This is a genomic window from Arthrobacter sp. AB6, from assembly GCF_031844545.1.
GTDB lineage: Bacteria > Actinomycetota > Actinomycetes > Actinomycetales > Micrococcaceae > Arthrobacter.
In genome coordinates, this window is the sequence record NZ_JAUZVL010000007.1 from 1 (window position 1) to 112766 (window position 112766).

Consider the following 112766-nt stretch of genomic DNA (forward strand, 5'->3'; position numbering starts at 1 on the left):
CACGTGTTCTTTGAGATAGGCGGCGACGGCGAGCTCACGCCCGTTCAGCGTCGCATCACCAATACCGGTCACACCATCCTCCGTAGTAATCCGAAGCGTCACGAAATTACGGGAGGGACTGGTCACAAACACATCAGCAGCAATGATTTTCACAAAAGATCCAGGCTTTCTTAATCGATGGAGCGGTACTTGGTGGATTGGCAGTGCAATGGCTTAGTTGGTGGTGGCCGGCTGTTGGACGGCCACAGCTTCCGCGGCGCCAGGTTCCGCGGGGGCGGAGCTTACGGTGTTGCAGAGGCCTTCGATCAGGTCCACTGTGCCGCCGTCCCGGGCGAGGGCAGGGTCCACCAAGGACAGGAGGGCATGGATCCGCTCCCTGCCGCTGAGCGAGTTGGCTGCGGCAACCTCGCCGGCGAGCGGGTCCTGGACCGTGCCGCCAGCCGTGTAGTCCATCCATGCAGCGATCATCAGCGCCGCGGCTGAACCCGACCGCCCCGCGGCACGCTCCGCCTGCAGAACGGGGACGGCACGCATCCGGAGCTTGGTGCTTCCGTCCATTGCGATTTGCGCCAGGTGGTGGGCAATCCGGGCGTTGCGGAACCGCGCCAGCAGGGCCGCGCGGTAGGCCGGGATCTGCAGGTCTACGCCGTCACCCTCCTGTTCCGTGAGGCTGGTTTCCGCCTCGTCCCAAAAGCTCTCCACGGCCTGCAGGCAGCGCGGGTCCGCCAAGGCCTCCGCGACGGTGGTATGGCCGCGGAGTTGGCCGGCGTAGGCGAGCAGTGAGTGCGCACCGTTCAGGAGCCAGAGTTTACGGTTCTCATAGGGTTCGATGTGGTCCACGAACACCGCGCCGGCATCTTCCCAGTGCGGACGCCCGGCGGGAAAGTCCCCGCTGAGCACCCAGTTGGAGAAGGGCTCGGCCACCACCGGCGATGTGTCGCGATACCCGCAGGCGGCCTGGACGGCCGCAATGTCGGCGTCAGTGGTGCGCGGTGTTATCCGGTCCACCGAGGTGCTGACGAAGCTGACGTTGGCATCGATCCATCGGGCCAGGTCCGCATCCCAGGCCTCGGCCATGCCCGTTACGGCATGGTGCGCAATGCTGCCGTTATTGGCGAGGTTGTCGCAGCAGACCACAGCGAGCGGTTGCCCGGAAGCTGCCCGGCGGGCGGCGAGGGCGAACACGAGGCGGCCCAGCGGCGTCGTCGGTTGGCCTTTGCCGGACGAGAGCAAAACAAGGTCGGCGGCTACGTCGGGCGCGGTGCGGTCCAGCCGGCCGTCGGAACCGATGCCGTAGGCGGCTTCAGTGATCGTCAGGGTGATGACGGCGGTACCGGGGGCCGCCACCAGATCCGCCAGGCGCTGCACGTCAGCGCCGTCCACTGCATCCACAATGCTGCCGATGACGGTAAAGGAGTCGCCGTCGTCCGCACGTTCCACCAAGGTGAACAGACCGTCCTGTTCGGCGAGGGCCAGCGCGGCATCGGGGCGGCGGCCGGTGAAGGCCGCGATGCCCCAATCCTGGGCATCGGACGCCTGCTGGGTGTACCAGGCCTGATGGGAGCGGTGGAAGGCGCCCAGGCCCAGGTGAACGATCCGCACTGGAGCCTTGGCCAACTGGCGCAGGTGGCGGTTCAACTGCGGAAGGCCCCCGGCGGACCCTGGCTGTGGTGGCAGTTCAATAGTCACAGCTTGAAGACCCTCCTCGGCGAACCATCAACGATGTCCACGATCAGTTCGCGGGCGCGTTCTTCGCTGATGCGGTGCTCGGCTACCAGGCGTGCCAGGAAGGCCGACTCGATCCGGCGTGACGTGTCGTGCCGTGCCGGGATGGAGCAGAAAGCCCGTGTGTCGTCGATGAATCCCGAGGAGCGTGAGAAACCGGCGGTTTCCGTGACGGCGGCGCGGAACCGCAGCATCGCATCCGGCGCATCCAGGAACCACCACGGGGCACCGATGTAGACGGACGGGTAGAACCCCGCCAGCGGTGCCAGCTCCCGCGAGAACACGGTCTCGTCCAGGGTAAACAGCACCAGGTGGAAGTCCTTGGCCGTGCCGAAGTCCTGGAGCAGGGGCCGGATGGCCTCGGTGTAGTTGATCGCGAACGGGATATCGTGGCCGGTGTCCGCGCCAAATGATTCGAACGTCGGCCCGTGGTGGTTGCGGTACGAACCCGGGTGGATGGTCATGACCAGCCCGTCCTCCACGGACATCCGCGCCATCTCGTAAATCATGTGGGCTTCGAAAGCGTCGCGGTCCGTCGGACTCGCGTTCCCCGCACGCGCCGACTCGAACAGCCGTTCCGCGTCGGACCGGTCCAGCTTCAGGGTGGCCGGCGTTCGGACGCCGTGGTCGGCGGACACCGCCCCGTTCTCGACGAAGTGGCGCCGCCGTGCTTCCAGCGCGCTGATGTAGCCGGTGTATCCCGAACCGCCTCCGCCGGCAGCAATGAGACGCTCCACATTGTCCTGCCAGGCCGGATGGGCAATGTTGAGGTACTGGTCCGGCCTGAAAGTGGGCAGGACGCGGCTGGCGAAGGCCGGGTCCTTGGCAAGGGCTGCGTGGCTGTCGAGCGTGTCCAACGGATCGTCGGTGGTGGCCAGCACCTCGATGTTGAATTCCTTGAACAGCTGCCGGGGCCTGAAGCCTGGTTCGGCAAGCTTGGCCGAGATCGCGTCGTAGATCCTGTCGGCGTTTTCGGCCGTGGGCTCCTCATGCAAACCGAACACGTGCTCGAATTCCTGCCGGATCCAGTATCCCGAGGCCGTGCCTTCGAAGGCAGGCCACGCGGCACAGAAGTTCCGCCAGACCTGCCGGGAGCCTGCAGCGGAGTCCCCAAGGCCCAACTGGTCCATCGGGACGCCGCCGGCATGGATCAAGCGGGTCACATAGTGGTCCGGGGTGACCAGGAGCGCGGCGGGATCGGGAAAGGGCAGGTTATGTTCGATGACGGCGGCATCAACGTGTCCATGCGGTGAGATGATCGGGAGGCCGGCCACGAGGCTGTAGAGCGAACGGGCAATCTCCCGAACGCCGGGTTCTGCGGGCAGGAGCCGGTCGGGGTGGGCTGCTATTGAATGCACCATGGCGTCAACGCGCCCCGGCCCCTGCGGTGAGACCGGCAAGTGCCGCCGTACGCCGCAGGTAGTCAAGATTGCCGGCAGTACGTTCGGCAAGGGGCAACTCCGTGGAGAAGTCTTCCACCGTGACCCAACCGTCGTAGCCATGGGCAGCGAGCGCCCTGAAATATTCGAGGACACTTCCCTGTCCGGACTGCAGCGGTGCCCACTCGTTGCTGAACACCGCGGCACCAGATTCGTCCGTTGCGTCCTGCCGGACCCACACGGCGTTCTTGACATGGATGTGTGCCAGGTATTCCCCCAGCAGTTCGAAGGCGGGAAGGTAGTCTTCCTGGCCCTCGATCAGCAGGTTTCCGAGGTCGTGGATGACCCCCACGTGCGCGGGGTCGAGGCCTTCCAGCAGGCGCCGCGCCGAGGAAGCGGACGCGGTGATGGTGCGGTGGTGCAGTTCCACCAGCGCCTTGACGCCATGGTGGGCGGCTCTTTCAGCCACCCACTCGAAGTCACGGCGGGCTGCCTCAAACAGGGCAGGATAAGGAATCCCGCTGGGTCCTTCATTGCCCCACGCCGCCGTTCCCAGCGGAAGCGTGGTGACGCGGACCTGGCCCGCGCCCAAGGCGGCCGTGGCCGCCAGCATCCGCTCGACGTCGTCGTGGTTGTCACACCGCGCATAGCCGCCGATTCCGGAGAACTCCAGCCCGGCGTCGCGGGTGATTGTTGCCACCCGCCCAAGATTGTCTTCGAGGCCGGTCAGCGGGATCGTCGCTTTGTTGCCGGCCCAGAAACCTGGCTCGGGCGCCTCCGACTGGTCAGTGATCCGCCACTCGATGCCGTCCCAGCCCTGACCCGAAAGGTGGTTCACGGCTTCCTCCGGGGTCCAGTCCGGCGTGGAGGCTGTAAATACTGAAAATTTCATCGCTTCAGGCGCTTTCTGCCGCAGTGGAGCCCGTGCGGACCTCCAGGTCGTTGTACTTGCCGGCCAGGACGTCGTCGAAGAGGACTGCCTGGTTGAGCGTGGCGGAGACATAGACGGCACGCACGGTGGCCAGGGCATTGACGGCATCGCTCACCGTGACCCCGGGCTGGCGGCCTTCGGTGATGGCCCCGAGGATGTCGCGGTACTGGCGGATGTGTCCGGCCGGGTACACCGTGGGGTCCTTGGCCTCGTAATCCTCTGCCGGGTACTTGGCCAGTTCTTCCTGGGCCTGGTTGCCGCCGCCCTGAAGCCCCATGTCCGCGGAAGGGCCGCCGGCGTCCTTGGAGTGGAAGTAGTGCAGCCGGTCGTTGTCCACCACTGCGGAGCCTTCCGAGCCCATCAGCTGGACCCGCACGGTCAGGCCCGGGTATGCGGCGGTGGTGGCATGCAGTACTGCCAGGCCGCCGTTTTCGAACGTCACGGTTGCAACGGCGGTGTCCTCCACCTCGATGCGTTCGTGTGCCAGGCGGGCCGTGTGCGCGTGGATTTCCACGGGGCGGCCCATGAACCACAGCAGCAGGTCAACCGTGTGGACGCCCTGGTTCATCAGGGCGCCACCGCCGTCCATTGCCCAAGTGCCGCGCCAGTCACCGGAATCGTAATAGCCCTGCCCGCGCCACCAGGCGACAGAGGCGATGGCGGACGTCAGCCGGCCGAACCGGCCTTTTGCCACGGCATCCGCAACCGCAACGCTGGCCTGGTCAAAGCGGTGCTGGCTGATGACGGAAGCGACCACCCCGCGGCGTGCGGCTTCATTCGCTGCCGCCTCAATCTCCTGGGCGCGGCTCAGGTCCACGTCCAGGGGCTTTTCGATGACAACGTGCTTGCCGGCAGCCAGTACCTCGAGGCCCTGCTGGATGTGCAGTCCGCTGGGGGTGGCCAGCGCCACCAGGTCGATGTCCTCCGCGGCAAAAGCATCTGCGATGGACTCATGCACAGAGGGCCTGGGGCGTCCGCTCTTTTCGATGAAGTCCGCAAGGGCAACAGCGGCGTCCGGGATCGCGTCCACCAGCGCCACAATGCTGGCGCCGGGAAACTCCTGCAGGGCAACTGCATGGGTCCGGCCAATGACGCCGCAACCCGTGATGGCAACCTTCAACGTCTCACTCATACTGTCTGCACTCCTGCTTCCGCTGTGACTTTTGCAAAGGCCCGGGCAGCAATACCGAATGCTGTGGGGCCGGAGAATCCACCGAGGCCGTGGGCGCCGGCAAGATGCGGCTCCAGGGAGGCGAAGCCGGTGAAACCGTCAGCCTTGAGCGCTTCGACGGTGCGCAGGACGTCGCCGTCGCCCTCCCCCGCCGGGACCACATGTCCGTTGGAGAACAGGGCATCCTTGACCTGGAGGTACTCCAGGTGCGGGCGGAGCTTGGCGTAGCCCTCGTCAAAGGGCTTCACGCCCACCTGCACGAAGTTGGCCGCGTCCCAGGCCACTTTCAGTGCCGGTGAATCCACGCTTTCGATGATGTCCAGCACGCGGTCCGGAACGTCCCCGAAAATGTCCTTTTCGTTTTCGTGCAGCAGGACCACGCCTGCCTCCTCGGCGACGGCGGCGAGCGCCCTCATCCGTTCGATGACGGCATCACGGATGCTGTCCACCGGAACGGATTCGCCGTAGTAGAAGGAGAAGATCCGGATGTACTTTGCACCCAGGACTTTGGCCGCGTTGGCGGCCCTCCGCAGGCGCTCCACCTCGTGTTCCACGGGGAGGCTGACGTCCACCTTGCCGATCGGGGAGGCAATCGCGGAGACCTGCATGCCCTTGTCCTTGAGCAGCGCGGCAAGGTCAGCGAGCTGGTCATCGGACAGGTCCACGATGTTGGTGCCCCACGCGCTGCGCACCTCGATGTGGTTGGCGCCCAGTGCCTGCAGCACTGCGATCTGCACGACGGGGTCGTCGTCGATTTCGTCGCCGAATCCGGACAGGGCCCACGAGACCTGGGTGGATGAAACCATGGCTATTTAACTCCTCCGGCGGTAAGTCCGCCCACTAGATAACGCTGGAAAATCAGGTAAAGAATGACCACGGGAGCGGCACATACCAGCGCCGCAGCCATCATCTGGCCGTAGAACGGGATGGCGCCGCCTTCCTGGGAGGCACCGAAGACCTGCAGCGCCACCGCCGCCGTCTGGCTTTCCGGCCGGGTCATGACGGAGGCAAACAGGACGTCGTTCCAACCCAGCAGGAAGGCGAAGATGCCGGACACCACGATGCCCGGCCAGCTCAGCGGCAGGATGATCCTGAACAGGACACCCAGGTTGCTGGCGCCGTCAATCTTGGCCGCCTCCTCGAGTTCCCGGGGCAGCCCGCGCAGGTAGGTGACCATGACCCACGTGGAGAACGGCATGGCGAACGTCAGGTAGGTGACAAAGAGTCCCCACTGGGTCCCGATGACCTGGATGCCCAAGTAGGTGGCGGCTGACGAGAACAGTACGAACACCGGCAGCACCATCAGGGTTCCCGGCACTGACTGCAGTGCAAGGAGGCCGCGCAGGATGGTGAGGCGGCCCCGGAAGCTGTAGCGGACCAGGACGAACGCGGTTGAGACGGACAACGCTGCCGAAACAACAGCTGTTGCGCCTGCCACCAGGACGCTGTTGGCAAGCCCTGTGGCCAGTCCCACGCTGGTCCAGATCTTCGAGTAGTTCTCCAGGGTGAAGCTTGAGGGCCAGAACTCTCCGTTGGCCACTCCGATGTCCGAGTTCACGGACGCAAGGAAGATGTAGAACACGGGGATCAGCACGAGGGCACCGAGGAACACGAGGATGATCGTGAGCAAAGGCCCCGGAAGCAGCCGCAGGACTTCGTGTTGTTTCTTCGATCCCGGACGTGGAATGTCCGCGGTGGCCGGACTCCGCCTGGTGGCAGTGGAGGTGCTCATTTCTTGGCTCCAGGTGACTCGGCGTCGTCGAGCTTGACGGCGCGCAGGTAGACAAACAACGGAATGGCGATCAGGACCAGGGAAACGAAAGCCATGGCAGCGCTCAGCCCGAAACGGAAGCTTTGGAAGCTGGTGACATACGTAAGGATCGGCAGCACTTCCACGTCGGCCGGGGCCGGAACTCCGAAGAGGACGTAGGGAAGCGTGAAGTTGTTGATGTGGTGCAGCATGCCGATCAGGAAAGCGAGGGAGAGCGGCCCCTTGAGGTAGGGGAAAATGACGTAGCGCAGCTTGTTCCACCAAAGGGCGCCGTCCAGGGCTGAGGCCTCATGGACCTCATGGTCCACGGACTGCAGCCCGGAGAGTGCAAGCAGGTAGATGAAGGGCCAGGAAGCCCAGATCTGGACCAGGACCAGCGTCCAGAAGGTCTGCGGCCCGTTCAGCCACAGGCCGGCCTCGATGCCGACAGTCCCCAGGGCCTTGTCCACGATGCCGTCCGGCTGGAACATGGTGCGCCAGACGGTCGCCACCACGAACGACGGAAGCACGTAGGGGATCAGGAAGACGGACCGGATCACGGCCCGCCCCTTGAACGCGTTCTGCGTGGCGACGGCGGCGGCTATGCCCAGCGGAAGGGTCACAACCATTGCCAGCAGCGAGTAGCTGACGCTCAACCAGGTGGCGTGGAGGAGGGGTGAGGACGTCAGCGCTTCGACGAAGTTCTCGACGCCGATGAAGGGCGAGCTGATCCACTTGCGGAGGGTGTACTGATCAAGGTTGAGGGTGGACATGAAGATGCCCAGCAAAAGCGGTACAACGATGATGATGATCATCAGGACCCCGCCCGGGATCAGCATCCACAGCGGGCGGTTGCGTTCGCTGAGGCCCCTGCGGCGCGGGCTCTTCTTCTGCCCGGTTGGCTCGTGGCCGGCGGTGTCAGCGGCGGAGTGTGCCGCCCGGCTTGCGGCGGACTCCGCCGCAAGCCGGACTTCGTTGGAAGCGTCAGTTGACATCAGAACTTATCCTTTGGAGGCCCGGTCCAAGGAGGCCTGGCCCTTGCTCTGGGAATCCTTGATCCGTGCTTCAAGGGCAGCGCTGTCCACCTTGCCGGCAGCAAGGTCCGGGACGGACTGGACCGTGACGTTCAGCAGGCCGAGCTGGATGTCTCCCCAGGCGCCGGTGAACGGCGTCGCCTTGGACTTGGCGGCAGCGTCCGTGATGGCCTTGAGTTTGGGATCTCCGGCCAGTGCTTCCAGTGCTTCTGCGTTGGCCGGCAGGTCGCCGAAGATCTTCTGGTAGTTCAACTGCTCCTCTTTGGAGGTGACCAGTTTGATGTATGCGAACGCCAGGTCCTTTTGCTTCGAGTAGTCCGCTACCACCAGGTTGTCACCGGAGAGGATGCTCGCTGCGTCCTCGTTCTTCGAGCTCGACTCTCCCGGAGGCGTCGTAGGCATCAGGGCGTACTCGTACTTGCCCGCAACGGCCGACTTTTCAAGGGTCGGAATGGAGCTTGAGGTGGTCATCATCAGGTAACCGGCCTTGCCGCTGGCAAAGGCCGCGACGGCGTTGCTGTTGCTCCAGCCCACGGAGGCCGGGTCAACGATCTTGTCCTCGGTCAGCCAGCCGAAGTAGGTTTCGTAGGCCTTCTTGACGGCGGGGTCGTCGAGCTTGAGCTTGTTCCCGTCCACGATCGGGTTGCCTGCCTGGACGGACATCGCCCAGATGAACTTCCAGGGATCGAAGTTGTCCTTGTAGCCGGTGGCCAGGCCGTAGGTGCCGTCCTTGGTCATCTTCTTCGCCTGCTCCGCAAGCTCATCCCACGAAGTGGCCGGCTTCTCGATTCCGGCCGCGGCCAGCAGTTCTTTGTTGTATGCCATCACGAAGGGGCGGCTGACGAACGGAATGCCGGCCTGGTGCTCCTCGTCCGGCCCGGAGATCCCCAGGGCGGCCTTGTTGAACCGATCCTTGCCGCCCACCTTCTTCCAGTCGTCGTCGGACAAGGTCACAAATGCCTTGGTGGCATAGGCGGTCGGCGTGAAGGTGGTGCCCAGTCCGTAGATGTCCGGGCCCTGGCCCGAGACAACGGAGGTCTGGATGCGGGTCAGTTCGTCGTTGGCCGAGGCGAAGGTCTCGAACTTTACGTCGGCACCGGTTTCAGCCTTGAACTTTGCCGCGATGTCGCTCTGCCATTGCTTCTGCTGTTCCGGGTACTGGTTCAACACGCCGACGAGGACGTTGAGGGTCTTGCCCGTTCCGTCCACCTTTCCGTCCGAACTGGTGGATGAATCAGTAGTGCCGGAGCCGCCACCGCAGCCGGTCAATGCCAATGCCGCAGCCGTAACAATAGCCGCGAGCCCGGAAGACGATTTAAACCTCATTGTTTTCTCCTCTTGGACACCCACATGGCCACAACGTCTAGTGGCGCGCATCACTGCAGGCGATTCGAAACCCAGTCTAGGGAGCTGGCAACTCGTGCGGCAAGCGGTTGCCAAAAGTTGCCAAAAGATGTTTCCATTGAGGTACGGCCACTCCACCGCGGATGAAGGACCGGGCGCCTTCTCGGCACGAAAGGACAGGGCCAATGACTGCACCAACCCCGGGAGCACGCGCTGAGGGGACATCGGAGGGACGCGCGGGTGCGGAGAAACTTCCAACAATCCGGGACGTCGCCCAACTCGCCGGCGTGGCCACATCAACGGTTTCGCGGGCCCTCTCCAAACCCGACCGGGTTAATCGCCACACCAGGGAACGGATCCAAGCAGCGGCCGCACAGCTGAACTACGTGCCCAGCTCACAGGCACAGGGGCTCAGCTCAGGGCGCACGAACGCCGTCGCCGTCGTTGTGCCGGACATTACCAACCCGTTCTACTTCGACATCATCCGCGGCACCCAACACCAGCTCAAGGCTGCGGGGTACACGCAGCTGCTCGTGGATACCGAGGAGTCCAATGAAATGGAGCTTGAAGCGCTCCACAAGATGCGGCGGTCTGCTGACGGATTCATCCTTGCAGCCTCGCGTTTAACCGACGCGCAGCTGGCCGAGGTCTCCGAGACCCAGCCGCTGGTGACCATCAACCGGGCGTCCACGAGTGCTCCAACAGTGGTCATCGACACGCCCTCGGCGATCATCCAGGCCCTGGAGCACCTGGCGTCCCTGGGCCACCACCGCGTCTGCTACGTCAGCGGGCCGCCAACATCCTGGTCCAACCGGGCACGGTGGAAAGTCTTCGAGGAGGAATCATCCAAACGCGGAATGGAGACCCACCGGATTGGCCCCTACACGCCCAAAACCACGTCGGGCGCGGCCGCGGCGGACGCGGCAGTGCGCACCGGCGCCACGGCGTGCATCGTGTTCAATGACCTTCTTGCCATCGGAATGCTCCAACGGCTTCGTGAGCGCGGAATCCGCGTACCGGAGGACATCAGCATCGTCGGATCGGACGACATCTTCGGCGCGGATTTCTGCAACCCCCCGCTGACCACCATTGCCAGCCCCATCGAGCAGGCCGGCCGGGTGGCGGTGTCCATGCTGCTTTCCCAGCTGAATCCCGTTCCGGGCCGCTCCAGCCGTCAGCTTGCCGTGATGCCCACACACCTTACGGTGCGGGCATCCACGGGGCCCGCGCGGGATTGATCCGGACGGCCTGCTACAGCCGGTCCGTCCTGTCCTCGCCCTTGTGGCCTGCTCCGCGCAGGTTCTCCTGCACCTTGCCGAAAAGGTCCTTGATGGTGGACTCAGCGTTCGTGATGACGTCCACGGGCACATAAACGTCGTGGGTAAGCGGCAGGTCGTATTCATCCTTCAGGTGCGTGCCGTTCCCGACCCCCTTCAGGGAGAGGTAGACCATCGCTTCCGTGCGGGCGATTCCCGCGAGCTTTCCAAAGACGATGGTGAACTCGTTGGGCTGGAAGCTGATGGTCTGGCCGATGTGGCTGCGGCCAAGTTCAGCAGCGGGAACAACCTTTTCTGACTGGCTTCCGGTGTAGTCCATGAACTTCTCCTCAACATCGCCGACGGTTACCCAGGCAGTCTAACCCGGCCCTGAAGAGGGGGTACATGGCCGCCGCTCGGGCAGCGGGCCCTGCCCCGGCCCGCGGCGGATAGAATCTGAACGACTGACTTCAGGGCCGGAAGGGGACCAACCGTGGATGCACACCGTCCCCGCGTTCCCTTCCACTTCCTTCGCTCGTCAGCCATGGCCGCTGCCATCCTGACCCTTGCCGCCGGAGCACACCTGGCGGGCGGCGGCGCGCTGCCGGCGCCCATCGTCATGCTGGCAGTGCTGGCGTTGACTGCACTCGGCAGCACCACGGCCACCCGCCTGCGGCTGGGATTCCCCGCCGTTGTGGCGCTCCTGGGTGCCGGGCAGCTGGTACTGCATGAGGTCCTTGCTGCCTCCAGCATCCCCGCAGCCGCTGGCGAATCCGGCGCTACCGCAGCTCACGGCAGCCACCTGTCCGGAGCCGTTGCGCTGCCGCTGGACCACATTGGCGGGGCCGCGGCAACGTCCGGGCCCCTGATGCTGGCGGCCCACGCCCTGGCCACACTGGGGTCCGCCCTCCTTCTCGCCAAGGGCGAGGATGCACTGTGGGCGCTTGCTGCCTGGCTTCGGCCCCTGACGGCGCTCCCCCGGCCGGCCGCGTGCGACGACGGCGCCGCGCCTTTGGCTTCTTTCGCGCCTTTCGCCGTGCCGCTGCGTCCGTGGCGCAACCTCCGGCAGGACAGCCGCCGCGGCCCGCCTTCCGCCGTCGTGCTCTCCTCCTGACCCTGCCGGATCCTGCCGGCGCGGGCTCCAAAACTTACGCACCCCGGGCCGTTTCCGGTGTGCGCCGGAAAGGCAAACCCATGAACACCCCATTTCTTCGCCGTGCCCTGCAAACTTCCGCCGCAACCGGGGGCGCTGCCGTACTCCTGCTGGCGGCCGCGGGCGGTGCCGCGGCGCATGTCGGCGTAACGCCGGACAAAACCTCGGCCAATTCCTATGCCCTGCTCACCTTCGCGATCCCGCACGGCTGCGACGGATCGGGCACCACCAAGGTGGCCATCACGCTGCCTGCGGAGCTGAACGATGCCCAGCCGACGGTCAACCCCAACTGGACGGTGGAGAAAGTGACCGAGCAGCTCGCCGAGCCAAGGAAGCTCGCCGACGGCACCGCCATCACCAAGCGGACCAGCCAGATTGTCTACACAGCCAGGTCACCGTTGGAGCACCAGTTCCGGGACACCCTGGTCCTCTCCGTGAAACTCCCTGACGCGGCGGGAACAACGCTGTATTTTCCCACCCTCCAGACCTGTGAGGCAGGGCAGACCGACTGGTCCGACATCGCGAAGGAGGGCCAGGACGTGCACTCCCTGCAGGCTCCTGCGCCGTCGGTAACCGTCACCGAGGCAACCGGCGCCGCCGGCCACGGGACGGAACACGCCGCATCAGTCTCCGACGGCGGTGCCGTGGCAAGTGCAGATGATGGCGGTGCAGACGCGCGCAGCTGGGCGGGCCTGGCGGCCGGGGCCGGCGGGCTGGTGCTGGGCGGCACGGCGTTGGCCAGGAGCGCTGCACGAAGCAAATAGGGCGCTTTGATGCCCGGATCATCACGATCCGGGCATCAAAATGCCATACTGCCTCGTGGCGTCGTTGACGCGGACACCGGCTGCGGCGAAGGTGGTGCCATGAGGTCTCAGCGAATTTTCCAGGGGTTGGTCATTTCCACGGCTGCCATGGCGGCGGCATTGATGCTCAGTGCCTGCAGTCCGGGCCAGTCGCAGGCACAGACGCCTCCGCCGGCAGGCACCAGCTCAGCCAGCCCGGATGCAACGTCCGCTGCTCCCACGACGCCTGCCCCGCCGTCGTCCGCAGGCACGCCCAGCGGCTCAGAGACCCCGCCGCCGGGGGCACCTGCCCGCTGCAAGGCGGCCGGGCTTACGGCTGCCACCGATGCATCAGGGGGCGGCGCCGCCGGCAGCGTCTACATGAAGCTCAACCTCACCAACACCGGCGCAGAACCGTGCATCCTCCAGGGCTTTGCCGGCGTCTCCCTGGCAGCCGATGGCGCCGGCGCCCCCATCGGTGCGCCCGCCGTGCGCGATGAAACCACTGCTCCGGCCGACGTCCTCCTGGCCCCCGGCCAGACCGGCTCCGCCGTGCTGCGCTACACCCAGGCCGGAAACTACCCGGACTGCGCCATGGTGGACGCCGCTGGCTACCGGATCTACCCTCCCGAGGAAACCGAATCCCTGTTCCTGGCCCAGCCCACGCGCGCCTGCAGCAATGCCGAAATCACGCTGCTGACCATCGGGCCGTTCCAGCCGGCCTAACCTTCCCCCGGAAACGGTCCAAGAATGACCGCAGGCGGTCCGGCTGGTGCCGGGCCGCCTGCGGTTTTTTGTGCTGTGCTGCTGGCCTGCGGGTGCTTACCTGGTGGCTGTGGTGGGTCGTCCCGCGCGGGCGGTTCCCCGCGACAGGGCGAGGCCCAGGCCAACCATTGCCACGCCGAGGACGAAGTGCAGCCAGTCGTCCGCAATGTTCACCGGGACAAAGTTCGCTGCCGTGTCCTTGCCGATCAGCAGGCCGTAGATCCAGAGGACCAGGTAGATGGCACCGCCTCCCACCAGGTAGTTCCTGGACTGCGCGGCGCTGCGGGCCATCGCGATGCCAGCCGCGCCGAAGAGCAGGTGGACGATGTTGTGCAGCACCGACACCTGGAAAATGCCCAGCAGCAGCGCTTCCGAACCATGTCCGGCGAAACCCAGGGCCTGGTAATTGGTGGTGATGCCGGGAATGAATCCCAGGAGGCCCACCAAGAGGAAGACTGCACCCACTGCGAGGGTTACCTTTTGAATGTTGGTCCGGTCCACCGCGCGACCGTCGGAACTCATGCTTGTCATGATCTCTCCTGTTTGCCGTTATGTTCACACCGTGGCTGCCGGGCTGCCACCTGACCATAGACTTAAACCCCGACATCATAAGTATACTTAGTAAGTGCGTTGCGGATAGATGAGGATTCATAACAGACCCATCACAAATGGCCCACCGGGGCCTGGAGCAAAAGGCAGGATGAGCAGGCATGACGTCGATTTGGTTGGATCGGGCGGACACCTTCACAACAGACCCGTTCGAGCCCGGAAGCAGTTATGACACCGTGGTGGCAGGAGCCGGGCTCACCGGCCTCGTCACGGCACTCCTGCTGGCCCGCTCGGGGCAGAAAGTGCTTGTCCTGGAGGCCAGGTTCCCCGGTGCCGTCACCACAGGAAACACCACCGCCAAAGTGTCCCTCCTCCAGGGGACCTTCCTGTCGCAGCTCGCCCGCCAGTACTCGCAGAAGCAGGTGCAGGCATATGTGGACGGCAACCGCGAAGGCCAGGCCTGGCTCCTGCGCTACCTCGACGAGAACGGGGTGCCGTACCAGCGGAGGGACGCCTACACCTACGCTGCATCCCCCCAGGGCACGGAAAAGCTCCGCGAAGAGGTCAGTGCCGGCACCACCGCAGGGCTGGACATGGAATACGTGCGCGACGCCGGGCTGCCGTTTGCCGTTCACGGGGCCGTGCGCCTGGCGGACCAGGCACAGATCAACCCGGTAGAGGTGCTGGACGTCCTGGTCTCCGACATTCGCAGACGGGGAGGATCGATCGTGGGCGGCGTGCGGCTACAGGACGTCACGGGCTCCGGACCCGCCACCGTCCACACAGCCCGGGGCGACGTCACCGCCAACGAGGTGGTGCTGGCCACCGGCACCCCGGTGCTGGACCGCGGCCTGTACTTCGCCAAGCTCACACCCAGCCGCTCCTACGCGGCGGCACTGCAGCTGCAGGAGGACCAGGCGCCTCCCCCGGGAATGTACCTCTCGGTGGAACAACCCACCCATTCACTGCGGGACTATGAGGCGGACGGCCGGCGACTGCTGCTGGTGGGCGGGCACGGACACCACGTGGGGAGGGCCAGGTCCGAGAAACACCAACTGGGCAGCCTCCTCGACTGGGCCGTCCAGCACTACCCCGGCGCGGTTGCCACCCATACCTGGTCCGCGCAGGATTATCTGCCAACCAACCTCATGCCCTTCTTCGGCAAGTTCCCCCGCGGCAAAGGCCATATCTACTTCGGTACCGGCTACAACAAGTGGGGCATGACAAACGCGGTGGCCGCGGCCGTCGGAATTTCCGCTGACATCCTGGGCGGGAACGTGCCGTGGGCGGACACCATCCACCACCGCGTCACCGCTCCCTCCGGAGCCCTGTCCGCCGTCGCCCTTAACGCGGGAGTGGCAGCCAGGCTGGCCTCCGGCTGGGGACAGGTGGCTGCCCAGGGCCTGCGGAAGGACAGGGAGGACCAGGCTGCCGGGCCCGCGTCGGTGGTTCCGGCCGAAGGCGAAGGCAAGGTTTACCGTGAGGGACCCAAACCCGTGGCGGTATCCACCGTTGCCGGCACCACGTGCAAACTGTCCGCCGTATGCACCCACCTCGGCGGGATCCTGCACTGGAATGACAGCGAGCTGACGTGGGACTGCCCGCTGCACGGCTCCCGCTTCAGCAGCGACGGAAAGCTCCTGGAAGGGCCCGCCACCAGGGATCTTCCGGCCGCAGGAAAGGCTTGAGCCGGGCATCGGGGAGGCCGCCGGCATGGCCGGAGCATGGCCGGCATCAGCGTCGGTGGCTTGGGGCATGATGGAGGCATGATCCAGGAACAGGGCGGTGCTGCTCCCATGGCACAGTTCAGCCGGCCCACCAGGGACTGGTTCCTCGGTGCCTTTCCAGGGCCAACGCCCGCACAGGAGGGTGCCTGGCGCGCCATTTCCTCAGGTTCGCACGCCCTGGTGGTGGCTCCCACCGGCTCGGGCAAGACCCTTGCCGCTTTCCTTTGGGCGCTGGACCGGCTGCTCGCCGCCCCCACGGCAGAAACGGAGGCTGCGGAGCGCCATCCCGCCGGAGCCGGCGCTGCCGCTGCCACCGGGGAAAAAGGCCCGGCCAAAGGCAGGCGGACACGCGCCCCGAAGCGCAAGACCCGCGTCCTCTACATCTCGCCGCTGAAAGCCCTGGGCGTGGACGTCGAACGGAACCTCCGCTCGCCGCTGATCGGCATCACCCAGACCGCCAAGCGGCTGGGCCTGCCGGCACCGCTCACCACCGTGGGCGTGCGCTCGGGAGATACGACGGCCGCGGACCGCCGCACGCTGCTGGCCAGCCCGCCGGACATCCTCATCACCACCCCGGAATCGCTGTTCCTGATGCTGACCTCCAGGGCACGGGAAACGCTGACCGAAGTGGACACCATCATCATCGATGAGGTCCACGCCGTGGCCGGTACAAAACGCGGCGCCCACCTGGCCGTCTCACTGGAACGTCTGGATGCCCTGCTGCCCAAGCCGGCGCAGCGTATCGGCCTGTCCGCCACCGTGGAGCCCAAGGAGCTCGTGGCGCAGTTCCTGGCAGGTTCGGCACCGGTGGAGATAGTCGCCCCGCCCGCCAGGAAGAACTGGGACCTCACAGTCTCGGTCCCCGTGGAGGACATGTCCGATCTTCCCGGCGCTGCCGGCGCTTTTGACTCGGGCCCCGCCTCAGGACTGCAGCCGCAGGCATCCATCTGGCCGCATGTGGAAGAGAAAATCGTGGACCTGGTGCTCGCCAACCAGTCCACGATCGTCTTCGCCAATTCCCGCCGCCTGTCCGAGCGGCTCACGGCACGGCTCAACGAGATCTACGCTGAGCGGCAGCTGGCGGCGGTGGGCGGCGGCTGGGATGGTCCGGACGCCCAACCTGCGGCACCAGGGGTTCCCGCCTCCACGGCCACGCCGGCGCACATGATGGCGCAGGCGGGAAGCTCGGCGGGCGCGGATCCGGTGCTGGCCCGCGCGCACCACGGCTCGGTCTCCAAGGACCAGCGTGCACTCATTGAAGACGACCTGAAGTCCGGGCGGCTGCGGTGCGTGGTGGCCACCTCATCCCTGGAACTGGGCATCGACATGGGTGCCGTGGACCTGGTGGTGCAGGTGGAGTCGCCGCCGTCCGTGGCCAGCGGCCTGCAGCGGGTGGGCCGCGCCGGCCACCAGGTGGGCGAAGTCTCCCAGGGTGTCCTCTTTCCGAAGCACCGTGCCGACCTCGTCCACACAGCCATCACCGTGGAGCGGATGCTCGCCGGCAGGATTGAGCGCCTCAGCATCCCCGCCAACCCCCTGGACATCCTGGCCCAGCAGACCGTCGCCGCCACCGCCCTGGGCAGCATCGACGTCGAGGAATGGTTCGCCACCGTACGGCGCTCCGCACCTTTCGCCTCGCTCCCCCGCTCCGCCTTCGAAGCCACCCTTGACCTGCTGGCCGGCCGTTACCCGTCAGACGAATTCGCCGAGCTCCGTCCCAGGATCATCTGGGACCGCAACGCGGGCACCATCGAGGGCAGGCCGGGGGCTCAGCGCCTGGCCGTGACCTCCGGCGGCACCATCCCGGACCGTGGCCTCTTCGGCGTGTACATCATCGGCACCGAGGTGGAAGGTACCGCAGCCCCATCCGCTGAGGGCAAGCCGGCGCCTGCGCCAAAGGGAGGACGGCGGGTTGGCGAGCTGGACGAGGAAATGGTGTACGAGTCCCGGGTGGGGGACGTCTTTGCCCTGGGCGCGACGAGCTGGAAAATCGAAGACATCACGCACGACCGCGTGCTTGTCTCCCCTGCCTTCGGCCAGCCGGGCAAACTTCCCTTCTGGAAGGGCGATTCCCTGGGGCGGCCCGTGGACCTGGGGCGCGCCCTCGGCGCGTTCGTCCGCGAACTGTCAGCGTCCGACGTCGGCCCGGCCACCGAGCGCTGCGAGGCGAGCGGCCTGGATGCCTTCGCGGCAAACAACCTGATCCAGTACCTCAAAGAGCAGAAAATGGCCACCGAGGTTGTACCGAACGACACCACGCTGGTGGTGGAGCGGTTCCACGACGAGCTGGGCGACTGGCGGGTGATCCTGCACAGCCCTTTCGGCATGCCCGTACACGCGCCCTGGGCCCTCGCCGTCGGGCAGCGGCTCCACCAGCGCTACGGGATGGACGGCTCCGCCATGGCCGCCGACGACGGGATAGTGCTCCGCGTGCCCATGATGGAGGATGAGCCGCCGGGAGCGGAGCTGTTCCTGTTCGACCCCGAGGAACTGGAGCAGATCGTCACCGCCGAGGTGGGCGGCAGCGCGCTCTTCGCGTCGCGGTTCCGTGAGTGCGCCGCCCGTGCCCTGTTGCTGCCGCGGCAGACCCCCGGCAAGCGCCAGCCGCTGTGGCAGCAGCGGCAGCGCTCCGCGCAGCTGCTCGATGTTGCACGGAAGTACCCGACTTTCCCCATCGTGCTGGAAACCGTCCGTGAATGCCTGCAGGACGTTTACGACCTTCCCGCTTTGAAGGACATCGCGGCGTCGGTGGAGCGGCGCGAGCTGAGGATTGTCCAGACCACCACCTCCCAGCCGTCGCCGTTCGCCAAGTCCCTCCTGTTCGGGTACGTGGCACAGTTCCTCTACGAGGGCGACTCCCCGCTGGCTGAGCGCCGGGCTGCCGCACTCGCCCTCGACTCCACGCTCCTCAACGAGCTGCTGGGGCGGGTGGAACTGCGCGAGCTGCTGGATCCCAAGGTCATCGAGGCCACCGAGCGCGAGCTGCAGCGGCTGGCCCAGGACCGGCGGGTGCGGGGAATGGAGGGCGTCGCCGACCTGCTGCGGCTCCTTGGCCCCCTGGCACCGGAGGAAGTAGCCGCCCGGCTGGAACCTGCCCCGTCGGTTGAGCCTGCCCCGTCGGTTGAGCCGGCTCCGGTGGTTGAGCCTGCCGAAACCGGGCCCACCCACGCCGAGCCCACCAACACCGAGCCCACCAACACCGGGCCCACCAACACCGGGCACGCCCAACCCGCAGAAGCCGCCGCCCACCTCACCGCCCTGCAGCGGGCCAACCGCGCCATCAAGGTAAACATCGGCGGCGTGGAACGCTTTGCCGCCGTTGAAGACGCCGCGCGGCTCCGCGATGCCATTGGCGTTCCGCTGCCCATGGGCGTCCCGCTCGCCTTCATCGAGCCCGTGGCGGACCCCCTCGGCGACCTTGTTTCGCGCTACGCCCGCACGCATGGACCCTTCACCGCCGCCGAGGCCGCAGCGCGGCTGGGCCTGGGTGTGGCAGTCGTCAGCACGGCCCTGAAGCGCCTGGCCGCGGACGGGCGCGTGGTGGAGGGCGAGTTCCGGCCGCATGCCGCACAGCCGCAAGCCACCCGGGAGGGCAGGGTCGGCGGCGAAGCCGCTCCCGCCGATGGTGTGGAACCTGGTGTGGAACCTGGTGGTGTGGAACCTGGCCCCCAGCCGGCTGGTGACGCGCCCCCGACGCTCCTGCCCCCACATGCTGCCGTCAGCGAATGGTGCGACGCCGAGGTCCTCCGGAAGCTCCGCCGTCGATCGCTGGCGGCCCTCCGCGCGGAAGTGGAACCGGTGGACGCGGCAGCCTACGGGCGCTTCCTGCCCGCCTGGCAGCATGTCCGCACCCCGGGCGCCGGCCGCGGCCAGCCCTCGCTGCGGGGCCTTGACGGCATCATTACGGCCGTTGACCAGCTCTCCGGAATTCCTGTTCCGGCATCCGCCTGGGAGCCGCTTGTCCTCGCCAGCAGGGTGTCCAACTACCAGCCGGCCATGCTGGATGAGCTCATGGCCGCCGGGGAAATCCTCTGGTCCGGCGCAGGCGCCCTGCCCGGGAATGACGGCTGGATCAGCCTCCACCTTGCCGACTCCGCGGAACTGACCCTGAATCCTGCGGCCGAGTACGAACCCGGTGCTGCCCAGCAGCGGCTGCTGGACCACCTGCGGAACAACGGCGGCGGCTACTTCTTCCGGCAACTGACGGACGTCGCCGGCGGCATGGACTCCGTACTCAGCGACCAGGAAGTGGTCGCGGCGCTCTGGGACCTGGCATGGGCAGGCCGGATCACCGGGGACACCTTCGCCCCGGTCCGCGCCCTGATTGCCGGTGGGCATACAGCGCACCGGCAGGTGGCGAGGGCACCGCGGGCCAGGGCTCCGCGGCTCAGCAGGCTGGGCCGCTCGCACGGCAGCGGGCTCATGGGTTCGCCGGGGCTGGCGGGCGGGCGTTATGGCGGGTTGGCCGGGGCGGCAGCAACCCCTCCCATGGCTGCCGGCCGCTGGTCCGCCCTTCCGCAGCCGGAACTCGACGCCACCATCCACGCCCGCGCCACTGCCGAACTCCTGCTGGACCGCTACGGCGTGGTCACCAGGGGATCGGTGATGGCGGAACAGATCCTGGGCGGTTTCGGCCTGATGTACAAAGTCCTGGCCAGGCTGGAGGAGGCCGGACGTTGCCGCCGCGGCTACTTCATTGAGCACTTGGGCGCGGCCCAGTTCGCCGTTCCGGCAACTGTTGACCGGCTGCGCTCGTACTCGGAGGACAGCCAGCTGGCCAAGCCCGAGCCGGTTGCCCTGGCCCTGGCCGCCACGGACCCTGCCAACCCGTACGGTGCAGCCCTTCCCTGGCCCGCCCTCCAGGACGACGCCGGCACCGGGCACCGTCCCGGGCGGAAAGCCGGCGCCCTGGTGGTGCTGGTGGACGGGGCGCTGGTCCTGTACGTGGAGAGGGGCGGGAAGACACTGCTGGCCTTCAGCGACGATGATGCCGTCCTCGCGGCGGCAGGCACGGCCCTGGTGGGCGTGGTGACCCGCGGCGCGGTGGACAAACTGATCATGGAGAAGGTCAACGGCCACGGCATCCTTGACACCCCGGTGGCTGCAGCCCTCAGCTCCGCCGGCGCCTACTCCACCCCGAAGGGATTGAGGATCCGTGCCTGAGGGCGACTCCGTCTGGCGGGCAGCCAACCAGCTGCACCAGGCACTGGCAGGGCAGGCACTGCTTGCCTCCGATTTCCGCGTTCCGCGCTTCGCCACGCTGAACCTGGCCGGCTGGACCGTGGCCGAGGTGGTCCCGCGGGGCAAGCACCTGCTGATGCGCGTGGTGGGACCGGATGACAAGAGGCTCACCATCCATTCCCACCTGAAGATGGAGGGGACATGGCAGGTCTATCCGCCCGGGGGGAGGTGGCGGAAGCCCGGCTACACGGCCCGGTGCGTGCTGCGCACCGCGGCTGCGGACGCCGTCGGATTCTCGCTGGGCATCGTGGAAGTGGTGGCCACCGCAAGCGAGGATTCCATCGTGGGATTCCTGGGCCCGGACCTGCTGGGCCCGGACTGGGACGCGGACGAAGCCGAACGGCGGATCCGATCCGCCCCGGACGTTCCGGTGGGAGTGGCCCTCCTGGACCAGCGGAACCTTGCCGGGATAGGCAACATCTACCGGTGCGAGGCCTGCTTCCTCTCCGGGGTGCACCCAGCCTCCCCGGTGTCCTCCGTGGCTGACCTGCGGACCCTCATGACCGACGCGAAGCAGCTCCTGGAAGTCAACCTGGGCCCCGGCCGCCGGGTCACCATCCTCAACGCCAGGGGCATGCCGGTGGGCAGGATGGCGGGGCGGCCCGGCTACTGGGTGTACCGCAGGGACCACCAGGCCTGCCTCAAGTGCGGAACGCCCATCCGGCGCGGGGTGCTGGGCAAGCTGGACGGGGACGAGGAACGGGACATCTACTTCTGCCCCACATGCCAGCCATTGTTGGCCTAGGATTCCCGGCCTCCGCCTGCCGCCTCAGTTGGTGCTGGGAAGCGGCTCAGGGGCTGCGCTTCGGGAGTCGCCGCGGCTTCCGGCGTCGGCGTGTGCAGCGGGCACCATGAACGCCGGCAGCAGCAGCTGGACCAGGGGGCCGATGGCAAGGGCGTACACAACGGTTCCCACTCCCACGGAGCCACCAAGGAACCAGCCGGCGGCGAGGACCACAACCTCGATCAGCGTGCGGGACACCCTGACGGACCACCCGGTGCGCCTGGCCAGGCCGGTCATCAAGCCGTCGCGTGCGCCGGGACCGAACCGGGCACCGATGTAGCAGGCGGAAGCGACGCCGTTCAGCAGCACGGCGCCGGCAAGCAGGCCGATCTGTCCACCCAGGTGGGAGAACGCCGGGATCAGTACGAGACCGATGTCCGCGAAAACACCAACCAGGACGGCGTTGCAGAGGGTCCCGAACCCTGGCCACTGCCGCAGCGGAATCCATAGCAACAGCACCAGGAAACTGACGATGATGACCACCACGCCGATGCTGAGCCCGATCCTTCCGGCGACGCCCTGGTGGAAGACATCCCACGGGTCCAGGCCCAGTCCGGCGCGGATGAACATGGCGAGGGAGAGGCCGTACATGGCGAGGCCGGAGAAGAGCTGAAGGAGTCTGCGGGGCAACATACCCACGACTCTGGCAGAGAACTGGCCTTGATTTACATAGCCAGTCTGAAATACTGGCCTGATGCCATCCCTTACCGCCTCCGGCCTTTCCCGTCTTTTGGGCGGGTGGAACGTAGGTGCAGCAGCCGCTTACCGCGAACTGGCCGACGTCGTACGCCTGCTGGTGCTCGACGGACGCGTGGCCCTGGACACGGCCCTGCCCAGCGAGCGGGCGCTGTCCGAAGCCCTGGGCGTCAGCCGGACCACAGTGACTGCCGCCTACGCCCTGCTCCGCGACCAGGGTTTCCTTACCGGCGGCCAAGGCAGCAGGAGCCGGACACGGATCCCGCCGCTGACACCGGCAGGCACCACGGTGTTCACAGGCCCCGCACGCAAGGACCCGGCGCTCACCGCCCCCGGACTGGCTGCCCCGGAAGGACTGATCGACCTCGCCTATGCCTCGCTTCCCGCCAGCGGAGAGGTGGTGCACCGCGCGTTCGCGGCGGCCCTCACCGAGCTCCCGGCCCTGCTCCCCGGCTTCGGCTACGACGCCATCGGCCTGCTCCCCCTGCGTGAGGCAGTGGCGGCGCGCTACTCCGCGGCCGGAGCGCCCACCACCGCGGACCAGATCCTGGTGACGTCGGGCGCGCAGCATGCCCTCAACATCGTCCTTCGCGCGCTTGCCGGCCGGCAGGAACGGGTGCTGGTGGAGCACCCCAGCTACCCGAACGCCCTCGATGCCATCCGGGCGGCCGGGTGCCGGCCCGTTCCGGTGGCATTCTCGGGGGGCCGGCCGGGGTGGGACATGGACAGCATGCAGGCGGCACTGCAGCAACAGCGGCCCAAGCTGGCGTACGTGGTTCCGGACTTCCACAATCCAACGGGCCAACTGATGCCGGACTTCCAGCGCCGCCGGCTGGCCCGCGCGGCCGCGGCTGCCGGTACCGTCCTGGTGGTGGATGAGACCCTCCGGGAGCTGAACCTTGACGGCATCGGGACCACGCCCGTCGCGGCGTTCAGCCCGGCAGTGGTAACCATCGGCTCGCTCAGCAAGTCCCATTGGGGCGGCCTCCGCACAGGCTGGATCCGCGCTACTCCGGACCTGGTCCAACGGTTTGCAGCAGCCCGGACCTCGCTTGATCTCGGCGGACCCCTGATGGAGCAACTGGCCGCCGCCCACCTGGTCAGGGCCCTGGACGAGCCGCTGCCGGCCCGGATAGCCGCGCTCCGGGACAGCCGGGCGGCGCTCCTGGAACTCCTCGCCGGCCACCTGCCCGAGTGGGAGGCGGCGTACCCTGCCGGCGGCCTCTCGGCGTGGTGCAGGCTGCCGGCCCCCATCAGCACTGCGCTGACGGTCATTGCCCCCGACTTTGGGATCCGGCTGGCGGCAGGGCCGCGCTTCGGTGTTGGCGGTGCCTTCGAACGCTACCTCAGGGTGCCCTTTACCCTGCCGCCGGATACGCTGGAGGCCGCAGTACTGGCCCTGCGTTCAGCGCAGGACCGGCTGGATGCCGCCCCGCAGCTCCGGCGCACCCTCAGGAACGCCCCGGCCGTGGCCATTGCCTGACCCGGGGACGCCAGCCCTACGCGTACACCTTCGCCAGGAAGTCGCCCCATGCCTTGGCGGTGGCTTCGGAATCTCCTTGGCCGCTGAAATCATGGACTGTCATCCCTACGGGTGCGCCCCACGCGTTGCGGCCGAAGAAGCGGTACATGGCCTCGGACGTCCGAACGCCAAGGAAGTGGTCATTGGAGAAGTCCACTTCCCCTGAAAGCCTCCCCACGCCGTCGAGCTCCACATCCACGCGGGAACCGTCCTCCGCGGACGGTATGCCCAGTGCGCCGCGCAGGCGGGCAAAGCCGTCAGCGGCCTGGGACGCTGCCGGCGCCTGGATGTCCGTGAACACCACGGGCTTTCCGTCGAAGTACCGCAGGTACTGGCCCAGGGTATGGAGGTAGAACTCGGTGTGGCGGGAGGCGCCGTCGTACTGTTCGTCCCAGTTGTCCGCAAAGATCCCGCTGTGCACGTAGTGCAGGCGCGCGCGGCCGCCGTCGAGCGGTTCCAGGACGTGCTCCAGCTGGTTGAACCAGCCATCCGGCCCCTCAATCCTTGACACGAGGTGCGTCGGGTATTCCTTGACGGTCTTGACGTCGGGCCACTGGTCCGTGGGGAACATCCACGCAGGCGTTCCGGTGGTCACCGCCTCCCACACGCGCTCCGGCGTGCCCGGAAGCTCGGTGTCGCAGACGATTTCGAAGTTGCGGTTGTCAGTCATTGTCCTGCTCCTTGCCTGAGGGGGTTTCCATGGTTTCTTTGACCGGCTTGAGGACGGGATGAAGGGCCACCACCAGGCGGTGCCGCCGCCCGCGGGGCGCGTCGCCGTCATGGTATTTGTCCACCAGCCGGGTGACTGCCACGCCGAGCTCCTCGGCGAAGGCTGCGCGTTCGGCCGCGGTGCGGAAGGTGACTTCACCATCCACCGCGAAAGTGGCCAGCTTCTGGCGGGCTGCGGCCGCACCGGCAATCAGCTTGCCCAGCTCCTGCACCATCCGGCCTGCAAGCGCCAGCAGCCAGAATGCCGAGAAATGGCTCGAAAAGCGGCCCGGATCCGGAGAGATCGAAGCCAGCGCCTGGGGCGAGATCAGGTAGGACGAGGCCTTGGCCTGGAAGATGCGCTCGGTCACGTTGCCCTTGCGCCGCTCCTCCAGCAGCTCCACCAGGCCGTGCTTCTCCAGCGCCTTCAGGTGGTAGTTGACCTTCTGCCTCGGCAGCGCCAGCCTGACCGCGAGCTGGGTGGCCGATGCCGGCTGGACCAGCTCCCGAAGGACCCGGGTACGGATCGGATCCAGTGACACCTCGGCCGCCGCCGGGTCCTCAATGACCGCTATCTCCAACATGCTTCCAGTATGCTTACCGACAATTTTTATTGTCAAGAACTTTTATATCGTCGGACTCGGGTTCGCCACCGGAAGGGGCGGAAGGGCAGCAACGCGCGCCGGTAGAATGGACCGGTGATGCAATCCCCCCTTCCCGTGCGCGACGGCGTTAACGCCACCCGCCTGCGCCTGCCGGAGGAGGGCCCCTGGGACACGGCCATGGACTACATGATGCACCGCTGGGGGCACATCGATCCGCAGGGCATCGAGGACAGGTTCGACGCCGGCGAGATCGTTGGCGAGGGCGGGGTACCGCTGGACCGGGCTACTCCCCTCCAGGACCACACTTTCATCTGGTACTACCGCAGCCTGCCGCCGGAGACGCGGATCCCGGTGGACACCACCATCCTGCACCAGGACGAGCACCTGCTGGTGGTGGACAAGCCGCATTTCCTGCCCACCACCCCGGGCGGCACCTATATCCAGGAGTCGGCGCTGGTGCGTCTGCGCAACCAGCTGGAGCTGCCGGACCTGATCCCCATGCACCGGCTGGACCGCATGACCGCCGGCGTACTGCTGTTCTCCACCAATCCGCAGACCCGCGGCAAGTACCAGGTGCTCTTCGAGAAGCGCCAGGTGCAGAAGGAGTACGAGTGCGTGGCCGCCGCCGAACCTGCGCCGGGCCACGCCGCCGTCGAATTTCCCGTGGTGGTCCGCAACCGGATGACCAAGTCCCGCAGCTACCTGCTCGCCGAAGTCGTGGAGGGTGAGCCGAACGCCGAAACGCGGATCGAGCGGCTGGAAACCTTCGACGCCGGAGCTTCCCCGGGTGCCTCCGGCGCCACAGTCGCGGCATCAGGCAGTCCCCGGCGACTGGCGCGGTACCGGCTGGAACCGCACACCGGAAAGACCCATCAGCTGCGGGTGCACATGGCTTCCCTCGGCCTGGGCATCATCAACGACGCCTTCTATCCGGACCTGCTGGACAAGGCGCCGGACGACTACAGCCGGCCGCTCCAGCTCCTGGCCCGCGGCATCCGGTTCATTGACCCCATCACCGGGAAGCCGGTTGAGTACCGCAGCGGGCTTGAACTCAGCGCGGCCGGCCCGGCCCGCAGCTGACCGGCCGCTCCTGGCCGCTTTCGTCCTCTGGATGGCGGGTGCCGGCGGGACTATCCTGAGGGATACCTGGGCCAAGGCAAGGAAGCACAAATGGACGCGCTCATCGAAATACCCGGCGATCGGACAGCCGCCCGTTCTGCCTACGCGGCAGCCGGGCTGGGCGCGGTGGGAGTGGCCACCCTGGGCGCCATGTTTGCCGTGGAAGTGCCACGCAACGGGCCCTACGTCTTCGGCACAATCAACGACGCAACTGGCGCCTTGTTCAACCTGGCGGCCATCCCCGTGATCCTCCAGGTCCACCGCCGGCTGCCCCGGACGGGTGCGTCCGAAGCCGCAAAATGGGTTGTCACGGCCTCCTGCGCGGCCGGATCCGCAAGCTCGTTCCTGCTCGTTTCCAGGCAGCTCGACTTCAAGAGTTCCACCGCCATCTCCGTCGCGGCGATGACCGTCCAGGCCGGCTGGTTCCTGCTGGCACACCGGAAGCTCCTGGCGTCCGGCGGGTACCCGCGAAACCTCGCCCGCCTGGGACAGGCCATTGGAGGCACACTGCTGGTGGCGTTGCCGGTGGCTGGCCTGACCTGGGCGGAGCAGCTTCCACGCTGGATCCGCTACGGCATCGGCGGGACAGGAGTCGCGGCGGGAGCAGCCGCCTGGGTCGCCTGGCCGTACTGGTACTTCCTGGCCGGCCGGCAGTTGGGCCATGGACTTCGGCAGCGCTGAGAGCTGGGGGACGGCGATCTATTTTTGGATCATCCCCGTGGTTCTCGGTGATGCCATCTTCCCGCCCGTTCCCTCCGAAATGGTGGTGATCACCGCCGGCGCCCTGTCCGCGGACGGACGTGCCAACGTCTTCCTGGTGGGAACACTCTCGGCCGTGGCCTCCTGGATCGGCGACATGGTGGTTTTCCAGCTCTTCCGGCGGCGGCTGAGCCACGTGCTGGACCGGTGGAAGTGGGGCCGGCGGGTCCATCAGGGCATCCACGAGGCCATCGCCAAAGCCGGCCGTTCCTCCACCTACGGGACCATCATCGGTGCAAGGTTCATCCCGGGCGGCCGGCTGGCCACCTCCGCCGCGGCCGGCATAGCCAACGTCTCCGTGGGGGGATTCAGCCTGTGCGCAGGCATCGGGGCGGTGCTGTGGGCATGCTGGCTGGTGGGCCTGGGCTACTTCACGGGCTCGGCAACCAAGCTGCCGTTCTGGGCCAGTTCGCTCATCGGGGTGGCGCTCGGGCTGGTGGTGGGCGCCGCCGTCGGCATTATCGCCACCCGGCGCCGCGGCAGCCGGTCTCCGGTGGAGGAACCCGGGCCGCTGGGCTGACCGCCGCACGACCCGGGGCGCAGGATGCCAGAGTGGTCCTAGACAGGTGCCCAGCGGCCGCGGTTCCGGCGCAGCACAGTGAGCGAACCCGTGAGGGCAACGCGTTCGACGGCGTCCCGCATCATGGCTGCCGATTCCCGCGCCTGCTGGTTCTCGCCGCTGTATTCGGTTGCCTCCACAAGGAACCGCAGGTTCAGCTGCGGCACGCCGCCGGCGATCTGCAGCTGGTTCGACTCCACATGATGGCGCAACCCCAGCGCTTCCACCGCAGCGTCCATCACGGCTTCGGGCGGGTTGCCCGGCCGAAGGCCCGTGATCTTCAGGCGGGTCTGGAAGGAAGGCATGCCTTCAACCCTAATCAATAGCGCCGGTGAAAAGCCCGTCCGGCAGTGGAAGCACATCACCCATGGCGGTCTCCGGCACGGCGGGACTAAACTATTCCCGCGGTCTCATCGTCAGTATCAACAACGAGAAAAGAAGACGGAACATGAGACGGAATATCCTTCGCGCTTTTGCAACCACATTTGCAGTCCTCTTGGCCTCGATTTTGGGTATAAGTGCCGCTTCGGCAGGCTCGGAGAAGAACGCCCTGGCGGCTGTGCGCCAGGCCACCGTCCAGTATCATAACGTGGACGCAGCCATAGCGGCCGGCTACCAGGCAGTGGGTGAATGTGTTCCAGGCATGGGTTACCACTACGTCAAATTCAGCCAGTTCGGCCTGATGGACCCGATGGTCCCGGATGCACTGACGTACGCAGCCAACAGCGCCGGCCAACTCAGGCTGGTGGCAGCAGAATGGTTCGAGGTGGACGCGGACCAGAACCTGGGAACCGACAGCGACCGGCCCTCCATGTTCGGCAAGGCATTTGACGGCCCCATGCCAGGCCACGCCCCCGGCATGCCGATCCACTACGACCTCCATGCGTACCTCTGGCAGGGTAACCCGGACGGCGTGCTGGCAACCTACAACCCGAAGGTCCGCTGCCTGTAGCGGCAGCAGCGGCTACTTAGGATGCGCATCACTTTTGGTTGCTCCCGGCACCGGGAAGCAACCAAAAGTGGTGGCGCAACGCCAGAAGGGCCTAGCCCGTGTTCCGGAGCCCGGCTGCCACGCCGTTGACGGTGATCAGCATGGCGCGCTGGAGGCGTTCGTCAATTTCGGCTCCGCTGATGCCGTCAGCGGCGTCAGCCGCCTCAGCCCGGACGCGGCGCAGGAGCTCCACCTGCAGGTAGCTGATCGGATCCAGGTACTGGTCCCGGATCTCGAGTGAACGCTTGAGCGTGGGCTGGGCGTCCAGGAGCAAGCTTTCGCCGGTCAGGTTCTGGACCTCGGCAACGGTCAGCTCGTACTCCTCCCGGATGGACCGGAAGATGTGATGCAGTTCCTCGGGGACGAGGGTGGAGACGTAGTAGCCGGCGATGTCCAGGTCCGTCTTGGCGAGGGTCATCTCCACGTTGGAGAGCACCGACCGGAAGAAATGCCAGTTTTCCCACATTTCCACGAGCTGGGCCGCGTTCCCGGCCTCGCGGGCCGCCTTCAGGCCCGAGCCCACGCCGAACCAGCCGGGGACGATCTGGCGGGACTGGGTCCAGCCGAACACCCAAGGGATGGCACGCAGGCCGCCGAGCCCCGCACCGGAATCCGGTCGCTTGGACGGCCGTGAGCCGATGTTCAGCGAGCCCAGTTGCTCCACCGGGGTGGACGCCATGAAGTAGGCCGGAAGGTCGGGGTTGTCGATCAGGTTCCGGTAGCGGTCGAAAGCCGCGTCGGAAATGGTCTCCATGACGTGCCCGTAGCGTTCCCGCTGGTCGGCGGAGGTGCGCGGGTCCTTGTGCAGGGCCGAGCCCTGCAGCACTGCGGCCAGGGACAGCTCAAGGTTTTCGCGGGCGAGCTCGGGCAGGGAGTATTTGTCCGAGATGACCTCGCCCTGTTCCGTGAACTTGATCTCGCCTTCCAGCACGCCGTTGGGCTGCGCCAGGATGGCATCGTACGTGGGTCCGCCGCCGCGGCCCACGGACCCGCCGCGGCCATGGAACAGGCGCACGCGCACGCCGTGCTTGGCGGCGACATCCCGCAGCTTGCGCTGGGTCTTGTGGATCTCCCACTGGCTGGTCATCACGCCGGATTCCTTGTTGGAGTCCGAGTAGCCCAGCATGACTTCCTGGACGTCCCCGCGCAGCCGCACCAGTTCGCGGTAGGAGGGATCGGACAGCAGCTGGTCAACGATCTCGGCGGAGGCCCGCAGCTCCTCAACGGTCTCCAGCAGGGGCGCAAACCCGAGCTTGGCGTAGGGCTTCTCGCCAAACAGGTTCACCAGGCCGGCCTCACGGGCCAGGACGGCTGCGGCCAGGACGTCATCCGCGCCACGGGTCATGGAGATGATGTAGGTCTCGATGACATCCGGGCCGTACGTGCGCAGGGCGCGGCGGATCTCACGGAAGACGTCGTACGTGCCGTCAGCGGCGCCGTCGAGCTTGATCGGGTGCCCGGACAGCGGCCGGCGCGAGGCGAGCTCTGAACCCAGCACCTCAAAGCGCTCCTCGCGGCTGAGCTCCGCATACCGCAGGCCGGGGCCGCCCAGGCGGTCCATCAGCTGGCCGACGGCGTCATGGTGGTGGTCGGCGTGCTCGCGGATGTCCAGGGTGGCCAGGTGGAGCCCGAACGACGCGATGGCGCGGCGGACCCGGGCCAGTGCGCCGTCGGCAGCCAGTGACGCCGAGTGGTTGCGGAGCGAGCGCTCCAGCAGTTCAAGGTCCGCGAGGAGTTCATCGGTTCCGCTGTAGTCGCGGCCGTGCTCGTGGTTGGATCCGGCCGCCACCCTCTTGCCGGTGTTGATCAGCTTGGCCTTGATGCAGGTGAGCTTCAGCCGGTAGGGCTCCTGTGCGTTGAGCTCCAGGACGCGCTTGTCCAGGCCCGGCAGGTTCTTCAGGTCCGAGTCGATGGAGTCCAGCAGTTCCTGGTCCGCACCTGCGAGCGCAGTGGAGTTGGACAGGATGGAGATCAGTTCGTCGATCATGCCGATGCTGATGCGCACCGCATGCTGGTTCTGGATCTGGAGGATCTCGCGGGTGACCGCGGCGGTGACATTGGGGTTGCCGTCCCGGTCGCCGCCGATCCACGAGCCGAAGCGGATGGGGGCGTCCTGGGATGCGAGGGTCACGCCGTGTTCGCTGAGCAGGTCCGAGAATTCGGTGAGCATTTCCGGCATTGCGTCGGTGAGGATGCTGCCCAGGTAATAAATGGCGTTGCGGGCCTCGTCCACCGGCGTGGGCCGGACCTGGCGGAGCTCGTCAGTCTGCCACATCTGGTCGATGATTTCGGCCAGCTGGCGGTCCTGGCGCCGGCGTGCAGTGGTGCCCTCGGCGGTGGGCTGGGCCAGCACGTCGGAGAGCTTGCGGATCTTGTCCAGCACGGACCGGCGCGAGGCTTCGGTGGGGTGGGCGGTGAAGATGGGGCGGACGTCCAGTCCGTTGACCACTTCCTGCAGCACCCCGGGGCCGGCCTGGCTGGCGATGTCCGCAATCGTCTTGGCCAGCCAGCCGTCCTTTTCCGCGCGGGTCCGCAGGCCGCGCACCCGGTGCACCTGTTCGGCCGCGTTGGCCAGGTGGAAGTAGAAGGCGAAGGCACGGACCAGGTCGGTGGCCTGCCCGATGGGCAGGGAGCCCAAAAGCTCGCGGACCTGGGCCACGACGTCGTGGGCGCTCCACGGGCCGGTGGCGTCGGCACCGCCGCGGGCGGCTTCCTTGGATTCCTTGGTGAGGAGGCGCACCTGCTCAACCAGGTCAAGGAGCTCAGGTCCGTGCTGGCGGACCAGCGACTCTCCCAGCAGGGTGGAGACGCGGCGGACATCTGCCCGCAGTTCGGAGGCAAGATCGGTTTCGGGATTCATTGCAGTGTGAGCCATGGAAACTATCTTTCGAGGGTTCGGACTTGGCTCGTACACTGCGCTGGATACTGTGAGCCACGTAACTAGCTAAAGATGCTACCCGCAGTGTGGCTGCAGAGGGAATTCGTCTCAGATAATGTCACCGGCCGGGTAGCCGACGTGGCGCTTGACCTGGTTGAGTTCAGCGCGGAGTTGGTCAACTTCAGACTTATAGCCTGTGAATTCTGCCTTGAGCCGCTTGGCGGCCCTGGCGGTGACTACCATGGCCACCAGCGCCAGGGGCACCGAAAGCGCGAGCGCCCAGCCCGCGGCAACAAAGAAATCCAGCGCCACCGGCAACGCGGACCGGAAGTCCACGAACTCGTTGATGCCGTCGGTAACGCCGCCCAGCATCCCTTCCAGCGGTTCCAGGAACTGCCCCACCATCGGTGCGTCAGTGAGCGGAGGCGGGCTCAGTTTTGACTGCTGGTCACCGCCCCAGCGGCCGTCGCCCAGGTGGTTCAGGACGTAGATCCCCGCACCGGCACTGGCTGCCATGAACACCACCAGGGCTGCCAGACCCGCCAGGTCGGGCCGCCGCGGCCGCCACAGGAGGATTGCCACGCCGACTGTTACTGCCGTGATCCAGGTCAGGGCCTTGAGCCATTCGGTGCTTACTCCAGCAAGTATGTCCACGCCACCTATTCAACAGGGCGGACCGTACCAAAGTGGAATGAACGCCGGCACGGGACGGTTGTAGCGTGGGCAACCCGACCGTTTGAAAGGAACCATGGGCACCCACCCCGCAGCGAAGGTGGAGCGCTGGCAGCGCTTCCGCGACAACCGCAACAAGGCCCTCGCCGCCCGCCACGGCTGGCTGGCCCTCACCTCGTTCCAGTGGCTGGAGGGCTCCCCTGCCGCCGTCGAATTTGCCCCCGGGCTCTGGTCAACGGACGGCACGACGGCGGCGCTCACCGCGGTGCCCGCCGACGGCCTGTCGCTGGTGGAGTCAGGGGAACCAGTGTCCGGGACGATTTCCGCGGCCCTCGCCGATGAGGAGTCGCTGATGTGGGTGCAGTTCGGCGGACCTGGCGGGGACCAGGTGGTAGTGGAACTGGCCATGCGGGCCGGGCGCTATGCCATCCGGACCCGCGATTCCGCCTCCCCCGTGCTCACCGGATTCACCGGCGTGCCAACGTTCGACTACAACCCCGACTGGGACGTTCCCGGTCGGTTCGAACCCTATCCCGAACCCGTGGACGTGCCCATCGCCACGGCCAATCCCCTGGTGGATGGCATCCACCGCACCGTGGGCGAAGTCGTTTTCCGCGTTCCCGGGAGCGGCCACGAGTGCCGGCTGCAGGCGGAGGAGGAGAAGCTCGGGGCGCTGACCGTCACTTTCCATGACGAAACCAACGGCGCCGCCCCGCCGGGACAAACGGATGACTGGCGCAAGCTGTCCTTGCCGCGGCCACGAACGGATTCAACCGGAAATGCGACCGTGGTGCTGGATTTCAACCGGGCCATCAACTATCCCAGCGCCTTCACCCCGTACGGCACGTGCCCCATGCCGGTAAGGAACAATTCGCTGGACGTGCGCGTGGAGGCGGGCGAGAAGCCGTACCCCCGCGGGGGTTAGGTGATTGCCGAAACCCCCGTGATGGCGCGGCCCACAATCAGGGTGTTGACCTCGAAGGACCCTTCGTAGGTGTAGATGGCCTCGGCGTCGGAGAAAATCTTGGCCATCCGGTACTCGGTCAGAATCCCGTTCCCGCCCAGGATTGACCTGCCCAGCGCCACCGTTTCCCTCATCCGTGCGCTCAGGTATGACTTCGCGAGTGCTACCTGCGGCATGTCTGCGGCTCCGTCATCCTGCAGCCGCGCCAGCCCTGCCATCATGCCCATGCTCGCCACCGCGTTGCCGAGCATGGTCACGAGCTGCTGCTGGATCAGCTGGAACTGCGCCAGCGGGCGGCCGAACTGCCGGCGCTCCACGGCGTACTGCCGGGCGACGTCGAAGGCGGCCAACTGCTGGCCGACGGCCTGCCAGGCGACCATGATCCGTGAGCCCCGCAGCAGCTCCTTGGTGTCCTCGAAGCTGTTGACGGACGCGAACCGGTCGGCCTCGGCCACCCTGACGTCCGCCAGGAGGATGTCCGCGTTCTGCACCGTCCGCAGCGCAATCTTGTTCTCGATCCGGGTCCGCGTGACGCCTGGCAACGTGGCGTCCACGATGAACCCGCGGACCAGCCCGTCCGCCTCGTCCAGCGCCCACACCAGCATGTAGTCGCAGAACGTCCCGTTGCCGATCCACCGCTTGGCGCCGTTCAGAACCCAGGCGTCACCGTCGTCGTCCGCCTCGCCTGTCACGGAAGAGATGCGCCTGGCCCGCGTCTCCATGCCGCCCGCCACATCCGAACCATGATTGGGCTCGGTCAGGGCGAAGGCACCCGTGATGCGCAAATCCGAGGCGTCTGCCAGCAGCCGCCGCTTCTGGTCCGCGGACCCGAAGTCGTACAGGGCCTGGACAAACAGATCGTGGTGGACCAGGAAGAAGGTGGCAATGGAGGTGTCCACGCGCGTCATCTCTGCAATCACCAGGCCGGCGAACAGATTGCTGTAGCCGCGCTGGGCGGGCGTGCTGAGCTCAAGGGCAGCCAGTTTGGGCAGGATGTGCGCGGGGAACTCGGCCTTGTTCCACCAATCCCCTGCGTACGGAGCTACCTCAGCGGCCAGGAATTCCCGCAGTTCCGCGAGCTTGTCGCGTTCCTTTTGGCCCAGGAGGGATTCAAAGGCGAAGAAGTCCGCGGCGGGCAGCTCCGGCAGGGCCTCGTCCGTCATCTCCTGTGCAGTCACTTCGGGCCCATCCGGATGGCGCCGTCCAGGCGGATGGTTTCCCCGTTCAGCATGGCGTTGTCCACGATGTGCGCCACGAGGTTTGCGTACTCGTGGGGCCTGCCCAGCCGTGAGGGATGCGGCACCTGCGCCCCCAGGGAGTCCTGCGCCTCCTGCGGCAGGCCGGCCATCATGGGTGTCTCGAAGATGCCGGGCGCGATGGTGACCACCCGGACCAGCGAGCGGGCCAGTTCCCGGGCGATTGGCAGCGTCATGGCCGCCACCGCGCCTTTGGAGGCCGCATACGCCGGCTGGCCGATCTGTCCTTCGAAGGCCGCGACCGAGGCGGTATTGATGATCACGCCGCGCTCCGGGCCGCCCAGCACTGTGGTGGCCGGTTCGGTGGCTGCCATGGCTGCGGCTGCGAGGCGCACCACGTTGAAGGTGCCGATGAGGTTCACGTGGATGACCCGGTTGAAGGCCTCGAGAGGAAGCACGCCGTCCCGGCCCAGAACCTTTCCGGGGGTGGCGATCCCGGCGCAGTTCACCACGATCCGCAGCGGGCCAAGGCGGACCGCGGCGTCGACGGCGGCCTGGACCTCGGACTCGCTGGTCACGTCCGCGGGCGAAAAGACGGCGGACCTGCCCGGGCTGCCGGCCGCGTTCAGTTCTTCTGCGAGGGCAGCCCCTGCCGACGACGGGAGGTCAACCAGCAGCACCGAAGCGCCGTCGTCGAACAGGCGCCGGACTGTTGCCGCCCCCAGGCCCGAGGCTCCCCCGGTCACCAGCGCCACAGTGCCGTTGACGTCCATACATCCTCCTTGATGCGCGTCCCCCACGGCAGGCCGGCCACGGAGGTTAGTTAGTGAATGTTAACTGAAATACGGAAGCCCTGCATCCATGGGCGCTTCCCGGGGGCGGGAGGCAGCGGACTAGGGTGGGATCCATGACGCGTCCGGACCCCCCTGACCGCCAGGATCTTTCCCGCTGGCACGGCAGGGCAAATGAAGCTGCACGATCGGTGACCACGCTCTTCGGCAGGAGGCTGCTGTTCCTGCCGGGCACCCACCTCGGTGCCGTGAAGTGGACCCCACATTCCCGGCGCAGGGATCCGAAGGGCGCGCTCCTGGGGCCCTGGCACTACTGGTGGCAGGCCCATTACGTTGACTGCCTGGTTGATGCAGGGCTGCGGGAACTCGGCTGCGGCGCCACCCCCGCCGCGAGGTTCAACGGCCCGGAGCACCCCAGCGCCGGGCAGCTCGCCTCCCGCCTGGTCACCGGAATCCGGCTGCGGAACGCCTTCACGCTCGTCAACAACTATTACGACGACATGGCCTGGCTGGCGCTTGCCACCCACCGGCTCGACAAGCTGGCCGAAGAGGCCCGCAAGCCGGGGCGCGGGCGCAACGCGCGCGTCCGGAAGTCCCTCACCCTCCAGTTCGAGGCAGCATGCACGGCGGACCTGGGCGGCGGCGCTTTCTGGAGCAAAGCACGGGATTTCAAGAACACCCCGGCCACTGCGCCGGTCGCTCTCTACTTCGCCCGGACGGGCCGCCCCGAAAAGGCACAAGCGCTGCTGGACTGGCTGGACGCCACCCTCTTCGACCCGGACCAAGGCCTGTACCTCGACGGTGCGCGGCTGAACGCGGCCGGCGAAGTGATGGTGGAACGGACGGTCTACACCTACAACCAGGGCCCCGTCCTGGGCGCCCTCCTGGAACAGGGCGGGGAGGCGAACCTTGCCCGGGCAGCCGTCGTGGTGGAGGCGGCGGACCAGCATCTCACGGTTCCGCCCCTCGCCAGCGCACCATCCACCGGCACAGCATCCACCGGCGAGGCCCGCGTCCTGCGGTGCGAAGGGACGGGCGACGGCGGCCTGTTCACTGGAATCCTCTGCCGCTACTTGGCGCTCGCGGCCGCCGACGCCAGGCTGTCCCCCCGGACCCGAAGCGCCGCCGCCACGCTGGTGGCCAGTACGGCAGGCGCTTTTTGGGCCGGTCGGCGCCCCGTGGAAGCCGGCGAAGCCGACGGAAAGAACGGCGCAAGCATCTTCTCCCTGCACGCTGCCAACCCTGCACGGGAAACCTGCCCCGCGGGCACCGCCGTCGAGCTTTCCACCCAGCTGCAGGCATGGATGGCCCTGGAGGCCGCGGCAACCCTCCCGGATAGCCCCGGCAATTAGGGCACGCAACACTTCCGTAATTCTTGTGATCCTGCTCACATAACCCCGCTGCGGCTTGGTGGCTTAGGTATGGCTAACCTACGCTTTCCCCGTAGGCCTCCCGAATCCCGGCCCATGAGGACTCCGGTCCCGTTGACTTTTTTCCAGAAAGCAGCCCCCCCATGAAGATCCGCAACAGCGCCCTGGCCGGCATCGCACTCGCCGCCACCGCAGCCCTCGGACTGACCGCCTGCGGCGGCGGTTCCACTCCGGCAGCCACCGGCTCGTCTTCCGCCGCTGGCGGGGACTCGGGCGGAATCACCGTCTACAACGCGCAGCACGAGAGCCTGACCAAGGAATGGATCGACGCCTTCACGGCGGAGACCGGCATCAAGGTCACCATGCGCCAGGGGTCGGACACCGAGCTGTCCAACCAGATCATCCAGGAAGGCGACGCCTCCCCGGCCGACGTTTTCCTGACGGAGAACTCCCCCGCCATGACCCAGGTTGAGAACGCCGGCCTGTTCGCGGATGTGGACGCGGCAACCGCCGCGCAGGTGCCGGCAGAGTTCCGTCCTTCCACCGGCAAGTGGACAGGCATCGCTGCCCGCTCCACGGTCCTGGTGTACGACAAGAACAAGCTGACGGAAGACAAGCTGCCCAAGTCCATGCTGGACCTGGCCAACCCGGAGTGGAAGGGCAAGTGGGCCGCCTCGCCGTCCGGCGCCGACTTCCAGGCCATTGTCTCGGCACTGCTCGAGCTCAAGGGCGAGGCCGCAACCGAGGAGTGGCTCAAGGGCATGAAGGAAAACTTCAAGGCCTACAAGGGCAACAGCACCGCCATGAAGGCCGTCAACGCCGGTGAAGTGGATGCGGCCCTGATCTACCACTACTACTACTACGGCGACCAGGCGAAGACGGGCGAGAACTCCAAGAACGTCAGCCCGTACTACTTCAAGAACCAGGATCCGGGCGCCTTCCTCTCCGTATCCGGCGGCGGTGTCCTGAAGAGCTCCAAGAAGGCTGCTGATGCCCAGGCGTTCCTGAAGTTCATCACCGGCAAGAAGGGCCAGGAAATCCTAAAGGACGGCACCTCGTTCGAGTACGCCATCGCCTCGGATGTTCCGGCCAACGAGAAGCTGGTTCCGATCGCGGAGCTCCAGGCCCCCACTGTCGATCCCGCCAAGCTCAACTCGAAGAAGGTCACCGACCTGATGACAGCGGCAGGACTCCTCTAAATCCGTGACTCCTGATCTCTCGGCTCCCCCTCGGGGGAGCTCGACGACGGCGGGCCGGGGCAGCAGCCCCCGCCCGCCTTTCGGCGTTTCTGCGGTGTCCGCGCTGGCGGTGCTGATTGCCCTGTTTTCGCTCGTTCCGCTGGCCTACGTGGTGTACATGACCGCGGCAACCGGCTGGGACACCGCCGTCGAACTCATCTTCCGTCCGCGCGTGGCCGAACTGCTGCTCAACACCCTCCTGCTGACGGCGATCACCGTCCCGCTGTGCCTGGTCCTCGGTGTCGCCGGGGCATGGCTCGTGGAACGCACAACGCTGCGCGGCGCGCGGATCTGGGCTGTGCTCCTGGCCGCGCCGCTGGCCATCCCTGCGTTCGTCAACAGCTACGCCTGGGTCTCGGCAATCCCGTCGCTCGGCGGCCTGGGCTCGGGGGTCCTGATCGCAACACTGTCCTACTTCCCGCTGGTCTACATCCCCGCCGCTGCCGCGCTCAGCCGGCTGGACCCTGCCATCGAGCAGTCGGCGGCCGCGCTGGGCCTCGGCGCCTGGCGGTCCTTCTTCCGGGTAGTCCTCCCGCAGCTGCGCATTGCCATGACCGGCGGTGCGCTCCTGGTGGCCCTGCACCTGCTCGCCGAGTACGGGGCGTTCGCCATGATCCGCTTCGACACCTTCACCACGGCCATCATGGTGCAGTACCAGTCAACGTTCAACGGTGCTGCCGGAAACATGCTGGCCAGCGTGCTGGTGTTCTTCTGCCTCCTCCTGCTGCTGGCCGAAGTCAGGAGCCGCGGCACCGCCCGCTACGCCCGCATCGGCCCCGGCGCGCAGGCGAAGGCTCTGCGCCTGCCGCTGCACGCGTACCAGCTTCCCGCCCAGCTGTTCCTCGTCGGACTGACCGTACTGGCCTTCGGCCTCCCCCTGTTCTTTGTGCTGCGCTGGGTGGCCTCCGGCGGAACCGCCGCCTGGGCCGCGGACGAGTTCCTGCCGGCCCTCCTCACCACGCTCGGCTATGGCCTGACCGGCGCCGCGGCCACCATCGTGGTGGCATTTCCGATGGCATACCTCGCTGTCCGCCACCCCGGCTGGTTCAGCAAGTCCCTGGAGCTCTCCAACTACATCACCAGCTCCCTGCCCGGCATCGTGGTGGGCCTGGCCTTCGTGACGGTGAGCATCCGGATTGTGCCGGGGATCTACCAGACCGCAGGGGTGCTGGTGGCGGCCTACGTCCTCCTGTTCCTGCCGCGCGCCCTGGTCAACCTCCGGGCTGGACTGGCGCAGGCTCCGAAGGAACTGGACGAGGCCGCCCTGGCCTTGGGCAAGCGTCCGCTCGTGGCCTTCGTCCGGGTCACCCTGCGGCTCACGGCACCAGCCGCCGCGGGCGGCGCGGCTCTCGTCTTCCTTGCCATCGCCAACGAGCTCACCGCCACCCTGCTGCTCTCCCCCAACGGAACGCGCACGCTGGCCACCGAGTTTTGGAGCAAGAGCAGCGAGATCGACTACGCCGGCGCCGCGCCGTACGCCCTGCTGATGATCCTGCTCTCCGCGCCGATGACGTACCTCCTTTTCCAGCAGTCCAAGAAAGTAGCCGGACAGTGACAGAACAAGCCCCCTCGAGGCTGCCGGAACCGCGGATCGCGCCGTCCGTGGCGCCCACCACAAACAGCCACCTGGAGATCACGGACGTCACCAAGAACTTCGGCAACCAGGCCGTCCTGAAGGGCGTCAACCTCTCCGTCGCCAAAGGCGGAACCACGGCCATTGTGGGCCCGTCCGGGTCAGGCAAGACCACCCTGCTGCGGCTGATCGCCGGCTTCGAGCACCCCGAGACGGGCACCATCGCGCTGAACGGCACCAAAGTGGCGGGCGACGGCGTCTGGGTGCCCGCGCACAAACGGCACATCGGGTATGTTGCCCAGGACGGTGCCCTGTTCCCGCACCTCAGCGTGGGGCAGAATGTGGCCTTCGGGCTCGATCCGGACCGCCTGCCCGGCGGCCGGCGCGCTGTGGCCGCACGGATCAGTGAACTGCTGGAAATGGTGTCACTGGATGCGGCCATGGCCAGGCGCCGCCCCCACCAGCTCTCCGGCGGGCAGCAGCAGCGCGTAGCACTGGCCCGGGCCCTGGCGCGGGAGCCCGAACTGATGCTCCTTGACGAGCCCTTCTCAGCACTCGACGCGGGGCTCAGGGTAGCCACCCGCCGGGCAGTGGCCAAGGTCCTGAATAAGGCCGGCGTGACCACCATCCTGGTGACCCATGACCAGGCCGAGGCGCTGTCCTTCGCGGACCAGGTGGCTGTAATGCGTGGCGGCAAACTCGCCCAGATCGGCAACCCGTTCGTGGTGTACACCCGCCCGGCGGACCGGGCCACGGCCGAGTTCCTGGGGGATGCGGTCATCCTGGACGCCTGGCTGGAGGGTTCGCTGGCAACCTGCTCCCTGGGGGCGATCCCCGTCCGGCGGCCGCCGGCGCAGGGCCGGGTGCAGCTGATGCTGCGGCCCGAGCAGATCAGGATTGCCGAGGGCGGAAACATCCGGGGCGTTGTAGTGGACACGGACTACTTCGGCCCGGAAACCACCGTGCGCCTGAAACTGTCTGTTCCGCCACAGCTGGCCTCCAGCCCGGACCACCGCTACCCCGGCGGCGGCGAGATCATCACCATCCGGCACTGGAACGCCTCCATCGCCCGGCCCGGCATGGAGCTGTGCCTGCGCGTGGTGGGCGAAGGCGTGGCGTTCCCCCTGGACGACTAACCCCAACTAAGTAGCGCTAAGTGTCGTTTTGGAGCCTCAAAACGACACTTGGCGCTACTCAGTTGGGGGCGGGCTGGTCGGTTGGGGTGACGGCGCAGGGTCGCCGGGACGCTTCTTCTGCGGATACGGGGCCTCGCCCCGCGCCAGCATGTCCACGAACCCGGCAATCCGCCGTTCCCGGGTGGCAGCCTGCACAGCGGAGTTGACCCGGTAAATCAGCGCAAACCGGTTTGTCCTGGTCAGGACGTCGAACATCGCCTGGGCGGCGGGAACCGCAGCAATGGCGGCGGCCAGGTCCTCCGGAACCTCGGCCACGGCCTGTCCGCCGTACGCGTTTGCCCAGCGCCCGTCAGCCTTCGCCGCATTCACAGCCGCCCACCCGGCGTCGGTCATCTTCCCCGCCGCATCCAGCCGCGCCACGTGGCCCACGTTCCGCGCCGACCACGGACTCCTGCGGGTCCGGGGCGTCATCCGCTGGAGCGACGTGTGCTCATCACGGCGGCGCGTCTGGCCATCGATCCAGCCAAAGCACAGTGCCTCGTCCAGTGCGGCGGCGTAGTCCAGTTCCGTCACGTTTCCGCCCTTCTTGTGCAGGACCAGCCACACGCCGGGGCTGGTCCTGTGGTTCGCCTCGAGCCAGTTGCGCCATGCCACCGCGTCCGGCAGCAGCAGTTCCTCGAGTTCAACGGCCATGCCCCTATTGTGCTCCTGCAGCCCGCCGGGACAAGCGCCAAGACAGCTGCCGGCCCACGTGGCAGTATGGGCCCTAAGCGTCCCGTACCGATCCGAAGGACAAGCCATGCTCCGCGTCCGCCCCCTTCATTCCACCTCCAGGCCCGACTCCTGGGACACGCTCCTCACCGCGTTGGGCATGGTCATTACCGAGAACGACGCCGGGCGGCGGGTTTTCGACGCCGGCTCCGGCCGCCTCGCCCTCCACACCGTCCCCGAAGGCGCTGCGGAGGACGGCACCACAGCACTGGCGGTGGAGGTGGGGGACCTTGCGGAATTCGCCCGCCGGACCAACCTCGCGGCAGAGGAGGACGGCGCCGCCCCCGCGGAACTCGTCACCGCGGACCATGGCGAGGCCTGCAGGATCACGGCTCCCGATTGCTTCAGCTTCCTGGCGGACAAGGCGTCCCACTTTGCGCAGTGCGCGGACGCTGACCCGGCGCTGGCCGTCGCCGGGGTCTGGTTTACCGAAGATCCCGCCGCCGCCGCCCGCACGCTGCAGCACATCGGGGCGCGCCCGCGCCCGGTTCCGGACCAGGACGACACCGCCGATTTTTCCACCAAGAACGGCGGAGTCCTGCTGGTGCGGCCGGCTTCAGGACCGCCACGTTCAGGACTGGGCTTCGAGTACGACGGCGCACTGGAACCCCTGCGGCAGCGCCTCGCCTCGGCAGGTCTGCGGGTCAGCCTCACGGAGGAAGCGTTCGGACGCACCCTCCATGTAGCCAATCCCGACGCGGGCGGGCCCGGCGCCGGGCACGTGCCGGCCACCCTCTGGATCGCCGGGCGCCACCACGAGTGAGAAAGTTGCCCCACGGGCGGCAGGGGGCCGACGGGTGACGGGCGGGGCCGACGCATTCCGCCCGCAGCTGAGCCTCGGCTATCCAGCGGGGTCCCATGGGGTAGAACTTAACCATGAACGTGCGCACTCCTGACCCGAATCCCGGCTGGCTCTCCGAAGAGGACCTCTTTGAGGCGCGCGGGCGGCTGCCCATGGTGTACGTGGAGGCAGTGCCCGTCAGGCTGGACCCCCTGGGCTTCGTTAACGAAGTGGGAACCCTGCTCCAGGCGGACGAGGACGGAACTATGGTCCGGTCCCTGGTGTCGGGGCGCGTCATTTACCGTGAAACGATCCGCGCCGCGCTGCTGCGGCACATGGAAAAGGACCTGGGACCGCTGGCGTTCCCGCAGCTGCCCATCAGCCCCGTGCCGTTCACCGTGGCCGAATATTTCCCCGCACCGTCCCAGACCGGCTTCACCGATGACCGGCAACACGCCGTGGCCCTGGCCTATGTCATCCCGGTGACCGGCGAGTGCGAGCCCCGCCAGGACGCCCTGGAACTGACCTGGATGACCCCAGAGGAAGTCCTCAGCCCGGGCGTCCAGATGGAGTTCTCCGGTGGCCGCGGAGCCCTCATCCGCCAGGCCCTGGCCTTCGCCGGAGTGGGCTTCTGACACCCCCGCCGGGACGTGGGGGTCCCCGATTTTAAGGGCCCGTCTTTGTAGACTGTAGGGCGGACCGCAAGAGAACTTAAGGACTCCCATGACCGAAACACCAGCCGCCCGTCACCATCTTGAACAGCAGGCTGGATCCCTGACCACCGGCAACCACATTGTCCTGCCCGACGGCGGGCGGACGGCGGAGATACACCAGGTTGAGCTGGAACGGGACGATTTCGGGGCGCCCGCGCTAGTCCTCGCCAGCCTGTCCGGCGGCGGTACCCTCCGCATCGCGGTGGGCACCACAGTCACGGTGCTGGAGGAAGAGTCCGACGCCGTCACGCAGCTTCCGCAGGCAGCCGGCGTCCCTGCCCCGGCAGTGGGAGACGCGGGGCAGGAACACGCCAAGCAGCCCGGCGAAGAGCCTGCCTCCGCTGCCGCCGCTCCCGCCGTCGTCGTACCTCCCCTCCCGGCGGTCCCGCCGGCGGTGAGCGGTCCCAGTGAAGAGGACCTGGCACTGATTCCCGCACCGCAGGGCACTCCGGAATCAGTGGTGGAGGCCGCGGCCGAAGCGCATCCTGATGCCCAGGGCGTGCTGCTGTTGGCGGACCGGCTGGCCAAGGGCGTCAATTTCAAGTCAGGCAGCTGCCTGAAGGACCTGAGCGACCTTGCCCACGAGCTGTTCATCACCCTCAAGGATGCCGAGGGCGCACTCGCCGTGGCCGACCTCCTCAATGTCCTGCCCTTCGACGGGAACCCTGGGCGGTGGGCGTCCGTGGAGGCGTCCCTGGCGCTGTCCAGCTACATCTGCCGGCAGGACGGCCAGGCGGAGCGGGCTGAGGTTTACGAAAAGCTGCTCCGGACCCCCGAAAACCAGGAATCGGATCCGTTCAAGGCCAGGATGGCGGCGAAGGTCCGGCAGCGCTCGCTCAACGAGCCCAACCTGTACGACAAGGAAATCTTCCGCTCCATCGACAACTCCAACCACGACGCCGAGCGCGAATGGCGCCTCCTGCGGCTCGAATCCCTGCTGTTCCTCCGCGCCCACGGGGGCTCGGAAACCATTGGGATGGGCGAACTCGAGCGGCGGATCAGCAACGAGCTGGAAGCCGTCCGTTCCTGACGATGCACCCGCCCCTGAACAGGGTGCCGGGTTAGGTAATTTGCCCCCTTCCCGGCACCCGGCCGGAGTTGTACATTCGGGGCTATGACCAACAATCTGAGCGTAGTGATCAACGCCGACGCGCCGCAGGTCTGGACCATGCTGCGGGAACCGTCCAAAGTAGCCCAATGGCATGGCTGGCAGGCTGAAGACCTGGATGCCGAGATCAAGGAAATCTACTTCTCCGGTGACGTTGAGGAGTCCCCGGACCACACCAGCCTCACCGTTCACGGCGGGGACACCTTTGAACTTCACCCCGAGCCCAATGGAACCCGGGTCAGCGTGACCCGGAGTGCCATGGACCACGATTCAGAGTGGGCGGCCTGGGACGAGGACATCACGCAGGGCTGGCTCACGTTCCTCCAGCAGCTCCGCTTCGCCCTGGAACGCCACCCCCACGGCAAGCGCCACACCCTGTTCCTGCATCTGGCGGAAGGGCAGGGCTCCGCGATCGAGAAACTCGGACTGGCGGATTTGCCGGCACCGGGCGAGAGCTACCAGCTTAAACTGGGGACCGGCGAGGAGATCAGCGGAAAGGTCTGGTACCGGACCAGCCACCAGGTGGGTGTCACGGTGCACAACTACGCGGAACACGGCGAAGGGCTCCTGGTGGTGGCCGACCATCCCGCCATCAAGGACGTACGCGCAGAGGGCGAAGGGTCCCTGGTCATCGCCTCCACCTACGATCTCGGCGCCGCCAGGCTGGATGCCATCCGCTCATCCTGGGATGCCTGGCGGGCTGAGCACTACCCCGCAGCGGAACCGGTCAGCTGACCGGCCCGGTTGCCGGGACGGTGCTGATTGCTGGCACACTTGTACGGTGCCAGCCAACCCCGCCCCTGCTCCACACCCTGCCGACGCCGCGTTTGAACCGGGCCCGCGCACTGCCGGCGATGAAGCACGGGCACGGCAGTCGGAGTTTTCATTCCGGGTAGGCACGCGCCTGGCCGAGAGCTGCCCGCCGTCCGCCCCGCAGGAGGCGTCCAACGGGGGCCGGTTCCTGGGACGTACGGGCACCATCTCCACGCCCCATGGCCAGATCCAGACCCCGGCCTTCATTGCCGTGGGAACCAAGGCCACGGTCAAGTCCGTACTGCCCGAGGCCATGGCGGATTTGGGGGCACAGGCGCTGCTGGCCAACGCCTACCACCTGTACCTGCAGCCAGGCGCGGACATCCTGGACGAGGCCGGCGGCCTGGGCGCGTTCATGAACTGGCCAGGGCCCACGTTCACGGACTCGGGCGGATTCCAGGTGATGAGCCTGGGCTCGGGCTTCAAGAAGGTCATCGACATGAAGACTGTGGCTGCCGCCGGCGGGCCCGGACCGGACGACGCGGTGGCCCCCGGCAAGGAACGCCTGGCCCATATCGACGACGACGGCGTGTGGTTCAAGAGCCACCTCAACGGCGACCGGCACCGGTTCTCCCCCGAAATCTCCATGCAGGTCCAGCACCGGATCGGAGCGGACATCATGTTCGCTTTTGATGAGCTCACCACCCTGCAGAACTCACGCGGCTACCAGGAGGAGTCGCTGGAGCGCACCCGGCTGTGGGCGCTGCGCTGCCTCGAGGAGCACTTCCGGCTGACGGAAGAAAGGGCGGGCAAACCGTACCAGGCCCTGTTCGGCGTGATCCAGGGCGCGCAGTACGAGGACCTGCGCCGGAAGGCGTGCCGGGACCTCGGTGCCATGCCGTTCGATGGTTTCGGAATCGGCGGGGCGCTGGAGAAGGAGAACCTGGGCACGATTGTCCGGTGGTGCAACGAGGAGCTGCCCGAGGACAAGCCCCGGCACCTGCTGGGCATCTCCGAACCGGACGACATCTTCACGGCCATCGAGAACGGCGCGGACACCTTCGACTGCGTCTCCCCCACCCGGGTGGCCCGCAACTCCGCCTTCTACACGCCGCAGGGCCGGTTCAACCTGTCCGGCGCCAAGTACAAACGCGATTTCGGGCCGCTGCAGGAAGGCTGCGACTGCTACGCCTGCGCCAACTACTCCCGGGCCTACATCCATCACCTGTACAAGGCCAAGGAGATGCTGTCCGCCACGCTGATCTCCATCCACAACGAGCGGTTCGTGGTGAAGATGGTTGACGACGCCCGCCTGGCTATCGAGGACGGCACCTTCTTCGACTTCAAAGCAGACACCCTGGCGCGGTATTACGCGTAGCCGGCGCGCCGCCGTCGGAATTGCGTCCGATATCCTGACCCCATGCTCATTGGAATCCCTGCCGCGGAAGGCACCGCGGAAGCCCTGGTGGCCCGTCCTTCCAGCGGCGGCGGGCCGTTCCCGGGCGCGATCCTGTACATGGACGCCTTCGGCCTGCGCCCGCGCATCGGGGACATGGCGCAACGCGTTGCCGACTGGGGCTATGTCGTCCTGGCCCCGAACGTCTTCTACCGGGATGGAACTGTTGCCGAGCTTGCCCCGAAAGGGGACATGACCACTCCGGAGGGCAGGCAGGCAGCCGGCCAGGCGGCGTTCCCGCGGATTGGCCACCTCACTGCTGACAAGGCGCTCGCGGACATCGATGCCTGGGTTTCGGCGCTCAGGGCGCTTGATGGCGTTGCGCCGGGTCCCATCGGCACCTTTGGCTACTGCATGGGGGCCAGGCTGGCGGTGCGCACCGCAGCGGCCCACCCGGAGGTGGTGGCGGCATGCGGCGGCTTCCACGGCGGCGGGCTGGCCACGGACGAGCCGGACAGCCCGCACCTGCGGCTCGGAACGGCCAGAGCCGAGTTCGTGTTCGGCCACGCAGACCACGACCGGAGCATGGATGCTGACGCCGTGGCCCGGCTGGGGAAGGCCCTGAAGGCCGCAGGCCTCAAGGCGTCCAACGAGGTCTACCGGGGTGCATCCCACGGCTACTCAATGGCGGACACTTCGGCATTCCACGTGGGAGCCACGGAACGGCACTTCCGGGAGCTGCGCGCCCTGCTCGACCGGACCTTGAAGGGCTGACGCCACCTCACTTCTTTACCGGATCACCAGGGACGTCGCAGGGAGCGCCAGCCGTCCCGGCTGGCGGGGCTGTTGGAGACAGCAATCAGCATGCGGACTGTACAGCAGCACAAAGACGCGTCCGACGACGGATGGCAGGATGGTGCCATGACTTCCGTTTCCGTTGACGCAACCCGGTCCGCCGCAGCTCCCGCAGTTGTCCTGACCATCGCAGGCTCCGAAGCTACCGGCGGCGCCGGCGCCCAGGCGGACCTGAAAACGTTCCAGGAGCTCGGCGTCTTCGGCATCGCCAACCTCACCTGCATCGTCTCGTTCAACCCGAACGACAGCTGGAACCACCGGTTCGTCCCGGTGGACCGGCAGGTGATCGCCGACCAGCTGGAAGCGACGACGGCGGCGTACGGTCCGTCGTCGTCCGTTCCTTCGGAGCCCGGCCGCCCGGTGCTGGACACGGTGAAGATCGGCATGCTGGGCAGCCCCGCCACCATCGCCACAGTCGCTGACGCCCTGGCCGCCGGCCAGTTCGAAAACGTGGTCCTGGACCCGGTGCTGATCTGCAAGGGCCAGGAACCCGGGCACGCCCTGGACACGGACCAGGCGCTGAAGGCGCAGATCCTTCCGCTGGCCACCTTCGTCACGCCCAACCACTTCGAGGCCGAATCGCTGTCCGGCCTCGACATCACGGACGTCGAATCCCTCAAGGCCGCCGCCATCCGGATCCATGAGCTCAGCGGCGCCGCCGTGCTCGCCAAGGGCGGGGTGCGGCTGGAAGGCCCGGACGCCGTCGACGTCTTCTATGACGGTGAAACCCTCGAGGTCCTCAGCGCCCTCAAGGTGGGCGAGGTGGCGGTTTCCGGGGCTGGCTGCTCGTTGGCCGCGGCCGTGACGGCGGAACTCGCCAAGGGCGCCACCCCGCTGGAGGCTGCCCGGACGGCCAAGGAATTCGTTACCGCGGGCATCCGCAACCGCGTAGCCTCAGGAGCCCCGTTCGATGCCCTCTGGCAGGGCGGAGCCCGCTAACCCGCCGCCCCCCGACGCTCTCTCACTTGATGCGCGTTTTCCCGGAACCCTCTTGCACCTAGCGCGAGAGGGTTCCGGATTTTCCGGCATTAACTGATAGAGCGTCTGAGGTCGGGGACGGCGGCGAGGGCAAGCCCGGGACACGCGCTCACCTGGGGTCGGCCACAGTTCCCATAAACAGCGGCAGCCCAGTTTCAACGTGGACGATCTGGTAGTGGTACGGCCGGTCGAACTCGATGGTCCGCTCGGGCTGCGGCGGGACGCTGGTGGCCATTCCGTTGATCTGGGTCACCGCGGCCGCGATGGTGCCCTTTTCGGCCACGGTGATGTTGGCTGCCTGGGCGGCCTGGGTGACCATCATCTGCGGCTGGATGCTGTTGAAGTCCTCCGTGGTGCCCAGCATGTTCTCCAGGCCCAGCGCCTCGAAGACCTTGCGGAGGTCAAAACTGGACCTGTGGTCCCAGCGGGGCAGCTGGACCTGGACTGACGCGGGCCGGGCCACATCAAACGTGTCCGCGATTTCCGTCAGTTTTTCCGCGTCGAAGGCCGCCGGGGCGGGAGTGTCAGCGGGAGCGGCCGTCTCCGCGGGCAGGACCAGCCGCATGACGAAACCGTCGGCGTAGGGTAGGTCAACACCCTGCCAGCCGGCACCTTCCGCATACTTCATGGTGAGTTCGTTGTGCATGGCCGGCACGTTGATTTCCTCGCCGGCGGCTGTCGTGAACGGCAGGTCGGAGGTGGCGTTCGGATCGAACGGCACGCTCCAGGCGGCGGCGAAGTACAGGGAGTTGAGCAGGCTGAAGGTGTTGTCGGGGTCGTATTCCGCCGGGGCTTCCTTGATCCGGCCGCCGGTATTGCTGCTCACCCACGCATCTATGGCGGGCTTCGTTGCCCGTTCGTCGCTGAAATCCACGGGATATACGCCGGATCCGTAGTGCCGGGCCAGGGTGTCCAGGAAGGACTGCCCGGTAGGCACGTCCTTGTCCACGAAAAGCCCGTTGGCGGAATGCATAACCGGTTTCTGCGGCGGATTGTCCTCATCCACTGCGGCGGGGTCGCCGTCGAACTTCTCAAGCGAGCGGAGGAGCGAGTTCATGGCCTCATCGCGCTTCTCAAGGGGGAACTGCAGGACGCTGTCCATCTCGGCCGCGGTCCCGCCGGTGGCACCGGCGCGCAGCATGGCGAGGGCAATCAGCAGGCTTCCGGGCGAGGACACCACGTTCCCGTTGTCGCCGTCGCCGCCGTCGGCCAGCAGCGCCTCGCCGAGGACGAACGCCGAAGCCCGGAAGGAGCGCAGTTCAGCGGCGTAGTCCGCACGGTCCACCGAAACCCGCTCGACGCCGTCGGCCGTGAGGAGTTCCGGGGCCGGCGGCCGGGCTGGCACCGCACACCCCGCCAGTCCTATCAAGGCACCCAACGCAATCATCCGCTGAAAACGAAACACCTCTGTTGCCTCCCCCGGCATGCCAAGGCGGGAATCCGCCTCCCTCCAGTGAAACAGCGACGGCAGCGCGGGACGATGCCGGGAGGGTCACGCTTTGCATTCGATTTGGTCTCGCCCGGCTCGCGGGACGCCGCGCCGGACCCTCTCTCACTTAACGGTGGAAAACCCGGGACCCTCTCTCACTTTCCTGAAGAAAGTGAGAGAGAGTCGAAGGAAAATCCACATCAAGTGATAGAGCGTCCTGGCGTGGTGGACGGACGACGGCGGGCGGGCACCCGCCGTCGTCATCAGTCCTGCCGCAGGTGCGCCTCCGGGAGCTAGACGCCCAGCAGGTCCTTGTCCTTGTCGCCGTCCTTGCGCTCCTGCACCCACGCGTGGCCCTGCTCCTGGTCCAGGTGGGTTGCCTTCTTGTTCTTCAGCGCAAAGATGTACACCAGCAGCGAGAGGGCAATGGCCACGGTGACGTAGGTGAAGAACAGGTCAACCCGCTCGGCCTTCTGGAAGGCTGCGCCGATGAGTGGAACGGTCCCGCCGAACAGCGAGTTGGCGATCGCGTAACCCAGGCCGACGCCAAGGGCACGGATGGAGGCCGGGAACAGTTCGGCTTTCACCAGTGCGTTGATGGAGGTGTAGCCGCCCACGATCACCAGGCCACCCATCATCAGCAGGAAGGCGGTAAAGGGATCCTTGGTGTTGGACAGGGTGGAGAGCAGCGGCCAGGTGAACAGGACGCCGGTGATGCCGAACCACAGGAGCAGCGGCTTGCGGCCCACCTTGTCCGAAATCATGCCGTACACGGGCTGCAGGAGCATGAAGATGAACAGCGCCCAGAAGTTGATCACCGAGGTGTCGGTCTTGGCGATGCCGGAGGTATCGTTCATGAACTTCAGGATGAAGTTGGTGTAGGTGTAGAAGGCCACGGTGCCGCCGAGCGTGACACCGATGCAGACCAGCAGCGGCTTCCAATACTGCGTGAACAGCAGCTTCATGGTGCCGGGCTGGGCAACTCCCGCTTCGGCCGGGGTCCTTGCAGCCTGCACCTGCTCCTCCGAAACGGTCTCTTCCATAGAGCGCCGGAGCCAGAGGACCACAAGCGCCGCGACGCCGCCCAGCGCGAACGGGATCCGCCAGCCCCACTCCGTGAGGTCATCCTTGGGCATGGCATTTTGCAGGATCACCAGGACCAGCAGGGCCAGCATCTGGCCGCCGATCAGGGTGACGTACTGGAAGCTGGAGAAGAAGCCGCGCCGCCTGGACGTGGCAGCCTCGGACATGTAGGTGGCACTGGTGCCGTACTCGCCGCCCACGGAGAAGCCCTGGACCAGGCGGATCAGGATCAGCAGGATCAATGCCCAGACGCCCACCTGCTCGGTGGTGGGCAGGATGGCGATGGCGAATGACCCCGCGGACATCAGGGTCACGCTGAGGGTCAGCGCTGCCTTGCGGCCGTTGCGGTCGGCGTACCGGCCGAAGAACCAGGCGCCGATGGGCCGCATGAGGAACGACGTCGAGAAGACGGCCATCGCTTCCAGGCCCGCCTGGAGGTCGTCCTTCGAGTTGAAGAAGTGGGACTGGAAGTAGGCGGCGAAGACCGTGTAGACGTACAGGTCATACCACTCCACCAGGTTGCCGGCAGAGCCCTTGAGGATGTTGCTGACCGCCCGTCGGGTCTCGGCCGACTCACTCACTGCCGCGGTTTGCTGATTGCTCATCGCTGAACCTTCCTTGGCTGCGCGGCCCCGGCTATGCGCCCTGGCCCGACTTTCGTGCTGTCCATGGCAGCATTGCTCATGGTTCCTCCTCGACGTTGAACGTCCCCTGGAAGCCCGGGGACCCCACCAAAGCTATTGGTGAGCCAGCGCACAGCCCAAGCGAAATCCGAATTCCTAACACTTCCTTAGGTTTTCCCGCGGGCAGCGGTCCCGGGCGGCGGAGCTGAACCGCCCGGGCGGGGCGGAAGACAAGCGAAAGGGGTAATCTCCAAAGGCGGGCAGGGGAAATCGCGTCCCTGGAAACGGAAGCCGCCCAACGGAACAGGAACTGGCAATGGATGTGCTGATCGTCGAGGACGACGACGCCATGGCATCCGCCCTCGGGGCGGCCGTGGTTTCCGCCGGGCATGCGTCGGCCAGGGTTTCCCGGGGCGCCGATGCACTCCTGGAGCACCGGCGCTTCGGCGTGATCCTGCTGGACCTGGGACTTCCCGACATGGACGGCCTTGAGGTGCTCCGGAAGCTTCGGCAGGTCACGGACGTTCCCATCCTGATCCTCACAGCGCGCGACGATGAGCGGAGCGTGGTCCTTGGCCTCCGATCCGGGGCTGATGACTACCTCGTCAAGCCGGTCAAGCTCGTGGAGCTCCTGGCCCGGATCGAAGCCGTCACCCGGCGGGCGGGCCGCGCGCCCGGCAACACGCAGCGGCGGATCGTGCTGGGGGAACTTGAGGTGGACCTCGAACGCCGCCTGGCAGTCCTCTACGGGCAAGTGCTCCCCCTGACCGCCACGGAATTCGATCTGCTGGATCTGCTGGCCAGCCATGCAGGGTCAGTAGTGACCCGGGAGCAGATCTTGGACGCCCTGTGGGGCGATGCGTTCCTGGCCTCCTCGCGGTCACTTGACGTGCACCTGACCGGGCTGAGGTCCAAGCTGCAGCTGCCGGGGTTCATCATCAACGTCCGCGGAGTTGGCTATAGGGTCGAGGCGGACCCTGAGTGAAGCTCCGTGTCCTCGGGATCCTGAGCATCCTCTCCGTCCTCCTGGTGCTCATCGCGTCCAACGCCCTCCTGGCTTCGGCCAGCCGGGAACTCACGCAGGAACTCCAGATCAACAGGGCCACTGCCCTGAACAGGCTGGCGCAGGTTGCGTTCGACGCCGGCACTGAGGGAGGCGATTCCACCCAGTTGCAGGCCGAAATGGACAGGTACTCGGAGCTCTACGAGGAAGGAGTCCTGATCCGGCTCCAGCAGGGCACCCTGCGCTCCGGCGGCCTGAGCGAGGACCGGGCAGACGTGCGGAATGCTTTGGCCAGGGCCAGCCTGAACCTCAGTGACACCACACTGGCGCCGCTTCAACCGTTCGGCACAGGCTCGGAGGTGATTTCCCGCTCGTTTGGAAGCGCCAGCCAGGTACTCGGCGCAGCGGTCCTGGAAGTCAACCAGGACGCTGCCCGGCAGAAACTCCGCGAACGCTGGCTAGGTGTCGGACTGGCCGCGGCGGCACTCATGGCAATGCTCCTCATCGCCGCATCCCGGGTGACCCGCTGGGTGCTGCGCCCGGTCCACCGGCTCAATGCGGCCGTCGCCGAACTGGAAACCACCGGCCGGAGCAGCCGGCTGCCGGAGGAAGGACCGCCCGAGCTGAGGGCGCTGAGCCGTTCCTTCACTGCGATGGCACAAAGCGTCAGCGACAGCATCGAAGCGCAGCGCCAGCTCATTGCGGACACCTCCCATGAACTGCGCAACCCTGTTGGTGCGCTGCGGCTGCGCGTCGACTTGCTGCAGCTGGAACTGAAGACCACCCGGGAAAAGACGGCTGCATCCGCCGTCGAGACTGAGCTGGAGAGGGTGGAGGAGATCCTTGACGGCGTCCTCAAACTCGCCGCCGCCGAACACCGGGCCTTCGAGGACTCCGCCGGCACACCCGGTGAGGCGCCTTCCCGACGAGATCGGGGGCCCATTGATCCAGTCCCTGTCCTGCAGGAAGAGGCCGAACGTGCAGCACCTGCCGCGCGACGTGCCGGCGCCTCCATCCATTTCGACAGAACGCCCGGCCAGCCCGCACTGATTGCCTGCGACGCCGGGGACCTCGCGCAGATGGTCGGGGAACTGCTGAACAACGCGGTCAAATATGCCGGCCGCGCCCGGATATCAGTTGAGGTCCGTCAGGTCGGCGCCACCGTGGTGATCCAAGTGTCCGACGACGGACCCGGGCTCTCGTCCGAGGAAAGGGCAGCTGCCACACAGCGGTTTTGGCGCTCACCGAAGCACCGGGACGTGCGCGGAAACGGCTTGGGCATGACCATCGTCGAAAAGCTGGCCGCAGCCAATGGTGGACGCCTGCTGCTCCGCGAGGCGCACCCGCACGGCCTGGCGGCGTTCCTGGAGTTTCCCCTGGTCCCTAAAAGCGGTCCGGAAACCACGGGGCAGGTGGCTCTGCATGCCTGACTTTCGCTTCAGACCGCCGTCGAGACGCGAAGCCCTCAGGGCCGGTGTTGCCGCAGGGCTCGCGGGACTGCTGCTACCGGCCCTGGCGGCCTGCACCCCGGCGGACAGCCCGGACGCCGTCACCGTTGCGGGCGGCGAGCCGGGCGGCTTCTACCTGGAGTTCGCCACCCTGCTCGCCGCGTCCCTGCAGCGCCATGGAGTGGCCCGGCAGGCCACGGCCCTGACCACGGGGGGCAGCCTGGACAACCTCAGACAGCTCGCTGCCGGGCAAGCCACGTTCGCCGTCGCCCTCGCTGATGCCGCCGCGCAGAGGGAAGCAGGGAAGAACTCGTCCGACGCCGGCATTACGGCGCTGGGGCGGGTGTACGAAAACTACGTCCATTGCGTGGTCCGGAAGGCCAGCGGCATCCGGAGCATCGGGGAGCTGGCCGGCAGGACGGTGGCTGTGGGCGAGCCAGGTTCGGGGACGTCCCTCACCACTCCCCGCCTCCTTGAGGCCGCCGGGCTTGGTTCCGTCGCTGCCGGCGGCGCCGGTGCTGCCGGACAAGCCGTCACCGTCCTGAACCTAGGTCTCAATGACGGACTCGCGGCACTGCGTGCGGGGTCAGTGGACGCCCTGTTCTGGTCCGGGGGCGTTCCCACGGCCGCGATCTCCGCCGCCCATGACGACGTGGGTCTTAACTTCCTCGATCTTTCCCTGTTGTTGCCGGCGCTTCGGTCCAGGTACGGCGTCTTTTATGACCGGGTCCTGATCCCGGCAGGCGCTTACGGGGGTGCCCCTGCCGTCTGGACGGTGGGGGTGACCAACCTGCTGCTGTGCCGGCGCGACCTGGACGCCCGCACCGTAAAACGGACCGTGGAATTACTGGTGGGCCATGCTGAGGAGCTGATCCCCCGCTCGAGCCTGGGCGTTCAGTTCCTGAGCCCGGATTCCCTGATTAACACGGCTGGCATTCCGTTGCACCCATCCGCGGCGGATGCTTACCGCGAGCTGCACGGGTGACCCGACCCTCTCTCACTTAATGCTGGAAAACCCGGGACCCTCTCTCACTTTCCTGAAGAAAGTGAGAGAGGGTCCCGGGAAAACGCGCATTAAGTGAGAGAGCGTCCGGGTCACGTTCCCGAGTGCGCCTGAAGGAAGCTGTACACCTCGGTTTCGTCGACGCCGGGGAAGGCGCCGGGCGGCATGGCCGCCAGCAGGTGCGAATGGGCCCGGGCGGAGGGCCATGCGTTGCCGGCCCACTGCGAGGCGAGCTCGGCCGGCGGCCGTTTGCAGCAGTTCGGATCGGGGCAGGTGGACTTGGCCCGCGCGGTGGTTTCCCGTCCGCGGAACCATTTGACGTGCTGGTACGGCACGCCGATGCTGAGCGAAAACTCGCCGCTGGCTGAACGTTCGGTGCGGGCGGTGCACCAGTACGTCCCGGAGGGCGTGTCGGTGTACTGGCTGTAGGCGCTGAACTTGTCCGGAACGTCGAACACTGCGCGGGAAGTCCAGGCCTTGCACGACGGCTGGCCCTCGATGGCGCCGGTGTGGTCCTGCGGGAACGCCACGCCGTCGTTCTCGTATGCCTTGTAGATGATTCCGCTCTGGTGCGTCTTCTGGAAATGGGTGGTGATGCCCAAGTGCTGCGTGGCAAGGTTCGTAAACCGGTGGGCTGCCGTTTCATAGGACACGGCAAAAGCGTCCCTGATGTCCTCCACGGCGATTTCCTTGGCGGCCTTCGCCTTCTGCAAAAATTCCAGGGTTGCCTTTTCCGGCAGCAGGAGCGCTGCAGCAAAATAGTTCGTTGCCACGCGCTGGGCCAGGAAGTCGCCGTAGTTCTTCGGGGTTTCGTGCCCCAGCACGTAGTGGCCCAGGGCCTGCAGCAGCACCGACCGGGGGTCGTGGTCCTGCCGCTGGTTCTGGGTCAGGTAAATTCTGCGGTTCTTCAAATCGGTCACGGAACGGGTGGAATGCGGCAGGTCACCCACATGGTGCAGGGTGAATCCGAGGTTCTCGGCGATGTCCGCGATGACGTGCTGGCTAAGCGGGCCGGTGGTGTAACCAACCCCCTTGAGCACCTTCTGCGCCTCGGCCTCGTACTCCGGAAAATAGTTGCCGCGCTCGCGCATCATTGCCCGCAGTTCACCGTTCGCCCGGCGCGCTTCCTCCGGGGTGGCCACCTGCTCGTTCATCTTGCGCTCCAGCTCATGCAGCAGCCCCACCTGGGCCTCCAGCACGTCCACCGGAAGCCGCGAGCTGATGCGGATTTTGGGCAGGTTCAGCGTCTCGTAGAGCGGGCTGCGCTGGTAGCGTTCGAGCTCGATCTCCAGGGCGGCCCGGCGGCTGGGAGGTTCCGCGCCGAGAAGTTGGTCGATGCTGACATTGAGGGCGGACGCCAGGTGCTGCAGGAGCCCCAGCTTCGGTTCCCGCTTGCCGTTCTCGATCAGGCTCAACTGGCTGGGTGCGGTACCGACGGCGGCGCTGAGGTTATCCAGGGTCAGTCCGGCTTGCTTGCGCAGATGGCGCACGCGGCGGCCCAGGCTGATGACGTCCAGTTCAGCAGACGCGGCGGACGGTGTTGGCGGCGCGGCTTCGCGGTTCCAGCTTCCAGGGGACATTTCTAAAGAATACGTGAAGAAACGCATTTCTTTCCAGCATTTCTCTCTAGAAAGCCTCTTGGAAGTGCGGAAAAGTAAGTGTCACGGAAAGAAACACCGCACCGGAAGGCCGGTGGGAACCTCAATGACGCGGTTCCCACCTATCCGATCCCGGAGCTCAATCAAGGAGATCAACGATGACTGCAGCATTTGAGCCCACCCAGCAGACGCCCGGCCAGGACGCAGAATCGCAGGCCGCCGCCCTGGAGCTCGAGTGGGCCGCCAACCCCCGTTGGGAAGGTGTGACCCGGGACTACTCAGCCTCCGACGTCGTCCGTCTCCGCGGCCGCGTCTCCGAAGAGCACACCCTGGCCCGCCGCGGCTCGGAGAAGCTGTGGAAGCAGCTCACCGAGGAGCACAAGACCGGCGGCTACACCAACGCGCTCGGCGCGTTGACCGGCAACCAGGCCGTGCAGCAGGTCAAGGCCGGGTTGCGGGCCATCTACCTTTCCGGCTGGCAGGTCGCAGCCGATGCGAACAACTCCGGCCACACCTACCCGGACCAGTCGCTCTACCCGGCCAACTCGGTCCCGACGGTGGTCCGCCGGATCAACAACGCCCTGCTCCGGGCCGACCAGATCGAGTTCTCCGAGGGCATCCGGACGGTCGAGGACTGGCTGGTCCCGATTGTTGCCGATGCTGAGGCCGGTTTCGGCGGCCCGCTGAACGCCTACGAGCTGATGAAGTCCATGATCCAGGCCGGCGCCGCGGGTGTTCACTGGGAGGACCAGCTCGCCTCGGAGAAGAAGTGCGGCCACCTCGGCGGCAAGGTCCTGATCCCGACCCAGCAGCACGTCCGGACCCTGAACGCGGCCCGCCTCGCCGCGGACGTCGCCGGCACCCCGTCGGTGGTCATTGCCCGCACCGACGCCGAGGCAGCGACCCTGATCACCTCCGACGTCGACGAACGCGACCAGGAATTCATCCTCCGCGAAGGAGGACAGCCGGTCCGCACCCCGGAAGGCTTCTACAAAGTCCGCAACGGCATCGAACCCTGCATCGCCCGCGCCAAGGCCTACGCCCCCTACTCGGACCTGATCTGGATGGAGACCGGCACCCCGGACCTCGAGCTGGCCCGCACGTTCGCCGAAGCAGTCAAGGCCGAGTTCCCGGACCAGATGCTCTCCTACAACTGCTCGCCGTCGTTCAACTGGCGCAAGCACCTGGACGACGCCACCATCGCGAAGTTCCAGCGTGAACTGGGAGCCATGGGCTTCACGTTCCAGTTCATCACCCTGGCCGGCTTCCACGCCCTGAACTACTCGATGTTCGATCTCGCCCACGGCTACGCCCGCGAAGGCATGAGCGCCTACGTCGAACTCCAGGAGAAGGAATTCGCCTCCGAATCCCGCGGCTACACCGCAACCAAGCACCAGCGCGAAGTCGGCACCGGCTACTTCGACGACATCGCCACTGCGCTCAACCCGAACGCATCCACCCTCGCCTTGGTCGGATCGACCGAAGAGGGCCAATTCCACTAAAACTTTCCCAAGTAAGTAGCACTAAGTGTCGTTTTGGAGGCTCAAAACGACACTTACTGCTACCCAGTTGGGCCTGCATCAGGAGCACATGACATGAACAGCTTCACCGACACCTTCACCATCAATGGCATTACCTTGACCGCGCAGCCTGTGTGCCGGCAGCAAGAGGTGCTGACTCCGGATGCCCTGGCGTTCATCGCCAAGCTGCACCGGGCGACGGCGGCACGGCGGCAGGAGCTGCTGCAGGCCCGGCGCAGCCGGCGGGGTGCCATCGCCTCCGGGCAGGACCCGCGGTTCCTCCGCGAGACCGAGCACATCCGCAACGACCCCTCCTGGCGCGTCGCTCCCCCGGCACCCGGCCTGGAGGACCGCCGCGTGGAAATCACCGGCCCGGTAGACCAGAAGATGACCATCAACGCCCTGAACTCCGGCGCCAAGGTCTGGCTGGCGGACATGGAGGACTCCTCCACCCCCACCTGGCGCAACGTCATCAAGGGCCAGCTGAACCTCACCGACGCCCTGGAACGCCGCATCGACTTCACCACCCCCGAAGGCAAGGAATACAAGCTCCGTCCCGCCGGGGACCTGCCCACCATCGTGGTCCGCCCCCGCGGCTGGCACCTGCCGGAGAAGCACATGCTGATCGACGGCGAACCGGTCGCGGGCGGCATCGTGGACTTCGGCCTGTTCTTCTTCCACAACACCCGGCGCCTGCTCGCCCAGGGCAAGGGACCGTACTTCTACCTGCCCAAGATCGAAAACCACCTCGAAGCCCGGCTCTGGAACGACATCTTCATCCTCGCCCAGGACCTGCTCGGCATCCCGCAGGGCACCATCCGCGCCACCGTGCTGATCGAGACCATCACCGCGGCCTTCGAAATGGAGGAAATCCTCTACGAACTGCGCGACCACGCCGCGGGCCTGAACGCCGGCCGGTGGGACTACATCTTCTCCCTGATCAAGAACTTCCGCACCCGCGGCCCCCGCTTCGTCCTCCCGGACCGCGGCCAGGTGACCATGACCCAGCCCTTCATGCGCGCCTACACCGAACAACTCGTCCGGGCCTGCCACAAACGCGGCGCCATGGCCATCGGCGGCATGGCCGCAGCAGTCCCCAACCGCAAAGACCCAGAAGCGAACACCAACGCCCTCGAAAAAGTCCGCGCCGACAAAACCCGCGAAGCCAACGACGGCTTCGACGGCTCCTGGGTGGCCCACCCCGACCTGGTGCCGGTCTGCCGCGAGGTGTTCGACAGCATCCTGGGCACCCGCACCAACCAGCTGGACCGGCTCCGCGAGGACGTCACCCCGGATGACCGCGCCCTGATCAACGTCGCCGCTACCGAGGGGACCATCACCGAACAGGGCATCCGGAACAACATCGAAGTGGGCATCCGCTACATCGAGTCCTGGCTCCGGGGCAACGGCGCAGTGGCCATCCACAACCTCATGGAAGACGCCGCCACCGCGGAAATCTCCCGCTCGCAGCTCTGGCAGTGGATCTACGCCCGGGCCATCACCGACCACGGGGAAATCATCACCCACCACTGGGTGGAGGAGCTCCTGGACGAGGAATTCGCACGGTTGGAACGCTTCGACGGCGACCGGTTCGAGGACGCCCGGGACATCTTCGAAGAAGTCACCCTCGGCCAGGACTTCCCGTCCTTCCTCACCCTCCCCGCCTACGCACGGTACCTGACGGAGGCCCGTGAGAAGGCCACTGTCGAGGAGCTCGCGGCGGCGTAGGTTCCAACAAGACTTCCGTCCGCCGGGCCGGCACGCCCTCCGCAACAGGCACCTCCGAAATCCGGAGGGCCGGCCCGGCGACGGAGCACCTCCAACGCACCAATGCACTCCCTGATCGCTCTCTCATTCGATGCTGGAAAATCACGATCGCTCTCTCACTTTCCTTAGGGAAGTGAGAGAGCGATCAACTATTTCCCGCATTAAGTGAGAGAGCGTCGGAAGGGGCGGAGGGCGTACGACGACGGCGCCGTTCGCCTCAGCGGTTTTTCGGCACCTTCCGCACGGAAAGGGTGGTGGTGAGGAAGAACGTCAGCACCGACGCCAGAATCAACAGCATGGGCACGTCCCAGGAACCGGTCAGCCCCTGAAGGTACCCCAGCAGCGGAGGAGCGGCCGCCCCGATTGCATATCCGGCGCCTTGGACGACGGCGGACATCTTCCCTGCCGACGCCTGGTCCCGGGCGATCTTGATGATGGCGGTGAAGATCAACGTGATGCCGCCACCTTGGGCTACGCCGCCCAGGGAGCACCACAGCCACCACCAATCCGGGGCCAGCAGCAGGCCCAGGGGGACTGTCAGCCACATCAGGCCAAGGGCCACGGCCACGGTGGTCGTACTGGCAAACCGCGCCGCCAAGGGAACACCCAGGCCGCCGGCGATCGCCAGGATCTGGAACAGCGAGGATCCGGCACCGGCCGCGGCAGGGGCCATTCCCAGCTCGTCGGCCAGGATCTTCGGCAGCCAGGCGGTTACCCCGTAATAGGAGAAGGCCTGTCCCGCGAAGCCTGCCGTCAGGCCGGCCGTGGTCCACCGCGCACCGTCAACCGGAGGCAACCGGATGCCTCCGCCGTCGTCGGGGGCAATGAAGAAAGCCCGGCGGGCCCCCACGGCCAGGGTCCAAAAAACTACTGCCACCACCGCCAGCACGGCCACGGATCCCAGCGCGAACCGCCACCCGGCCAGGCCGGCGAGCGGCGCTGTGGCCACCGAGGTCAGGAACGAGCCGATGTTCAACGCCGCGGTGTAGATGCCCATCGCGGTCCCCTGCCGGGCCTGCCCGAAATCGCGGCGGATGATCAGCGGCACCGCGATGTTGCCCACCGTGATGGCCAGGCCAATCAGCACCGTCCCGGCCACCACCAGGATGGGGCCTCCCGCCGAACGCACCAGGACCCCGGCAAGTACGCCGAGGATGGTCAGCGTCACCGCGAACTCGGCACCGAATTTCCTCGCGGCCAGGGAGGCCAGCGGAGCGGCAAGGGAGAAGCACAGCACCGGGATGCTGGTCAGGAGCCCCAACAGGACCGGCGAGAAGTTGAGCTCTGCCTGCATCAGGTCCACTACCGGGGCAACTGCCACAAAAGGGCCCCGCAGGTTCAGGGCCAGCAGGCCAATGCAGGCCAGCAGGATCCAGCTGTTGGGAATTCGGGCGAGGATCCGGCCGTTCACGGGGCCAGGAACCGGTTTGGGGGTGGTTTCATCACTCCCATTGCTATCACGCCGTACGTGGCAGGGGTTTGAGGAAAGGCCAGGACCCGCTGCCTTACGATGAACATCACGCCAAGGTTACCCGGGACGAAGGACAATGCCATGAAGCACCGCCTCGCCATCCTCGACGACTACCAGGGCGTGGCCCACGGTTTCGCCGACTGGGCTGCCCTGGAAGCCGAGGACGTTGCCACCATGACCTTCCGTGAACCCTTCGCCTCCCCGGAGGCCCTGGTGTCCGCGCTCGCGGATGTGACCATGGTGGTGGCCATGCGCGAGCGCACCGCCTTTCCGCGGGAGGTGCTTGAAAAACTTCCAAACCTCCAGCTCCTGGTGACCACCGGGATGGCGAATGCCTCCATTGATGTGGCCGCCGCCGCCGAGCAGGGCATCACCGTTTGCGGCACCCCGGGCTCGCCCGCCGCGGCCCCCGAACTGACGTGGGCCCTGCTGCTGGCCCTCGCCAGGAACCTGCCGGCCGAAGAGAACTCCGTGCGGGCAGGCTCCTGGCAGACCACGGTCGGCTTCGAACTGGCCGGCAAGACCCTGGGCGTGGTGGGCCTTGGCAAGATTGGCCGACGGATTGCGGCGTACGGGCAGGCCTTTGGGATGGAGGTCCTGGCCTGGAGCCAGAACCTGACGGCGGCGGCAGCGGAGGAGGCCGGTGCCCGTTTGGTGTCCAAGCAGGAACTCTTCCGCCTGGCGGACGTTGCCACGCTTCACCTGCGGCTCTCCGAACGCTCGGAAAACATCGTGGGCGAGCCGGAACTCCGGCTGCTGGGACCCGAGGGTGTCCTGGTGAACACCGCCCGGGGGCCCCTGGTCAACCAGGACGCCCTGCTGAAGGCCCTCGCCGAAGGCTGGATCCGCGGGGCGGCGCTGGATGTGTTCGACCAGGAACCGCTGCAGGCCGGGCACCCGCTCCTCGCGGCGCCCAACACCGTGCTGTCGCCGCATCTCGGCTACGTCACGCGGGAAAGCTACCGGCAGTTCTACGGCGGGGCTTTCGAGGACGTCACGGCCTGGCTGGCGGGCTCGCCCGTGCGCGTGATTTCCACCTGAAGCCAGTCTCTGCCGTGACCTCCGGGCGAGGGCTAAAGGGGAGGAATAAGCGTTCCAGCTGGCTACCCGGCTGCCTGAAGCGTTGCCTCGATCGCAGCCGGGGACAACACATGCTGCGTCACGAGCTGGCTTGCACCCAGGATGGCGGCCCGGTCACCTGCCCCGGACAGTGCGATCCTCAGGTGTGCTGTTGCCAGGGGCAGCGAGCGCCGGTACACCACTTCCCGCACCCCCGCCATGAGGTGCTCCCCGGCCTGGCCCAGGCTTCCGCCGATGACTATCACGGAGGGATTGAGCAGGTTCACCACGGTGGCCAGGACATCGCCCAGGTCCCGGCCGGCCTGGCGGAGTGCTTGGACCGCCTGCAGGTTCCCTTCTGCCACGAGCCGCAGCACGTCGCTGCCCTTTGCCGCGGGGATTCCCTGCCGGTCAAGTTCCGCTGCCACCGCCGGGCCTGACGCCAGGGCCTCCAGGCATCCGTAGTTGCCGCAGCGGCACAGCACATCGTCGCCGCGCGGGACCCGCACATGGCCCAGGTCGCCTGCCGTGCCGTTGGCGCCCCGCTGCAGCTGGCCGCTGCTGATGATGCCGGAGCCGATGCCGGTGGCCACCTTGATGAAGAGGAAATTCTCGTGCTCCGGCCAATGGGCAGTCCGCTCCCCGAGCGCCATGATGTTCACATCGTTGTCCACAAGAACGGACACGGGCAGCGAGCGCTGCACGTAGGAAACGACGTCGAACCCATCCCAGCCGGGCATGATGGGCGGCTTCATCGGCCGACCTGTGTCATGCTCCACCGGACCCGGCAGGCCGATCCCCACGCCGGCCACGTCAGCCACCGAGCGGCCCGCCGCGGCCAGCAGCGCGGCCCCCTCCGTGGCCACCCGGTCCAGCACAGCTTCCGGCCCGTCCGCCACATCCTGCACCAGGCGCCGTTCGGATAGGACATTACCGCCAAGGTCGGTGACAGCCACAATCACGTGGGTGGCCCCGACATCCACCGCCAGTACACAGCGCGCAGCCGGGTTGAAAGCAAATCGCGACGGCGGCCTTCCGCCGCTTGAGGTCGCCTCGCCGGCCGGACCGACGAGACCGGAAGAGATCAGGGCGTCGATCCGGGCGGCAATCGTGGACCGTGCCAGTCCGGTTGTCAGCGCCAGCTCGGCGCGGGTCCGGGCCTTGCCGTCGCGGAGCAGCTGAAACAGGTCGCCGGCCCGGGAATGACTGACAGTACCGTCAGTGCCGGTATCGGCTCCGGTGTTACTCCCGGGTTCTTTTCCGGCTGTGGGAATCATAAGTTAGTGATAGCACGAAGGCCTTATGCGTGTCACGCCCTGCAAAGAGCGCCGGTAACCACCCGACTTTTGCTTGACGAGCGGCAGAAGAACCCCTAGCTTGATGTGAGCGGTATCACCCCGACCACGAACGGTGGTGTTGCCGCCTCTAACCCCAACGATGAGGAGAGATAGTGTCATATTCGATCCAGCTCTACACGGTCCGAAAGGCCCTTGAAGGGGATCTCGCTGGAACCATCCGGCGCTTGGCCGAAGTCGGCTTCACCATGGTGGAGCCGTACCGCTTTGTCGCCAAAGCCGCCGAGCTCAAGAAGGCAATGGCGGAGAACAACGTCACCGCTCCGTCCGGCCACGCCCCGCTACTCAGCGATGACCAGGATGCCATTTTCGCCGCCGCTCAGCAGTTGGGTATCGGGACAGTCATCGACCCTCACGTTCCGATTGAGCGCTGGAACACCATTGAGGACATCAAGGAAACCGCGGAACAGCTCAACGCGGCTGCAGTCAAAGGCGCCAACTACGGGATTCGCGTCGGGTACCACAACCACTGGTGGGAAGTGAAGTCACTGATTGAAGGCAAGACTGCGTTGGAGCACCTCGCAGATAATTTGGCTCCCGAAGTAGTTCTGGAGCTGGACACCTACTGGGCAGCGGTGGGTGGCCAGAACCCGGTGGACTTGCTTGCCCGGCTCGGTGACCGAGTCAAGTTCATTCACATCAAGGACGGACCCGTCACGTCGGATCCGTCCACCCAACTCGCAGTCGGCCAGGGCCAGATGCCGATTTGGGACGTTCTGAATGCGGCCCATTCTCTGGAAGCCGGAGTAATCGAACTCGATGACTTCCAGGGCGACATGTTCGATGCCGTACAGGACAGCTACAACTACCTCACCGCAGGGAAGGTCTCCGCATGAGCCACGCAGCAGGACCGGCTTTCGGCCCGCTGGGTTCCGGCCCGGTCGGCGTCGGCATCATCGGCGCGGGTGTGATCAGCAAGCAATACCTGGACAACCTCACCAGCTTTCCGGACATACGCGTCGTTGCGATCGGCGACCTGTTTGAGGAGGCCGCTTCCACACGCGCCGCCGAGTACGGAGTTGCTCACCACGGCGGCATTGATGTCGTACTCGACAACCCCGACGTCGAGATCGTCATCAACCTGACGATCCCCGCAGCACATGTTGAAGTGGCAACTCAAGCTGTGAACGCCGGCAAGCACGTTTGGAGTGAAAAGCCGTTCTCACTGGACCGGGAAAGCGGTCTGGGCCTGCTGAAGGTGGCGGATGCCGCCGGTGTCCGCCTGGGATGCGCTCCGGATACCTTCCTTGGCGCCGGCCTGCAAACGGCCCGTCGGATGATTGAAAGGGGCGACATTGGCACACCGCTGACCGCTCTGACCTTGATGCAGTCCCCTGGCCCGGAATCTTGGCACCCTAACCCCGCGTTCCTCTTTCAGGACGGCGCCGGCCCATTGTTCGATATCGGACCCTACTACCTGACCACCCTCGTACAGACCTTCGGAAGTATCCGGCGGGTGGCGGCGTTCGGTTCCAAGTCCCGCGAAAAGCGTGTGATTGGCTCCGGCCCCAAGGCCGGGGAGGAATTCGATGTCACGGTCCCGACCCATGTCAGCTCCATTCTCGAATTCGAAGGTGGCGAATCGGCGCAGAGCATTTTCAGTTTCGACTCACCATTGAAGCGCGCCGGCTTTGTCGAGATCACCGGTTCCGATGCAACGATCGCGCTGCCTGACCCGAACAACTTCGACGGCGACATCCGGATCTGTGCGATCGGTTCCGAGGACTGGACCGTTGTCCCGTCGGTCGGTTCCACGGCCAGCCGCGGTGCCGGAGTGCTGGAAATGGCCCGCGCGATCCGCGAGGGGCGGCCGCATCGAGCACAAGGCGAGCTTGCGTTCCACGTGCTCGACACCATGGCTTCGATCTCCGAATCCATCGATAACCGCGCCTTTGTGGACGTGGAAAGCTCCGCAGACAAGGTCCCGGCACTGCCCGAAGACTGGGATCCAACGGCACCAACGCTCACTGCTTAGATTCATTCCTGCACTAGCCGCAGCTCGACGACGAGAAACCGGAACAATTATGAAAAATCCACTGAAAGTGCTGTCGGCGATTGCTGCAACCGCCGCCATGGCCCTCAGCTTGAGTGCCTGCGGCGGGGGCGGCAGCAGCCAAGCCTCCAGCGACACCATCACTTACTGGGCATCCGACCAGGGCAACAGCCTGGACGATACTGCCGCCAAACTAAAGCCTTCCCTGGACCGGTTCACCGAGAAGACCGGCGTCAAGGTTCAGCTGGAGGTCATTAGCTGGACCGACTTGTACAACCGTATCCTCACCGCAGTTACCAGCGGTGACGGCCCCGACGTTCTTAATATTGGCAACACGTGGGCTGTCACGCTGCAGGAGACGGGTGCCTTTGAACCCGTGGAAGGCGAATTCCTTGAGGCCGTCGGGGGCAAGGACCGCTTCCTCAAGACGAGCTGGTCGACGGGCGGTGCAGAGGGCAAAACTCCCACGTCGGTACCGCTCTACGGCCTGGCTTACAACATGTACTACAACACCAAATTGTTCAAAGAAGCAGGCATTGAAAAGGCGCCTACTACCTGGGACGAGTTTGTGGCCACTGCCAAGAAGCTCACCAAGGACACCAATGGTGATGGCAAGCCGGATCAATGGGGCTTCACCGCAGCCGGCGCCTCTGTATCCGCCAACTCACATCAGGCTTTCGTCCGGGGCTTGCAGAACGGAGGCTCCCTTTTCGACGACCAAGGAAAGCCAACCTTTGACAGCGATCCTCAGGTAGAGGGTGTAAAGCAGTTCGTGGACCTCATGGCCACGCATAAGGTGATGTCGCCTTCAGACGCTGAGATCAGCCAAGGAAGCCAGAAAGTGGACAACGTCATCAACGGCAAGGCTGCCATGATGTTCGACCAGAGCCCGCTGAAGAACTTCGCCGCACGCGACTTCAAGGACTGGGGAGTGGCACCAATCCCGATGATGACGGCTGGCGCCACCGGAAAAGTCGGTACGCAGAGCCACGTCGCCGGCATTAACCTCAGTGTCTTCAAGAACAGCGACAACAAGGCAAATGCCATCAAACTGGCCGCATTCCTGACCAGCGACGAAGAGCAGGTTGCCCTCAACAAGGCATACTCCTCCTTGCCTGTTGTCACCGCAGCGTCAAGCGATCAGGCATTCCAGACCGAAGAGGTCAAGGCGAAGAATGATGCCCTCGCTAACCACGCATTGCCCATGCCCTTGATCGCAAAGGAGGGTCAAATGGAGACGCTGACCGGCACGGCAATCAAGAACCTGTTTGCCAAGGCTGCCACCGGAACAGTTTCCGAAGACGACATCCGAGCGGCACTCAAAGACGCCAACAACCAGATGGCCGCGGCCCAGTAACCAGGCCCTGAGAGTGGGGGGGCGCCGCCAGGCTGCGGCGCCCCCTACTCCGGCAAAGGAGTATCCATGTCCCATTCAGCATTGGACAGCGGTTCCGCCGCTGCAGGCAGCACAGCTGCCGTTGATCCTGAGCCCGGCCAACCGAAGGCCGCCACCGCGCAGCAAGTACGCAAGCAGCGCCGCTCATTCCTCCCCTACGGCCTGATCCTCCCGGCCGCACTCCTTGAACTCCTGATCCACATCGGCCCGATGCTCCTCGGCATTTGGATTGCCTTCATCTCCCTGACGCAACTTAATCTTACGAACTGGCTCAATGCCCCCTTCGTGGGCTTGCAGAACTTCGTCAACGGCCTCAATCCCGAAAGCACCATTGGACAGGCGTTCTTCAGCACCGTTGGGCGAACATTGGGCTACACCATCCTTGTCGTCGGTTTCTCCTGGGTCTTGGGTATGGCGGGTGCAGTGTTTCTTTCATCCAACTTCAAGGGCAGGGCCCTCCTGCGGACCTTCTTCCTGGTCCCCTATGCACTGCCTGCCTACGTCGGAACTATCGCCTGGGCCTTCATGTTCAATCAGCGCGATGGAGCTGTGAACCAGATCCTGGTAGATACGTTCCATCTCTTCGGGGACGAGCGGCCGTTTTGGCTGCTCGGAGAGAACTCTTTCGGCGCCATGATCGTGGTCAATGTCTGGCAGCTCTGGCCCTTCGCCTTCCTCATGCTGATGGCGGCCCTCCAAAATGTCCCCAACGATGTGTACGAAGCAGCGGCAATTGATGGCGCCTCGCTATGGCAGCAATTCCGCACAATCACGTTGCCCATGGTCCGACCTGCCAACGGTGTGCTTCTGATGGTCATGTCCCTCTGGACCTTCAACCAGTTCAACATTCCCTTTGTCTTGTTCGGCGCCTCGTCTCCAAAGGAAGCCACACTCATTTCGCCACTGATTTATCAGAATTCGTTCGGCAGCTGGAACTTCGGACTGGGCGGCGCCATGAGCGTTCTGCTACTAATCGCACTGTTCATTGCCTCCGTTTTCTACATCCGCATGGTGCTGCCAAAGGGAGCCGACAATGATTGAGACCCGCAATTTCCGAATCCTTAGGAATGTTGTCCTGACCATCCTGTCCCTCTGGGTGGCCATACCCCTATACGTGGTGGTATCAACGTCGCTGAAACCACTCAAGGACGTCGCCGGCCTGTTCAAGTGGGTCCCCCGCGAAATCACGGCCTCCCCGTACCTGGACATCTGGACCACGGTGCCGCTGGCCAAGTACTTCCAGAACAGCCTCATCATCACGATTTGCGCCACCGCGTTTTCCGTTACGGTTGCCGTGTTGGCCGCCTACGCCATAGCCCGGCTGCAGTTTAAAGGAAAACGGGTCTTTAGCCTTACGGTACTGTCCACGCAGATGTTTCCCGGTATCCTTTTCCTGCTTCCGCTCTACTTGATCTTCACGCAGATCCGGAACATGACGGGGCTGCAGTTGCAGGGGTCCTATCTTGGGCTGATTATCACGTACATGACGTTTACCCTGCCCTTTGCCATATGGATGCTTAGCGGGTACTTTGCCTCCATCCCGAAAGAGCTTGAGGAAGCGTCGATGATCGATGGAACGGGCCGCATGGGCGCCCTGTTCCGAGTCATTCTGCCAGTCGCCAAACCGGGCATCATTGCAGTTGCGGTGTACTCCTTCATCTCAGCCTGGGGTGAGGTACTGTTCGCCTCTGTCCTGACCAATGAAGCAACCAAAACACTCTCCCTTGGGCTCAAGGCCTACGCCAGCGAATCCGACGTGTTTTGGAACCAACTCATGGCCGCCTCCGTGGTCGTCAGTCTGCCCGTCCTGATCGGGTTCATTTTGGTGCAGAAGCACCTGGTCGCGGGCCTATCCGCGGGCGCGGTCAAGTAGCACCGAGCATTACCGGAACGCGGGCCAGCCAAGCAAGGGCCGTTTTTACGGCCAGCCACAATAGCTTTAGGAGCAACACCATGAGGACGCCGCACACGCCACCGCTGTCGAAGGACAGCACCACCTTGGACGCCACCAGTCCGGGCAACCCTCCGCTGGGCGTGGCCATGATCGGCTACGCCTTCATGGGCAAGGCGCACTCCAATGCGTGGCGGAACGTCGCCAGCTACTTCGACGTCCCCGCGTTCGAGCAGAAGGTCCTGGTGGGCCGCGACGCCGCCGCGGTCTCGGAGGCTGCCGCCAAGTACGGATGGGCGGAAACGGCCACCGACTGGCGCACGGTCCTGGACCGGGACGACATCCACATCATCGACGTCTGCGCCCCGGGCTGGATGCACGCGGAAATCGCCATTGCCGCCCTGGATGCCGGCAAGCACGTCCTGCTGGAAAAGCCGCTGGCCAACACAATGGCCGAGGCTGAAGCAATGACGGCTGCCGCAGCACATGCCCGGTCCAAGGGCGTGCAGTCGATGGTCGGGTTCAACTACCGCAGGGTCCCGGCTCTCGCCCTGGCCAAGGAGCTCATCGCCGAGGGCAGGATCGGAACAGTCAGGCACGTCCGCGCCGCTTACCTGCAGGACTGGCTCGCGGATGACCAGGCGCCCATGTCCTGGCGGCTGAAGAAGGAAACCGCGGGCTCCGGCGCGCTCGGCGACATCGCCTCCCACGCGATCGACCAGGTCCTGTTCCTGCTCGATGACCGGGTCACGGAAGTCTCGGGCCGTGTGCACACCTTCGTCAACCGGCGCCCCAGCCCGCGAGGCCCTGCAAGCGGGCTTGAAGATGTGACAGTCGACGACGCCGCCTGGGCAACACTGTCCCTCGCCTCCGGAGCGATCGCCTCAGTGGAGGCATCCCGGGTGGCCACCGGCCGGAAAAACTCCCTCCAGCTCGAGGTTTTCGGCGACAAGGGAGCCCTCCGGTTCGACCTGGAAAACCTCAACGAACTCCAGTTCCTGGACGCCACCGCCCCCGCCCGGGAGCAGGGCTTCCGGAGGATCCTGGTCAGCGAGCCGGAGCACCCCTACGTGGATGCGTGGTGGCCGCAGGGCCACATCATCGGCTGGGAGCACACCTTCACGCACGAGGTCCGCGACTTCCTGCTGGCCGTCAGCTCCGGAACCGCGCCATCGCCGTCGTTCGACGACGGACTGGAAGTCCAGCGCATCCTGGACGCGGTGGAGCAATCCGCCGCCTCCAACAGCACCCTGGTCCAACTCTCCCCCGCCGCAACCCCGGCAGCCGGCACAGCCGGTACCACCGAAGGAGCCTGACATGCCCCGCCCGTTTACCCTGTTCACCGGCCAGTGGGCCGACCTGCCCTTCGAAGAGGTCGCCAAACTGGCGTCCGGCTGGGGCTATGACGGCCTGGAAATTGCCGTGTCCGGCGACCACCTGGACGCCTGGCGCTGGGACGAACCCGGCTACGTCGAGTCCAAACTCGAGATCCTGGACAAGTACAACCTCAAGGTGTGGGCCATTTCCAACCACCTCAAGGGCCAGGCCGTGTGCGATGACCCCATCGACTTCCGCCACCAGGACATCGTCGGAGCGAAGGTCTGGGGCGACGGCGATCCCGAAGGCGTCCGGCAGCGGGCCGCCGAGGAAATGAAGCACACCGCCAGGCTCGCCAAGGCACTGGGCGTGGACACCGTCGTCGGCTTCACCGGCTCCTCCATCTGGCAGTACGTGGCCATGTTCCCGCCCGTCCCGGAAAAAGTCATCGACGCCGGCTACCAGGACTTTGCCGACCGCTGGAACCCCATCCTGGACGTCTTCGACGAATGCGGCGTCCGTTTCGCCCACGAAGTCCACCCCTCCGAAATCGCCTACGACTACTGGACCACCGTCCGCACCCTCGAAGCGATCGGCCACCGCGAAGCGTTCGGCCTGAACTGGGACCCGTCCCACATGATGTGGCAGGGCATCGACCCCGTCTCCTTCATCTGGGACTTCAAGGACCGGATCTACCACGTGGACTGCAAGGACACCAAGCTCCGCCAGACCGGCCGGAACACCGTCCTGGGTTCCCACCTGCCCTGGGGCGATCCGCGCCGGGGCTGGGACTTCGTCTCCGCCGGACGCGGCGATGTCCCCTGGGAAGCGTCCTTCCGCGCCCTGTCCGCGATCGGCTACGACGGCCCCATCTCCGTGGAGTGGGAAGACGCAGGCATGGACCGCCTCCATGGTGCCCCCGAAGCCCTGGCTGCCCTCAAAAAGTTCGACTTCCCGCCGTCGAACACCTCCTTCGACGCCGCCTTCAAGCAATAGCTCCCAGGGGCGCGCACGTAGAATCCCTGCATGACCCACACCATCCGCCCTGCAACAACGGACGACGCCGAGGCGCTGGCAGCCCTGGCAGCCGTCACGTTTCCGCTGGCGTGCCCGCCGTCGACGTCGCCTGAAGACATTGCGTCGCATTTGGCGAACACCCTCAGCGAACGGCACTTCCGGACGTACCTCGGCGCCCCGGACGTCACGGTCCTGGTGATCGACGTGGAGGGTGCCCTCCGCGGGTACAGCCTCCTGCTGACCCGCCCCGCGGAGGACCCGGAGGTGTGCTCGGTGCTGACACTGACGCCGGCGGTGGAGCTTAGCAAGTGCTATGTGCATCCCGGGCACCACGGCCTGGGCCCCGCTGCGGAGCTGATGCGCGCGAGCCTCCAGGCCGCGGCCGGATCAGGCGCAGCCGGTGTGTGGCTCGGGGTCAACAGCCAGAACGCCCGCGCCATCCGGTTCTACGAAAAGTCAGGGTTCCGCAAGGTGGGAACCAGGTCGTTCCGGCTGGGACATATCGTGGAGCACGATTTCGTGCTGGAGCGAGCCCTCCCGTGACCGGCCTCCACCGCCTTCTTATGCGTACTCAGGCGGGTAGGCCAGGGGCGGGCGCGGTTCCGCCAGGAGCTTGAGGCCCGGCGGCAGCCCCTCCACGGTGCCGTGGGTCCCGGACGCCCTGATGTTGATCCGGGCGGTGTCCAGGAGCACGTTTTCGGCCCGGAACTCGCCCACCTCCTCCGGCAGGATCGGCGCCAGGTGCACTACCCCGTGCGTGAAAACGGGGTCGAAACGGAGCAGTGCCCGGACCAGCTGCACCGGCGCCGCCGCCGCCCATGCCTGCGGCGAGCAGGCGGTGGGGTACGCCACCGGCCCGAAGAACTCGCCCCGGTCAAAACCGCAGAACAGTTCGGGCAGCCTGCCGTCAAAATGCTCAGCGGCGTCGAAGATTCCGGTGGCCACCTTGCGTGCTTCCTCCACGAACCCGTAACGCATCAGCCCGGTGGCCACCAGGGCCGAATCATGCGGCCACACAGAACCATTGTGGTAGCTCACCGGGTTGTAGGCACCCATGTCCGATCCGAGGGTGCGGATCCCCCAGCCGGTGAACATCTGCGGGGACATCAGGTGCTCCACCACGGAGGCCGCCTTGTCCTCGTCCACGATGCCCATCCAAAGGCAGTGCCCCATGTTTGACGTACACGCGTCCACCGGCCGCTTGTCCTTATCCAGCGCCACGGCGAAATAGCCCTTGTCCGGCAGCCAGAACTTCTCGTTGAACGCGGTCTTCAAATCGGCGGCGCGTTCAGCCCAGTGCTGTTCCAGCGCACGGTCGCCGCTCCAGCGGGCCAGCAGGGACCGGCCCACATAGGCGGAGTAGACATAGGCCTGGACTTCACAGAGGGCAATGGGCGCCTCGGCCATGGTCCCGTCCGCGAAGTTGATGCCGTCCCAGGAATCCTTCCACCCCTGGTTGACGAGTCCATGGTCGTTGGGCCGGAGGTACTCCACAAACCCGTCACCGTCGCGGTCCCCGTACCGCTCGATCCATTCCAAAGCCCTGTCCACGTGGGGCACCAACGGCTGCACAATGTCCTTTGACTGCCCCCACCTGCTCAGCTCGCCAACAAGGGCTGCAAACAACGGGGTGGCGTCAGCGGTGCCGTAATAGGCGCTGCCCCCCAGCGCCAGCCCCGCGGTGACGCCCAACCTCACTTCGTGCGGGATGCGCCCCGGTTCCTCCTCGGAGTCCGTGTCCACTTTCGTCCCCTGGAGGCCAGCCAAGGTCTGCAACGTCCCGGCCGCCAGCTTAGGGTCCACCATCAGGCTCATGTAGGAGGAGAGGATGGAGTCGCGGCCGAACAGCGCCATGAACCAGGGGGCCCCGGCGGCAACGGCCACCCGTTCCGGGTGGTGCGGATCGAAGATCCGCAGGGACCCCAGGTCGCTTTGGCTGCGGTTCAACAGAGCCTGCAGGTTGGCGTCCGCAACGGTGATGAGCGGGACGTTCTGCTCCCAGTGCCGGTGCCGGCGGGCGCCTTCCCGGTGGTGCGGCAGCCCGTTCTCGGTGAAGGCGTCCGCCGGGGCCTGCCCGTTGATCAGGGGGACCACGATGATGCTGGTGGCCCATTTGCCGCGCGGCGGAATGGTGGCCCGGAAGCGGAGCCCGTCTGTGCTGACCGCGGCGCCGCGGGCACGGACAGCCGTTCCCCGCCGTTGGCCGTTCCGGGCGCTTTCGATTACGAGCTGGCCGTCGCGGACCGTGCGGGCGGCCTCAGCATGCTTGGACGTGCGGCCCACCTTGACGTCGAAAAGATCGTCCTGGTCTGCACCGACAAGGAGTTCGATGTCGCAATCCACAGCCTCCGCCGAGTAGTTCTCCAGCGTGATGTCGTCCTGCAGGCCGGGGCCGATGTGGCGGGTTTGGCGGACCACCAGCGGGCTGTCGAACCGGCCGTCCGGCCACTGGGCCCTCCCAACGAAGGTGGCTTCGAAGGGCTTGGGCCGCTGCGCCGCCAACGGTTCGCGCAAGGAGCCGTTAACCCGGAGGATCCAGTGGGAAATGATGCGCGTGTCCTGGTAGAAAGCACCGTTCGTGCCGGTATCTGAACTGATGTCCCCAGTGCCGGAAGAGATGCAGAACGAGGATCCTTCCAGCACCGTCACCGAACCTGATTCGGATGCGGCGGCCTCGGTGTCGGCGTTCCATGCAGTCAAGGGAAAGGGCTCCTTTGCTGGGAGGCGGACTTACCACGGTTCGGAAGACCGTCCCTTAAAGATTCTGGTGCAAACCAACCGCATCCGGAACCCCCGAGGGGGCCTCCCCTGCCAGCAGCTTCTCGAAGAGCCGGAGGTACTCGTTCACCATGCGTTCCTCGCTGAAGCGTTCCTCCACCGCCCTTCGGCACACCGCCCGGTCCAGGCCCGCAGCCATCTCCACGAAACCGGCCAGCTCGTCCGTTCGCCCCAGGTACCCGGTCCGTCCATGGTCGATGATTTCGGCTGCCGAGCCAACCGCAGTGCCGATCACCGGGGTTCCTGTAGCCAGCGCCTCAATCATCACCAGGCCGAAAGGCTCCGGCCATTGGATGGGGTTGAGGAAGGCGAACGCCTCACCCATCAGCCGGTACTTCGATGCATCGTCCACTTCCCCCACGAATTCCTCATTCGATCCGAGGACGGGTTCGATGGCATCACGGAAATAGCGGATCTCATCCGGCTCACGCATTTTGACGGCGATCCTGAGCGGTATTCCCGCCTCGCGGGCAATCATGACTGACTCCAGCAATCCCTTGTCCCGGGAGGCCCTGCCCACAAAGCAGAGATAGCCCCCACGGCCGGAGCCCATCGGCACGGAGGAAAGATCCATCCCGTGATGGATCACGCGGGTGATGGGCACGCCAGGTGCGTGCGAAGCCTGGTCACGGGAAATGGCGATGACCGCCGCCTTCCGCGCAATGGCACGGTAGATGTCCTGCGCTTGTGAATTGAGCGGGCCGTGAATGGTGGTCACCACAGGGGTCCGTTCCGGCCGCAGTAAATACAGGGGGCCGGCCATCGTGTGGTCGTGGATGATGTCCACGCCGTCCATTCCCGCATAGGCGCGCGCCACGTGGCTCAGTTCGGAGAGGGTGAAGTTCAGGTCCTCCGGAGCCGACGGCCGCATCCCCGGAACCCTCGGCACCGGGCAGGTGCTGTCAGATGGTGCCGCCAGCAGCACGTCATGCCCGGCAGCGGCAAAGCCCCTGGCCAGGCTGTCCACAACTCTTTCGGTTCCGCCGTATGTTGCAGGCGGCACCGAAATCCACGGTCCTGCAACCAGTCCTATCCGCATCCCTGACCTCCAGGATAATGACAGGCCGGGCTCCCCAGCGGGCCGGGCACCTTGTTCCGCGGAAACCGTCCGGCCCGCGGCGCTGGTTCGGGTTGACACCCCGAGGGGCCGTCTGCTCAACCCACAGTCTGACTATTGCCCGGAACCGGCCCGCAGACAAGACCCACTGTGCGGCAACTAACACCCGGGTCCGGAATGGCGGCCCGGAGTCCGCGGTTACCTCCAGCATGAAGATAGAGATCTGGTCCGATGTTGCCTGCCCGTGGTGCTTTATTGGCAAGCGGCGCTTCGAAGCTGCCCTTGCGGCCTTCCCGCACCGTGATTACGTGGACGTCACCTGGCGCAGCTACCAGCTGGACCCCACCCTTCCCGAGCACTATGACGGCACGGAACTCGAGTACCTGAGCTCCCGCAAGGGCATCCCCGCGGAGCAGGTCTCGGCGATGTTCGGCCACGTTGCCGGCCAGGCGAAGGCCGAGGGCCTGAATTACCGGTTCGACTCGGTGGTGGTGGCAAACAGCTTCACCGCGCACCGCCTGATCCACCTTGCCGCTGCCCACGGCAAGCAGGACGCTGCAAAGGAACGCCTGCTCAGCGACCACTTCGAGCATGGCAAGGACATCGGCAGCCGGCAGTACCTTGCGTCGCTCGGCGTCGGGCTCGGCATCGACCCCGACGCAGTGGATGAACTCTTCACCACGGACAAGTACGCGGACGCAGTCCGCTACGATTTTGAGGAGGGCCGGTCCCTGGGCATCAGCGGCGTCCCGTTCTTCGTGATCGACCGGAAGTACGGACTCTCCGGGGCACAACCCGCCGGGACCTTCACTGCCGCCTTGAACCAGGCATGGCAGGAAGCCAATCCCCTTGTCATGGTCAACTCCGGTGATGGGGAGGCCTGCGGACCGGACGGCTGCCCGGCCTAGGAAAGCGCAGCAGGAAGGGGCGGGGCGTTTACTGACACACGGCGGTAAAGTGTCTGTATGCCCAGGATTTCAGCGGCCACCAACGCCGAGCAGCGAGCGGACACCCAGCGGCGTATCCTTACGGCCTTCGGCGAACTCCTTTTTTCGCACGGGCTGCCCGGGCTGACCATGACGGACGTTGCACGGCACGCCGGGGTGGGCCGGACCGCCGTCTACAACTACTACGCGGACATCGAAGAACTGCTGATCTCCTACGCCCTGGATGAGACCGAAAAGTTCCTCTCCGAACTGCGTGACTCGTTGGGGCGCCTGGACAACCCCGTGGACAGGCTCGCGCTGTACGTCCGCGCGCAGGTGGTGGACCTCAGCCGCCGCCACCTCCCCCCGGGACCTGCCATGGGAGCCGTGCTCTCGCCGTCGTCCTTTGCCAAACTCGCCAACCACGTGGGCGAGCTGAGCATCCTGCTGCAGGGGATCCTGCGGGACGGAATGGAACAGGGCTACCTCCCAGTGGCGGACGTCAACCAGCAGGCACAGCTGATCCTGGGCACCCTGTCCTCCAGCGCGGCCCGGGGCAGCGATGAGCCCGCCGAACTGGAAGCCCGGGTGGCCAGGACGGTTCGCTTCATCCAGCTGGGCGCCGGGGCAAGGTTCGACGACGACGGCCGCCCCGTCCGGCTGGCCCCGCTTCCCGCCGTGGCGGGCTAAGCAGCACCGCAGTGGGCGGGCGGCTGGCCACGCGTCACGGAGTTGGCGCCGCCGACGGTATGACGGGCCATTTGTCGTCGTCGGCAATGCGCCGGCTTTCCCTCGGACAGCTCAGCTTCCCGGGTGTCTGGTCAACGAGCTCGGGCGGGGCCAGGGCGCTGTAGTTCTGGGAGAGGATCACGTCCACGCTTCCGTCTGTCCTGCTGTCCTGGAAATAGTCCGAACCCGGCAGGTTGCGCTGGACACTGAAGGCAGCGGCCTGGCCGGCGGCTCCGGAAACCACAGCCGCAATGCCACGGTAGCCGGCGTCGATGTTGGACACCGCCCCCACCACGAACTTCCGGGCCAGGAACTCATCCGCCACCGAGCGGGCCAGCCCGGGCCTGCTCGTGGAGTTATAGACGTTGAGGTTGATCTGGTCGTGGGGGGTGTAGTCGAAAGTGGCGGCGGGGCAGGTGGAGACGGCCTCCTCGGCCGGCGCTGCGGCGGGAAACTTCAGCCGTCCGTCGATGATGGCCAGCGCGGTAATGATGGCCGCCAGGATCAGGCCAATGAGAAGGACCAGGACAACCCCGTGCAGCGCCCGGCGGCGCACGCGCGCCGTATCGTCGGCCTCGCGGGCCGCTTCAAAGGTGGCCCGCAGCTCGGGGCCGGTGACAACGCGGTGGCCGTGGAGGACGCTGACGTCCTGCTGCTTCTTCCTAGCCATCTATCACCAGGACCCGCGCGTGGATTGCGGTGCGCTGGTGCAGGGCGGTGCGGACGGCGCGGTGCAGCCCGTCCTCCAGGTACAGGGTTCCCTGGTACTGCACCACGTGCGGGAACAGGTCACCGAAAAAGGTGGAGTCCTCGGCCAGCAGGGCTTCCAGGTCAAGGGTTCGCTTAGTGGTCACCAGCTCATCCAGCCGGACTGGCCGCGGCGGGAGCGAAGCCCAATCCTTGGGCGTCATGTAACCATGGTCGGGGTAAGGGCGGCCCTCGCCCACAGCTTTGAATATCACCTTGCCACACTAGGCATCCTGCACGTCCAGCGAAAGTGCCCGGGCGTGCCTGTTGCAGGTTGTGGCCAAACAGTGACCATGTGTCACATGCGGTGCCCAATACCCGCCGGGAACAGCCCGCGCCCGGCGCTGCTGAGAGAATAGATGCATGACAGCATCCGAGTCCCCCGCCGTGTCCGCACCAGGAGCCCATGCACGCGCCACGCCGCCTCTGGCACTCCTGCTCGACGTGGACGGGCCGGTGGCAAGTCCGGTCACCCGCGATGTGAAGCGGGAGATCATCGATGACCTGGTGGCCCTCGCCGCCGCCGGCATCCCCGTTGTTTTCAACACCGGGCGCTCTGACGCGTTCATCAGGGAACAGGTCATGGAACCCATGATCGCCGCCGGGATTCCGTCAGGCACCATCATCCACGCCGTCTGCGAGAAGGGCGCCGTCTGGTTCAGCTACACCGCGGCCGGGCCCGGCCCCATCCATGTGGACCGCGAACTCGCCGTGCCGGCAGCCTACGGGGACGACATCCGGCGGATGGTGGCAGAGGACTATGCCGCGCACATGTTCTTTGACGAAACCAAGAGGGCCATGGTGTCCGTGGAGCAGCACATCGAGGTGCCCAGCGCCGAGTACCTGGCGGAGCAAAAACTCTTCGACGCCGACGCCATGGAGCTGATGGCCCGCCACGGGCTGGGAGTGGTGCGGCTGGACCACCACGCCCCCAATTCCGACGACGAGGTTGACTACCGGGTGGACCCCACCATCATTTCCACGGACATTGAATCGGTGCGGCTTGGGAAGGACCTGGGAGCCAGCCGGGCAGTGGAGCTGCTCGCGGCACAGGGCATCACCCCGGAGGCCTGGCGGACCGTTGGCGATTCGCGCACGGACTATGCCATGGCTGACTGGCTTCACCACAACGACCACCCGGTCAAGCACGTGGATGTCCGGCCCGCGGACGGTATCCCGGAAAAACCGTACCAAGTCCTGACCGCCGAGGACCTGGGGCTTGGGGCGTCCGTAATCCACGACGACGCCGGCGGTGCTTTCCTGCGCAGCTGGCGGGAGGCGCTGGGCGCCTAAGCCCCTTCCGGGCATTGGTTGCCCGGACCCTGCCGTTTTACGGGCGGGGCTATCATGCACATAGGAACGCTAACTAATACGCAGCACGGAGACCATCATTACAGAAGCACCGGTTCAAGACGAGGTCTACTACGGCGGCCAGGCATCCGTAGAGGAACAATTTCACGCGGAAATCACCTCCGCAGAAGCTGAGCAGCGCCTCAACCCGCGCCCTGACGTCATCACGCACAAGGGCCGCATCGCGCTGATCAACTACAACAGGACTCCGTACCAGGCCATGGTGGAGGACCTGCTGTTTGTCAGGAATGTGCTTGCCAACGCCGGCCTGGCCTACCTGCTGGTCAGGGGCAACAATGACCGTCCCGTCGTTGCCCTGGACTGGAAAGACCGGAAGAAGCTCAGGGCCGCCCTGGTGGAAGCCTGCCAGGACGAACCCTTCTACTCCATGACCGTGGACGCCAAGAAGAAGACCTCCCTGCTGGTTGCAGACGGCGAACTCTCCTCCAACCGGAAGGCGCGCATCTTCCGCCTGTACCGGCCGCGGGTGGAGCCGGCCGGCGGCTTCGAGTTCGGTGCCTCCGCAGGTGTCCAGCTTGAGCTGTGGTCCTTCAAGGGCGACGAGATCATCCTGCCGATCGAGAATTCCCTCACGCGCAGGACCCTGCTCCGGCAGGACGCTGTCCGCGGCACCGTTGAACGCTATGGCCACACCTGGCCCACCATCGAGAACATGTTCGCGGACCACGCCAGCGACATCAGCTTCGACATCGACCTCGTGTTCTCCTGGGTGGACGGCAGCTCCCCTGAGTACATTGCCGCCCGCCGGGCCCAGCAGAAGGACGTTGTCCTGGGCGAAGGGGATGACCATGAGGCCCGCTTCCGGCAGATCAACGAACTCAAGTACGCGCTGCGGTCCGTCTACATGTTTGCGCCCTGGATCCGCCGCATCTTCATTGCCACGGATTCACCGGCACCCGCGTGGCTGGCGGAACACCCGTCAGTGACCATTGTCCGCAGTGAGGAGTTCTTCTCGGACCCCTCCGTGCTGCCCACCCACAACTCCCAGGCGGTGGAGTGCCAGCTCCACAACATCGAAGGCCTGTCCGAGCACTTCCTGTATTCCAATGACGACATGTTTTTCGGCCGGCCGGTCAGCCCGGACCTGTTCTTCACGCCGGGCGGCATCACCAAGTTCATTGAGGCGGAGACCCGGATCGGGCTGGGCGAGAATGCTGCAGAACGGAGCGGGTTCGAGAACGCGGCCCGTGTCAACCGCAAGCTGTTATGGAACAGGTTCGGCCGCATCACTACCCGGCACCTGGAGCACACAGCCGCGCCGCTGCGGCGCAGCGTGGTGGCGAAGATGGAGCGCGAGTTCCCTGAGGAATTCCGGAAGACGGCGGCCAGCCGCTTCCGGGCGGCGGACAACATCTCCGTGACCAACTCCTTCTACCACTACTACGCCCTGCTGACGGGCCGGGCGGTGACCCAGACGGCGGCGAAGGTCCGTTACGTGGACACCACCATGCGGACGGGACTGAATTACCTGCCCAAGCTGCTGGCCAAGCGGAACATGGATTTCTTCTGCCTGAACGACGGCAGCTTCCCCGAGGTGGATGCCGACGAGCGCGCCAAACTGGTCACGGACTTCCTGGAGAAGTACTTCCCCATCAAGGCGCCTTGGGAAAAGTAGGCAGCGGCCTACCGGCTTGTGGGGAGCCCGATCTTCGCGCTGTTCCGCTGCTTGGCGGTTTCTGGAATCCGGATCCCGGCGGCGGCCAGCCGGAACTCGGTCTCTTCCGGGGAGACGTACTCCCCCACCGTGGTGGAACGGCCCAGCGGAACTACCGAGTGGACGATGGTGTGCTCGTACACGTGGACCAGGTTGAAGGATTGCCCGCTGTCCTGGCCCCGTGTGCCGCCAACGGGAACATTGAGGTCCTGCGTGTAGCAACTGGCCGATGCCACGGAGACAGGGATGCCGGCGAAGCTCGCCGTGGTCGAATAATGCAGGTGGCCCGCGAGGATGGTGCGGACGTCCGAGTTCCGGACTACTGCCTCCAGCGACGCCTGGTCACGCAGCTCTACCAGGACCGAGAGGTCCAGGATGGACGGTATGGGCGGGTGGTGCAGCGCCAGGATGGTGCCGTCGGGGGCAGGAGTGTCCAGTTGCCGCGTCAGCCAGTCCAGCTGCGACGGGCTCAGCTCGCCGTGGTGATACCCGGGAACTGAGGTGTCCATGGTGATGACGCGCAGCCCGTTGACGGAGTAGCTCTTGTCCACGGGCGCGTCATTCGGGGCTTCGTCCAGCAGTCCCGTCCGGAAGTTTTCACGGTTGTCGTGGTTGCCCATCGCCCAGATCACCTGAGCGCCGAGTTCCTCGCAGGCGGGCTCAACGATTGCCCGCAGTTTCACATAGGCTTCAGGATCGCCCTTGTCGGCGAGGTCGCCGGTGAAGATCACGGCCTCCGGCCGCGCCCCGGACGCCTTCACCTCTTCGAAGAGCTGGATAAGGCGTGCTTCGCTGTCAACGACGCCGTAAAGGGGATCCGGACCTCCCATCAAGTGGGGATCGCTCAGGTGGAGTAGGAAGTGGCGTGGCCGGGGATGTTCGGCCTCGATGTGCTCCATTGCTGCCTCTGTGGTTCGGTGGGAAACGGCGCTTCCCTTGTACCCTTCAGTAATGTTTATCCAATCAGACATTTGGCAAACTTTGGGTAAATCGCCGTAGTTGATGTGGAAAAAGATGAAAGAACTGCGCTTTTCAGCCGCCCGGTTCGGCGAAGGGCCCGTTTTTCAACAGAGGGCCTCCTCGACGGCGTCGATAACCGCCGCCGAATCGGGCTCCACGGTTGGCGCGAAGCGGTTCACCACCCGGCCGTCCCTGTTGACCAGGAACTTCTCAAAGTTCCATTTCACTAATCCGGGCAGCAGCCCGCTCTTGAACTTGGTGAGCTCCGCGTAAAAGCGGGTGCTGGTTCCTGCCACGGACGTCCGCCTTGAGGGTGAGGGGGAACGTGACCCCGAAGTTGCGCTGGCAGAATTCGGCGATTTCGCTGTCGCTGCCGGGTTCCTGGCCTGCGAACTGGTTGCACGGTACGCCGAGTACTTCAAACCCCCGGTCCCGGAATTTTTGATACAGCGTCTCAAGCCCCGTGTACTGGGGCGTGAACCCGCAGTTGGAGGCAACGTTGACCACCATCACCGCTTTGCCCTTGAACCTGCCAAAATCGGTCGGGGCACCGTCGTTCAGGGTCAGCGGGATCCGGTACAGGTCGGTTACAGACCGCTTCCCCAAAAGGTTGTCCATGCATGGAATTCGTCACCAACGGACCGCGGTATTGGTCAGGGCTGGGCGTTTCCTGCAAGGATCCCGGCGCACTTTTAAGGCACCGGTGAGGGGCCGGTTGCCTATGGCGCTGGTTCGATGGGGGCGGGTTCGGTCGGCGCGGGCTCAATCGGGGCGGGCTCAATCGGGGCGGGCTCGGTCGGTGCAGGTTCGGTGGGGGTGGGAACCGGCTCTACCGGACTCGGCTCAACCGGGGCCGGTTCAACCGGAACCGGCTCAACCGGGGCCGGTATTACCGGAACCGGCTCTACCGGGGCGGGCTGGGTCGGTGCAGGTTCGATGGGCGTGGGAACCGGCTCAACCGGGGCAGGTTCAACTGGAACCGGCTCAACCGGGGCCGGCTCGGTCGGTGCAGGTTCGCTGGGCGGGGGAACCGGCTCAACCGGACTCGGCTCAACCGGCGCAGGTTCGGTCGGCGCCGGTTCGGTCGGCGCCGGTTCGGTCGGTGCCGGTTCGATGGGGGTGGGAGCCGGCTCAACCGGGGCAGGTTCAACTGGAACCGGCGTGCCGGTCTCAGACGGCGACGGCGACGACGTCCCCGGGTCAAACTCAGACGGCGACGGCGACGACGACGTCCCACTCTCAGACGTCGACGGCGCCCCCGGGTCAACCGTCGCAGCCAGCAGCAACGAGGATGCCGGCCCGGCGGAGGAGCCAGCCGCCGTCGTCGGCAAATTTGCCCATGGAGCGGCCGAAGGAGGCTTGCTGCCCTGCCCCATCGGGATGGTCCAGCGTATGGGCACCGGCCCTATGGACGGAACACTGGTGCCTGGCAGGTAGGTCAGCGACTCAGCGGGCCCGGCTCCGACTGGCCATACCGCCATCAGGCGCCATTGCAGCGGACTCGTGTGGCGTCCGTTGAGGATTGTTTCGAAATGCAGGTGGCATCCCGTCGACCACCCGGTGGTGCCTACCCTGGCAATGGCCTGGCCAACTCTGACGGAGTCACCGCTGCGGACGGCAATGGACTCCAAATGGTTGTAGGTGGTGATGAGTCCGTTGCCGTGATCGATTTCAACCCGGTTGCCGCCGCCCCAGGGATGCCATCCGGCCGCACGGACCACGCCTGAATCCGCAGCGTAGACCGGGGTGCCGCACGGGGCCGAATAGTCTTGGCCGAGATGGAAATCCCCAGCCAGCCCGGAGAGCGGGCTTACCCGGAATCCGAAGGGCGACGTGGGAATCAGCAGTTTGAGGGGCGCCATGAGATAACCCGCCGGCGGCCTTCCCAACCCTGTCAGCTCAACGGTCAGCGCTGGCGGAGCACCCTCGGCGGAGCTGCCCGGGAGCGGACGCGGAAAACCGGCTTCAGCTTGGGGATCGGACAGGATGGCAACAGCCAGGGGGGCAGCGGCTACAAGGCCGTCCGACGGCGGTGCACCCCCCGCCGCCGCTCTGCCATTGGTCCCGCCATCAGCGCCGGTTCCGTCACCTAAAAGATTCCCCGCGGCACCGGCACCGGCATGGGCAACGGAGGCCGTGGCGGTTCCCGGTTCAGAGCTGCTGCCGGAGAGGTTGAACGCGCAGACGGAGATGGCGAGCACCCCGGTGGCGGCCACGGTGCGCGCACCATGCAGGCGAAGGCCATTGGGGTTCTTATCGTGTTTCCCGGATACCGCGTGAGTGCCCAAAAGACTGACTCCAGGACGTGGCCACCCGCGCATTGTCTTGACGGGTACCTACCATGTGAACATACAGTCGCTGCCCTGTGAACCCCGCAGCGGGCACACTTTGGGTTTTTTGGGGAGACACCGGACTGCAGCATCGCCAAGGCCACCGGACCACTCGGCTGCAGCTTCGCTGAATCGTGCTTACGATAAGCTCGACAGCCGAGTTCTCCACAGGAGGGCGTGCACCATCAAAAGCATCCTCAGCCCCATCAAGAAGCGCTTGGTCCGAACCTTCAGCAACGGTTCCGAAGGGGTTCAGCAATGGCAATTGGATCTTGCGGAGGGCGATGACCCGGGGTACCACCTGCCCGGTTCCGCGGTATGGGCGGTGCACGGTTCAATGTCGCCCATCGTCGCCGGAATCCGAGCCCTGCTGATGCAGTCCCTGCACCCTGGCGCCCTTGCCGGCGTCCACCAACATTCAAACTTCCGCGAGGATCCCCTGGGCAGGCTGGCCAACACCATCCGCTGGATCTTCACGGTGACCTACGGCTCCAAGGACGCCGCCGGGAACGCCTCACGGAGGGTGCGCCGGCTGCACGAGGCCGTCCAGGGCAGCTACAGCGACAACCAGGGGGCACAGCGCACCTACAGCGCCAACGATCCGCACCTGGCCAGCTGGATCCATCTGGCCTTCACTGACGCCTTCCTCACGGCCCACAAACTGTGGGGAGGCACGATTCCCGGCGGACCGGACGCGTATGTCCGGGAGTGGGCCCAGGCGGGCCGGCTGATGGGAGTGGAGGATCCGCCGCTCACCGAGGCGGACATGCACAGGCAGCTGGACCGCTGGTACGAAAGCGGTGATCTCCGGGGTGACGGCCGTGTGGCAGAGACAGTGGGATTCGTCCGCAACCCGCCCTTGAACCGGATGCTGCGGCCGGGGTACCGGCTCCTCTTCGCGGGCGCTGTATACAGCCTGGAGCCAAGGTACCGCCGGATGCTCGGGCTGGAAGTTCCCCGGCTGGGTCCCCTGCCGCTGCCGGTGAGGCTCGCAACGAAGCTGGTTCTCGGCGTCGCACGCCTGGCCTTGGGGCACAGGGGTCCAAGCGAGCTGGCCGCCAGGGAACGGCTTCGGCGGCTGGGCGTGGCGGCTGCGGAGGGCGGGATGACGCCGCACCAATAGAAAGGACCCGGCCCCCGATTGAACGGGAGCCGGGTCCTCACCGGCGGAGAATGGGGGATTTGAACCCCCGAGGGCGTTAACCCAACACGCGTTCCAGGCGTGCGCCATAGGCCGCTAGGCGAATTCTCCAGCTGCTTCTGAATCAAAAGCAGATACTAGGTTACCTGATGTTTTCCGCATCGCCCAATTGGCCGGAACAAGCTGGTTCTCCACAGGCCCTGAGAGGGCTGCCCGTCACTTTAACCACGAAATGGACGCCCCCAACGCGTCCATTCCCCAGACACCGTTGAGCTGCCGGGTCCGGCCCGTTCAGCCAGGCCACGCACCTCACAATCGGAGATTGCCCCAATCGGCGTATGTACCCATAATCCGGGGAGTTGCCGGGATAAGCAACGAGTTTCGTCCGCTTGCCGGCTGCTTTCGGGCACGATGGAAACCATGAAGGAGCTGCATGCACTGGTGGTCTACGTCCCGCGTTCCCACACGGACCGGGTCCTCGCGGCCATCGGTAACGCCGGAGCCGGCAGGATCGGCAATTACTCGCACTGTTCGTTCGTCGTGCCCGGGACGGGCCGCTTCACTCCCCTGGAAGGCTCCGAACCGTACCTTGGGCACGTGGGAAAGCCGGAGGAGGCGGCCGAGGACAAGATTGAATGCGTGGTTGACCAGGCATTGCTCGACGCTGTGGTTGCAGCGCTGCGGGCGGCGCATCCCTATGAGGAGCCAGCCTTTATGAGCTGGCCGGTGGAGGGCTGGCGCTAATCGATTCGAGTCGCGCCGGAAGTTCGGGTAAAGTGTCTGACGGCCCCTCATGTGGCGTCATCCTGTTGAACTCCCCCAGGACCGGAAGGTAGCAAGGGTAAATGGGCTCTGGCGGGTGCATGGGGGGTCTTTACTATTCCCCCACAGGGCGGCAGGATGTCGGCCCGGATTGGTAGGGTTTTCTCTGTGACAGTTACTACCGCCCTCTACCGCAGATACCGTCCAGATTCGTTTGCTGACGTTATCGGGCAGGAGCATGTCACCGAGCCGCTGATGACGGCTTTGAGGAAGAACCGGGTCAACCACGCCTACCTCTTCTCCGGCCCAAGGGGCTGCGGCAAGACCACCTCCGCCCGTATCCTGGCGCGCTGCCTCAACTGCGCCCAAGGCCCTACCGACACCCCCTGCGGCACCTGCCCCAGCTGCGTTGAGCTCGCCCGCGGCGGTTCCGGCTCGCTGGATGTCATCGAGATTGACGCCGCCAGCCACGGCGGCGTGGACGACGCCCGGGACCTCCGCGAGCGGGCCACCTATGCACCAGTACGGGACCGCTACAAGATCTTCATCATTGACGAGGCCCACATGGTCACGTCCGCCGGCTTCAACGCCCTGCTGAAGATCGTGGAAGAACCACCGGAACACATCAAGTTCATCTTCGCCACCACGGAACCGGACAAGGTCATCGGGACCATCCGCTCCCGCACCCACCACTACCCGTTCCGGCTGGTGCCGCCGGAACCGCTGATGGCCTACCTGGAGCTCTTGTGCAACCAGGAGAACGTCCCGGTGGCCCCCGGCGTCCTGTCCCTTGTGATCCGTGCCGGCGGCGGCTCCGTCCGTGATTCGCTGTCCGTCCTGGACCAGCTGATGGCGGGCGCCGGGCCGAACGGCCTGGACTACGAACTTGCCGTGGCACTGCTCGGATACACCCACGCGTCGTTGCTCGATGACGTGGTTGAGGCCGTTGCCGCTTCTGACTCCGCTACCGTTTTCCGGGCCGTGGACCGGGTGATCCAAACCGGCCACGATCCCCGCCGCTTCGTTGAGGACCTGCTGGAGCGGTTCCGCGACCTCATCATCGTCCAGGCCATGCCTGAAAGCGCCCAAACCATTCTCCGCGGCATGCCTGCGGACCAGATTGCCCGCCTGAAGAACCAGGCCCACAACCTGGGGGCGGCCGAGCTGTCGCGCGCAGCGGACGTCACCAATACCGCGCTGACCGAGATGACCGGCGCCACCTCCCCCCGGCTGCACCTTGAGCTGCTGTGCGCGCGGATCCTTTTGCCCAGCTCGGAGCAAAACGAGCGCGGCATGGCGGCGCGGATAGACCGCGTGGAGCGCAGGCTGAACTACGCCGGGAACGACGTCGGGGCTCCCGCCGGGTCAAGTGCGAACGGCTCCACAGCTGCCGCCACACCTGCCGCTCCGCCGGCGCACGTTTCCGGGGCAGCCAACGCCGCTGCCCGGGAAGCAAGGCCCTCGGCTCCTGCGTCTTCAGCTGGCGCCACCGCTGCCAGTGTTCCGGCCCTGGATACCGCGAAGGCGGCGCCCGCGGCTCCGGCCGTTGCGGGCCCGGCGCCCGGCACCCCGGCATTGCCGGCAGCCACCGCAGCCCCCGGGGACCCGGCAGCTCCCGGCGCGGGCTCCGTCGGGGAAGCTTCCTCTGCGGCCGGCGGACCACGCTCTGCCCTGACCGCCCCGCGAGTCAGCACCGGCGACTGGCCGGTAGACGATTCGGCAGGAAACCGCCCGTCCCCTGCCCCCTCGGATCGTCCAGCCGGTCGCGGCCCCGGCTTTGCCTCGCCGCCGCAGGCCCCGGCGGAGCCGGCCGCTGCGAGTGCGTCCGGCTCGGCGCAAGATGCCATGGAAACGCAGGGTTCCGGCCCGGCTCAAGGTGCCATGCGCACGCCGGGTTCCGGCCCCGCTCAGGGCTCCGGCCCGGCGCCCGCCGCCGAGCCCAAAGCAGCTCCCCCTGCCGGGCAGGCGGAGAAGTCGCCCACCCCAGCGGCACCCACCGCGGCGGCGCCTGCCGGTGCGCCCGGACCCATGGGGGACGTGGAGGTCTTGCGCCGCGCCTGGCCCGACGTCCTGCAGACCCTGTCCAAAATCAAGCGCAGCACGTGGGCCCTCGTTGAACCCAATGCCCAGGTTGCTGCCTTCGACGGCCACAGCCTCACCCTCGCATTCACCACGTCCGGACTTGCCGGAGCCTTCGGCCGGGCGGACCATTCGGAGAATCTGCGCCAGGCCATCCACAAGACCGTAGGCATCGACTGCCAGATCACTGCGTCGGCCGGTGGCGGCACGCAGGCGAGCTCTGACCCAAACCCAAAAGTGCCCGCCGGACGGGTGGCACCGGCAACTTCGGCTGACGTCGCTTGGGGGCTGGCGCCGGCACCTGCTCCGACGGGCAGCGATGCAGCACGGCAGCCTGGCCTTGGCGGGCCCGCTGCCGCGAGCCAGCAGCACTCTGTACCGGACGCAAAACATCAGCAAAGTGCACGTCCGGGGCAGGGACAAGCTGATGCGGGCCAGGCCCACGACGTCGCACCGGAAGGCGTGGCGGCCCAGGCAGCAGCCGCGGCACTTTCGGCCCCGCCTCCCGGAAGCGGTACCGTGCGGCCCGCATCCGGACAACCCGTTGCGCAGGTCCCGCCCCGCGCAGAGTCCGCCCCGGTTCCGGCGGCCCACGCCGCCGCGGAGGAAGATTACTCATATTCCGACGACGACTGGGGACCGGCCAGGGACGAGGACGCTCCCCCTCTGGACGAAGAACCTCCCATGGACTGGGCCCCGTCCAACCGGGCCCAGCCCTCGGGGGTGCAGGCCGGTTCAGGCCCGTCGGGCACCCCCGTCACCGATTCCGGTGCAAAGGGGCCGTCGCCGGCACGCCCCGGCCCCGTTAACGTCCCGGGCGTCCAGCCTCACGGGCAGCATCATTCTGCCGCTGGCACGGCTGCAGAACCGCAGGATCCTTGGACCCGTGCCGTGGAACAGGCTCCCGGAGTCTGGGTGGTCGGTGAAGAAAGCAACGTGGGAAGGGCAGCCTCCCCTGCGGCGCCGGACGAGGCACCAACCGGGCCGGTGGCCGCACCGCGCTACGAACCCGCCACAGCCCAGGTACCACCTTCAATCCCCGTCACGAGAGCCGGCACCAGCCCGGAGCCGGACTGGGGCCTGGCAGCGTCTGCAGCATCTGCAGGCGCTGGACGGTTTGGAGCGGACGAACCGGGCGGGGGCGGTTTCTCACCAGCCATCGCGGAACCGGACATAACGCGGGAGCCAGAGTACGCCATGGCGTCAGCTTCCCCGGCTCCCGCCGCCACTCCAACCCAGGCTGCCCCGGCCAAGGCTCCCCAGTTGTCCCCGGCCGCCGCAGCCGAGGCACGGCAAAGCCTTTACCAGCGCCTCTCCAACAGCCCTGAAGCGGAAGCCGGCCGCGCCAAGGCCCCGGCCCGTGCGGTGACAGCTGCTGCCACGTACGTCCAGGACATCCCCAGCGCCGATGATGAGACCATCGAAGAGTCCGGCGTGTTCGGCCGTGCCGCGGTGGAGCGTATTCTGGGCGGAAAGCTGATTGAGGAGCGCTCCCCCGACGGAAGCCCCATCACACCGCGATATTGACGGTTGCCCGGTCAAACGGGGGACCGCCTTTAAGTCTTTGCCCTGCCCGCAATCCATCCCAAGCTAAGGGGAAAACGTGTACGAAGGTGCTGTCCAGGAGCTGATTGATGAGCTCGGACGCCTTCCGGGGGTGGGCCCCAAATCCGCCCAGCGGCTGGCGTTCCACATCCTCGAAGCCGATCCCCAGGACATGAAGCGCTTGGTTGAGGCGATCACGACCGTCAAGGAACGGGTCAAGTTCTGCACCGCCTGCGGCAACGTCACCGAGCAGGAACTGTGCAACATCTGCCGTGACCCGCGCCGGGATCCGGCGGTGATCTGCGTGGTGGAGGAATCAAAGGATGTCCTGGCAGTGGAGCGCACGCGGTCGTTCCGGGGCCGCTACCACGTGCTGGGCGGCGCCATCAACCCCATTGCGGGCATCGGACCGGAGCAGCTCCGCATCCGCGAGCTCCTGACCCGGCTCAATGACGGCGCTATCCAGGAAGTCATCATCGCTACGGACCCCAACCTTGAGGGCGAGGCCACCGCCACCTACCTGGCCCGTATGCTCAAGACAATCGGCATCACCGTGACCCGGCTGGCCTCCGGGCTGCCTGTGGGCGGCGACCTGGAATACGCGGACGAGGTCACCCTTGGCCGGGCGTTCGAGGGACGCCGGAACGCCCTCATCTGACCTGCCCCTGGCGGACCCTGCCTAGCCGGGCCGGGCCCGGGGAAGCGCCGCAAGAGCCGCAAGCGCGCCCGCGTCAGGTCCGCGGACGCCTGCGCGAACCAGCCGTCCTGCTTCCGGCGGCCAGCAGCACTCCAGCCACTATGGCCTGGCCGGCAATTCCCACCACAGGCAGCGGCATCCTGGCCGAATCCTTGGCCAGCGGTTCCCCGTTCACACAGGGGACCTGGGTGCCGTCCCCCGCTTCCTGCATGGCTGACGGCACCCATCCCAGGACAACCCCGGCCGGATCGGCGTCAGCGCCCAGCGCCAGGAAGACCACCGAGGGGCTGAAGGCGGCCAGCCACATGATGCGCTCGGTATGGTAGACCTCGGCTACGCCGGCCGGGACTTCCGAACACTGGTAGGCCTGGCGTGTCCCGGCGGGTCCCCACTGCACATTCACTGCCACGGTCACCGGTTCCACCACCCGGACCAGGGGCACCAGGGCGGCAGCGCCACCGGCCGAGCCAGCCACCAGGATTCCGGCGAGCGCCAAACCCGCCACCCGGGCCAGTCGCGGTTTCCCTGCCGTAGCCGCCACCCCCACTCCAACAGCGCCGAAAACGGTGCCCTCAACAGCGATGACCCCGGCAGCGGCCGCCGCCACAGTGCCTGGTCCGCCGGCAGCCAGCGACTGCAGCATCAGCACGCAGAACGCCAGGGCAGCCAAAATGAACCCACGGAATGTGGTGGCCAGCAATGCCGGGAGGACCACGCCGCCCACGGCCGGCTCCGTGGCTGCGGCAACGTGTCGTTGGCACTGCATGCCCCAGGCCACCGCAAGACAGGCCGCCACGGACGGCATGAGGGTTGCGGCGAGCGCGTACACCAGCATCGGGGCGTTATACCCGCCACTCCCCTGCCCCAGCGACGCAAACATCACCACGGCGGCGGCGGAAGCTGCCCAGGTTCCTACAACAGCGCTGCCCGCCAGCGCCCAGAACCTGACGGTACGGATGCTGCGGCCAGCGTCAGCCACCGCGAGCTGCATGCCCGGCCGGCCGCCGTGCATCTGTTCCCGGCCGCCGTCGTCGTCATCCTCCCAGCTGGAACTGCCGGAACCGCCGGAGTTCGCGCCTATCGGTTCGTAGAAGGGTTCGGCGACTGGATGCGCAGCAGGCTGGTCGTCGTCGGCCATGGGGAAGCCCGCCTTTCCACGGACAGGCCCCAGCCCGGCTCAGACCGGCAAAGGTGCCGGCTGGTCCTATCGTTGCCCAACACGCCAGGGCTGTCCAGAGCCGGACTATGCGATGCGCACACCCCGGGCCAGCTTGTGCGCAGGTGTCCGGAGCGCCCGCCGGCCGAGCCACATCAGCAGGGCGGACAGCACCAGCTGAAGCCCCAGTCCAAGCGGCCACAGCGGAGTTTTCTGCCCCAGGTACGGCGGCTGTACCATGCCGTTGGCGCAGGGGACGGTGCCGTCCGGGCCGGCCATTGCCTGGCGGGCGCCCTGGCTTATTCCTTCAATGGCCCCGACGGAGGCGAAACCCGTCTGCGCTGTGCGGTCGCGGTATGGGATGGCATCCGCCACCACCACGAAAGGGTTCATGCCGAGCAGCCATGCAACCCGCTCGGTACGGACGGCAGGCTGTTCCCGGAGCGGACCCGAGCAGGTGTACTCCGGCCCGAACGGCCCGGACTCCAGCGGTGCGTACTGGCGGTACAGCGGGTTGTTGGCCATGACGGTGCCCTGGGCCAGGCCCGTGCCGAGCCCGAAGGAAATCAGCGTGCCGAAAACCAGCCCGGCCACCGCCAGGTAAGTCACCACGATGGAGAACAAGGACCGCCCGGCCAGAGCCGAAATCCCCACGCCTAAGGCGCATACGATGCCCACTTCAACTGCCAGCATCAGCAGTGCAACCAGCACGTGTCCCGGTGTCATTCCCCCGAGAGCCACACCAATGACCAGGAACGGCGCGCTGGCCACGAGGAACGCAAGGGCTGCCAGCCAGGCGGCAAAAAACTTCCCCCACAGTATCTGGCCGGGTCCGAGGAGGGTGACCTGCAGGATCGCCAGGGTGCCGCCTGCCCGGTCCCCGGTGATTGCATTGGCAGACAAGGCGGGCGCCACCAGCAATGCGAACAACAGGACGAATGCCAGCACCACTTCAAAGATCATTGAACCCGGGCCGGCCGGCTCCGGCGGAACATAGCCTCCATACGCCCGCTGGGCAGCCTGCGAGGCGTTCCAGCCGGCCCACGTCAGCAGGGTGACCACACCGGTCAGGACAAACCAGATGGCCAGCAAGATGTACCAGCCGCGCGAACGCAGGCGCTGCTTCAGTTCCAGGACCACCACATTCCTGATTCCCGCAAGATAGGCTGCTGATGCGCCGGTTCCCGAGGTGCCCTGCCTGTTGTCGGTTGCCTGGCTCACTGCCGCTCCCCCTCGAGGTTCATGTAGGTCTCTTCAAGGGCACCGCTTGCGGGGGCAAAGGAAATGATTCCGACGCCGGCCAGCACCAGGTCCCGCAGGAGGCGCTCCGCATCGCCGTCGTTGTTCAGCACCAGGCTCACGCCCGGACGGCGGCCATCCTCGACGCGGAACGCCATTCCCAGGGCGGTAAGCCCTGCGGCCAGTGCTGCCGGGTCCGAGCCGGAGATCGCGTACCGCCGGCCCGCGGCGGCTGCTTCGGCAGTGGACTGCTGGCGGACCGTGCGGCCCCTATTGACGAACACTGCGCCGTCGGCGATCTCGTCGAGTTCACTGAGGACGTGGGAGGACACCACCACGGCCTTGCCCTCCGCCGCCAACTGCCTCAGCATGGTGCGGAGTTCCACCCGCGAGCCCGGGTCCAGGCCAGAGGCTGGCTCATCAAGGAGCAGGACTGAAGGGTCGTGGATCAGTGCCCTGGCGAGGCTCAGTCGCTGCTGCTGCCCGCGGGACAACACCCGTGCCGGCTGGTCCGCGAGATCGTCCAGCCGGACCCTTTCCAGCATGGCGGCCACCCTTTGGCCGAGGCCTCCGGCCGGCAGCCGGTAAAAGCGGGCCATCTGGGTGAGGATCTCCCGGGCGGTCAAAGACTCCCACACGCCCAACGTATCGGGCATCCAGCCCAGGCGCCTTCTGACCTGCGCGCGGTGGCGGAGGGGATCCAGGCCCCCCACGCTGATTGTCCCCTCATCCGGCGCCAGCAGCGATGCCAGCATCAGCAGGAGCGTTGTCTTGCCGGCGCCGTTGGGTCCGATCAGGGCGGTCACCTTCCCTGCCGGAGCATGGAAGTCCATGTGTTCGACGGCGCGCACCGCGCCGAAGCTTCGGCTGACGCCACGCGCCGATATTCCGTCGTCGGACACCGGCACGCCCGAATATCCCGGTACCTCAGAAATCCTTGCCATCGATCTGCACCTGCCCCCACAGTCTTTGCATTCTGACGCTCTGAGCCTACGCCGCCCGCGCCCTCCAGGGGCTGCCTGGCCGGCCGGAAATGGTCACAATTCAACCCCGGGCAGCGGGCGGCGATAAACTGTGGGGAGAAGTCGCGCCGACCAGGCGTTAGGCTGCCTGGCCTCCAAACCCCTACAGATCCAGTGAAGGTACGCGCATGAGTACGCCCACTACCGAAGTGCACAACGCAACGCAGCCGCAGGGGCTGCCCGCCGGCCGTGCGGTGACAAAGCAGCTCATCGTGCAGAAGTTCGGCGGATCCTCCGTGGCGGACGCGGACGGCATCAAGCGGGTTGCCAAACGGGTGGTGGACGCGCAGGCCGCCGGCAACGAGGTGGTTGTTGTGGTCTCTGCCATGGGTGACACCACGGACGAACTCCTGGACCTTGCCGCCCAGGTGACGGACTCGGCACCCGCCCGCGAAATGGACATGCTGCTGTCCGCCGGCGAGCGCATCTCCATGGCGCTGCTGGCCATGGCCATCAATAAATTGGGCGCCTCCGCCCAGTCCTTCACCGGTTCCCAGGCCGGCATGATCACTGACGGCATCCACGGCAAGGCCCGGATCATCGATGTGGATCCCCACCGGATCCGGACGGCGCTGGACAAGGGCAACATCGCCATTGTGGCCGGATTCCAGGGCATGAGCCGTGCCACCAACGAGATCACCACCCTCGGCAGGGGCGGGTCAGACACCACCGCGGTGGCGCTGGCTGCGGCCCTTGAGGCGGATGTGTGCGAGATCTACACGGACGTGGACGGCATCTACACGGCAGATCCCCGCGTAGTTCCCTCCGCCCAGAAGATTGAGCGGATCTCCAGCGAGGAAATGCTGGAGCTCGCAGCGTCCGGCGCCAAGATCCTCCACCTGCGCTGCGTGGAGTATGCCCGCAGGTTCGGCGTGCCCCTGCATGTCCGTTCCTCATTCAGCCAGCACGAAGGCACCTGGGTCATCCCCAGCGCCGAAGACAAGATCACCACACAAGAGGGAGTTGCCTTGGAGCAGCCAATCATCTCCGGCGTTGCGCACGACCGTTCCGAAGCCAAGGTCACTGTTGTTGGCGTTCCGGACATTCCGGGCAAGGCCGCAGCGATCTTCCAGGTCATCGCCGACGCCCACTCGAACATCGACATGATCGTGCAGAACGTTTCCACCCACGGCACGGGCCGGACGGACATCTCGTTTACGCTCCCCATCGTGGAAGGCGCCGACGCACTGGCGGCCCTCCATGCGGCGCAGGACCAGATCGGCTTCGAGAGCATCGAGTACAACGAGCAGATCGGCAAGCTGTCGCTGATCGGTGCAGGCATGCGCTCGCACCCCGGCGTCTCGGCAACGTTCTTCAAAGCCCTCTCCGACGCCGGTATCAACATCAACATGATCTCCACCTCCGAGATCCGCATCTCCGTTGTGACCCACGCGGACCTCCTGGACGAGGCCGTGCGTGTCATCCACAAGGCCTTTGACCTGGACAGCGAAAACGAAGCTACGGTCTACGGCGGCACCGGCCGCTAGTCGCACCGGCAACCCAAACCCGCCGGATGCGCGGGAAAGCCGGGCGTCTTCCGATACTCGGAGGAAGCCCGGCTTTCCTGCGTTGCAGATGTTATAGATGCCCCAGGCTGGGCTGGCCGGTCAGCTTTCCTTCTCGAGGTCTTCGCGGCGCACAGCGTAGTGATGGCCGGTCGAATCTGTTTCCACGACGAAGTGCGAGAGGTCCTCCTCCGAGGCCTGTTCGAAAGCGTCATGCTTGTGGACCACAGGCGTATCCGGGTCCAGCCGCGTGGCCGGGCCAAAGACGAACCGCAGCCTTTCGGTGAGATTCATGAAACCGCTGAGTACATGTGCCACTGTTTCCACCCCCTTCCCGGACATCGGGGAAAGGGCTCCTGCCGGCAGGAGCCAGTGCCCTTATTTTATGCCTGCAGGCCGGAAAAGGCTCCTGGCCAAGACAGCATTGCCCGGGGTCAGCGGAGGGATTTGTCCTCTGGATTCCGGGGGACCACGTAAGTGCTGCCGTCCGGCCGCGTCACAGTTTCCCACTGCCGGGTCTCCGCCTGCCGCTGGGCCAGCAGCCTGCGGTTTTCATCCGTCATGTCGTGGCCCAGGGATGAGCGGTTCGCGGGGCCGAAGATGGCCCGGAGCCTGCCGGTGGCCCGCATAAAGCGCTGCGACGCGTTTTCCTTGCCTGCTGAGTTGGCCTTACCCATGGAACTGGCTCCTTACCTGACATGCCTACCGCTGAAAGTGTACGCTAATGATTAGTGCACTAACAATCGGAGGATCCATGGCAGCGGCAACCGGCAGCGAACAGGGGCAGGACGAGGACCTGCTTTTGGAACACCAGTTGTGCTTCGCCCTGACGGTGGCGGCGCGAAGCGTTGTGGGCGCCTACAAGCCGGTGCTGGAGAAGCTGAATCTGACCCACCCGCAGTACCTTGTGATGCTGTGCCTCTGGGAAGCGAGTCCGCGGACTGTCCGGAATATCAGCGAGGCCCTCGCCCAGGAACCGGCCACCATCTCCCCGCTGCTCCGCAGGCTTGAGGCCGCGGGCCTGATCACGCGGCGGCGGGCAGACGGCAACGAGCGCGCCCTCGCCGTCGAGTTGACCCACGAAGGCGCCGCGCTCCGGCAGGAGGCGCTCAACGTTCCCGGGACCATGATGGAACGGCTGGGGCTGAGCAGGGACCAGGTCGGCGAACTCCATGCGGCCATGATGGGCCTCATTGCGGCCACCTCCAACACCAGCCAGATGCAGGACCGGCAGTAGAATAAGGGCATGAAGGGCAGGCGGCGACCCCCAGGCAGGACGCACACGCGCATGATCTCAGCCTTGCTCGTGGCAGCGGCGCTGCTCGCGGCCTGCTCTCCGGGCCAAGGCGGCGGCACCCCGTCCGGCGGACCATCCTCACCTCCCACAGCCTCCGCCACCAGTTCCCCGCAGCCGTCCGGCAGTCCGTCTGCCGACGCCGAGACCTCCGTCCCTGCCCCGGCTCCCGAATCTCCGGCGGCACCCTCAGGACCGGGCAAGGGTAACGCCGAACTTGCCATCATCATCGTTCCCGCCGAGGGCGAACCGGAGATCAGCTACACGCTGGTCTGCGCCGAAGGGGTCCCTGTTGCTGAAAGCGTCCATCCGGCCGCTGATGCTGCGTGCGCTGCGCTGAAGGAAAACGCCGGGCTGGTGAGCCCCTCCGCCCCGGCAACGGACCAGGCCTGCACCCAACAGTACGGCGGCCCGCAAAAAGCCACCGTGACGGGCGTTGTGGACGGCGTGCCGGTAGACGCTGCATTCTCCCGCACCAACGGCTGCGAAATCAGCGCCTGGGAAGCTGCGAAGGATGTCCTGGGTGCCGCCGGTGGAGCTTAAGCTTCTGGCGGCGGATGTATGGCAGCCGCTGGAGGAAGCCCACCACCAGCGCGTCAGCCGCTACGCCGACCCCTACCTTGCCCGCAGGTCCGCCGGCAGGAAGCATCCAGTGGAGGACTTCCTGTTCACCTACTACACCCAGAAACCCGGCCAGCTGCGGCGCTGGCACCCCGGCGCAGGGTACGTCCTGCCGGGCAGGGCGGCGTCCGCGCGGACGGGCTGGAAGCATTACAGGACGCTCGACGACGGCGAGCTTGCCTTCCTGGGGCTGCCGGAAGGAAGCACCGCGGTCACCTTTGACCGCGACGCTTTTCTTGCCGACCGCAGCGAGGCCGTGGCCTTTGCCCGCATCATCCTGCGGGGGACCGCCGCACGCCCGGCCCAGTTCGGCTGCTTTGGCCTGCACGAATGGGCGATGGTCTACCGCCAGGACAAGTTCGACCTGCGCCATGAATACCTCCAGCTGCGGCTGGGGTCGGCCGGCACCGACAAGGTGGTGGAGGACAACAGGATCCGCTGCACGCACTTCGATGCATTCCGCTTTTATACGCCGGACGCCGTGCCGCTGAATGAGTTTGCGCCGAGCCGGAACAGCCAGCGCCACCACGAACAGCCCGGCTGCCTCCACGCCAACATGGACCTGTACAAGTGGGCCTACAAGCTGCTGCCGGCCCTGTCCAGCGAACTGGTGATGGACTGCTTCGAGCTATCCTGGCGGATCCGCGCCATGGACATGCAGGCTTCTCCCTACGACCTGGCGGAGTGGGGCTATCCGGCGATTCCCATCGAGACGCCCCAAGGGAAGGCGGCCTACGTGGAGTACCAGCGCTCCTTCGCCGCCGAGGCCGCAGCACTCCGGGAGAGGCTGGCAATGGAACTGGACGCACTCTCGACCGTCCCGGGCATGACCGAATGATCGATCTCACCGTCAGGCTGAGGGAGGATCCGGCCGCCGTCGAGCAGGTTTTTCGGCTCATAGCCGACGATGGACGCGCCCAGCCCGGAAGCACGCTGCCGGACCCCGAAGCCGCCCTCGCAGCCGTGGAGAAGTTCGGTGAGGATATCTTCTTTCCCAAGCCCGGACCACCGCGCTTGTGCACCCAGCAGTATGGCGGACCGCAGATGGCCGTGGTCACTGGAGTCTTCCATGGCCGCCCGGTTGATTCCACTTTCGCGCGCACGGACGGCTGCGAAATCGCACGCTGGAAAGCGATGGCACCGCTGCTGGGCAGCGCGGGCGGAGCATGGGGCAGCACCTAGGACACCCGGCCAGGCGGTTCTCCAGGCAAAAAGCCGGATCCCGGGCGGTTTAGCCGCCCGGGATCCTGCTTTTCCTCCAGGACATCAGGCTGCTAGGACGCGGGTACTGCGTCCGCGAGCACTACCTGCGGAGCCCCGGCGGGGGCAACCGGCGCGGCTCCCACCTGGACGTTAACCCACGTCCTGATGCCGTTCCCGCCCAGGCTGAGCCGCGAAACGTAGGCACCTTCGGACAGGCCGGTCCAGGAAACCGTGGCAGAGGTGGCGGTGCCATTGGGGGCCACGATCGGATTCGGGTCCACCGTGAGGTTGCCGGCGTCCCCTGCGAAGGTGACCGCCTGCACGGACGCGCTGGCCGCGCCGTTGTCCGGCGTGGAGTAGAGGTTGACCGCAATGTAGTAAGTCCCGGCCCGGGGGGATTCCAGGTTCAGGAATTCGCTGGCAGCGGCCGTCGCCACCTGGGTGGCAGTCAGGCCGCCCGAAGCATTGGGGGCGTACACCACCATGTCCCAGTCGACGTCGTCCGACTGCGCCTGGACGCCCAGGCGGGCGAACGAGGCTCCCTGCGGAACTGCCACCTGAAGCAGCGCGTTGTGGGCGTCGTTCCGGGGCGCGTACGCGCCGGGAGTCTTGGTAATGGCCGTTTGGCTCAGCGGAGCCAGCCCCTCCACCCCTACGTTGATTGGGCTGTCCGAACCGGACACCAGTTCCATCGTGCCGCTCCCGCTGCCGGAAGCGGAGCTGAAGGAGAAGGACGGGGCGATCTGCGCATCAACGGGCCGGATTGCGATGGGAGAGCTCACAGTCCGCGGGCCCTTCCAGGCCAGGGTGCCGGTGCTGAACTTGCCCACCGGAGCGCTGACGTTCCGGATGGTCAGCGTGACCTCGCGGGTCTGGCCGGCCTTGGCGAAGTTCAGTGCGTTCGGCTCCACCTTGACATTGAATCCCGGCATGTTGACTTCCGGACGGTAGATTCCGGGAACCAAGGCAGTGAGCTGTCGCTTGACCTGCACTTCCCCCACCAGGCTGCCGAGTGCGATCGACGGAAGGTTCAGGTCGCGGGCCGCAATGGAGCCGGCCTGCGGAGCCCCGGTGTCCACGCCCTGGCCGTTGAGGAAGCCGAGCCAGTCCTTGATGCCTGAGTTGTAGACCAGGCCCGGATCCAGGACCCGGGTGGAGTCGATGTGGCCTGCGCCGCCCTGGAACGGATCCGTATTGGGCGTGCCGTCGGCGTTCACCAGCGGGTAAGCGGTGGTCATCATGGCAGACTTGACCATCGCGGGCGTCCACTTGGGCTGCTTGCCGAGCACCAGGGCGCCGAAGCCGGCGATGTGCGGCGCAGCCATGGAGGTTCCGGACATAAAGCCGAACTGGTCACCGTTGTTGCCGATGGTGGAGACGCCGGCAAGGACGTTCACACCGGGAGCCGCGACGTCCGGCTTCAGCAGGTCGCCGCCGGCGGCAAGGGTAGGTCCGCGGGAGGAGAAACCGGCGATCTGGGGCGCAGGTGCGGGCGGCAGGCCCGTAAGGTCGCCTTTGACCAGGCTGGCTGTGAGTGCGGGGTTCGCCTCCAGCTTCGACTTCAGGTCCAGGCTCTTGGGTGCGTTGACGTGCACTGTGGGCAGCACATGGTTGTCCGCGTCCTCGGAGCTGCTGGTGAGGTTCACCAAAATCATGCCAACGCCGCCCTTGTCCTGGACTTCCTGGCTCTTGGCCGTCCGGTCCACCACGCCGCGGTCGCAGACCACCACCTTGCCCGCAACCTTCGCCGGGTCGAGGGAGCCCGGGGCGCAGAGGTTGGGATTGGTGGCTCCGGCTGCTGCCGCAGCCGAGGCGACGACAACCGGCCTGTCTGCCACCTCGGACTTCATGATCGAAGCTCCGCGGTAGAGCGAGCCGTCCGAGACCTTGACGGTGCCCAGCAGGTCACTGGGGAACGTGGACGCGGCAACCGTGGTCAGCCACGGTGAGGAGTGGTTGACGGTGGACGCTGCGGGCCCGGAGTTGCCGGCTGAAGCGGACACAAAGACGCCTGCAGCGGCGGCATTCAGGAACGCAAGGGCTACGGGATCGGTGGTGGTGTTGTTGTTGCCGGAGATGGAGTAGTTCAGGACATCCACGCCGTCTTTGATTGCGGCCTCCACCGCCTCCACCGAGGCGGAGGAGTAGCAGCCGCCGGTGTTCGGGTTGGTGTCCTCCCAGCAGACTTTGTATACCGAGACCTTCGCGGAGGGGGCAACGCCGGAGCTCCTGCCGAAGTTTGCGCCGTCGATCACCTGCTCCACATTCGCGTTACCTGCGGCGGTGGTGGCCGTGTGGGTTCCGTGGCTTCCGACGTCGACCGGGGAGATGAGTTCCTCCGGGGCCCGGTTCTGCGGGGCTACGTATTGCAGGAACGAATCGGCGAAGTACCTTGCGCCAACAACCTTGGAGTTGCACAGGGAGCCGTCGAACGCCGCTCCGGTGCCCTGGCCTTTTTGGCATTCGCCCTCGAAGGTGGTGCCGTCAGCTTTGAGCATGGCGATCCGGCCTTCCGCGGTGCGGTATGGCACGCCCACCTGGGCCGGGCCGCTAAGGGGCTGTACCGGTTCGCCCTGGAGGAACGGGTTGTCCGGTGCGTAGCCCGAGTCGATGACGCCAACCACCATGCCCTTGCCGGCATTCGCTTCGCCGCCGAACTGCTTGGCCCAGACCCCGTCCGGGCCGGTCAGCTTAAGGAAATCCGTGGTGGTGTAGTCGGGAGCGTTCTCCGCGTCGGGTGCAACCACCATGACGCGCTCATCCTTGGAAAGTTCCATGGCCTGGGCGGCTGTCAGCTCGGCAGTGAAGCCGTTCAGCGCGGCCGTATACTGCTTTCCCGGGGTCACCCCCTGGCTTGCTGCCACCTCCCGCTGCTGCCTGCGCAGGTGTGCGTCATAGGCCCTGTAGCTGGCGCTGCCGGCGTCCAGCTTCCGCCCGTTGTCGGGCTTGGTTGCGCCAAGCCCGGGGGTGCCGCCCTCGTAAGCGGCGGCCGCTGCTTCCGCCAGGACCACGATGTAGCGGCCGTCCTTGAATTCGGCAGGTGCAGTTTCCATGGCAGCGACTGCCTGATCCAGCCCGGCAGGCGCCGCGGTGGCGGGACTGATGGCCATCGAGGTGAGGAGAAGCGGCAAGCCCACGGCAAGCGCCGCTGCCTTCCGGAATCCCCCGCCCCGCATGGGGCTCTTTCCAGTAGATCTCACGAGCAAACCTTTCACGATGTACCGGCCCAGCCACGGTTGGCGGCCCGAAACGACTGACTTTGCGCATGGAATTACAGATCTTGTCATTCCATGAGACCAGTCGATTCAAAGAGTACAGAGTGATAGCTGAATATGACATAGGACACAAAACCAATATTTTCGCCAGTCACATGGGAGCGGGAGACTGCGGCGGAGCACCAAAAAAGGACGCCCCGCAGGACGTCCTTACAAACCCTCAGATGGCAAGCGCTCCCGCTACTGGCGGGGTGTGCGGACCACCTCGCTGATCCACTGCCTGGTCTTCTCATCCACCGGCCCCGCCACCCTGTTCTCCCGGGCGAAACGGTCGGCTTTGATCTTTTGGAACACCATCCTGCCCAGTCCTGCAAACACTGCTGCGGCCACCATGGGCAACAGCACGGATTTCGAATTTTCAGCCATCCAGCAATCCTAGTGACGCAGGACGCGCAACTCCAGAACCCCCGCCCTGGCCCTGTTTCCGCCTTGGCCCCATACCGTCGGCCGCCGCCAGGCAGCCGTTTACAGGGTGGGGCGCTCCGGCCGGTAGAATGGGCTAGCAAGCTCGCGGAGCGCCCGTCCACAAGGTATAAGGAACCGTGCCTGGCACAACCTGTCCCAGACACCCCGGTACGGCGTGAGACGGCACCACTCCGCTGCGCCCTTACCCAAGCTCACGCACAGGAGTTACCGGATGCCCCGGATCGTTGTTGACGTCATGCCCAAGCCCGAGATTCTGGACCCGCAGGGGAAGGCGATCGTCGGCGCTCTCCCCCGCCTGGGCTTCACCAGCTTCAGCTCTGTCCGCCAGGGCAAGCGGTTCGAACTGACCGTCGACGGCGAGGTGACCGAGGAAATCCTGGCCCAGGCACGCGATGCCGCGGAGACCCTCCTGTCCAACCCCGTGATCGAGGACGTCGTCAACGTCGAGGTCGTCGAGGCCTGACATGACTGAACTCCCCCTGATCGGCGAAGCCGTCGCAGCCGCGGCGGAGCCGCGCCTCGCCGGTGCCCGCATCGGCATCGTTACCTTCCCCGGCACCCTCGACGACCGGGACGCCGCCCGCGCCGTGCGCCTTGCCGGCGGCACCGCCGTCGAACTTTGGCACGGTGACAGCCGGCTTGGCGACGTGGACGCCGTGGTCATCCCCGGCGGCTTTTCCTACGGCGACTACCTGCGTGCCGGCGCCATTGCCCGCTTCGCACCGTTGATGTCCAAAATCATCGACGCCGCCAATTCCGATGCCAGGCTGCCTGTCCTTGGCATCTGCAACGGCTTCCAGATCCTCACCGAGTCACACCTGCTGCCCGGCTCGATGATCAAGAACGACCACCTGAAGTTCCTCTGCCGCGACCAGGTGCTGCGCGTCGAGAACAGCAACACGGCCTGGACCCTGGACTACGAAGCCGGCCAGGAAATCACCGTCCCGCTGAAGAACCAGGACGGCCAGTACATCGCGGACGAAAAGACCCTGGACGCCCTTGAGGCGGAGGGCCGCGTCGTCTTCCGCTACGTGGGCTTCAACCCGAACGGCTCCCGCCGGGACATCGCCGGCATTTCCAACGCAGCCGGCAACGTGGTGGGGCTCATGCCGCACCCCGAGCACGCCGTGGAAGTTGGCTTCGGTCCCGAATCCCTCGATGGCATCGGCGGGTCCGACACCGACGGCCTGGGCTTCTTCACCTCCGTCCTGAACAAGATTGTGGGAGGCGACAAGTGACCACGGAAACCACCAAGAAGTTCAACATCGACACCGTTGAACATGCTGCCAAGACCCCGGACACGGAACTGCCCTGGGCGGAACTGGGCCTGAAGCGGAACGAGTTCGACGAGATCGTCAAGGTGCTTGGCCGCCGCCCCACCGGCGCCGAGCTTGCCATGTACTCCGTCATGTGGAGCGAGCACTGCTCCTACAAGTCCTCCAAGAACCACCTGCGCCAGTTCGGCCAGAAGGTCACCGAGGAAATGAAGAAGGACATGCTGGTGGGCATCGGCGAAAACGCCGGTGTGACCAACCTGGGGGACGGCTGGGCCGTGACCTTCAAGATCGAGTCGCACAACTCGCCGTCGTTCGTTGAGCCCTACCAGGGTGCCGCTACCGGCATCGGCGGCATTGTCCGCGACATCATCTCCATGGGCGCCCGCCCCGTTGCCGTGATGGACCCCCTGCGCTTCGGCGCCATCGACCACCCGGACACCGCCCGCGTCATGCACGGCGCGGTTGCCGGCATCGGCGGCTACGGCAACTCGCTGGGCCTGCCGAACATCGGCGGCGAAATGGTGTTTGACTCCGTGTACCAGGGCAACCCGCTGGTCAATGCCCTGGCTGTCGGCGTGATGCGGCACGAGGACATCCGCCTGGCCAACGCCTCCGGCAAGGGCAACAAGGTGGTCCTGTTCGGTGCGCGCACCGGCGGCGACGGCATCGGCGGTGCCTCCGTGCTGGCCTCCGAGTCCTTCGACGACACCAAGCCCTCCAAGCGTCCCGCCGTCCAGGTGGGCGACCCGTTCGCCGAGAAGGTCCTCATCGAGTGCTGCCTTGAACTGTTCAAGGGCTCCCTCGTTGAAGGCATCCAGGACCTCGGCGCGGCCGGCATCTCCTGCGCCACGTCGGAGCTGGCCTCCAACGGCGACGGAGGCATGCAGGTTGAGCTGACCTCCGTCCTGCTCCGCGACCCCACCCTGACCCCGGGCGAGATCCTGATGTCCGAGTCCCAGGAACGGATGATGGCCGTGGTAACCCCGGAGAACGTGGAAGCGTTCGAGGCCGTGATGGACAAGTGGGCCGTGGAGTACTCCTGGCTCGGCGAAGTGACCGACACCGGCCGCCTCATCATCACCTGGGAAGGCGAGGTGATCGTCGACGTCGATCCCCGCACCGTGGCACACGACGGACCGGTCTACGACCGCCCGTACGCCCGCCCCGAGTGGCAGGACCGCGTGCAGGCTGACACCTTCACCGGATCTGTCCAGGACACCGGCCGCCCCGCTGCCCCAGCTGAATTGGCAAAGGCCGTCACCGAGCTGGTGGCATCGCCGAACATGTGCTCCAAGTCCTGGATCACCAACCAGTACGACCGCTACGTGGGCGGCAACACTGCCATGGCCTTCCCTGACGACGCCGGCGTGGTCCGCGTGGATGAGGAAACCGGCCTGGGCGTGGCCCTGGCCACCGACGCCAACGGCCGCTACACCTACCTCGATCCGTACCATGGCGCCCAGCTGGCGCTGGCCGAGGCCTACCGCAACGTGGCCACCGCGGGTGCCGTGCCCATGGCCGTCAGTGACTGCCTGAACTTCGGCTCCCCCGAGGACCCGGACGTCATGTGGCAGCTCGCCGAGGCCATCCGCGGCCTGTCCGATGCCTGCATGGTGCTGGGCATCCCGGTGACCGGCGGCAACGTCTCCCTGTACAACCAGACGGGCACCACGCCCATCCACCCCTCCCCGGTGGTGGCGGTGCTGGGCAAGCTCGACGACGTTGCGCGCCGCACGCCGTCGGGCTGGCGTGAGGACGGCCAGGCGATTTACCTGCTGGGCACCACTGGTGCCGAGCTGGACGGTTCCGAGTGGGCCAACATGCGCGGCCACCTGGGCGGGCAGCCGCCGAAGGTGGACCTCGAGGCCGAGCGTGCGCTGGGCGAGATCCTGATTAACGCTTCCCGCGACGGCATGATCGACTCCGCGCACGACCTCTCCGAAGGCGGCCTTGCGGCAGCCTTGGTGGAGTCCTCGCTGCGCTACGGCGTGGGTGCCCGGATTGCGCTGCAGGATGTCCTGGACCGCGACGGCGTAGACCTGTTCACGGCCCTCTTCTCCGAGTCCCAGGGCCGCGCTGTTGTGGGCGTCCCGCGTTCGGAGGAAGTCCGGTTCACGGACATGTGCACCGCCCGCGGCTTCGCCCACACGCGCATCGGCGTGGTGGATGCGGCCAGCGGCACCCTGGAGATCAACGGAGTGGAGTCCCTGAACCTGGGCGCCCTCCGTGAAGCCCACGAGGGAACCCTGCCGAAGTACTTCGGCTGACCCCATCGATTGCTCCGTAGCTGCCGTTTTGAACCCTCAGAACGGCAGTTACGGAGCAATCGTTTGTTAACGACCCTTACCCCACCCGGCCTGGACCAGGGCCGTCCGGATTTTGGCGACCGCAGGTTTCGCATCGTTGAACATGTGGCGCTTCGAGATCCTTACCTCGGTCCAGCCCAGGGCTGCGTAGCGCTCGGACCGATCGATGTCCCGCACAATCTGTCCCTCTTCGCCATGGTGTTCGCCCTCGTATTCGATCCCGATCCGGTACTTCCGGTAGGAGAGATCCGGCTCGTGGTGCCTCATGCCGTCCTCCGAGATGATGGGAACGTTCAGCTCGGGTTCAGGCAGCCCGGCCCGTGCTACGGCCAGCCGAAGCAGTGTCTCCTGAGGTGAGTCGGAGCCAACGCGAACCAGCTTGACGGCTTCCTTGGCTTTCCGGAGTCCCCGTTTGCCTTTGTGCCGGTTGATCATCCGCTGAAGATCGCCGATGGAACACAACGGCATGTCCCGGCCCTCGAGCTCCAGCCTGGGCACCCGCACGCAGCTGTCCCCCATCACCACGAGTTCGTCCACCGTCAGCATCTCCGCCATGTCCAGCCAGGTGCGCTCCGGAGTGGTCACGGGAATTCCATCGACCACCGTCACCTCGTCGCTGTAAAGCTTCATTCTGTGCACGATGACATGCGGCCTGTTAAGGTGGGCCGCACCCTCCGGCCTGATGACATGGAACATTTCCGGATTTCCTTTCTGCTGGCGCCGCGGCAGGACCAGGAGCTCCGCCGCAGTGAGGTGCGAGGCGGCACATCGCACATTGACCTCAATGAAGGGCCGCACCCTGGCACTCAAGGGGAGCGCCGCCGTCGTGCGTTCCATGCGGATGCCCCTGCCACGACGGACCAACGACGCGTGACGCCAGCGCCGTGGGGATACTCCTGCGAGCGCCGCATCTGCAAGGGTGAAGGGGCCGGTCCGGAGTTCGTCCGGCAACGGGCGGGGCGTCTTCATCGGTCCATGAGACCAGAATCGGGGAAAGGCCGCAGAAGTTATCCACACCTCTCATCGATTGATCCGTACTTGTCGTTTTCGCGCGTGAAAACGACAAGTACTCAGCAGTCGACGGGGTTAGTCCTCGCTGTGGTGGTCACGCTGCCGGGCACTGAGAAGTTCCAATTCGGGCCGGGCTGCCACAAAGCGTTCGACGGCGTCCAGCACCTCAATGAGGTGGGCGCGGTCGGCTGCCACCAGCCCTGCGCCCACCTGCGAGCGCCGGTACTGGTCGTGATCACCCACCTCGGCAACCGAGACGTCGAAACGCCTCCTGACCTCGGCGAGCAGCGGCCTGATCACGGAGCGTTTTTCCTTCAGGCTCTGGACGTCACCGAGGAGGATGTCGAATTCGATCCAGCCGATCCACATGCCTTCATGCTATCGAGTGCTCCGTAATTGCCGCTTAGGAGTGCCAGAACGGCAGGTACGGAGCAATCGATGGGGTCAGATGGCGAGCTCGCCCATCTGGTCCCAGCCGTCACCGTCGAGCTGGCGGCTGATGATCCGGGGCGTTTCGGCGAGCGCCTGGGGCATGTCCGCCATAGCCTGCTTGAAGTGCGGGCTATTGACGTGGTCTCCGGCGGCGTCGTCCTTGAAGGCCTCCACCAGGACGAACTCGTTGGGGTCGTCCACGCTGCGGGACCAGTCGAACCAGAGGTTGCCCGGCTCCTCCCTGGTGGCTTGGGTAAAGTCGGAAACCAGGTCGAGCCAGCGCCCGGACCATTCAGGCTTGACCTTGAACTTGACGACAATGAAGATCACGTGGATGTTCCTTCCGCGGCGAGAGTGCGTGCCCCTTCAATGTACCGGGAGGTGACATAGCGTTGCGCCGCACGCGTGACAATGCCGCCGGCCGCGTAGAACCAGTTTGCTGGCCTGCTGAAGGCCCGGATCCGCAAAAACACCTCCCCGCGAGCGCTGATTTCCACTTCGAAGGATTCCTCGCCCCTTGCCGGGTGCCCGGGCAGCGTTCCGTATCCGAATCCTGCTGACTGCGGCATGTCCTCCCCGGCCGGTTCCCGGACCCACACCACCTGGCATGGCGCGTTCAGCCGGAAGGGCCCGGCCCCGAAGCCGCTCACCACCTGCGCCCCGGGCACCGCCACGGGGGAATCGGCGCGGACGCGGAGCCCTGCCCTCCGCTGCAGCTCCCAACTCAGTGTGCCGTCAGCAATCCGTCGGTACACGGCAAGTCCCGTACCCACCCGGACCTCCTTCAGCACGGTGGAGTAGCCCGCAGGTGCCGTGCCCTGCTCCGTGCCTCCGATGCCGGGGTAGTTGAGTGCTCCGGCCGCCCCGCCCTTACTGCCCACGTGCGCCGCCCAGGCGGGTCCAGCCCAGCTGCTCCTGCTGCTTCCTGGTGAGGCCTGCCACTACCAGGTCATAGGAGTCCTCCACCATGTCCCTGATCATGCCTTCCGGCAATGCTCCGTCCAGCTTCACACCGTTCCAATGGGCCTTGTTCATGTGCCAGGCTCCGGTGATTTCAGGGTGGGCGGCGCGGAGCTGAACGGCCAGGCCCGGCTCGCACTTGAGGTTCACGTACCCGTCCTTTGTGTTCATTGAGGAGAGCGCGAAAACCTTGCCCCCATTCCGGCCGCCGCCGGCAGCCTCGGCACGGACTTTGAAGACAGCGGTTTCAGGCCCGAACGGATAATCCTCGTACGCGCCGGGGAAGGATAGGCAGATTTTCCTCAGGGCGTCCGGGTCCATGCTGGAAGCCTACAAAGCCATCGCGTCCGGTGCTAGTCTGCGAAGATGTCACACGATCAGGGGGCCATACCTGTTCTTGACCTGGCTACGGCGCGGCAGGCCGACGGGTCATTCCACCCGGACTTTATCGAGCAGCTGCGTTACGCCACCCATAACGTGGGCTTCTTCCAGGTCACCGGCTACGGTGCGGCCAGCGGACAGGCTGAACACCTCCTGGACGTCATCAGGCGCTTCTTCGACTTGCCCCTGGAAGAACGCATGAAGCTGGACAACCGGCTTTCGCCACACTTCCGCGGCTACACCCGGATGGGCACCGAGGTGACCCAGGGAAGGGCTGACGCCCGGGAGCAGATCGACTATTCACCCGAACGGACGCCGGTAGCCGATTATCCGGAGGACCAGCCGTTCTGGCTGCTGCAGGGCCCCAACCTCTGGCCAGACGAGTCCTTTCCCGAACTGCGGCCCGCCGCCATGGAGTGGGCGGAATTGATGTCCCGCGTGGGCATGGAACTGCTCAGGGCCATCGCAGTTTCCCTGCAGCTTCCGGAGGACTACTTCGACGAGCCGTTCCAGGGGTCGCCGGCCTGGATGGGCAAGCTGGTGCACTATGTGGGAGGAGTGGTGGAGGCCGCTGGCGACCAGGGCGTGGGCTCGCATGCCGACTACGGATTCGTGACCCTGCTGCTCCAGGACAGCGTGGGCGGATTGGAGGTCCTGCCGCCCGGAGCCACCGAATGGGTTCCTGTGGAGCCGATTCCCGAAGCGTTGGTGGTGAACCTTGGCGAGATGCTGGAAGTGGCCACGGAAGGGTATTTGGCGGCCACCATCCATCGCGTTCAGGCCCCTCCACCAGGGGTGGACCGCTATTCTGTTCCATTTTTCTGGTCGCCAAGGCTTGATGCCGTAATCGATCCTGTCCCGCTGCCACCAGAGCTGAAGGCGGCGGCGAGGGGAATCACCGATGATCCGGCCAATCCCCTGCTTTCGTCATTCGGCCTCAACATGCTCAAGGGCAGGATGCGCGCGCACCCGGACGTCACCGAGCGGCACTATCCGGAGTTCTTGAAGCGCTGAAGTCCCTGCGTGTCAGAGGTTGAACTTCCAGGCCTGCTGGGCCGGGCAGCTGTCCATCACGACGTCCAGTCCCGCCGCCTTGGCCCGCTCCGCCGCAGCCTCGTCGATGACGCCCAGCTGCATCCACACCGCTTTTGCTCCCACTGCAATCGCCTGGTCCACTACGGCCCCCACTTTTTGGGAGTTAACAAAGCAGTCGACGACGTCGATGGGCTGCTTTGAAGGCGGAATGTCCAGGAGGCTGCGGTACCCGGTTTCGCCGTGGACGGGGTCCCCCGGGAGGTTGACCGGGATGATTTCCATGCCCAGGCGGTCCCTGATGAACAGCGAGGTATCGAAGGCGGCCCGCCACTCGTTGGTGCTGAGGCCAACGACGGCCCAGCGCCCTTTGGTGCGCATCAGGCGTTCAATGACTGCGGGATCGTTAGTATGGCCCATGGGCCCAGCCTACGCGGCGAACCAGGCGGCACGGCCAGCACCCCGCCAGCCAGGGACCGCTTAGCGGACGAACTTTTCCAGCCACTTGGCCCCCGGCATGACCTTTGCGACCTTGGAATCAGCGTTGCCCTGCACTCCTGCCAGCTCCCCGGCTCCCGCAAGGATGCCGGAAGCAGGGCCAACCCCGTACCCTGATTCTCCTTCGCCTGCATCAGGTGCGTTGCCCGGGCCGGACCCCTGGTCCGCCCTGTCCGGGGAAGCAGCTTTGGACCCGCCGTTTTGCGCGGCCGCCCCGTCATTCTTCCCCGGCTCCTTCGCGCCGCCCTGTCCGGTAACACCGGAAGGTCCCCCCGCACCGTTCCGGACCTGCCCGGGCGATTGCGGCAAGGAAGCCTGCCTGGATGGCTGCGATTGCAGGGCGAACGGCGAATCCCCGGCAACCGGGGCTTCACTGCCGGCCAGCCCGGCGTCCTGCTGCGGCGGGATGCCGCTACCGTCGTCGTCATTGGCCTGCTGAAGGAACCCTGGGGCGGTGGCCTGGGGCGTGCCGATGGTCCAGGAGGGCGCCCAGTCCTCAAGCATCTGCTGTATCGAGAGGCTGCCGGCCGGGGCGGAACCGGCCGGGCTGGCCGCAACAGTACCCACACCCATGCCCATTCCAGCCACGAGCGCCAAGCCCACGACCGTGGGACGGTGTGAACGGAGCCGGCGGCGCCTGCCGAGCTCGTCGCCCGGGACGTTCCTGGTGTCTTCGCTGCGTTGAGCGGGGACACTTTCCGGTGCCGCATCGACGGGCTCGCCCAGCAACGCTGCCAGCCGTCCCGAAGGAACCGGCACAGGCAGGTCTGCCAGCCGGCCCACGGCGAGGAGTGCGCGGCGAAGTTCCGCGTCCTGTGCCAGGCCTGCATCGAGGAGCATCTCCTCCGCAATGGCGGACAGGTGGCGTGCTTGTGGTGTCACGGCTTCAGGTACTCCTTCACTTCCGCAAGGTCCCGGAGCTTGAGGAGTGCCCGGCGCTGGAGCTGCTTCACGGAGCCCTCACTCTTGCCCATGGCGTCCGCTGCCTGCTCCACGGTGAGTCCGGCCACGAGGCGGAGGGCCAGTACCTCGCGCTGGTCGTGCGGCAAAGAGTCAAGCAGACCAAGGACTTCCTGCGGCGAAATACGCTCAAGGGCCTCTGATTCAGCCGACGAATCTTGCCGCTGGTCCAGTTCCGGCTCAAACGGCAGTTTGGCGGGCATGCGGCTTTGGCGCCGGTGGTCGTCCACCATCCTGGCGTGGGCCACCGAAAAGATGAATGTACGAAGTCCTGCGGCTCCCCCGTGGACAGAGTCAAGGCGCGGCAGGATGGAAAGGAACACTTCCTGCATGGCCGCCTCCGGATCCTCGACACCCCGGGCTGTCAGGTAGCCCAGAACCTGTGATGCATACGTCCGATAGACAAGGCTGAAGCCGGCTGCCCCGACGGGCCCGTCCCGCAGGTCCTCGTCTGTCAGGGCATCACTCACGGACGTAGTGCTTTCAGTCAAAAGGGGGTTCGTTTGAACGGAGAAGCTGTCCGGCCTGTGTAAGGCCGGTTTCCCGGCACAACTTTACCCCCAGGGTAATCACCGCCCGGGACCGCCACGCGCATCCCGCCGGTCCCATGCGGCAGCTGCCCCTGCCCTCGGAAAGTGGAAGAGCCGGTCTGGAACGTGATGGGGGACAAGTTCCAGACCGGCGCTACATATGGGTAATCGCTGCAGGCACGCCAAGGGTTACGCGTGTGGGGAAAAAACTTTGAAGATCTTTTTTCCAGGGAATCAGCGGGCTGCCGCGGCACTCCAGCGTGGCCTGGTTCCCTGCCGCCGAGGCCCTTTGGCGAGGACAAAGGTGTGCACTCCTGCCGGGACGCGCGGGCCATCACAGTCCACCCCGGCGGGCACTGGTACCCGGACCTGCACGTCAGCCGCGGCCTGGCGCACGGCCACGCCGGCGGGGCAGAGATCGGTGACCAGCCCGGTCCCTGCACATTCGCGGACCGCGGCGATGCCGGCCGCGAGGGCATGCTTGTCCTCGTATGGTCCGGAGACAGCCACCACTGCGCCGTCAGGTGCCAAGAGCCGGAACCTGAAATACGCGTCAGAGTCAACGAACGCTTCGAACTTTCCGGCCATGACAATCCTTCCTCGGGTCACACGGTGTACAGACGAGTCTCGCGGGCGCGCCTTCGGCCCCACAAGGCCAACCGCGTTAATCCTGTGTAAATTGATCCACGCCCCGGAGGCCCTGGCAAACGCAAGCGGCGGACCCCCTCGGAAAGGTGGCCCGCCGCCGTCGCAATTCCTGCCCGGTCAGTCGTTGATGAGGTCGTTCACTACGATGGTCTGGTCCCGGTCCGGCCCCACGCCGATTGCGGAGAAGCGCGTGCCGGACAGCTTCTCAAGCGCAAGCACGTAATTGCGTGCGTTTTCCGGCAGGTCTGCCAGGGTACGGGCGGTGGTGATGTCCTCGGTCCAGCCCTCGAAGTACTCGAAGATGGGCTTGGCGTGGTGGAATTCGGTCTGCGTCATGGGCATTTCATCGTGCCTGACGCCGTCCACGTCATAGGCCACGCACACAGGGATCTGCTCGATGCCAGTGAGCACGTCCAGCTTGGTGACGAAGTAGTCCGTGAAGCCGTTGACGCGGGAGGCGTGGCGGGCCAGGACGGCGTCGTACCAGCCGCAGCGGCGGGGTCGGCCGGTGTTGACACCGAACTCGCCGCCTGTCTTCTGCAGGTACATGCCCATCTCGTCAAAGAGTTCCGTGGGGAACGGGCCGGCGCCCACGCGGGTGGTGTACGCCTTGATGATGCCGATGGAGCGCGAGATGCGGGTGGGCCCGATGCCCGAACCAACGGAGGCGCCTCCTGCCGTGGGGTTGGAGGAGGTCACGAACGGGTACGTCCCGTGGTCCACGTCCAGGAAGGTCGCCTGGCCGCCTTCCATCAGGACTACCTTGCCCTCGTCCAAAGCCGAGTTCAGGACCAGGGTGCTGTCGATGACCAGCGGGCGGAGCCGCTCGGCGAAGGACAGGAAGTACTCCACGATCTCGTCCACCACCACGCCGCGGCGGTTGTAAACCTTGACCAGGAGCTCATTCTTCTGGCGCAGCGACCCTTCCACCTTCTGGCGGAGGATGGACTCGTCGAAGACGTCCTGCACGCGGATGCCCAGGCGGGCCACCTTGTCCATGTAGGCCGGGCCAATGCCGCGGCCTGTTGTGCCAATGGCGCGGCTGCCGAGGAAACGTTCCGTGACCTTATCCAGCACCTGGTGGTACGGGGCCACCAGGTGGGCGTTGGCCGAGACGCGGAGCTTGGAGGTGTCCGCACCGCGGGCCTGCAGGCCGTCAATTTCCTGGAAAAGGGCCTCGAGGTTGACCACGCAGCCGTTACCGATAATGGGGACAGCGTTGGGGCTGAGAATGCCTGCCGGCAACAGCTTGAGTTCGTACTTTTCACCGCCTACGACGACGGTGTGCCCGGCGTTGTTGCCGCCGTTTGGCTTGACGACGTAATCAACACGGCCGCCCAGGAGATCGGTGGCCTTGCCTTTTCCTTCGTCGCCCCACTGGGCTCCTACGATCACAATTGCTGGCATGGGATCCTCCCCCATTCGTTCGGGCTGCCCGGGTAGCCACCAAGTGGCGGTCCTGCGCAGCGCCGTTCATGAGAATGCCCCGAACGTACCGGCCTTCGCTGGTCCGCGGGG

The 112766-nt window shown here is 66.2% G+C and carries 102 protein-coding genes, 1 tRNA gene, 1 other RNA gene and 3 pseudogenes; 57 read left to right on the forward strand and 50 right to left on the reverse strand.

What is annotated here, in order from left to right; translation table 11 throughout:
• From Q9R30_RS07460 to Q9R30_RS07500, 9 genes and pseudogenes are all read right to left on the reverse strand, one after another.
• Positions 1-153, reverse strand: a pseudogene (locus tag Q9R30_RS07460) (bifunctional D-altronate/D-mannonate dehydratase); the annotation flags it as partial.
• A 60-nt stretch (positions 154-213) separates the two neighbouring features.
• On the reverse strand, positions 214-1689 hold the full coding sequence (locus Q9R30_RS07465; protein WP_311217206.1) for a mannitol dehydrogenase family protein: 1476 nt from the start codon (positions 1687-1689) through the stop codon (positions 214-216).
• Positions 1686-3086 carry a glucuronate isomerase gene (gene uxaC, locus Q9R30_RS07470; RefSeq protein WP_311217207.1) on the reverse strand — a complete coding sequence of 467 codons (1401 nt, stop codon included), beginning with the start codon at positions 3084-3086 and terminating at the stop codon, positions 1686-1688. The genes Q9R30_RS07465 and uxaC overlap by 4 nt, the downstream gene beginning before the upstream one ends.
• A gap of 4 nt (positions 3087-3090) precedes the next feature.
• The gene (locus tag Q9R30_RS07475) at positions 3091-3996 is read right to left on the reverse strand and encodes a TIM barrel protein (protein ID WP_311217208.1); all 906 of its coding nucleotides are present in this window, start codon (positions 3994-3996) and stop codon (positions 3091-3093) included.
• A 4-nt stretch (positions 3997-4000) separates the two neighbouring features.
• On the reverse strand, positions 4001-5167 hold the full coding sequence (locus Q9R30_RS07480) for a Gfo/Idh/MocA family oxidoreductase (RefSeq protein WP_311217209.1): 1167 nt from the start codon (positions 5165-5167) through the stop codon (positions 4001-4003).
• A complete protein-coding gene (locus tag Q9R30_RS07485) occupies positions 5164-6012 on the reverse strand; it encodes a sugar phosphate isomerase/epimerase (protein WP_104996771.1) in 849 nt (282 codons plus the stop codon). The genes Q9R30_RS07480 and Q9R30_RS07485 overlap by 4 nt, the downstream gene beginning before the upstream one ends.
• A 2-nt stretch (positions 6013-6014) precedes the next feature.
• Positions 6015-6938 (reverse strand): carbohydrate ABC transporter permease, encoded by a 924-nt coding sequence (locus Q9R30_RS07490; protein ID WP_311217210.1) that lies wholly within the window; start codon positions 6936-6938, stop codon positions 6015-6017.
• A complete protein-coding gene (locus Q9R30_RS07495) occupies positions 6935-7951 on the reverse strand; it encodes a carbohydrate ABC transporter permease (protein WP_104996769.1) in 1017 nt (338 codons plus the stop codon). The genes Q9R30_RS07490 and Q9R30_RS07495 overlap by 4 nt, the downstream gene beginning before the upstream one ends.
• Positions 7952-7957: 6 nt before the next feature.
• Positions 7958-9316, reverse strand: a complete 1359-nt coding sequence (locus tag Q9R30_RS07500; protein WP_199775319.1) for an ABC transporter substrate-binding protein — start codon at positions 9314-9316, stop codon at positions 7958-7960.
• 203 nt (positions 9317-9519) lie between these two features.
• On the opposite strand from Q9R30_RS07500, the gene Q9R30_RS07505 reads away from it, so the two are divergent.
• Positions 9520-10572, forward strand: coding sequence for a LacI family DNA-binding transcriptional regulator (locus Q9R30_RS07505; RefSeq protein WP_104996768.1), 1053 nt, complete (start codon positions 9520-9522; stop codon positions 10570-10572).
• A 13-nt stretch (positions 10573-10585) separates the two neighbouring features.
• Here Q9R30_RS07505 and Q9R30_RS07510 read toward each other — a convergent pair whose 3' ends face one another.
• Positions 10586-10930 (reverse strand): hypothetical protein, encoded by a 345-nt coding sequence (locus Q9R30_RS07510; protein WP_311217211.1) that lies wholly within the window; start codon positions 10928-10930, stop codon positions 10586-10588.
• 153 nt (positions 10931-11083) lie between these two features.
• Here Q9R30_RS07510 and Q9R30_RS07515 point away from each other — a divergent pair, with 153 nt between their 5' ends.
• The 3 genes from Q9R30_RS07515 (at position 11084) to Q9R30_RS07525 (ending at position 13251) form a co-directional block, all read left to right on the forward strand.
• Entirely contained in the window at positions 11084-11704 is a 621-nt protein-coding gene (locus tag Q9R30_RS07515; RefSeq protein ID WP_311217212.1) for a hypothetical protein, read from the forward strand.
• Between the two features lie 80 nt (positions 11705-11784).
• Positions 11785-12507, forward strand: a complete 723-nt coding sequence (locus Q9R30_RS07520; RefSeq protein WP_311217213.1) for a YcnI family protein — start codon at positions 11785-11787, stop codon at positions 12505-12507.
• A 99-nt stretch (positions 12508-12606) separates the two neighbouring features.
• Positions 12607-13251 carry a DUF4232 domain-containing protein gene (locus tag Q9R30_RS07525; RefSeq protein WP_199775318.1) on the forward strand — a complete coding sequence of 215 codons (645 nt, stop codon included), beginning with the start codon at positions 12607-12609 and terminating at the stop codon, positions 13249-13251.
• A gap of 96 nt (positions 13252-13347) precedes the next feature.
• Here the strand turns inward: Q9R30_RS07525 and Q9R30_RS07530 are convergent, their stop codons facing one another.
• On the reverse strand, positions 13348-13812 hold the full coding sequence (locus Q9R30_RS07530) for a DUF4383 domain-containing protein (RefSeq protein WP_234005575.1): 465 nt from the start codon (positions 13810-13812) through the stop codon (positions 13348-13350).
• A gap of 188 nt (positions 13813-14000) precedes the next feature.
• On the opposite strand from Q9R30_RS07530, the gene Q9R30_RS07535 reads away from it, so the two are divergent.
• From Q9R30_RS07535 to Q9R30_RS07545, 3 genes are all read left to right on the forward strand, one after another.
• Entirely contained in the window at positions 14001-15527 is a 1527-nt protein-coding gene (locus Q9R30_RS07535; RefSeq protein WP_311217214.1) for an FAD-dependent oxidoreductase, read from the forward strand.
• Between the two features lie 78 nt (positions 15528-15605).
• A complete protein-coding gene (locus Q9R30_RS07540; protein ID WP_311217215.1) occupies positions 15606-20729 on the forward strand; it encodes a DNA glycosylase AlkZ-like family protein in 5124 nt (1707 codons plus the stop codon).
• Positions 20722-21552: a DNA-formamidopyrimidine glycosylase family protein gene (locus Q9R30_RS07545; RefSeq protein ID WP_311217216.1), complete on the forward strand. Its 831-nt coding sequence runs from the start codon at positions 20722-20724 to the stop codon at positions 21550-21552. The genes Q9R30_RS07540 and Q9R30_RS07545 overlap by 8 nt, the downstream gene beginning before the upstream one ends.
• A 24-nt stretch (positions 21553-21576) precedes the next feature.
• Here the strand turns inward: Q9R30_RS07545 and Q9R30_RS07550 are convergent, their stop codons facing one another.
• Entirely contained in the window at positions 21577-22224 is a 648-nt protein-coding gene (locus Q9R30_RS07550) for a hypothetical protein (protein WP_311217217.1), read from the reverse strand.
• 58 nt (positions 22225-22282) lie between these two features.
• Here Q9R30_RS07550 and Q9R30_RS07555 point away from each other — a divergent pair, with 58 nt between their 5' ends.
• Positions 22283-23770, forward strand: coding sequence for a PLP-dependent aminotransferase family protein (locus Q9R30_RS07555; RefSeq protein ID WP_311217310.1), 1488 nt, complete (start codon positions 22283-22285; stop codon positions 23768-23770).
• Between the two features lie 16 nt (positions 23771-23786).
• On the opposite strand, the gene Q9R30_RS07560 is transcribed toward Q9R30_RS07555, so the two are convergent.
• Positions 23787-24479: an ATPase gene (locus tag Q9R30_RS07560; RefSeq protein ID WP_104996758.1), complete on the reverse strand. Its 693-nt coding sequence runs from the start codon at positions 24477-24479 to the stop codon at positions 23787-23789.
• Complete coding sequence (locus tag Q9R30_RS07565; protein WP_311217218.1) at positions 24472-25101, reverse strand: helix-turn-helix domain-containing protein; 630 nt, start codon at positions 25099-25101, stop codon at positions 24472-24474. Before Q9R30_RS07565 ends, Q9R30_RS07560 begins: the two co-directional genes overlap by 8 nt.
• Positions 25102-25218: 117 nt before the next feature.
• Here Q9R30_RS07565 and Q9R30_RS07570 point away from each other — a divergent pair, with 117 nt between their 5' ends.
• The 3 genes from Q9R30_RS07570 (at position 25219) to Q9R30_RS07580 (ending at position 27520) form a co-directional block, all read left to right on the forward strand.
• Entirely contained in the window at positions 25219-26202 is a 984-nt protein-coding gene (locus Q9R30_RS07570; RefSeq protein ID WP_104996756.1) for an RluA family pseudouridine synthase, read from the forward strand.
• 90 nt (positions 26203-26292) lie between these two features.
• Positions 26293-26922 carry a hypothetical protein gene (locus tag Q9R30_RS07575; protein ID WP_104996755.1) on the forward strand — a complete coding sequence of 210 codons (630 nt, stop codon included), beginning with the start codon at positions 26293-26295 and terminating at the stop codon, positions 26920-26922.
• The gene (locus Q9R30_RS07580; protein WP_104996754.1) at positions 26903-27520 is read left to right on the forward strand and encodes a DedA family protein; all 618 of its coding nucleotides are present in this window, start codon (positions 26903-26905) and stop codon (positions 27518-27520) included. Before Q9R30_RS07575 ends, Q9R30_RS07580 begins: the two co-directional genes overlap by 20 nt.
• 38 nt (positions 27521-27558) lie before the next feature.
• Here the strand turns inward: Q9R30_RS07580 and Q9R30_RS07585 are convergent, their stop codons facing one another.
• Complete coding sequence (locus Q9R30_RS07585; protein WP_104996753.1) at positions 27559-27864, reverse strand: hypothetical protein; 306 nt, start codon at positions 27862-27864, stop codon at positions 27559-27561.
• A 143-nt stretch (positions 27865-28007) separates the two neighbouring features.
• Between Q9R30_RS07585 and Q9R30_RS07590 the strand changes: the two genes are divergently transcribed.
• Positions 28008-28511: a hypothetical protein gene (locus tag Q9R30_RS07590; protein WP_311217219.1), complete on the forward strand. Its 504-nt coding sequence runs from the start codon at positions 28008-28010 to the stop codon at positions 28509-28511.
• A gap of 91 nt (positions 28512-28602) precedes the next feature.
• On the opposite strand, the gene ppc is transcribed toward Q9R30_RS07590, so the two are convergent.
• Both ppc and Q9R30_RS07600 read right to left on the reverse strand, forming a co-directional pair.
• Positions 28603-31425 (reverse strand): phosphoenolpyruvate carboxylase, encoded by a 2823-nt coding sequence (ppc, locus tag Q9R30_RS07595; RefSeq protein ID WP_104996751.1) that lies wholly within the window; start codon positions 31423-31425, stop codon positions 28603-28605.
• A gap of 111 nt (positions 31426-31536) precedes the next feature.
• On the reverse strand, positions 31537-32082 hold the full coding sequence (locus Q9R30_RS07600) for a hypothetical protein (RefSeq protein ID WP_199775316.1): 546 nt from the start codon (positions 32080-32082) through the stop codon (positions 31537-31539).
• Positions 32083-32176: 94 nt separating this feature from the next.
• On the opposite strand from Q9R30_RS07600, the gene Q9R30_RS07605 reads away from it, so the two are divergent.
• On the forward strand, positions 32177-33025 hold the full coding sequence (locus Q9R30_RS07605; RefSeq protein ID WP_311217220.1) for a DUF1684 domain-containing protein: 849 nt from the start codon (positions 32177-32179) through the stop codon (positions 33023-33025).
• On the opposite strand, the gene Q9R30_RS07610 is transcribed toward Q9R30_RS07605, so the two are convergent.
• Together Q9R30_RS07610 and Q9R30_RS07615 are read right to left on the reverse strand one after the other, a co-directional pair.
• Positions 33022-34227, reverse strand: coding sequence for an acyl-CoA dehydrogenase family protein (locus tag Q9R30_RS07610; RefSeq protein ID WP_311217311.1), 1206 nt, complete (start codon positions 34225-34227; stop codon positions 33022-33024). The genes Q9R30_RS07605 and Q9R30_RS07610 overlap by 4 nt on opposite strands.
• Positions 34228-34238: 11 nt before the next feature.
• Positions 34239-35033: an SDR family NAD(P)-dependent oxidoreductase gene (locus tag Q9R30_RS07615; protein ID WP_311217221.1), complete on the reverse strand. Its 795-nt coding sequence runs from the start codon at positions 35031-35033 to the stop codon at positions 34239-34241.
• A 134-nt stretch (positions 35034-35167) separates the two neighbouring features.
• Between Q9R30_RS07615 and Q9R30_RS07620 the strand changes: the two genes are divergently transcribed.
• The 4 genes from Q9R30_RS07620 (at position 35168) to Q9R30_RS07635 (ending at position 40368) form a co-directional block, all read left to right on the forward strand.
• Positions 35168-36403, forward strand: a complete 1236-nt coding sequence (locus Q9R30_RS07620) for a glycoside hydrolase family 76 protein (protein ID WP_311217222.1) — start codon at positions 35168-35170, stop codon at positions 36401-36403.
• A gap of 161 nt (positions 36404-36564) precedes the next feature.
• Positions 36565-37620, forward strand: coding sequence for an iron ABC transporter substrate-binding protein (locus tag Q9R30_RS07625; protein ID WP_104996747.1), 1056 nt, complete (start codon positions 36565-36567; stop codon positions 37618-37620).
• A 4-nt stretch (positions 37621-37624) separates the two neighbouring features.
• Positions 37625-39214: an iron ABC transporter permease gene (locus Q9R30_RS07630; RefSeq protein ID WP_311217223.1), complete on the forward strand. Its 1590-nt coding sequence runs from the start codon at positions 37625-37627 to the stop codon at positions 39212-39214.
• Complete coding sequence (locus Q9R30_RS07635; RefSeq protein WP_311217224.1) at positions 39211-40368, forward strand: ABC transporter ATP-binding protein; 1158 nt, start codon at positions 39211-39213, stop codon at positions 40366-40368. The genes Q9R30_RS07630 and Q9R30_RS07635 overlap by 4 nt, the downstream gene beginning before the upstream one ends.
• A 54-nt stretch (positions 40369-40422) precedes the next feature.
• Here Q9R30_RS07635 and Q9R30_RS07640 read toward each other — a convergent pair whose 3' ends face one another.
• The gene (locus Q9R30_RS07640; protein ID WP_311217225.1) at positions 40423-41061 is read right to left on the reverse strand and encodes a YdeI/OmpD-associated family protein; all 639 of its coding nucleotides are present in this window, start codon (positions 41059-41061) and stop codon (positions 40423-40425) included.
• 106 nt (positions 41062-41167) lie between these two features.
• Between Q9R30_RS07640 and Q9R30_RS07645 the strand changes: the two genes are divergently transcribed.
• The 7 genes from Q9R30_RS07645 to Q9R30_RS07675 all read left to right on the forward strand — a co-directional run bounded on the left by Q9R30_RS07645 (position 41168) and on the right by Q9R30_RS07675 (position 47684).
• Positions 41168-41902: a VOC family protein gene (locus Q9R30_RS07645; RefSeq protein ID WP_311217226.1), complete on the forward strand. Its 735-nt coding sequence runs from the start codon at positions 41168-41170 to the stop codon at positions 41900-41902.
• Between the two features lie 113 nt (positions 41903-42015).
• Positions 42016-42555 carry an NUDIX hydrolase family protein gene (locus Q9R30_RS07650; RefSeq protein ID WP_104996743.1) on the forward strand — a complete coding sequence of 180 codons (540 nt, stop codon included), beginning with the start codon at positions 42016-42018 and terminating at the stop codon, positions 42553-42555.
• Positions 42556-42643: 88 nt separating this feature from the next.
• Positions 42644-43663, forward strand: a complete 1020-nt coding sequence (locus Q9R30_RS07655) for a DUF6707 family protein (RefSeq protein WP_104996742.1) — start codon at positions 42644-42646, stop codon at positions 43661-43663.
• An 84-nt stretch (positions 43664-43747) separates the two neighbouring features.
• Entirely contained in the window at positions 43748-44476 is a 729-nt protein-coding gene (locus Q9R30_RS07660) for an SRPBCC domain-containing protein (protein WP_311217227.1), read from the forward strand.
• Positions 44477-44522: 46 nt separating this feature from the next.
• Entirely contained in the window at positions 44523-45872 is a 1350-nt protein-coding gene (tgt, locus tag Q9R30_RS07665) for a tRNA guanosine(34) transglycosylase Tgt (protein ID WP_396136702.1), read from the forward strand.
• Positions 45873-45914: 42 nt separating this feature from the next.
• The gene (locus Q9R30_RS07670; protein WP_311217228.1) at positions 45915-46664 is read left to right on the forward strand and encodes a dienelactone hydrolase family protein; all 750 of its coding nucleotides are present in this window, start codon (positions 45915-45917) and stop codon (positions 46662-46664) included.
• 147 nt (positions 46665-46811) lie between these two features.
• A complete protein-coding gene (locus Q9R30_RS07675) occupies positions 46812-47684 on the forward strand; it encodes a hydroxymethylpyrimidine/phosphomethylpyrimidine kinase (RefSeq protein ID WP_311217229.1) in 873 nt (290 codons plus the stop codon).
• Positions 47685-47832: 148 nt separating this feature from the next.
• Here the strand turns inward: Q9R30_RS07675 and Q9R30_RS07680 are convergent, their stop codons facing one another.
• Both Q9R30_RS07680 and Q9R30_RS07685 read right to left on the reverse strand, forming a co-directional pair.
• Positions 47833-49110 carry a serpin family protein gene (locus tag Q9R30_RS07680; RefSeq protein ID WP_311217313.1) on the reverse strand — a complete coding sequence of 426 codons (1278 nt, stop codon included), beginning with the start codon at positions 49108-49110 and terminating at the stop codon, positions 47833-47835.
• 335 nt (positions 49111-49445) lie between these two features.
• A complete protein-coding gene (locus Q9R30_RS07685) occupies positions 49446-50840 on the reverse strand; it encodes an MFS transporter (RefSeq protein WP_311217230.1) in 1395 nt (464 codons plus the stop codon).
• A 334-nt stretch (positions 50841-51174) separates the two neighbouring features.
• Between Q9R30_RS07685 and Q9R30_RS07690 the strand changes: the two genes are divergently transcribed.
• Genes Q9R30_RS07690 through Q9R30_RS07700 form a run of 3 tightly spaced genes read left to right on the forward strand, consistent with a single transcriptional unit; the run spans position 51175 to position 54294 of the window.
• Positions 51175-51843, forward strand: a complete 669-nt coding sequence (locus tag Q9R30_RS07690) for a response regulator transcription factor (RefSeq protein WP_311217231.1) — start codon at positions 51175-51177, stop codon at positions 51841-51843.
• Positions 51840-53291: a HAMP domain-containing sensor histidine kinase gene (locus Q9R30_RS07695; RefSeq protein WP_311217232.1), complete on the forward strand. Its 1452-nt coding sequence runs from the start codon at positions 51840-51842 to the stop codon at positions 53289-53291. The genes Q9R30_RS07690 and Q9R30_RS07695 overlap by 4 nt, the downstream gene beginning before the upstream one ends.
• A complete protein-coding gene (locus Q9R30_RS07700; RefSeq protein ID WP_311217233.1) occupies positions 53284-54294 on the forward strand; it encodes a TAXI family TRAP transporter solute-binding subunit in 1011 nt (336 codons plus the stop codon). The genes Q9R30_RS07695 and Q9R30_RS07700 overlap by 8 nt, the downstream gene beginning before the upstream one ends.
• Positions 54295-54404: 110 nt before the next feature.
• Here the strand turns inward: Q9R30_RS07700 and Q9R30_RS07705 are convergent, their stop codons facing one another.
• Complete coding sequence (locus tag Q9R30_RS07705; RefSeq protein WP_311217234.1) at positions 54405-55919, reverse strand: helix-turn-helix domain-containing protein; 1515 nt, start codon at positions 55917-55919, stop codon at positions 54405-54407.
• Positions 55920-56068: 149 nt separating this feature from the next.
• On the opposite strand from Q9R30_RS07705, the gene aceA reads away from it, so the two are divergent.
• Both aceA and aceB read left to right on the forward strand, forming a co-directional pair.
• A complete protein-coding gene (aceA, locus tag Q9R30_RS07710) occupies positions 56069-57412 on the forward strand; it encodes an isocitrate lyase (protein WP_104996733.1) in 1344 nt (447 codons plus the stop codon).
• Between the two features lie 93 nt (positions 57413-57505).
• On the forward strand, positions 57506-59158 hold the full coding sequence (gene aceB / locus Q9R30_RS07715; RefSeq protein ID WP_104996732.1) for a malate synthase A: 1653 nt from the start codon (positions 57506-57508) through the stop codon (positions 59156-59158).
• Positions 59159-59414: 256 nt separating this feature from the next.
• On the opposite strand, the gene Q9R30_RS07720 is transcribed toward aceB, so the two are convergent.
• Entirely contained in the window at positions 59415-60608 is a 1194-nt protein-coding gene (locus tag Q9R30_RS07720) for a CynX/NimT family MFS transporter (protein ID WP_104996731.1), read from the reverse strand.
• Between the two features lie 141 nt (positions 60609-60749).
• Here Q9R30_RS07720 and Q9R30_RS07725 point away from each other — a divergent pair, with 141 nt between their 5' ends.
• Positions 60750-61709, forward strand: a complete 960-nt coding sequence (locus Q9R30_RS07725) for a D-2-hydroxyacid dehydrogenase family protein (protein ID WP_311217235.1) — start codon at positions 60750-60752, stop codon at positions 61707-61709.
• A gap of 62 nt (positions 61710-61771) precedes the next feature.
• Here Q9R30_RS07725 and Q9R30_RS07730 read toward each other — a convergent pair whose 3' ends face one another.
• Positions 61772-63004 carry an ROK family transcriptional regulator gene (locus Q9R30_RS07730; protein WP_311217236.1) on the reverse strand — a complete coding sequence of 411 codons (1233 nt, stop codon included), beginning with the start codon at positions 63002-63004 and terminating at the stop codon, positions 61772-61774.
• Between the two features lie 173 nt (positions 63005-63177).
• On the opposite strand from Q9R30_RS07730, the gene Q9R30_RS07735 reads away from it, so the two are divergent.
• The 8 genes from Q9R30_RS07735 to Q9R30_RS07770 all read left to right on the forward strand — a co-directional run bounded on the left by Q9R30_RS07735 (position 63178) and on the right by Q9R30_RS07770 (position 71239).
• Complete coding sequence (locus tag Q9R30_RS07735) at positions 63178-63918, forward strand: sugar phosphate isomerase/epimerase (RefSeq protein WP_311217237.1); 741 nt, start codon at positions 63178-63180, stop codon at positions 63916-63918.
• Entirely contained in the window at positions 63915-65057 is a 1143-nt protein-coding gene (locus tag Q9R30_RS07740; protein WP_311217238.1) for a Gfo/Idh/MocA family oxidoreductase, read from the forward strand. Before Q9R30_RS07735 ends, Q9R30_RS07740 begins: the two co-directional genes overlap by 4 nt.
• A gap of 49 nt (positions 65058-65106) precedes the next feature.
• Positions 65107-66432 carry a sugar ABC transporter substrate-binding protein gene (locus Q9R30_RS07745; protein WP_311217239.1) on the forward strand — a complete coding sequence of 442 codons (1326 nt, stop codon included), beginning with the start codon at positions 65107-65109 and terminating at the stop codon, positions 66430-66432.
• Positions 66433-66498: 66 nt separating this feature from the next.
• Complete coding sequence (locus Q9R30_RS07750; protein ID WP_311217240.1) at positions 66499-67512, forward strand: sugar ABC transporter permease; 1014 nt, start codon at positions 66499-66501, stop codon at positions 67510-67512.
• Positions 67505-68344 carry a carbohydrate ABC transporter permease gene (locus Q9R30_RS07755; RefSeq protein ID WP_311217241.1) on the forward strand — a complete coding sequence of 280 codons (840 nt, stop codon included), beginning with the start codon at positions 67505-67507 and terminating at the stop codon, positions 68342-68344. The genes Q9R30_RS07750 and Q9R30_RS07755 overlap by 8 nt, the downstream gene beginning before the upstream one ends.
• 80 nt (positions 68345-68424) lie before the next feature.
• On the forward strand, positions 68425-69678 hold the full coding sequence (locus Q9R30_RS07760) for a Gfo/Idh/MocA family protein (RefSeq protein ID WP_396136703.1): 1254 nt from the start codon (positions 68425-68427) through the stop codon (positions 69676-69678).
• 1 nt (position 69679) lies between these two features.
• On the forward strand, positions 69680-70675 hold the full coding sequence (locus Q9R30_RS07765; protein ID WP_104996721.1) for a sugar phosphate isomerase/epimerase: 996 nt from the start codon (positions 69680-69682) through the stop codon (positions 70673-70675).
• A 30-nt stretch (positions 70676-70705) separates the two neighbouring features.
• The gene (locus Q9R30_RS07770) at positions 70706-71239 is read left to right on the forward strand and encodes a GNAT family N-acetyltransferase (RefSeq protein ID WP_311217242.1); all 534 of its coding nucleotides are present in this window, start codon (positions 70706-70708) and stop codon (positions 71237-71239) included.
• Positions 71240-71257: 18 nt separating this feature from the next.
• On the opposite strand, the gene Q9R30_RS07775 is transcribed toward Q9R30_RS07770, so the two are convergent.
• Together Q9R30_RS07775 and Q9R30_RS07780 are read right to left on the reverse strand one after the other, a co-directional pair.
• Complete coding sequence (locus Q9R30_RS07775; RefSeq protein WP_311217243.1) at positions 71258-73396, reverse strand: glycogen debranching N-terminal domain-containing protein; 2139 nt, start codon at positions 73394-73396, stop codon at positions 71258-71260.
• Between the two features lie 55 nt (positions 73397-73451).
• Complete coding sequence (locus Q9R30_RS07780) at positions 73452-74513, reverse strand: glycosyltransferase family 4 protein (protein WP_311217244.1); 1062 nt, start codon at positions 74511-74513, stop codon at positions 73452-73454.
• A gap of 227 nt (positions 74514-74740) precedes the next feature.
• On the opposite strand from Q9R30_RS07780, the gene Q9R30_RS07785 reads away from it, so the two are divergent.
• Together Q9R30_RS07785 and Q9R30_RS07790 are read left to right on the forward strand one after the other, a co-directional pair.
• On the forward strand, positions 74741-75439 hold the full coding sequence (locus Q9R30_RS07785; RefSeq protein ID WP_104996717.1) for a DsbA family oxidoreductase: 699 nt from the start codon (positions 74741-74743) through the stop codon (positions 75437-75439).
• A 57-nt stretch (positions 75440-75496) separates the two neighbouring features.
• Complete coding sequence (locus Q9R30_RS07790; RefSeq protein ID WP_311217245.1) at positions 75497-76147, forward strand: TetR/AcrR family transcriptional regulator; 651 nt, start codon at positions 75497-75499, stop codon at positions 76145-76147.
• A 34-nt stretch (positions 76148-76181) separates the two neighbouring features.
• Here the strand turns inward: Q9R30_RS07790 and Q9R30_RS07795 are convergent, their stop codons facing one another.
• Together Q9R30_RS07795 and Q9R30_RS07800 are read right to left on the reverse strand one after the other, a co-directional pair.
• Complete coding sequence (locus tag Q9R30_RS07795; RefSeq protein WP_104996715.1) at positions 76182-76856, reverse strand: LytR C-terminal domain-containing protein; 675 nt, start codon at positions 76854-76856, stop codon at positions 76182-76184.
• On the reverse strand, positions 76849-77148 hold the full coding sequence (locus tag Q9R30_RS07800; RefSeq protein ID WP_199775313.1) for a type II toxin-antitoxin system VapB family antitoxin: 300 nt from the start codon (positions 77146-77148) through the stop codon (positions 76849-76851). The genes Q9R30_RS07795 and Q9R30_RS07800 overlap by 8 nt, the downstream gene beginning before the upstream one ends.
• Positions 77149-77296: 148 nt before the next feature.
• On the opposite strand from Q9R30_RS07800, the gene Q9R30_RS07805 reads away from it, so the two are divergent.
• Positions 77297-78226 carry a hypothetical protein gene (locus Q9R30_RS07805; RefSeq protein WP_311217246.1) on the forward strand — a complete coding sequence of 310 codons (930 nt, stop codon included), beginning with the start codon at positions 77297-77299 and terminating at the stop codon, positions 78224-78226.
• 277 nt (positions 78227-78503) lie between these two features.
• Positions 78504-79919, forward strand: coding sequence for a stealth family protein (locus tag Q9R30_RS07810; RefSeq protein ID WP_396136704.1), 1416 nt, complete (start codon positions 78504-78506; stop codon positions 79917-79919).
• 8 nt (positions 79920-79927) lie between these two features.
• Here the strand turns inward: Q9R30_RS07810 and Q9R30_RS07815 are convergent, their stop codons facing one another.
• Together Q9R30_RS07815 and Q9R30_RS07820 are read right to left on the reverse strand one after the other, a co-directional pair.
• The gene (locus tag Q9R30_RS07815) at positions 79928-80857 is read right to left on the reverse strand and encodes a phosphodiesterase (protein WP_104996712.1); all 930 of its coding nucleotides are present in this window, start codon (positions 80855-80857) and stop codon (positions 79928-79930) included.
• A 165-nt stretch (positions 80858-81022) separates the two neighbouring features.
• Positions 81023-81536 (reverse strand): annotated as a pseudogene (locus tag Q9R30_RS07820) (glutathione peroxidase).
• 117 nt (positions 81537-81653) lie between these two features.
• Between Q9R30_RS07820 and Q9R30_RS07825 the strand changes: the two are divergent.
• The gene (locus Q9R30_RS07825) at positions 81654-82355 is read left to right on the forward strand and encodes a hypothetical protein (protein WP_311217321.1); all 702 of its coding nucleotides are present in this window, start codon (positions 81654-81656) and stop codon (positions 82353-82355) included.
• A 71-nt stretch (positions 82356-82426) separates the two neighbouring features.
• Here Q9R30_RS07825 and Q9R30_RS07830 read toward each other — a convergent pair.
• Positions 82427-83239 (reverse strand): annotated as a pseudogene (locus Q9R30_RS07830) (M23 family metallopeptidase); the annotation flags it as partial.
• Positions 83240-83465: 226 nt separating this feature from the next.
• Between Q9R30_RS07830 and Q9R30_RS07835 the strand changes: the two are divergent.
• Positions 83466-84371: an oxygenase MpaB family protein gene (locus tag Q9R30_RS07835; protein WP_311217247.1), complete on the forward strand. Its 906-nt coding sequence runs from the start codon at positions 83466-83468 to the stop codon at positions 84369-84371.
• A 44-nt stretch (positions 84372-84415) separates the two neighbouring features.
• On the opposite strand, the gene Q9R30_RS07840 is transcribed toward Q9R30_RS07835, so the two are convergent.
• Positions 84416-84500: transfer RNA gene (locus tag Q9R30_RS07840), tRNA-Ser, on the reverse strand.
• A 309-nt stretch (positions 84501-84809) separates the two neighbouring features.
• Between Q9R30_RS07840 and Q9R30_RS07845 the strand changes: the two genes are divergently transcribed.
• The 4 genes from Q9R30_RS07845 to recR all read left to right on the forward strand — a co-directional run bounded on the left by Q9R30_RS07845 (position 84810) and on the right by recR (position 89433).
• Positions 84810-85133 carry a hypothetical protein gene (locus Q9R30_RS07845; protein ID WP_104996710.1) on the forward strand — a complete coding sequence of 108 codons (324 nt, stop codon included), beginning with the start codon at positions 84810-84812 and terminating at the stop codon, positions 85131-85133.
• 38 nt (positions 85134-85171) lie between these two features.
• An RNA gene (gene ffs, locus Q9R30_RS07850) (signal recognition particle sRNA small type) lies at positions 85172-85268 on the forward strand.
• A gap of 21 nt (positions 85269-85289) precedes the next feature.
• Positions 85290-88757, forward strand: coding sequence for a DNA polymerase III subunit gamma and tau (locus tag Q9R30_RS07855; RefSeq protein ID WP_396136705.1), 3468 nt, complete (start codon positions 85290-85292; stop codon positions 88755-88757).
• A 76-nt stretch (positions 88758-88833) separates the two neighbouring features.
• Positions 88834-89433, forward strand: coding sequence for a recombination mediator RecR (gene recR, locus Q9R30_RS07860; RefSeq protein WP_104996708.1), 600 nt, complete (start codon positions 88834-88836; stop codon positions 89431-89433).
• A gap of 73 nt (positions 89434-89506) precedes the next feature.
• Here the strand turns inward: recR and Q9R30_RS07865 are convergent, their stop codons facing one another.
• The 3 genes from Q9R30_RS07865 to Q9R30_RS07875 all read right to left on the reverse strand — a co-directional run bounded on the left by Q9R30_RS07865 (position 89507) and on the right by Q9R30_RS07875 (position 92811).
• On the reverse strand, positions 89507-90610 hold the full coding sequence (locus Q9R30_RS07865; RefSeq protein ID WP_311217249.1) for a hypothetical protein: 1104 nt from the start codon (positions 90608-90610) through the stop codon (positions 89507-89509).
• Between the two features lie 105 nt (positions 90611-90715).
• Positions 90716-91849, reverse strand: coding sequence for an ABC transporter permease subunit (locus tag Q9R30_RS07870; protein ID WP_311217250.1), 1134 nt, complete (start codon positions 91847-91849; stop codon positions 90716-90718).
• Positions 91846-92811 carry an ABC transporter ATP-binding protein gene (locus Q9R30_RS07875; protein WP_311217251.1) on the reverse strand — a complete coding sequence of 322 codons (966 nt, stop codon included), beginning with the start codon at positions 92809-92811 and terminating at the stop codon, positions 91846-91848. The genes Q9R30_RS07870 and Q9R30_RS07875 overlap by 4 nt, the downstream gene beginning before the upstream one ends.
• Before the next feature lie 206 nt (positions 92812-93017).
• Between Q9R30_RS07875 and Q9R30_RS07880 the strand changes: the two genes are divergently transcribed.
• Positions 93018-94376: an aspartate kinase gene (locus tag Q9R30_RS07880; RefSeq protein WP_104996704.1), complete on the forward strand. Its 1359-nt coding sequence runs from the start codon at positions 93018-93020 to the stop codon at positions 94374-94376.
• Positions 94377-94496: 120 nt separating this feature from the next.
• Here the strand turns inward: Q9R30_RS07880 and Q9R30_RS07885 are convergent, their stop codons facing one another.
• Together Q9R30_RS07885 and Q9R30_RS07890 are read right to left on the reverse strand one after the other, a co-directional pair.
• Positions 94497-94712 carry a hypothetical protein gene (locus Q9R30_RS07885; RefSeq protein WP_104999594.1) on the reverse strand — a complete coding sequence of 72 codons (216 nt, stop codon included), beginning with the start codon at positions 94710-94712 and terminating at the stop codon, positions 94497-94499.
• A gap of 116 nt (positions 94713-94828) precedes the next feature.
• Positions 94829-95071 carry a hypothetical protein gene (locus Q9R30_RS07890; RefSeq protein WP_104996703.1) on the reverse strand — a complete coding sequence of 81 codons (243 nt, stop codon included), beginning with the start codon at positions 95069-95071 and terminating at the stop codon, positions 94829-94831.
• 77 nt (positions 95072-95148) lie between these two features.
• Here Q9R30_RS07890 and Q9R30_RS07895 point away from each other — a divergent pair, with 77 nt between their 5' ends.
• Genes Q9R30_RS07895 through Q9R30_RS07910 form a run of 4 tightly spaced genes read left to right on the forward strand, consistent with a single transcriptional unit; the run spans position 95149 to position 97491 of the window.
• Complete coding sequence (locus Q9R30_RS07895) at positions 95149-95631, forward strand: MarR family winged helix-turn-helix transcriptional regulator (RefSeq protein WP_104996702.1); 483 nt, start codon at positions 95149-95151, stop codon at positions 95629-95631.
• A gap of 51 nt (positions 95632-95682) precedes the next feature.
• Positions 95683-96231, forward strand: coding sequence for an SSI family serine proteinase inhibitor (locus Q9R30_RS07900; RefSeq protein ID WP_104996701.1), 549 nt, complete (start codon positions 95683-95685; stop codon positions 96229-96231).
• Positions 96203-97147 (forward strand): 3-methyladenine DNA glycosylase, encoded by a 945-nt coding sequence (locus Q9R30_RS07905; RefSeq protein ID WP_311217252.1) that lies wholly within the window; start codon positions 96203-96205, stop codon positions 97145-97147. Before Q9R30_RS07900 ends, Q9R30_RS07905 begins: the two co-directional genes overlap by 29 nt.
• Positions 97144-97491, forward strand: coding sequence for a serine protease inhibitor (locus Q9R30_RS07910; protein WP_311217253.1), 348 nt, complete (start codon positions 97144-97146; stop codon positions 97489-97491). Before Q9R30_RS07905 ends, Q9R30_RS07910 begins: the two co-directional genes overlap by 4 nt.
• A gap of 92 nt (positions 97492-97583) precedes the next feature.
• Here Q9R30_RS07910 and Q9R30_RS07915 read toward each other — a convergent pair whose 3' ends face one another.
• Together Q9R30_RS07915 and Q9R30_RS07920 are read right to left on the reverse strand one after the other, a co-directional pair.
• Positions 97584-100688: a S8 family serine peptidase gene (locus Q9R30_RS07915; RefSeq protein WP_396136710.1), complete on the reverse strand. Its 3105-nt coding sequence runs from the start codon at positions 100686-100688 to the stop codon at positions 97584-97586.
• Positions 100689-100967: 279 nt separating this feature from the next.
• Complete coding sequence (locus tag Q9R30_RS07920; RefSeq protein WP_104996697.1) at positions 100968-101153, reverse strand: hypothetical protein; 186 nt, start codon at positions 101151-101153, stop codon at positions 100968-100970.
• A gap of 271 nt (positions 101154-101424) precedes the next feature.
• Between Q9R30_RS07920 and purS the strand changes: the two genes are divergently transcribed.
• From purS to purL, 3 genes are read left to right on the forward strand one after another with little or no spacing between them, the layout of a single operon-like run.
• Positions 101425-101676 (forward strand): phosphoribosylformylglycinamidine synthase subunit PurS, encoded by a 252-nt coding sequence (gene purS, locus Q9R30_RS07925; RefSeq protein WP_015935902.1) that lies wholly within the window; start codon positions 101425-101427, stop codon positions 101674-101676.
• Position 101677: 1 nt separating this feature from the next.
• Positions 101678-102451, forward strand: a complete 774-nt coding sequence (gene purQ, locus Q9R30_RS07930; RefSeq protein ID WP_104996696.1) for a phosphoribosylformylglycinamidine synthase subunit PurQ — start codon at positions 101678-101680, stop codon at positions 102449-102451.
• Positions 102448-104757: a phosphoribosylformylglycinamidine synthase subunit PurL gene (purL, locus tag Q9R30_RS07935; RefSeq protein ID WP_104996695.1), complete on the forward strand. Its 2310-nt coding sequence runs from the start codon at positions 102448-102450 to the stop codon at positions 104755-104757. The genes purQ and purL overlap by 4 nt, the downstream gene beginning before the upstream one ends.
• 66 nt (positions 104758-104823) lie before the next feature.
• Here the strand turns inward: purL and Q9R30_RS07940 are convergent, their stop codons facing one another.
• The 5 genes from Q9R30_RS07940 to Q9R30_RS07960 form a co-directional block, all read right to left on the reverse strand.
• Positions 104824-105633, reverse strand: coding sequence for a hypothetical protein (locus tag Q9R30_RS07940; protein ID WP_311217255.1), 810 nt, complete (start codon positions 105631-105633; stop codon positions 104824-104826).
• Between the two features lie 249 nt (positions 105634-105882).
• A complete protein-coding gene (locus tag Q9R30_RS07945) occupies positions 105883-106176 on the reverse strand; it encodes a DUF503 domain-containing protein (RefSeq protein WP_104996693.1) in 294 nt (97 codons plus the stop codon).
• Positions 106177-106251: 75 nt separating this feature from the next.
• Positions 106252-106569 carry a putative quinol monooxygenase gene (locus tag Q9R30_RS07950; protein ID WP_311217256.1) on the reverse strand — a complete coding sequence of 106 codons (318 nt, stop codon included), beginning with the start codon at positions 106567-106569 and terminating at the stop codon, positions 106252-106254.
• Positions 106566-107120, reverse strand: a complete 555-nt coding sequence (locus tag Q9R30_RS07955) for a DUF1990 domain-containing protein (protein WP_311217257.1) — start codon at positions 107118-107120, stop codon at positions 106566-106568. The genes Q9R30_RS07950 and Q9R30_RS07955 overlap by 4 nt, the downstream gene beginning before the upstream one ends.
• The gene (locus tag Q9R30_RS07960) at positions 107110-107520 is read right to left on the reverse strand and encodes an MmcQ/YjbR family DNA-binding protein (RefSeq protein ID WP_311217258.1); all 411 of its coding nucleotides are present in this window, start codon (positions 107518-107520) and stop codon (positions 107110-107112) included. Before Q9R30_RS07960 ends, Q9R30_RS07955 begins: the two co-directional genes overlap by 11 nt.
• Positions 107521-107565: 45 nt before the next feature.
• Here Q9R30_RS07960 and Q9R30_RS07965 point away from each other — a divergent pair, with 45 nt between their 5' ends.
• Positions 107566-108594, forward strand: a complete 1029-nt coding sequence (locus tag Q9R30_RS07965; protein ID WP_311217259.1) for a 2-oxoglutarate and iron-dependent oxygenase domain-containing protein — start codon at positions 107566-107568, stop codon at positions 108592-108594.
• Positions 108595-108606: 12 nt separating this feature from the next.
• On the opposite strand, the gene Q9R30_RS07970 is transcribed toward Q9R30_RS07965, so the two are convergent.
• From Q9R30_RS07970 to Q9R30_RS07990, 5 genes are all read right to left on the reverse strand, one after another.
• Complete coding sequence (locus Q9R30_RS07970; protein WP_311217260.1) at positions 108607-109032, reverse strand: CoA-binding protein; 426 nt, start codon at positions 109030-109032, stop codon at positions 108607-108609.
• Between the two features lie 60 nt (positions 109033-109092).
• Positions 109093-109992, reverse strand: coding sequence for a hypothetical protein (locus Q9R30_RS07975; RefSeq protein WP_311217261.1), 900 nt, complete (start codon positions 109990-109992; stop codon positions 109093-109095).
• A complete protein-coding gene (locus Q9R30_RS07980; protein ID WP_104996686.1) occupies positions 109989-110540 on the reverse strand; it encodes an RNA polymerase sigma factor in 552 nt (183 codons plus the stop codon). The genes Q9R30_RS07975 and Q9R30_RS07980 overlap by 4 nt, the downstream gene beginning before the upstream one ends.
• Before the next feature lie 294 nt (positions 110541-110834).
• The gene (locus tag Q9R30_RS07985) at positions 110835-111188 is read right to left on the reverse strand and encodes a YegP family protein (protein ID WP_311217262.1); all 354 of its coding nucleotides are present in this window, start codon (positions 111186-111188) and stop codon (positions 110835-110837) included.
• A 177-nt stretch (positions 111189-111365) separates the two neighbouring features.
• Positions 111366-112655, reverse strand: a complete 1290-nt coding sequence (locus Q9R30_RS07990) for an adenylosuccinate synthase (RefSeq protein ID WP_104996684.1) — start codon at positions 112653-112655, stop codon at positions 111366-111368.
• Between the last annotated feature and the right edge of the window lie 111 nt (positions 112656-112766).

Coding starts and splice junctions, on each gene's coding strand:
- Q9R30_RS07655 (WP_104996742.1), top strand. CDS start 42,644: ATGACCGAAACACCAGCCGCCCGTCACCATCTTGAACAGCAGGCTGGA.
- Q9R30_RS07965 (WP_311217259.1), top strand. CDS start 107,566: ATGTCACACGATCAGGGGGCCATACCTGTTCTTGACCTGGCTACGGCG.
- Q9R30_RS07755 (WP_311217241.1), top strand. CDS start 67,505: ATGATTGAGACCCGCAATTTCCGAATCCTTAGGAATGTTGTCCTGACC.
- Q9R30_RS07620 (WP_311217222.1), top strand. CDS start 35,168: ATGACGCGTCCGGACCCCCCTGACCGCCAGGATCTTTCCCGCTGGCAC.
- Q9R30_RS07960 (WP_311217258.1), bottom strand. CDS start 107,520: ATGGACCCGGACGCCCTGAGGAAAATCTGCCTATCCTTCCCCGGCGCG.
- Q9R30_RS07700 (WP_311217233.1), top strand. CDS start 53,284: ATGCCTGACTTTCGCTTCAGACCGCCGTCGAGACGCGAAGCCCTCAGG.
- Q9R30_RS07940 (WP_311217255.1), bottom strand. CDS start 105,633: ATGGAACGCACGACGGCGGCGCTCCCCTTGAGTGCCAGGGTGCGGCCC.
- Q9R30_RS07945 (WP_104996693.1), bottom strand. CDS start 106,176: ATGTGGATCGGCTGGATCGAATTCGACATCCTCCTCGGTGACGTCCAG.
- Q9R30_RS07920 (WP_104996697.1), bottom strand. CDS start 101,153: ATGGCTGAAAATTCGAAATCCGTGCTGTTGCCCATGGTGGCCGCAGCA.
- ppc (WP_104996751.1), bottom strand. CDS start 31,425: ATGGCTCACACTGCAATGAATCCCGAAACCGATCTTGCCTCCGAACTG.
- Q9R30_RS07730 (WP_311217236.1), bottom strand. CDS start 63,004: ATGATTCCCACAGCCGGAAAAGAACCCGGGAGTAACACCGGAGCCGAT.
- Q9R30_RS07690 (WP_311217231.1), top strand. CDS start 51,175: ATGGATGTGCTGATCGTCGAGGACGACGACGCCATGGCATCCGCCCTC.
- Q9R30_RS07540 (WP_311217215.1), top strand. CDS start 15,606: ATGATCCAGGAACAGGGCGGTGCTGCTCCCATGGCACAGTTCAGCCGG.
- Q9R30_RS07500 (WP_199775319.1), bottom strand. CDS start 9,316: ATGAGGTTTAAATCGTCTTCCGGGCTCGCGGCTATTGTTACGGCTGCG.
- Q9R30_RS07480 (WP_311217209.1), bottom strand. CDS start 5,167: ATGAGTGAGACGTTGAAGGTTGCCATCACGGGTTGCGGCGTCATTGGC.
- Q9R30_RS07525 (WP_199775318.1), top strand. CDS start 12,607: ATGAGGTCTCAGCGAATTTTCCAGGGGTTGGTCATTTCCACGGCTGCC.
- Q9R30_RS07670 (WP_311217228.1), top strand. CDS start 45,915: ATGCTCATTGGAATCCCTGCCGCGGAAGGCACCGCGGAAGCCCTGGTG.
- Q9R30_RS07645 (WP_311217226.1), top strand. CDS start 41,168: ATGCTCCGCGTCCGCCCCCTTCATTCCACCTCCAGGCCCGACTCCTGG.
- Q9R30_RS07520 (WP_311217213.1), top strand. CDS start 11,785: ATGAACACCCCATTTCTTCGCCGTGCCCTGCAAACTTCCGCCGCAACC.
- Q9R30_RS07805 (WP_311217246.1), top strand. CDS start 77,297: ATGACAGCATCCGAGTCCCCCGCCGTGTCCGCACCAGGAGCCCATGCA.
- Q9R30_RS07625 (WP_104996747.1), top strand. CDS start 36,565: ATGAAGATCCGCAACAGCGCCCTGGCCGGCATCGCACTCGCCGCCACC.
- Q9R30_RS07770 (WP_311217242.1), top strand. CDS start 70,706: ATGACCCACACCATCCGCCCTGCAACAACGGACGACGCCGAGGCGCTG.
- Q9R30_RS07855 (WP_396136705.1), top strand. CDS start 85,290: ATGTCGGCCCGGATTGGTAGGGTTTTCTCTGTGACAGTTACTACCGCC.
- Q9R30_RS07510 (WP_311217211.1), bottom strand. CDS start 10,930: ATGGACTACACCGGAAGCCAGTCAGAAAAGGTTGTTCCCGCTGCTGAA.
- Q9R30_RS07495 (WP_104996769.1), bottom strand. CDS start 7,951: ATGTCAACTGACGCTTCCAACGAAGTCCGGCTTGCGGCGGAGTCCGCC.
- Q9R30_RS07650 (WP_104996743.1), top strand. CDS start 42,016: ATGAACGTGCGCACTCCTGACCCGAATCCCGGCTGGCTCTCCGAAGAG.
- Q9R30_RS07530 (WP_234005575.1), bottom strand. CDS start 13,812: ATGAGTTCCGACGGTCGCGCGGTGGACCGGACCAACATTCAAAAGGTA.
- Q9R30_RS07705 (WP_311217234.1), bottom strand. CDS start 55,919: ATGCGTTTCTTCACGTATTCTTTAGAAATGTCCCCTGGAAGCTGGAAC.
- Q9R30_RS07615 (WP_311217221.1), bottom strand. CDS start 35,033: ATGGACGTCAACGGCACTGTGGCGCTGGTGACCGGGGGAGCCTCGGGC.
- Q9R30_RS07890 (WP_104996703.1), bottom strand. CDS start 95,071: ATGGGTAAGGCCAACTCAGCAGGCAAGGAAAACGCGTCGCAGCGCTTT.
- Q9R30_RS07490 (WP_311217210.1), bottom strand. CDS start 6,938: ATGAGCACCTCCACTGCCACCAGGCGGAGTCCGGCCACCGCGGACATT.
- Q9R30_RS07875 (WP_311217251.1), bottom strand. CDS start 92,811: ATGGCAAGGATTTCTGAGGTACCGGGATATTCGGGCGTGCCGGTGTCC.
- Q9R30_RS07910 (WP_311217253.1), top strand. CDS start 97,144: ATGATCGATCTCACCGTCAGGCTGAGGGAGGATCCGGCCGCCGTCGAG.
- Q9R30_RS07865 (WP_311217249.1), bottom strand. CDS start 90,610: ATGGCCGACGACGACCAGCCTGCTGCGCATCCAGTCGCCGAACCCTTC.
- Q9R30_RS07680 (WP_311217313.1), bottom strand. CDS start 49,110: ATGATTGCGTTGGGTGCCTTGATAGGACTGGCGGGGTGTGCGGTGCCA.
- Q9R30_RS07780 (WP_311217244.1), bottom strand. CDS start 74,513: ATGCGGATAGGACTGGTTGCAGGACCGTGGATTTCGGTGCCGCCTGCA.
- Q9R30_RS07990 (WP_104996684.1), bottom strand. CDS start 112,655: ATGCCAGCAATTGTGATCGTAGGAGCCCAGTGGGGCGACGAAGGAAAA.
- Q9R30_RS07905 (WP_311217252.1), top strand. CDS start 96,203: ATGTCCTGGGTGCCGCCGGTGGAGCTTAAGCTTCTGGCGGCGGATGTA.
- aceB (WP_104996732.1), top strand. CDS start 57,506: ATGAACAGCTTCACCGACACCTTCACCATCAATGGCATTACCTTGACC.
- Q9R30_RS07485 (WP_104996771.1), bottom strand. CDS start 6,012: ATGGTTTCATCCACCCAGGTCTCGTGGGCCCTGTCCGGATTCGGCGAC.
- Q9R30_RS07760 (WP_396136703.1), top strand. CDS start 68,425: ATGAGGACGCCGCACACGCCACCGCTGTCGAAGGACAGCACCACCTTG.
- aceA (WP_104996733.1), top strand. CDS start 56,069: ATGACTGCAGCATTTGAGCCCACCCAGCAGACGCCCGGCCAGGACGCA.
- purS (WP_015935902.1), top strand. CDS start 101,425: ATGCCCCGGATCGTTGTTGACGTCATGCCCAAGCCCGAGATTCTGGAC.
- Q9R30_RS07590 (WP_311217219.1), top strand. CDS start 28,008: ATGAGACGGAATATCCTTCGCGCTTTTGCAACCACATTTGCAGTCCTC.
- Q9R30_RS07640 (WP_311217225.1), bottom strand. CDS start 41,061: ATGGCCGTTGAACTCGAGGAACTGCTGCTGCCGGACGCGGTGGCATGG.
- Q9R30_RS07660 (WP_311217227.1), top strand. CDS start 43,748: ATGACCAACAATCTGAGCGTAGTGATCAACGCCGACGCGCCGCAGGTC.
- Q9R30_RS07610 (WP_311217311.1), bottom strand. CDS start 34,227: ATGACGGACGAGGCCCTGCCGGAGCTGCCCGCCGCGGACTTCTTCGCC.
- Q9R30_RS07725 (WP_311217235.1), top strand. CDS start 60,750: ATGAAGCACCGCCTCGCCATCCTCGACGACTACCAGGGCGTGGCCCAC.
- Q9R30_RS07790 (WP_311217245.1), top strand. CDS start 75,497: ATGCCCAGGATTTCAGCGGCCACCAACGCCGAGCAGCGAGCGGACACC.
- Q9R30_RS07745 (WP_311217239.1), top strand. CDS start 65,107: ATGAAAAATCCACTGAAAGTGCTGTCGGCGATTGCTGCAACCGCCGCC.
- Q9R30_RS07740 (WP_311217238.1), top strand. CDS start 63,915: ATGAGCCACGCAGCAGGACCGGCTTTCGGCCCGCTGGGTTCCGGCCCG.
- Q9R30_RS07605 (WP_311217220.1), top strand. CDS start 32,177: ATGGGCACCCACCCCGCAGCGAAGGTGGAGCGCTGGCAGCGCTTCCGC.
- uxaC (WP_311217207.1), bottom strand. CDS start 3,086: ATGGTGCATTCAATAGCAGCCCACCCCGACCGGCTCCTGCCCGCAGAA.
- Q9R30_RS07785 (WP_104996717.1), top strand. CDS start 74,741: ATGAAGATAGAGATCTGGTCCGATGTTGCCTGCCCGTGGTGCTTTATT.
- Q9R30_RS07475 (WP_311217208.1), bottom strand. CDS start 3,996: ATGAAATTTTCAGTATTTACAGCCTCCACGCCGGACTGGACCCCGGAG.
- Q9R30_RS07570 (WP_104996756.1), top strand. CDS start 25,219: ATGCAATCCCCCCTTCCCGTGCGCGACGGCGTTAACGCCACCCGCCTG.
- Q9R30_RS07505 (WP_104996768.1), top strand. CDS start 9,520: ATGACTGCACCAACCCCGGGAGCACGCGCTGAGGGGACATCGGAGGGA.
- Q9R30_RS07915 (WP_396136710.1), bottom strand. CDS start 100,688: ATGCGGGGCGGGGGATTCCGGAAGGCAGCGGCGCTTGCCGTGGGCTTG.
- Q9R30_RS07575 (WP_104996755.1), top strand. CDS start 26,293: ATGGACGCGCTCATCGAAATACCCGGCGATCGGACAGCCGCCCGTTCT.
- Q9R30_RS07810 (WP_396136704.1), top strand. CDS start 78,504: ATGGTGGAGGACCTGCTGTTTGTCAGGAATGTGCTTGCCAACGCCGGC.
- Q9R30_RS07550 (WP_311217217.1), bottom strand. CDS start 22,224: ATGTTGCCCCGCAGACTCCTTCAGCTCTTCTCCGGCCTCGCCATGTAC.
- Q9R30_RS07895 (WP_104996702.1), top strand. CDS start 95,149: ATGGCAGCGGCAACCGGCAGCGAACAGGGGCAGGACGAGGACCTGCTT.
- Q9R30_RS07560 (WP_104996758.1), bottom strand. CDS start 24,479: ATGACTGACAACCGCAACTTCGAAATCGTCTGCGACACCGAGCTTCCG.
- Q9R30_RS07880 (WP_104996704.1), top strand. CDS start 93,018: ATGAGTACGCCCACTACCGAAGTGCACAACGCAACGCAGCCGCAGGGG.
- Q9R30_RS07675 (WP_311217229.1), top strand. CDS start 46,812: ATGACTTCCGTTTCCGTTGACGCAACCCGGTCCGCCGCAGCTCCCGCA.
- Q9R30_RS07585 (WP_104996753.1), bottom strand. CDS start 27,864: ATGCCTTCCTTCCAGACCCGCCTGAAGATCACGGGCCTTCGGCCGGGC.
- Q9R30_RS07765 (WP_104996721.1), top strand. CDS start 69,680: ATGCCCCGCCCGTTTACCCTGTTCACCGGCCAGTGGGCCGACCTGCCC.
- Q9R30_RS07580 (WP_104996754.1), top strand. CDS start 26,903: ATGGACTTCGGCAGCGCTGAGAGCTGGGGGACGGCGATCTATTTTTGG.
- purQ (WP_104996696.1), top strand. CDS start 101,678: ATGACTGAACTCCCCCTGATCGGCGAAGCCGTCGCAGCCGCGGCGGAG.
- Q9R30_RS07685 (WP_311217230.1), bottom strand. CDS start 50,840: ATGAGCAATCAGCAAACCGCGGCAGTGAGTGAGTCGGCCGAGACCCGA.
- Q9R30_RS07825 (WP_311217321.1), top strand. CDS start 81,654: ATGGGGGCGGGTTCGGTCGGCGCGGGCTCAATCGGGGCGGGCTCAATC.
- Q9R30_RS07900 (WP_104996701.1), top strand. CDS start 95,683: ATGATCTCAGCCTTGCTCGTGGCAGCGGCGCTGCTCGCGGCCTGCTCT.
- Q9R30_RS07985 (WP_311217262.1), bottom strand. CDS start 111,188: ATGGCCGGAAAGTTCGAAGCGTTCGTTGACTCTGACGCGTATTTCAGG.
- Q9R30_RS07970 (WP_311217260.1), bottom strand. CDS start 109,032: ATGGGCCATACTAACGATCCCGCAGTCATTGAACGCCTGATGCGCACC.
- Q9R30_RS07815 (WP_104996712.1), bottom strand. CDS start 80,857: ATGGAGCACATCGAGGCCGAACATCCCCGGCCACGCCACTTCCTACTC.
- Q9R30_RS07565 (WP_311217218.1), bottom strand. CDS start 25,101: ATGTTGGAGATAGCGGTCATTGAGGACCCGGCGGCGGCCGAGGTGTCA.
- Q9R30_RS07750 (WP_311217240.1), top strand. CDS start 66,499: ATGTCCCATTCAGCATTGGACAGCGGTTCCGCCGCTGCAGGCAGCACA.
- Q9R30_RS07845 (WP_104996710.1), top strand. CDS start 84,810: ATGAAGGAGCTGCATGCACTGGTGGTCTACGTCCCGCGTTCCCACACG.
- Q9R30_RS07535 (WP_311217214.1), top strand. CDS start 14,001: ATGACGTCGATTTGGTTGGATCGGGCGGACACCTTCACAACAGACCCG.
- Q9R30_RS07795 (WP_104996715.1), bottom strand. CDS start 76,856: ATGGCTAGGAAGAAGCAGCAGGACGTCAGCGTCCTCCACGGCCACCGC.